The organism is Phyllobacterium sp. 22229, from assembly GCF_052056495.1.
Lineage (GTDB): Bacteria > Pseudomonadota > Alphaproteobacteria > Rhizobiales > Rhizobiaceae > Phyllobacterium > Phyllobacterium myrsinacearum.
This window is the reverse complement of the sequence record NZ_JBQEPA010000011.1, coordinates 56,214-165,825: the sequence shown is the minus strand read 5'-3', so window position 1 is coordinate 165,825 and position 109,612 is coordinate 56,214. Positions and strand designations below refer to the sequence as shown.

The following is a 109,612-nucleotide window of genomic DNA, read 5'->3' as shown; positions in this document are numbered from 1 at the left end:
GTAGCGGTATTCAACGCGGCCGACGATGTTCTGGGTGATCTTGGCTTCTGCACCGGCACCGGCCGTCCAGCCGACGTGGGTCTTGCTTTCGCTGCCGAGAGGACCGGACAGCTTGCTGTCGGTGATGGCAACACCGCCTGTACCATAGAGCAGGACCGGATCAAGTGCGATACCGGCACGGGCGCGGATCGAACCTTCTACACCCTGCTTGGCCTTGTAGCCGAAGTTGTTTTCCTTGGCACCGGAGTAGCCGATGTCGCCTTCAGCACCGTATACGAACTGGCCGTTCTGCAGGTTGTAGCCGCCGTAAGCGCCACCCTTGAGGCCGTCGGCATCGAGCTTGCCAACACTGGTCTTGTTCTTGTTCCAGCCATAACCGCCATACACACCGAGGTAAGCGCCGGACCAATCGGCCTGGGGGGCCTGGTATGCAGCTTCAGGCGCAGGAGCCTGTTCGGTGATGATGTCAGCAGCCAGAACTGGGGCGGAGAGCGTCAGCACAGCCGCCGAAGCGAGGATCATTGTCTTAAGAGTGCGCATGGCAATCTCCTTTTTTAAACTCTTTTACACGGAGCGGGCACTTGGTCGGGGGGATAAACCAAAACTTGCGTCCGCTGAACGAGAGGAACATTCGCTTCTCATTGTGGCGGCACTCGCGCCAGACTGTGAAAAGAAACTGTCGAGAAAATGGCAGAAATGCGATGTGTTCATTATGCAACATCTCGATTTTACGAACGATTTCAATCAGATAAAAATAGTACGACAAAATAGATTTTACGAAATATTTGAGAAAATTTTATCGAAAAGTCAGAAAATCACCCCCTTCAATATAGTATACTTAACCGATACTTAAACTTTGCATTATGCTTGGGTTTTTCAGCTGATTTCTGCCGCTATACCCACCGTCATCAGACGAAAATGCCATGAATGAAATGAACAACTGGAATTTCTCATTTGTCAGTGCAGACGCCGCAAACCCTCGCGCTTTGCCGATATCCTCCCTATATTCGGGCCTACATTCAGGCGTGAATCGCGAGACTGGGAGAGCCGTGTGCACAGAGATAAGACCGTTGCCCTTGTCACAGGCGGCGCAAGGCGTGTTGGTAAGGCGATTGTAGAGAATCTTGCCGCCAATGGTTTTGCTGTGGCTATTCATTGCAATCATTCGCTGGAAGAAGGCCGCGCGCTGCTGGACACAGTAGAGGCGGCCGGAGGCACGGCGGCGGTGGTTCAGGCGGATCTGACCGACGCCGATGCGGTTCGCGGCCTGATCGGCAGCGCCGAGGACGCGCTTGGTCCGGTGGAAATCCTTGTCAACAATGCCTCGATCTTTCACGATGACGGGTTTGGCAATTTCGACGATCATGTCTGGGACAGGCATTTCGCCGTGCATGTCAAAGCCCCGGTGCTGCTGGCCGACGCGATGAAATCGGCGCTTCCCGAGGGGGAGAACGGCCTCATCGTCAATATCATCGACCAGCGCGTGTGGAGACTCACGCCGAAATTCACCTCCTACACCCTGTCGAAGGCTGCCCTGTGGGCCGCGACCCAGACCATGGCGCAGGCGCTGGCCCCGCATATCCGGGTCAATGCCATCGGTCCGGGCCCGACCATGCAGGGGGAACGTCAGGAGAGAATCGATTTTGAACAACAAGTTGACGGCCTGCTGTTGAAACGCGGGCCCGATCTGGCAGAATTCGGCAACACGATCCGCTATCTCTGGCAGACGCGCTCCATCACCGGGCAAATGATTGCCCTGGATGGCGGGCAGCATCTGGCGTGGGAGACGCCGGATGTCACAGGAATGGCAGAATGACCAACGCACGCAATCATCCGGCAATCGACCCGGCCCCGCCGCTGTCCCCTGACGGGACTGCGGAGGATACCGGCGTGATCTTGGATGATGAGGGCCCGCTCGCCGCCGAAAACAGCGAGCCGATCCGCGACGTCGCGGCGCTGATCAATGCGATCGAATGGGATTCCAGCGTCGAAAGCGACGGAACCAGCGGTGCCGATGTCATTGGCGAACTGGTCAAGCGGCTGCCCAACAAGCCGGGCGTTTACCGCATGTTCAATGGCGACGGCGACGTGCTCTATGTCGGCAAGGCCCGCAACCTGAAGAAGCGTGTTTCCAACTATGCACGCGGTCAGGGCCACAACAACCGCATCGCCCGCATGATTCGCGAAACCATGAAAATGGAATTCGTCGTCACCCGCACCGAGACCGAGGCGCTGCTGCTGGAAGCGAATCTCATCAAGCGCTTGCGCCCGCGCTTTAATGTTCTGATGCGGGACGACAAGTCGTTTCCCTATATCCTGCTGACGGCGCCCAAACAGACCGACCGGCGGCTGGCACCTGGTATTTTCAAGCATCGCGGCGCCCGATCCTCGAAGGGCGATTATTTCGGCCCCTTTGCCTCGGCGGGTGCTGTCGGGCGCACGATCAACGCGCTGCAGCGCGCCTTCCTGCTGCGCACCTGTACCGATTCCTTCTATGAAAACCGCACGCGGCCCTGCCTGCTCTACCAGATCAAGCGCTGCTCCGGCCCCTGCACCAGCGAGATCAGCGAAGCGGATTATGACGAACTGGTCAGCGAGACCAAGGCGTTTCTGTCCGGCAAGAGCCAGGCGGTGAAAACCCACCTGTCCGATGCCATGCGCGAAGCCTCCGCCGAACTCGATTTCGAGCGCGCGGCGGTCTATCGCGACCGCCTGTCTGCTCTCTCCCACGTCCAGTCGCATTCGGGCATCAACCCGCAATCGGTTGAAGAGGCCGATGTCTTTGCCATCTACCAGGACGGCGGCACCACCTGCATTCAGGTGTTCTTCTTCCGCACCGGCCAGAACTGGGGCAACCGCGCCTATTATCCCAAGGCCGATTCATCGCTGTCGAGCGCCGAGGTGCTCGGCGCCTTTCTGGCGCAGTTCTACGATGACAAGCCCTGCCCCTCGCTGATCATGCTGTCGGAAACGGTGGAGGATCAGGAGCTGCTCGGCGTCGCCCTGACGGCGAAATCCGACCGCAAGGTGACGATCACCGTGCCGCAGCGCGGCGAGAAGAAGGACCTTGTCGAACACGCGCTCAGCAATGCGCGCGAGGCGCTTGGCCGCCAGTTGGCCGAAACCTCGTCGCAGTCGCGCCTGCTCAAGGGTGTCGCCGAAACCTTCGGCCTGGAAAAGACACCGCGCCGCATCGAGGTCTACGACAACTCCCACATCATGGGCACCAATGCCATTGGCGGCATGATCGTCGCGGGCCCGGAAGGGTTTGTCAAAAACCAGTACCGCAAGTTCAACATCCGCTCGACCGAGATCACGCCGGGCGACGATTTCGGCATGATGCGCGAAGTGATCGAGCGCCGCTTCAGCCGCCTCGTCAAGGAACACGGCACACCCGAGAACAAGGACATGCCGGATACCCCGGCGGATGTGGAAATCGATGAGTTCGACGAGGAGTCCGATGCCTTCCCCGCATGGCCCGACATCATCCTGATCGACGGCGGCCAGGGCCAGATGAGCGCCGTGCGCGGCATTTTGCAGGAGATGGGCATTGCCGGCAAGGTCACGGCCATCGGCGTTGCCAAGGGCGTGGACCGTGATGCCGGGCGCGAGCGGTTCTTCATGGAAGGAAAACAGTCCTTCACCCTGCCGCCGCGCGATCCCGTCCTGTATTTCCTGCAGCGGCTGCGCGACGAGGCGCACCGCTTCGCCATCGGCACCCACCGCGCCAAGCGCAAGAAGGAAATGGTCAAGAATCCTCTGGATGAGATCGCCGGGATCGGCCCTTCACGCAAACGTGCACTGCTTCATCAGTTTGGCACGGCTAAAGCTGTATCGCAGGCTGCTGTCGAAGATTTGATGAAGGTGGACGGGATATCGGAAGCAATGGCCATCACCATTCGCGATCATTTTCGCTCATAGCTTGGCTTAACTATTGAAATCGGGACACAATTGCGCCCGACTCCCGCATGATGAGCTTGACGTTTGGCGGACAAGCCCGTTTGATCGGCACTGATTTGATTGGTTGGAAATATGCCCAAGAACAACGCCTACTCCTTGCCGAACCTGTTGACCTATGGGCGCATTCTCGCGGTGCCGCTGGTCGTGCTGTGCTTTTTCCTCGAAGGCAGCCTGCAATCCAGCGATGCGGCGCGCTGGGGCGCGCTGGTCATCTTCGCCATTGCCAGCATCACCGACTTCTTCGACGGCTATCTCGCGCGCATCTGGAAACAGACTTCGACCATCGGCCGCATGCTTGATCCCATAGCCGACAAACTGCTGGTATCGGCTTGTCTTTTGCTGCTGGCGGCGGATGGAACCATTGCCGGCTGGACGCTGTGGGCGGCGATCATCATCCTGTGCCGCGAAATTCTCGTTTCGGGCCTGCGCGAATATCTGGCGGAACTGAAAGTCAGCGTGCCGGTGAGCCAGCTGGCGAAATGGAAGACGACCATCCAGATGTTTGCCGTGGCTATCCTTCTGGCGGGACCTGCCGGCGACAAGATCGTGCCGCACACGACCCAGTTCGGCATCGCCCTGCTGTGGGTGGCGGCCCTCGTGACACTCTATACCGGCTGGGACTATTTCCGCGCCGGGCTGAAACATGTGGTAGATTAGGCTCATGAGCGTCAAACTCGTATATTTCGCGTGGGTGCGCGAACGCATCGGCAAGGGCGAAGAGATCATCGATCTCGCGCCCTCCATCGTGACCGTCGGCGATCTTCTGAGCCACCTCAAAACCCGCGGCGAGGAATATGAGGCGGCGCTGGAATATCAGGACGTCATCCGGGTGGCCATCAACCAGGAACATGTCGATCACAAGACACCGATCGGCGGCGCGCACGAGATTGCCCTGTTCCCGCCCATGACCGGCGGCTGATGCCATGACCGGCACGATCCGACCGCGCGTCGCCATCCAGAGCGGCGATTTCGATACGGCCGCCGAAATTGCCCGCCTGACATCGGGACGCCATGACATCGGCGCCGTCGTCACCTTCAGCGGGCTGTGCCGGGATGAAGCCGGAACGCTGCAGGCGCTGGAAATCGAGCACTACCCCGAAATGGCCGCCCGCGAGATCACCCGCATTGCCGGTGAAGCGCTCGGCCGCTGGCCGCTGACGGGCCTGACGGTCATCCACCGCTTCGGCATGATCCGGCCCGGCGAGAACATCGTGCTTGTCGTGGCCGCTTCCGCCCATCGCCGCGCCGCCTTCGATGCCGCCGCCTTCCTGATGGACTATCTGAAGAATGCCGCGCCCTTCTGGAAGAAGGAACACCTTGCCAGCGGTGCACAAAGCAACTGGGTCGAGGCCAAATCGACCGATGCGGCTGCGCTCAAGCGCTGGAACGAGGTGAAGTAATGCGGCGGCTTGCCATTCTCTCGCTCATCGTCGGTTTCGCCGGCGTGATCGCGCTGTTCGGCCTGTCGTTCAAGGCGCGCAGCGAAAGCCGTGCGCCTGACATCACCGGTGCGTCCTGGCTGGCGGAAGACATCAATGGCGGCGGCGTCATCGACTTCGCCCAGACAACCCTGATGATCGGCCATGACGGCGCGGTGAGCGGCTCCGGCGGCTGCAACCGCTTCATGAGCAAGGCTGTGGTCAAAGGCCGCAAGCTCACCTTCAAGCCGGCGGCAGCAACGCGCAAGCTCTGCCCGCCTGCCCTGATGGATCAGGAACACAAGTTCTTTGCCATCTTGGAGCGCACCCGTGCCTTCCGGCTGGTGGATGGCAAGCTGACGCTGCGCGATGCATCGGGCAAAACCATTGCCCGGCTGGCGCGGCAGGACTGAATTGACAGCCCCTTAAAACAAAAAAGCCGGGAAAATCCCGGCTTTTTCTGTCTCGGCTGAACCAATCAGCCGACGATTTCCGTTCCGGAGAACCAGTAGGCGATTTCTTCTGCGGCTGTCTCAGGCGCATCGGAACCGTGAACCGAATTTTCACCGATCGACAGGGCGAATGTCTTGCGGATGGTGCCTTCGTCGGCATTGGCCGGGTTGGTGGCGCCCATGACTTCGCGGTTGCGGGCAATGGCGTTTTCGCCTTCCAGAACCTGAACGATGGTCGGTGCGGAGGACATGAATTCAACGAGTTCGCCGAAGAAAGGGCGTTCCTTGTGAACGGCGTAGAAGCCTTCGGCTTCGCGGCGGCTCATCCAGACGCGCTTGGAAGCAACGACACGAAGACCAGCCTCTTCCAGCTTCTGTGTGATGGCGCCGGTCAGGTTGCGGCGCGTCGCGTCGGGCTTGATCATCGAGAAAGTGCGTTCAATCGCCATGGAATAAAACCTTGTCGTTAGGGGAATTGGATGGCGGCTCTATAGCGTCAGGCAGCCCCTTTGCCAAGGGGCCGCCCGTCAGAAACCCTGCATCTTGCCTTTAGGCCGCAGCACTGATCTCGCGGGCGATACCGCCATGCAGATCGAGGCAGCGCTCGAACCAGTCATGCACCGGATCGTTCTCGTCCACGAGCTTGAACGGCGTCAGCACCCGCACCCACTGGAACGCCCCGAACACGATGTAATCGCTGAACAGCGGGCTCTTGCCGCCGATGAACGGCTGCGACAGCAACATCTTGCGCAGCGGTTCGAGGCTTTTGGTGAAGGCGTCGTGCCTGGCGTCGCGTTCGGCAGCCACCGCCTCCAGCGGGCGGCCGAAGATTTTTTCCCGGCTCTCGCGAAAATAGGCCTGGTTCGGCGCATCGAGAATATCGTGCACCGGCATGAGAATGACCACATTGATATAGGGATGCAGCGTCATCTGCGACCAGCCCTCGACGAAGCGGGCCATGGCCCGGCCGCCCTCGCCCTTGAACAGCGACGGCCGGTCCGGATAGGTGTCTTCCAGATAGAGGGCGATCTCGAAGGAATCCGCCACGCGCGTCTCGCCATCGCGGATAACGGGCACCTTCGGCGAAAATGCGCCTTCAAGCGCCGGGATATCCTTGAACGACACGCGATTGCGGTTGAACGGCAGGCCCTTGTGGGCCAGCGACATCACGGTTTTCCAGCAGTGCGGGCTGAATGGCCGGTTCAGATCCGTACCGACGAGTTCGTGCAGAATGATTCCCATGGAAAGCCGCCTCTGTTTGGATATTGTGGCAGCAAGACTGACGCATTTCGGCAGAAAGTCAATTTGGCGCAACAGCATTTCCGCATGGGCGCCGCTCGTTATGAACGTGCCCAATCGGACACAGATATCGCCTAACCTCACTTTCCCGCGCAATCGGGCGATATCTGCGGCACGCACGGCTTGCGAAAAGCACATTTCCCGTGCAAAAGCGCGGCCATGCTTATTCTCAACGACATATCCGTGCGTATGGCCGGACGCCTGCTGATCGATCACGCCAACCTCAACCTGCCGTCGGGCACGAAGGCGGGACTGGTCGGGCGCAATGGCGCGGGCAAATCCACCCTGTTCAAGGTGATCACGGGCGAACTGCCGGCGGAAACCGGCGATTTCTTCCTGCCCAAGAACATCCGCATCGGCCAGGTGGCGCAGGAAGCGCCGGGAACCGAAGATTCCCTGCTCGAGATCGTGCTGGCCGCCGACCAGGAGCGCACCGCCCTGCTGGCCGAGGCGGAGACAGCCACGGATCCGCACCGCATCGCTGAAATCCATATCCGCCTGGTCGATATCGACGCGCATTCGGCCGAAGCGCGCGCCGGTGCGATCCTTTCCGGCCTCGGCTTCGATTCCGAAGCGCAGAAGCGTCCGGCCTCGTCCTTCTCCGGCGGCTGGCGCATGCGCGTGGCGCTGGCGGCCGTGCTCTTCGCCGAGCCGGACCTGTTGCTGCTGGATGAGCCGACCAACTATCTCGATCTGGAAGGCACGCTGTGGCTGGAGGACTATGTGCGCCGCTATCCGCACACGGTCATCCTGATCAGCCACGACCGCGACCTTCTCAACTCGGCCGTCAATTCGATCATCCATCTGGATCAGACCAAGCTGACGCTGTGGCAGGGCAATTACGACCAGTTCGAGCGCCTGCGCAGCGAAGCGCTGGAGCTGCAGCAGAAGCAGCGCACCAAGCAGGAAGCGCACCGCAAGCACATGGAAGCCTTCGTCGAGCGTTTTCGCGCCAAGGCGTCCAAGGCCAAGCAGGCACAGTCCCGCCTGAAGGCCCTGCAGAAGCTGAAGCCGATTTCGTCCGTGATCGAAGACCATGTAGCGCCGTTCCATTTTCCCGAGCCGGAAAAGGTGGTGGCATCGCCGATCATCGCCATTGAAAACGGCGAAGTCGGCTATACGCCGGGCAAGCCGGTGCTCAAGCATCTCAACCTGCGCATCGACGCGGACGACCGGATCGCGCTGCTGGGCTCGAACGGCAACGGCAAGTCGACGCTGGCCAAGCTGATCAGCGGACGCCTGCCGCTGCAGAGCGGCCGCATGACGGTGGCGCCGAACCTGAAGATTTCGTTCTTTGCCCAGCACCAGCTCGACGATCTGGTGCCGGAGGACAATGCCATCGAGCATGTGCGCAAGCTGATGCCCGATGCGCCGGAATCCAAGGTGCGCGCCCGCGTTTCGCAGATGGGCCTGGCCACGGTGAAGATGAACACGGCGGCAAAAGACCTTTCCGGCGGTGAAAAGGCACGGCTTTTGATGGGGCTTTCCACTTTTCAGGGTCCGAACCTGCTCATCCTGGACGAGCCAACCAACCATCTGGATATCGACAGCCGCGAAGCGCTGATGCACGCGCTCAATGATTTCGACGGCGCGGTGATCCTGATCGCCCACGACAGGCACCTGATCGAAGCCACCATGGACCGGCTCTGGCTGGTGCGTGACGGCGCGGTTGCGCCCTATGACGGCGATCTCGACGCCTACCGTTCGCTGGTTCTGGCCGATGCCAAGGCCGAGCGCTCCGGCAACAGCAAGATCAACGCCGATGACGGACAGAAGCTGACCAAGGCCGAGCAGCGCAAGCTGTCGGCGCAGAAGCGCGAAGCGCTGAAGCCCTTGCAGAAAAAAATCCAGGAAGCCGATGCCATGGTGCAGCGCTTCCAGAAGAAGATCGAGACCCTGCAGGACCAGCTGGCCGACCCGGTCATCTACAGCCGCGAGCCGGCCAGGGCGACGCAGATCGGCAAGGAAATCGGTTACGCCAAATCCTCGCTCGCCCGGGCGGAAGAGGAATGGCTGACGCTGTCGACCGAATATGAAGAGGCAATGGCTGATCTGTAGAAATCGCAAGAGAGGGGATTTGCAGGTCGAAATCCTCCCCTCTCCTGGATTTTCCGGATCGTCCGGAACGTCGCCCGCCCCTCGTCAGGGCGGGCTTTTTCATGCGGCTACGAAAGATCCACCGCGAACACCGTCTTCCTGCGCAGCGGCAGGGCAAAACCGGCGACCATCGCGGCAAGGCCGATCATGGTTGAAACCGCAAAGATGGTCATGGTTGCAGCACGCAGGGCCTCAGGGCTTGTTGCCTGGGGATAGCTGGCGGCATTGGCCACCAGACCGGCCACCGCGGCACCGATGGCGTAACCGGCGGATTGCAGCGTCGGCAGGAGGGCGGAAGCCCGGTCACGCTCGCCGTCACGTGCCGATTCCATCACGCTCTGGCTCAAAAAGCCCCAGCTGACCCCGAACCCGGCACCGATGCTCATCTGGCCAACCAGAACCACGCCCGGCAGATCGGCGGAGAAACCCAGAACCAGAACGGCAAGGCCGGTCACCAGCAGCGCCGGTCCGAGCCGGATCATCTGCGCGCGGCGGCGCTGGTCCTGCACATTGGCAACCAGAATGGCAATGCTGCTCCAGGCGACGGCAAAGCTGGCGCTGAACGCACCGGCCATGGTCGGGCCGTAGCCCCAGAGATTCTGCAGGGTCATGACGAGATAGACCGAGGTGGAGGCCTGGGCGACAGGCATCAGCAGCACGATCCATAGGCCGATCCCCACCGTCGACGTCAAGGCAAAGGCATCGGACGGGAACAGCGGCGTGCGGCTGCGGCGGTCAACCGCAACGACGGCAATGAGAACGGCCGCAGCGCCGGCGACGCACAGGACCTCCAGCGTCAGGGTCTGCATGACGCCGGCAAGCGCCACCAGCATGATGCCCCCGCCGATGGCCCCCAGCCGCAGGAAAGGCACGGACAGCGGCGCGGCTTCCGCCGCCGAGCGCGGCACGATGCGGAACACCAGTGCGATGAAAATCAGTGCCATGGGCACATTGACGAGGAACGCGGCGCGCCAGGATACGGTTTCCGTCAAAAGCCCGGCAACCAGCGGACCGCCGAATGCGGCGATGGCCCAGACGACGGCTTCGGCGCCAAACACCTTTGCCACCAGGCGCGACGGGAACAGGTCGGGAATGAGCGCATAGCAGATGGCGGCGATCACGCCCTCACCCAGCCCCTGCAGGGCGCGGCCAACAAGCACTTCCGTCATCGACGAGGCAAAGGCGGCGATCAGCGTGCCCGCGAGAAAGACGATGGCGGCCCCGACCAGCGCCCGGCGCGGGCCGAGCCTGCCCTTCAGCAAGGCGCCGCTGGCGCCGCCGACAATGGACAGGACGAGATAGAGCGTGAAAGCCCAGGAAATCAGTTTCAGCCCGCCGATCTCGCGCACCGCCGTCGGCAGCGAGGTGGAAACGAGAAACCCGTTGAAGGCAAACAGCGCCACGCCGAGGCAGAGCGTCGTGGTTGCGGCGGAAAACTGCGGGGTCAGCAGCTCGGACCAGCGGGCATCGCTGGCTGTGTCGTCGGGTTCATGCATGGCGTCACCTCAATTAAATAAGTTTTGTGTTTTTATATTCCGGTTAATAAAATAAGCAATCGCTTTTTAAAAATAATCTTGTTATGCTCCCACCATGCAGGATCGAACGACAAACCGCATGCTTTATTCCCTGAAGGTGGCCGGCGCGCAGACCGCAGCGTCCCTGGCGGACCGCCTCGGCATTACCGCCGTCGCGGTGCGGCAGATGCTGGGGCGGCTGCATGAGGATGGCCTTGTCGCCTATGAAGACAGCCGCGAGACCGTTGGCCGGCCGAAACGCTTCTGGCACCTGACCGGGGAAGGCAACGGGCAGTTTCCCGACAACCATGCGGCGCTGACGGCCGATATCCTGGCATCCGTGTCAGCCGTGTTCGGCGATGCCGGGCTCGACAGGCTGATCGCGCACCGCGAAACCGCCACGCTCGACCACTACCGCACGGAACTTGCCCATGCGGGCTCCCTCGAGCAACGGGTGCAGCGTCTGGCGGAAATACGCTCCGCCGAGGGGTACATGGCAGAAATAACCCGCGATGCGGCGGGTGCGCTGGTTCTGGTGGAAAACCACTGCCCGATCTGCGTGGCCGCCAGGGCATGCCAGAAACTGTGCCGGTCGGAGCTTGATGTGTTTCAGGCCGCGCTTGGTCCCGATGTCGAGGTCAGGCGCTTCGAGCATATCTTGAAAGGCGCCCGGCGCTGCGCCTACCGGATCACGGAAAAGCCGGGTGACAGCGGTCAGCTGGCGATGAAGCTGTAGAGCATCGGACTCATATAGCCCCTGCCAACGCGCCAATAATCGCGCATCGGCCCGCCCTCGCATTGAAAGCCGAGCCGTTTGGCCAGCCGGATTGAAGCCGTATTGTCGGGGTGGATGATCGCCGTGATGCGGTGCGCCTTCAAATGGGCCACGCAATACTCCATCAGCGTCTTGACCGCCTCGCTCATCAAGCCCTGCCCGTGCCATTCGCTGCGCAGGATATAGCCGATTTCAAGCCGGTGATTGCTAACCTCGCGGTGATGGTAGTTCACCATGCCGATGCATTCGTCCGTGGTCCTGTCGGCCACCGCCCAGGCCATCGAATCGTAGGGCGACGTGGTCTTCGCCAGGATGCGCAGGCACCGCCGCGTTTCCTCCATGGTCGTGCAGGCGGTGAACCCCCAATATTGCGTCAGCGTTTCGTTGGCGAGGCACGCATGCAGCCCGGCTTCATCGCGGCTTTCGAACGGCCGCAGGCGCAGGCGCGGCGTCAGCAGTGTCGGGCAGGCAATCTGCACCATCACCGCCCCCATTTGGGCGCGGGCGGCGTGCTGTTGGGATTGGCCTTGCGGCGCCCCAGGCGCATCAGGCCTAAAATGCTGACGGCAATCAGGGTCAGACCGGCCGGAACGACGCGCTTGTCGATGCTCACCGCGCCCTTGCGCAGGACGATATCCACCTGCGCCACGTCGAGGCCGTCGGCGTCGCCGGGTCCGATGGCAAAGGTATAATCGCCGGGAATCACGGGGTCGATGTCGCCCATCCTGTCGCGATAGACACGCGGCCCCTGCGGCGAACCGCGATTGGCGGCCTGCGCATTGACGTAGGAGAGCGTCTTGACGAGCACGTCCTTGCCGTCCCGCGACACGACCGAGGTCAGCGCGGTGCGCCCTTCGGCCGGAATGAAATTGCGCAGCGGCTGCATGTCGACAAAGATCCGCACCGGGCCGTCGCTGGCCTTCAACGAAACCGTCACCCGCTTGTACGGGCCGGGCCGGTCAAACACCCGCCATGACCCAAGCTCGCTGCCGGAAAAATTATAGGCGTACCAGGGATAGCCAATTCCCAGCGCCACACCGGCGAGCAGGAGCAACAGCAGCAGCTTGCGCATCTCTCAGGCCTTCTTTTCCCAGCGCCCCTCGGCATTCTGCTGCCAATAGGTCAGCGTGTGCCCCCCGGCCTTCAACTGCTTCCACTGCTCTCGCGCCTGTTCAAGCTGCATCTGGTCGTGGCCGTCGAACATCAGCACCAGCCGTTCATAGGCTTCGACATGCGCCGGCACAGCGCCATCGACCAGAAAGCGCACCGTGGCGCCATTCGGATTGCCCTCGCCCGTGGTCAGTATGACCGGCTGCTCCTCCGGGTGCGGCTCCTGGTCCGTGGCATGGGCCAGAAAGGACGCATCGGACCAGGTCCACAGATGGTTGTCGAGGCTGTCGCGCCGCTCCTGCGATCCGGTCTGGATGACCACCTTCCACTGGCGGCTCAGCGAGCGCTCGACCAGGCCCGGAAGCGCATTTTCCAGTGTCGATTCGGTGAGGTGGTAGAAGAGGATTTCGGTCATTGTCTCTCTTGGCTCAAAAACGCGCCAGTGTCACTTCGTTGAAGCAGGCCTTGACCGATTCGTCAAAGAATGGGTGATGCGGCGGGTGGCGCAAGCCACCCGCCGCCTTCATCAGCCTTCGAAATTGTCCTGGACCAGCCGGTCAAGCAGGCGGACACCGAAACCGGACGCCCAGGACTGGTTGTACTCGCTTGCCGGCGTGCCCATGGCGGTACCGGCGATATCCAGATGCGCCCAGGCCGTATCCCCGACAAACCGCTTCAGAAACTGCGCTGCGATGATGGCGCCGCCAAAGCGGGTGCCGATGTTCTTCATGTCGGCATTCTTGGTGTCGATCAGCTTGTCGTACTCGGCACCGAGCGGCATGCGCCACACTTTCTCGCCGGTTGCCTGCCCCGCATCGAAGAGCTGCGCCGCCAGCGTGTCGTCATTGGAGAAAAGCCCGGCATGCGACTGGCCGAGCGCAACCATGATCGCGCCGGTCAGCGTGGCGAGATTGACCATGAATTTCGGCTGGAAACGCTCATTGCAGTAATAGAGCGCATCCGCCAAGACCAGCCGGCCTTCCGCGTCGGTGTTGAGCACCTCGATGGTCTGACCCGACATGGAGGTGACGATATCGCCGGGACGCTGGGCATTGCCGTCGACCATGTTTTCAACGAGGCCAACGATGCCGACCACATTCACCTTGGCCTTGCGGCTTGCCAGCGTGTGCAGGAGGCCGGTGACGGCAGCGGCGCCGCCCATGTCGCCCTTCATCTCATCCATGCCGGCGGCCGGCTTGATCGAGACACCGCCGGAATCGAACACCACGCCCTTGCCGACAAAGGCGATGGGCGCGTCCTTGCCCTTGCCGCCCTGCCATTCCATGATCGCGAGCCGCGCCGGGCGCACCGAACCCTGCGCCACGCCGAGCAGCGAGCCCATGCCGAGCTTCTTCATGTCCTTGGGGTCGAGAATCTCGACCTTCACATCGAGTTTCTTCAATTCCTCGATGCGTTCGGCAAATTCGACCGGCCCGAGAATATTGGCCGGTTCATTGACGAGGTCGCGCGCCAGAACAACGCCTTCCGCCACGGCTTCGGCATTGGCAAAGGCCTTCTTTGCCGCCTGCGGGTCGGCCACGAGAAGGGTGATCCTGGCGGAGGATTTTTCTTCCCGCTCGTCGTCACTCCTGCCCTTTTTCGTCTTGTACTTGTCGAACGTATAGGCGCGCAGCAGCATGCCGAGCGCGAAGTCCGCGGCATTTTCGCCCGACACGTCCGTGTCCGGCAAGGCCAGAACCACGGAAACATGCTTGGCCTTGCCGATTTTTGCAAAGGCCGAACCGCCCAGTTTCAGCCAGTCATCGGCCTTCAGCTTGGCCGGATCGCCAGCGCCAACCAGCACCAGGCGGTCAAGCTCGGTGCCTGCGGGCGCGAGCGTGCTCAGGCTTGCTGCAAGTTTTCCCTTGAAATCCGAGACATCGATGATACGCGACAGCAACGCCTGCCCGACGACAGATTCGGCTTCCTGCGCGGCCTTGCCTTCGGCTGCCAGAAGCAAAATTGCGGTTCCGTTTTCAACGGCGGCAAACTTTGCAAAACTGATGGATGGTCGTTTGGACATGATATCTCCAGATTGAACAAATTGTGACTTCCTAATTCATCAAAGTTGATGAATGAAGTGGGTAACGGTAGGGATCGGGCGCTAACACCTTGTTAACCAGCTTTCTTCGCCTATTTTTAGCCAAGACTGACTAGATTGAACATATAACGGGTTCGTCCCATAGTGCGGCAAAATAATGCCATGGATTGTATGGCATAGATGAAATCGCCGGTCATTGGTGACCGGCAGGTCGACAAACAAGGTGGCGGAACTCTTTTGCGAAACATGACATGCGCCTGATTGAGTATTACATCTTGCGACGCATCGTCGTCATGTTTCTGGCAGTTCTCCTGTCAGCGGTCGGCATTACGTGGATCGTCCAGGTTCTTGGCCGCATCAACTTCCTCACCACCAGCGGCCAGAGCTTTTTCTACATCCTGAAGTTCAGCTCCAACCTGCTTCCCGCCGCCTTTCCCGTCGTCATGCCGTTCGCGCTTGTTATCGCCGTGACGCAGACGCTGTCGACGATGAACCAGGATTCGGAACTCGTCGTCATCAATGCCTCGGGCGCGCCGCGTTCCACGGTCATCCGTCCCGTCCTGCTTTTTGCCGTCTTCGTGGCCGGCGCTTCCTTCGTCATTGCCAATTTCATCGCCCCCTATTCGCAGATGAGCATGCGGCAGATGCTGGCGGACGCCCGCTCCGACGTCATCAATCTTGTCGTGCAGCAGGGCTCGTTCCAGCGGCTGGACAAGGATCTTTATCTGCAGATTGAAAGCCGCGATGCCAATGGCGCGATCAAGGGCCTGTTCGTGTCCGATTCGCGCGATCCCGTGACCGACCTGCTTTACTACTCGAAAGACGGCCTCGTGGTCGACAAGGGCAGTCAGAGCCTTCTGGTCATGAAGGACGGCGAAATCGACCGCCGCGACGTGAAGACCGGCGATGTGTCGATCATCAAGTTCAACACCTATGCTCTTGATCTTGCTGAATTTTTGCCATCGGACGACAAGGATGTCACCATCTTCCCGAAGGACCGTCCGCTGAACTATCTGATGAACCCAGACCCGAACGATCCGGTCTATCAGCAGAAACCGCTGCGCTACACGTCAGAGCTGGCCAAGCGGCTGACCGACTGGATGTACCCCATCGTTTTCGCCTTCATCTCACTGGCGGCGGCAGCGGATTCACGCTCGCACCGGGAGGCCCGCATTTCAGCGTCCTTCACGGCCATCACATTGAGCCTCGTCGTCTTCTGGATCAGCTATTCCAGCGGCCAGGCGTCGGAAAAGAATGAAAACGTCATTCCCTTCCTCTTCGTCTTTCCGGTTCTTGTCACCATCTCGGCCATCTATGCGCTGGCGACAAACCGCCAGATCGGCGTGCCGGCAAAAATCGCGGACTTCTTCAAGAATGGGTTTTCCTCGCCGCAGGCCGCGCTTGCAGGCGTCAAGACAAAACTGCTAAATCCCCGCTCCGGACGTGGAGCGCGTGACGAATGATAGGCTGGACACTCGGACGTTATTTCTTTCTCCGCTACGTGACGATCACCTGCTATTTCCTCATGGGAAGTTTTGCGCTGGCGCTCATCCTCGATTTCACCGAGCTGTCGAGCAAGCTGGCTGCACTGCCGGAATATTCCTCCATTCAGGCATTCGGCCTGTCCGTGATGCGCATTCCCTACATCATGCAGCAGGTGTTTCCGTTCATCGCGCTGTTTTCGGCGATGACCACGCTGATCTCGCTCAATCGGAAGTATGAGCTTGTCGTGGCACGCTCCGTCGGCGTCTCGGCCTGGCAGTTTCTCCTGCCTGCCTGCACCGGTGCTTTCCTGTTCGGCCTTCTCGCCGTGCTGATCGTCAATCCCCTCGCCGCCTATGGCTTCGAGAAGAGCGAAGCGGTTCAGGCGGCGTGGCGCAGCGGAAAGACCAACGATACAACCGACGATCGCGTGCCCTGGCTGCGCCAGAAAACCGATGAAGGCGAGACCATCATCGGTGCCAAGAATATCGTCAACCGCGGGTTGCGGCTGGTCGATGCCTCCTTCATCCGGCTGGACAAGAACAAGGACATTATCGAGCGTCTCGACGCCAAGACGGCCGATCTGGAAGACGGCTACTGGCAGTTGAAGGACGTGACGAAATTCGTCCTCGGCGAGACACCTGTTTCACCGGGAGATGTCCGTATTGCGACGCATCTTCGGCCTGAATTCGTTGAAGAAAGTCTGGCCCGGCCCGAGACAATTCCTTTTTTTGAGCTGCGTAACAAAATTGCCGCAGCCCGTTCATTTGGCTATCCGGCCAATGCTTTTGACATGCATTTCCAGTCTTTGCTGGCTTTGCCTGCTCTTTTAATGGCGATGACCCTAATCGCTGCGACAGTTTCGCTGAAATTTGTTCGCTTTGGACAATCTGGAACGATGATTCTGGGTGGCGTCCTCGCGGGCTTCGTGCTTTATGTCGTCACAGTTGTGGTCAAGGCATTCGGAAATGCGGGATTCGTTCCGCCTTTCGTTGCCGCTTGGACTCCGGTCCTGATCGCAACTTTTTTTGGGGTCTCCTTTCTGCTGCACAAGGAGGATGGTTAGAGTGGGATTGAATGTAACGCGCTCGGTGTTGCCGACGTGGCTCGCACGGCTTATGTGCGGGACGGCCGTGCTATGCCTTGCAGGCGGGATTTCGTTCCCGGCCTTGGCCCAGACACAAGATGCCCTCGCAGGTAATTTCAAAACGAATCCGAATGCCCAGATGCTGCTGGAATCGGATGAACTCGTCTATGATATCAATGCCAAGACGATTTCCGCCGTCGGCGGCGTGAAGATCGAATATGACGGCAACCGCCTCGTTGCCCGGCAGGTCACCTATGACCAGAAGACCGGCCGGCTGAAGGCGCTCGGCAAGGTCGAGATCGTCGAAAAGGACGGCAACCGCATCTATGCGGAAAATCTCGATGTCACCGATGACTTCAAGGAAGGTTTCGTCAATACGCTGCGCGTCGAGGCTGCTGATAACACGCGCTTTGCGGCGGAAAGCGCCGAACGCATCGGCGGCGAAATCACCAAGTTCAACAATGGTGTCTACACCGCCTGCGAACCCTGCCGCGACAAGCCGGGCAAGGCGCCGCTTTGGCAGGTGCGCGCCCAGAGGATCGTCTGGAACGGCAAGAACAAGACCATCCGGTTCGAGCGCGGACGCTTCGAGCTGTTCGGCATGCCGCTGGCCTTCCTGCCGGCGTTTGAAATCGCCGATCCGACGGTGAAGCGCAAAAGCGGCTTCCTGATGCCGAGCTACAAATATGAGACCAATCTCGGTTACGGCGTCAGTGTCCCCTATTTCTGGGCGCTTGCTCCCAATTACGACCTGACCCTGACCGGCACCGGCTATACGAAACAGGGCTTCCTCGCCGACGCGGAATGGCGCCATCGCCTGGAAAACGGCGAGTACAGCGTTCGTATCGCCGGCATCAGCCAAAATGATCCGAGAGCATTTTATAATACTGCCGCACCGGACAATGATGCCCAAGACTGGAACAACAAGAACCGCGGCATGATCGGTTCGAAGGGCGCGATTCACATCAACCCGCGCTGGACCCTCGGCTGGGATGCCATGGTGCAGTCGGACAAGGCCTTTGCCTATCGCTATGGCCTCGACGGCTATGCGGACTACAACAAGACCGACCAGATCTACCTGACCGGCCTGCATGACCGCAACTATTTCGATGTGCGGCTCTACAAGTTCCATGTTCAGGAAGGATGGGCGGACTCCTTCAGCGCATCGTCGGAAAACAAGCAGCCCTGGGTTCTGCCAAGTCTTGACTATGCCTATATTCCGACCCAGCCGCTTGCTGGCGGCGAGTTGAATTTCAACTTGAACTTGCAGGCGCTGTATCGCGACAAGGTCGATGCCAATGCGGGATATACAGGTCTGCCGCGCTCCGGCTATCTCGCCGGTGTCAAGGGCAATGATGGCCGCATCACCGGCGAAGTCGAGTGGAAGCGCACCTTCATTACCGGAAGCGGCCTCGTCCTGACACCCATTCTCGCCCTACGCGGCGATGGCATGTATGTCGATTCGGATTCTCCTGGCGTCACCCGCGACCAGGCCTTCCGCGGCATGGCAACCGCCGGGCTCGAAGCCAAATACCCGATCCTGTTCACGGCGGCCAATTCCACCCACGTGCTTGAGCCGACGGCGCAGCTCTTTATCCGCAACAATGAGCCCTATGCCGGCCAGATGCCGAACGAAGATGCGCAAAGCTTTGTCTTCGATGCGTCGAGCCTGTTCGAGCGGGACAAGTTCTCCGGCTACGACCGGGTCGAGGGCGGCACACGCGCCAATCTCGGCATCCGCTATTCCGGCACGTTCAACAACGGCCTGTCGCTCAACGGTATTGCCGGCCAGTCGTTCCAGCTTGGCGGCGTGAATTCCTTTGCCTCACAGGACTTTGTCAATGTGGGCGCGGAATCGGGTCTGGAATCGGCGCGCTCCGACTATGTGGCGATGATCGGTGCCAATTATGGTGCCTATACGCTGACCACCGGCGGCCGCTTCGACAAGGATACGTTCGAAGTTCAGCGCGGCGAAGTTGCGGCAACGGGCTCGGGCAAATACGGCTCCGTTTTCGGGAAATACGCATTCATCGCTGCTCAGCCGACCTATGGCTTCCCTGAAGACCGCCAGGAAGTCACCCTCGGCGGCACCGCCAAGCTGACGCCGAACTGGCGCCTCCTTGGCTCGGGCACCTACGATATCGTGCATGACACGCTGGTAAAGCGCACGGCAGCGATTGCCTATGACGATGAGTGCTTTACCTACCAGATGTACTATACGCAGCAGCGGCCCATCACCGGCGCTGGCACCGCCGGCGAAACGACGACGACATACGGCTTCCAGATCTCCTTCCGTACCCTGTGGGAATTCGGCAAGCCTGTCGATATTGGCGGCATTTGATGATTTCTTTTCAACTGGCCGCCCTTGCGGCCAGTCATGCTTTTGCCTTAGTAAAACGGCAATAGGAAAAGATATGAATCTCACAGGAATGGATTTTACCGGTCATTTTTGTCAAAATGGTCAAAAGAGATCCATAATGATCGGATAATGTGGACTATGATGGTGAGGAAGCACATTCTTGCAGCGGCGATTGTTACCGCTTTGGGCTCGGGCCTGGCGGCGGGCATTTCGCTGCCTGCCCAGGCGAGCGACGTCAAGGTAATCGTCAATGGAATGCCGATTACCGACTATGACATTGCCCGGCGCGCAGCCTTTTTGAAACTGCAGCACAAGAAGGGCAACCTGACGCAGATGGCGCGTGAGGAACTCACCGACGACATGCTGAAGCGCCAGGAAATGCGGCGGCTGAACATCACCATTTCCGATACGGAAGTGAACCAGGCCTTCGAGCGCTTTGCCACCAACAACAAGATGACGCTTTCCCAGCTCACCGGCGTCCTCGACAAGGCCGGTGTGACAGCCGACCATTTCAAGGAATATATCCGCCTGCAGATGGGCTGGGGCCGCGCGCTCGGCACCCGCAACCGGTCCCAGGGCGGCAGCCGCGTGTCCGAACAGGATGCCGTGCAGCGCATGCTGAAGGATGGCGGCAAGAAGCCGGTCTCGACCGAGTACACATTGCAGCAGGTCATTTTCGTTGTTCCGGCCACCGATCGCGGCAATATCGCCAAGCGCCGCAACGAGGCCAATGCGCTGCGCGCCAAATTCAACGGCTGCGATTCAACCCGCGACATGGCAAAGGGCATACTGGACGTGACCGTCCGCGATCTCGGCCGTTTCGTCGAACAGGAACTGCCGCCCGAATGGTCCAAGCAGGTCAAGGCTACATCAGCCGGGCATGCGACGACGACGCTCGACACCGACAAGGGCGTTGAATTCCTCGGCATCTGCGCAACGCGCCAGCTGTCGGATGACCGCGTTGCCCGTCTGGTTTTCTCGCAGGAAGCGGCAGCGGCCAACCAGAAGCCCGATGCCACGGCAGAGGCGGTGAACAAGCAGTATGTCGATGATCTGCGGAAAAAGGCATCCATCGTCAATCGATGATGGTATTGCCTTCCCATGAGCAGCATCCTCGCCGTAAGCGCCGGTGATCCCTCCGGAATCGGACCTGACATAGCGCTCGCCGCCTGGACACTGCGTGCCCCGGCGCGCCTGCCCGCCTTCTTCCTGCTCGGCGACGATGCGGTTTTGGCGGCGCGTGCCGCACAACTGGGAATAAACTGCCCGCTGGAAACGGCGACGCCGGAAACAGCCGCAGAAATATTTCAGCGGGCCTTGCCGGTCGTTCCCCTGCAAAACCGGCAGATCAACCGGCCCGGCGTTCCGCTCGCCGAAAATGCCGCCGGAACGATCGAGGCGATCGAGCGCGCCGTGGCCTACACGCTTTCCGGCCGCGCCAGCGCCGTCGTCACCTGCCCCATCGCCAAGAAGCCGCTCTATGAGGCGGGTTTCCGCTTTCCCGGCCATACGGAGTTTCTGGCGCATCTGGCCGGTGAACAGCTCGGCCGCGCGTTCACACCCGTCATGATGCTGGCGGGGCCCCTGCTGCGCGCGGTTCCCGTGACCATCCATATTGCGCTTGCCCGTGTTCCCGAGGTGCTGGACACCGACCGGATCGTCACCATTTCACGCATCACCGCGCAGGCGCTGAAAAACCAGTTCGGCATTGCCAATCCGCGCCTTGCCATTGCCGGTCTCAATCCGCATGCGGGCGAAGGCGGCGCCATGGGGCTGGAAGACGATGAGATCGTCCGCCCGGCTGTTGAAATCCTGCGCAACGAGGGCATCGATGCCCGTGGCCCGCTTCCGGCTGATACGATGTTCCATGCGGCGGCGCGCGCGTCCTATGATGCGGCGATCTGCATGTATCACGACCAGGCACTCATCCCGGCCAAGACGCTGGGCTTTGACGACAGCGTGAACGTGACGCTCGGCCTGCCCTTCGTGCGGACCTCGCCCGACCATGGCACCGCATTCGACATCGCCGGATCGGGCAAGGCCAAGCCGGACAGCTTCATCGCCGCATCGCGGCTGGCGGGTGAACTCGCCTCCCATCGCTCCAGCCCGGAAAACAACGCCGCATGAGCATCGACAGCCTTCCCCCTCTGCGCGAGGTCATCGACCGGCACGAGCTGATGGCCAAAAAATCCCTCGGCCAGAATTTTCTGCTCGATCTCAACCTGACCGCCAAGATCGCGCGGCAGGCCGGTGATCTGAAGGACCAGACCGTCATCGAAGTCGGGCCCGGCCCCGGCGGCCTGACCCGCGCCCTGCTGGCGCAGGGCGCCCATGTGATTGCCATTGAACGCGACGAGCGCTGCCTGGCGGCGCTGCAGGAAATTTCCGATCATTATCCCGGCCGCCTGCGCGTCATAGCGGGCGATGCGCTGGAGACGGATTTCAAGGCACTGGCGGGGAACGGTACGGTCAAGATCGTCGCCAATCTGCCCTACAATGTCGGCACCCAGCTTTTGATCGGCTGGCTGTTGAGCGAGCCATGGCCGCCCTTCTATGCCTCGCTGACGCTGATGTTCCAGCGCGAAGTGGCCGAGCGCATCGTGGCAAAACCTGGCTCCGATGCCTATGGCCGCCTCGGCGTGCTGGCGGGCTGGCGCACGGAAGCCAAAATAACCTTCGACGTGCCGCCGCAGGCCTTTACGCCGCCGCCGAAGGTGACGTCCTCGGTGGTTCACCTTGTTCCGCGCGCCGAGCCGCTCGCCTGCGATGCGACCATGCTCGGCCGTGTCACGCAGGCCGCCTTCGGCCAGCGCCGCAAGATGCTGCGCCAGAGCATCAAACCGCTCGGCGGTGAAGCGCTGCTGGCCAAAGTCGGGATTGATCCGACACGCCGCGCCGAAACATTGTCCATCGATGAGTTTGTGGCGTTGGCCAACGCGGTTTAAGGTTATATTTTAAGGGGATAGACCAGAGTTCACCCCCCTCTGGCTTGCCAGCCATCTCCCCCACAAGGGGGGAGATCTCATTGGCATCAACGCTTCTGCATACTTTGCAATATCTCAGAACTGTCGAAACCCTTGTGAAGGCTGCTCTCCCCCCTTGTGGGGGAGATGGGCGGCAGCCCAGAGGGGGGTGAGGTTCCCGTTAATCGATCTTCTCATCCAGAAGGCCGCTGACGAAATCGAACAGGCCGGGGCAACGGTCGCGGCGCAGGCGTTCGGCCGTCACGATGGACTGGACCTCGTGATAGGCACGTTCCAGGTCCTTGTTGACGATGACGTAATCGTAGGAACGCCAGCGCTCGATCTCGTTGCGCGCATTGCGCAGGCGCATGTCGATGACTTCTTCGGTGTCTTCGGCGCGGCGGTGCAATCGCAGCTTCAGGTCAGCCATGGACGGCGGCAGGATGAAAATGCTGACGACATCGCCCTTCATCTTGTCCTGCAACTGCAGGGCGCCCTGCCAGTCGATGTCGAACAGCATGTCCTGCCCGTCGGCAAGGGCGTTTTCCGCCGCCTCACGCGGCGTGCCGTAGAAATTGCCATGCACTTCAGCCCATTCGATCAGTTCATCGCTGTCGCGCAGGCGTTCGAATTCGCGCACCGAAATGAAATGATAATGCACGCCGTCGATCTCGCTGGCGCGGCGCGGACGGGTGGTCACGCTGATCGACAGCGACAGCTCGAGCTTTTCCTTGTCGTTGAGCAGCAGACGGGCAATCGTCGACTTGCCGGCGCCTGATGGCGACGACAGCACCAGCATGAGGCCGCGGCGCTTGATGCTGTTTGAGGCGTTGAGCATGTTTACTCCAGATTCTGTATTTGCTCGCGCAATTGATCCACAACCGCCTTGAGGTCAAGTCCAATCGACGTGATCGAGGCCGCATTGGCCTTGGAGCAGAGTGTATTGGCCTCGCGGTTAAATTCCTGTGTCAGAAAATCCAGCTTGCGCCCGACACCGTTGCCATCGCGCAGCAGCGTGCGCGCCGCCGCCACATGCATGTCCAGACGGTCCAGCTCTTCCTGGATATCGGCCTTGGTGGCGAGAAACGCCGCCTCCATGTGCAGGCGCGCCTCATCGAGTGCCGGAGAGGCATCGAGGAGCAGTGCAACCTGCGCCGCCAATCTCGACCGGACAGCGTCGAGCGTCCGGCTCGGATCGCGCCGCGCCTCCCCCGTCAGCCGTTCCACCGCATCGATCTGGGTGCTCAATATATCGCCGAGCGCCTTGCCCTCGCTCTCGCGGTTGCGCGCAAGCTGCACGAGCGTCTCGTCGAGGGCCGCAAGCACGGCCGCCTCGACCTCAGCCTGGTCTTCTTCCGTCAGCACGTCCTGGGGCGCCTCCAGAACGCCGCGCAGCGCCATCAGGCCTTCCGGGGTGGATTGGGCCAGACCGAAGTCCGCACGCAGCTGGGCGGCAATCCTCGCCAGTTCCTGCAGCAGCGGTTCATTGATGAGTGCCCTGGCATCGCCTGCGCTGCGGTCAACGCTCAAGGCGGCCTGGAAATTGCCCCGCTTGAAATGCTGGCTGAACAGGGCGCGCGCCTTCTGCTCTACGGCTTCGAAGCCCGCGGGCAGCCGGAACCGCACGTCCAGCCCCTTGCCGTTCACCGATTTGATTTCCCATGAAATCTGCGCCCCGGCGCTGTTCCGGAGGTGACGGGCAAAACCCGTCATGCTTTGCAATGACATTTTTCCCCCAAAGTCCAAAAGGACAAAGGCCTGATCGTCGCCAGGCCTTTCTATATTATTCCTCTGCCGGTGCGCTGTCGTCGGTCGCAGACGGCTTGGCATTCTTGTCGCCGGTTGCCGCTTTCGCCGCTTCATCAAGGCGGTTTTTCTCGACCGTGCGCCAGCGCTTCACATTGTCGTTGTGGTCATCCAGCGTTTCGGCAAACACATGCCCGCCTGACCCATCGGCCACGAAGTACAGATCCTTGGTCTGCGAAGGATGCGCGACAGCTTCCAGCGCATCGCGGCCCGGATTGGCAATCGGGCCGGGCGGCAGGCCATTGATCGTATAGGTGTTGTAGGGCGTCGGCTTCTCCAGATCCGATTTCAGGATCGGGCGGTCGGCCGGTTTGCCCTTGCCGCCGAACAGGCCATAGATGATCGTCGGATCGGACTGCAGGCGCATGCGCTTGTTCAGGCGGTTGATGAACACGGCGGCAACGCGCGGGCGTTCATCCGCCTTGCCCGTCTCCTTCTCGACGATGGACGCCAGCGTGACGAATTCCTCGATGGTCTTGAGCGGAATGCTCTGGTCGCGGCGCGCCCAGATATCCTCGACCAGCTTCTTCTGGTCAGCCTGCATCTTCTTGAGGATTTCCTCGCGCGTCATGCCGCGTGAAAAGCGCTGCGTGTTGGCGAACAGCGTGCCTTCCGCCGGAGCGACGGCCGGCAATGCGCCCACCAGCACGTCATCCTCGCTGATACGCTGGAGAATCTGGTCAACGGTCAGGCCCTCGGGAACCGTCAGCGAATGCAGCACCGACTTGCCGCTGCGCAGCAGGTCCATGATCTCCCGCATCGAGGCATGCGCCTTGATTTCGTATTCACCGGCCTTCATGTCGCGCTGAAAGCCATAGGCCTGAACGCCATATTTGAACACGCGCCCATCGGTGATGATGCCGCGGCGCTCGAGCCCATCGGCGATCTCGACGATGCCGCTGCCGTTCTTGACGACATAATTGGCGGTCACTTCCGTCGGGCCGGGTTCGTTGAAGGCAACCTTGCCGAAATAGACTGCAGCGGCAGCGGCAATCACCAGAAGCACGACCAGCGACAGCATGAAATTGGCAAAGACGACGATCTGGCTGCGCGCACGGCGCGAACGGCGCCTTGGCGCGGGCGGCGGCGTGCCCGGTTCGGGGCGCAGAGCCTCGGAGGCCGACTGCGGAACAATCGGATTGCGCTCCGGCGCGCTGGCGGCGGCTGAACCGTTCGTCTCTTCAGACTGCTGATCTGAGCTCACACGGGCACCTCGAGCATGTTTTCCGGTTGGAACCGGTATTATTTTGATTGTGAATATGGCGAAAGCGCGAAAACGCTTCCGCCATTGCTTCAATCACTGTTGATAACGCCGCAAAACCAGCGAAGCGTTGGTGCCGCCAAAACCGAAGGAATTGGAAAGCGCCACATCGACGGTGCGATGCCGCGGCTTGTGCGGAACCAGATCGATCTTTGTCTCGACCGATGGCGTGTCCAGATTGAGCGTGGCCGGAGCGACATTGTCGCGAATGGCCAGCGCACAGAAGATGGCTTCGGTCGAACCGGCTGCACCCAGGAGATGGCCGATGGAGGACTTTGTCGACGACATCGACACTTTCGGGGCGGCATCGCCCAGAACGCGTTCAACCGCCGCCAGCTCAATCGTATCGGCCATCGTCGATGTGCCGTGCGAATTGATGTAGTCGACCTGATCCGGGGTAATGCCGGCGCGCTTGAGTGCCATTTCCATGGAACGCTGCGCACCCTCGCCGCTCTCGGACGGAGCGGTGATGTGATAGGCATCGCCGGACAGACCGTAGCCGATGACTTCGGCATAGATCTTCGCCCCGCGGGCCAGCGCATGTTCGAGCTCTTCCAGCACGACCACACCGGCGCCCTCGCCCATGACGAAACCGTCGCGGTCGGCATCATAGGGACGCGAGGCCGCTGTCGGATCGTCGTTGCGGGCAGTGGACAAAGCCTTGCAGGCGGCAAAGCCGGCCAGCGAGATGCGGCTGACGGGCGATTCCGTTCCGCCAGCCACCATCACATCCGCATCGCCGAAGGCGATCAGACGCGATGCGTCACCGATTGCATGCGCGCCGGTCGAGCAGGCGGTAACGACCGCATGATTGGGGCCGCGCAGCTTGTGCTTGATGGAAACCTGGCCGGAAGCGAGGTTGATCAGGCGGCCGGGAATGAAGAAGGGCGAAATGCGGCGCGGACCCTTGTCGCGCAGCGTGTAGCCGGCTTCAACGATGCCCTCGAGACCGCCGATACCCGAACCGATGAGAACGCCCGTGGCAATCTGGTCCTCGTCGCTTTCCGGCGCCCATTTGGCATCGGCAAGCGCCTGGTCAGCGGCAGCCATGGCATAGATAATGAAAGGATCAACCTTGCGCTGTTCCTTCGGTTCCATCCAATCGTCGGGATTGAACGTGCCGTCGGTTCCATCGCCGACCGGAATACGGCAGGCAATCTTGCAAGGCAGATCTTCGACTTCGAACTCCGTCACCAGCCGGGCGCCACTCTTGCCAGCCAAAAGGCGGGACCAAGTCTGCTCGACACCGGATGCAAGAGGAGAAACCAGCCCAAGGCCGGTTATGACAACGCGCCTCATGGCCGATCCTTCAATGTCATATTCAGCATGATGTTTTCCGGCGGCCCTGCGCAGGTTCCGGCAGGGGCGCTGTGCCGCCTGTCAAAATCCCTGCGCTGCCGGGCCGAATGAAAATCAGGCTTGTGCTTTATCGATGAACTTGACGGCATCGCCGACTGTCAGAATGGTCTCGGCAGCATCATCGGGAATTTCAACGCCGAATTCTTCTTCGAAAGCCATCACGAGCTCGACAGTATCCAGGCTGTCTGCGCCCAGATCGTCGATGAAGCTCGCACCATCGGTGACTTTCTCGGCATCAACGCCCAGATGCTCAATCACGATTTTCTTGACGCGTTCTGCAGTATCACTCATGTGGAAACCTCAACCTGTTGTTTTTCTCCATGCCTTGGTTAGCGGCACGGATGACTCTAATCAAGCAATAAGATGGCAGGCCAGCCTTGTTTAACAGCTAAAACCCTCATCCCAGCCACTTCTTCCCTAAGGAATGGAAAAGGCATCAAATCGATTTGACACCCTGACTTGGTGCGCGACTTATCACGCTTTATTCACGGCCTCAATCGCATAAATGTGTTTGCGACGTAAACGCCCGGCGCAAAAGTGCAGCCGGGCGCGATGTTATATCGACAGGAGGGGGCAACCACCAGATCAGACCGGTGGCTCTAGCCGTTCAAAGCTCCAGTTTGATCTGGCGGGATGAAGCACCAACCAGAATTTTGGCGGGCGGCACCAGTTTCCACTTGGCATTGGCGACATCCCAGATGCTCTGCAGTTTCGGGGCGATCTTGACCGACACGGTTTTCTTCTCTCCGGGCTGCAGTTCGACTTTGTCCCAACCAACGAGCCGCTTGGGCGGTTCGCCTGAACTGGCGGGAAACTGAGCGTAGATTTGCGGGGTTTCCCTGCCAGCCAGAGTGCCGGTGTTTTCAAGCGTGAAAGTGGCCGTCTTGCTGCCATCGCCATCCGTGGTCACACGCAGATCCGAATAGTGGAACTCTGTATAGGACAAACCGAAGCCGAACTCGAACAATGGCTCGACACCCTTTGAGTCATACCAGCGGTAGCCAACATTGAGGCGCTCCGCATAAACGGGATTTTTCTCCCATTCCTTGCCCGCCGTCGGCGTATCGGCGTCGGCTTTCGGAAAGGTAACCGGCAGTTTGCCCGATGGATTGACCTTGCCGAAGAGAACATTGGCAATGGCCGGACCGCCATTGTCACCGGGGTACCAGACCTCCAGCACGGCTGACACGTCGTTGATCCACGGCATCAGAATGGGATTGCCACTTTCAACGACGACGATCGTGTTCCTGTTGACGGCGGCGATGCGCCGGACCAGCTCATCCTGATTGCCCTGCTTTCCCTCCGCGGTGCGCGCGTTGTTCAAGCCAAGCGTACCGAGATCGGCCATCTCTCCAGCGGGTTGAGCGACAACGACAATTGCAACGTCGGCTTGCTGCGCCTGTTTCACCGCATCATCAATTTCCTGTTCCGTATAAGGCCGGAACGGTTCTGCCTCGTCACTGTTCCCGCCATATACGACCTCTGCGGAGGGTGCCGCATTCCGGATCGCTTCCAGCATGGGTACTTTGACCCGCTTCCATGGATTGGAAGTGAAACAGGGATTAAATTTTTGGGGAAAATCGATATTCCTGCACTTTCCGTCGTACAGAGGAAATGAACCGTAGGTTGTGTTGGTGACGCTGCCCGATCCGCTGCCGACCAGTATCGCCTTGTCGGCGTGTGCCCCGGCCACTGCTATTTTCTTGAGCTTTGAAGCATCGAGCGGCAGCAGTTTGCGCGGAGTTTTCACATCCAGCGGGGCTTGCTGCGGCTGGTTTTTCAACAGGACGATGGATTGTTCCGCCGCCTTTTGCGCCATTGCTTCAGCCGCGGCAAAATTGATGTCCGGAACAAAACCCTCGGCTTGGTTATTAGGCGGCGGATTGTCCATGACGCCAATGCTGATCATGGTTCGCAGCTTGCGGTGCACCATCTCGTTCAACCGCTCGATCGTTATCTCCCCCGCCTCCAGGGCCGCTTTGACCTTGGCTGGCACAAAATATTCCGCCGCCCGGTAATGCTCGTCTTCATCCAGCCCGGCATTGATGGCTGCCGCCGTGGAGTGGGTGGCGCCCCAATCGGATTGCACCTGTCCCTTGAAACCCCACTCCCTCTTGAGAATATCAGTCAGAATATGCGGGTGTTCGCAGGCCCATATGCCCGGCGCATAGCCATCCAGCGACAGCTGATTGTAGCTGCACATGACATTGCCGGGCTGGCTCTCCTGAACGGCGATTTCAAAGGGCAGCATGTAGATCTGACGAAGGGTCCTTTCGTCGATCACACTGCTTCCCTCCATGCGGTGGGCTTCCTGTTCATTGCCCACCATATGCTTGATGGTCGCAATAACATGCTGGCTTTGCGTTCCCTCCGTTCGGCTTGCGAGCATTTTACCCGCGAGCAGAGGATCTTCCCCCAGATATTCGAACATGCGCCCTACACGCGGGTCGCGCACCAAATTGGCGCCGCCACCAAGTCCCATGCCATATCCCTGCGCACGGGCCTGTTTCGCCACTTCCGCCGCAAAGAGGTAGGCAAGATCACGGTCCCAGCTCGCCGCTATGGCGAGCGTGGCCGGGAATGTCGTGCTTTTGAAGATTTTGCTTCTTGAGCCCGCCGAGGAATCGATCATGAGCAGTTCAGGTATCTTCAACCGCGGCAGTCCGGGGATATGTCCCGCGGCGGAGCCAATCTCTGACATCTTGCGGTGATCGGTGTGGATGAACTGGATCTTTTCATCCAGGGACATCTGCGCCACCAGCGCCCATGCCCGCGCATCCGGGTCTTGCGGCAGCAGAACGTCGGCTTTCTTTGCCGGGTCAACGCTGCTTTCGGCGACTTCGGCGGGCGCGCTGGCCGAATAGGATCCCGTAGCGTCGGCTGCTGGTTTTTCGTCCTTGTTGCAGGCGGACGCGAAAATCGGAATGAGAGATAAAATAAGCGCGTTCCATATGGATTTTTTCAAAACAGTTTCCTCCTCGAAATATTCTTGGTTTAATTGTTTTGATGGTCGAAATAATTCAGGCAAAAATCAATTCTACAAAGGTCTAGAGTCGGGCCTCTTCGTACCTTTAAAACAAAACCCCGGACGTTTCCGCCCGGGGTTTTCAAATACAGACAGGTCTGACCCGGCTCAGATCATCGCCATGCCGCCATTGACGTGGATCGTCTGGCCGGTGACATAGGACGCCTCATTGCTGGCGAGATAAACCACGGAGGATGCCACCTCTTCGCCCGTACCCATGCGGCGCATGGGTATGGCGGACATGATGCCTTCCTTCTGCTTGTCATTCAGCTTGTCGGTCATCGCCGATTCGATGAAACCGGGCGCAACGCAATTCACCGTGACATTGCGGCTGGCAATCTCAGCCGCCAGCGCCTTGGAGAAGCCGATGAGCCCGGCCTTGGACGCGACATAATTGGTCTGGCCGGGATTGCCGGTCACGCCGACGACCGAGGTGATGTTGATGATGCGGCCATAGCGGCGGCGCATCATCGGATGGGTCAGTTCGCGGGTCAGGCGGAACACGGCGGTCAGGTTGACCTCCAGCACATTGTCCCAATCGGCATCGCTCATGCGCACGAACAGGCCGTCCTTGGTGATGCCGGCATTGTTGACGAGGATTTCGACGCCTTCGAGATCGGCTTCCGCCTTTTCGCCCAGCGCCTTCACTTCATCGCGGTTCGACAGGTTGGCCGGGAAAATCTTGACCCGGTCGCCCAGTTCGCTTGCCAGCGCTTCGAGTTTTTCCACACGCGTGCCGTGCAGGCCGACAATGGCGCCCTGCGCGTGCAGCGCGCGGGCAATGGATTCGCCGATACCGCCGCTGGCGCCGGTTATGAGAGCCTTGCGGCCTGTCAGGTCAAACATTGCTCAATCCCTTCCGTTCAAACGTTCAGCGCGGCAACGGCCGCGTCAATATCATCCGGCGTGCCGACGGCAACACCCGAAATGTCCTTGTTGATGCGGCGTGCCAGGCCGGTCAGAACCTTGCCCGCGCCAATTTCATAGAGTGTCGTTACGCCATTGGCGCCGAACCATTCGACCGTTTCGCGCCAGCGGACCTGGCCCGTCACCTGCTCGACCAGCAAGGCGGCGATTTCATCGGCCGAGGTTACCGGCGCAGCGCGCACATTGGCGATCAGCGGTACCACCGGATCGTGCTTGGCGACGTTGGCCAGCGCCTCGCGCATGGCATCGGCGGCCGGCGCCATCAGCGCGGAATGGAAGGGAGCGGAAACCGGCAGCATGATGGCGCGCTTGGCGCCCCGTTCCGTCGCAAGGGCAGCGGCTGCCTCGACCGGCGCCTTCGAGCCGGAAATGACGATCTGGCCGCCGCCATTGTCATTGGCGATCTGCACCGGGCCTTCGAGCGCCGCATCGGCGCAGACAGCGGCGACAACCTCGTGCTCAAGCCCGATAATGGCGGCCATGGCGCCAGCCCCGGCGGGAACCGCCTGCTGCATGGCATTGCCGCGGATGCGCAGGAGACGCGCCGTATCGGCCAGCGAGAATGTGCCGGCAGCGCACAGCGCCGAATATTCGCCGAGCGAATGACCGGCGACATAGGCCACCTTGTCCCTGATCGAGACGCCGCGCGCTTCCAGCACGCGGATGACGGCGATGGACACCGCCATCAGGGCCGGCTGCGCATTGGCGGTCAGCGTCAGGGTGTCTTCCGGGCCTTCCCAGATGATGGAGGACAGCTTCTCGCCGAGCGCATCGTCGACCTCGTCGAACACGGCCCTGGCTTCGGCAAAATTATCGGCCAATGCCTTGCCCATGCCGACGGCCTGACTGCCCTGACCGGGGAAAGTGAATGCTATGGACATGGGGCGTGCCTCCGGATTTCTCTTTATCGTCGTCAATCTGCCGCGCGATGTGCCTATCGGCAAGCCCGAAGTCAAGCTTTCATGCGCCGCGCTGGCCGCACATGCACATTATAATAGGCGGAATAACGGGTTTTCGGCGCCACGCCCGCAAATGCGTCTGGCCATTGAACGAGGAGAATGACGGGCGGTCCTTGGAACGCGGGTCTTGGGGTATGCTGTATGCGATGCTTGCGATCCAAGGACCACCCGCCCCGGCGTTTTTCAGGTTTTTGCCGGTGTACCACCACCGGGCCAAACCTCCCCGGCCGCACGAGGTTTTCCCTCGCGAAGCCGAAGCGCCGATCCTTTCCCGACTTTCGAAAGTTTCCGGAAGCATTCCCGCCGGAAAGGACGAGGAGAAGGATAACTTGGGTTGGGAGAACGTGGATAAGTTTTATCCAAATGACATTTCATCCCCTTGTGGGGGAGATGCCCGGCAGGGCAGAGAGGGGTGAAAACACAGAACAGACCGCCCGGCATTTCGCGCTGCAATATAAAACGTCCATGGCGGGTTGCGTCTTTTGCCATTTGCCCGTATAAGCCGCCCGTTCATTGCTCGGCGTCAGCTGGGGGCTGAACGGAGGGCCGGATTTCGATCCGTGGAAGCGTAAAAGCTTCAGCCTCCCGTGTCTCCGCTCTCGATCGTCTCCATCAGCGTCCTTTCTTCGCCGGTCACCCGGCAGAGAGATTCGCAGAGGTTTACCGTTGATTCCGGGCAATATTAACGAAGAAAGGCAAAGACAATGGCTCTTTATGAACATGTGTTCCTTGCTCGACAGGACATTTCGCAGCAGCAGGTCGATGCGCTTGTAGAACAGTACAAGGGTATCATCGAGGCCAATGGCGGCAAAGTCGGGCGTATTGAAAGCTGGGGCCTGCGCGCCCTGACATACCGCATCAACAAGAACCGCAAGGCGTATTACTCGCTTCTCAACATCGATGCTCCGGCAGCCGCCGTTGCCGAAGTCGAGCGCCAGCAGCGCATCAATGAAGACGTTCTGCGCTTCATGACCATCCGCGTTGAAGAGCACGAAGAAGGCCAGTCGGCCATGCTTGCACGCCGCGACGATCGCCGCGAACGCGACGACAAGTTCGGTGGCCGTGATGACGATCGTCCGCGTCGTCCACGCCGCCCGCGTGACAACGAAGCCGGTGAAGGAGCAGAATAATGGTTGATATCAATCAGATCCCGACCCGCCGTCCGTTCCATCGCCGCCGCAAGACCTGCCCGTTCTCGGGTGCCAATGCGCCGAAGATCGACTACAAGGACATCAAGCTCCTGTCGCGCTACATTTCCGAGCGTGGCAAGATCGTTCCTTCCCGTATCACGGCTGTCAGCCAGAAGAAGCAGCGCGAACTCGCCCAGGCGATCAAGCGCGCCCGTTTCCTCGGCCTGCTGCCATACGTTGTGAAGTAAGACACTCGGAGGCGGCTGGATTTCGTCCCGCCGCCTTCAGCCCTCCGGGGCAATAAAGCCTTCCGCGATGGGCGCGGTCAGGCACACCAGAAAACCCAAGTTGAGGGATTGGTTGAAAAACCACCTCTAACTGCTTCAACAGGCAGGACAGCGAGCGACATGAAACTGACTGGAACAGATATCGGTATTGGCGTGCTGGCGGGCCTTGCGGCTGCGCTGCTGACGACCGGTGTCATCGTCAATTCCAGCCTTGCCATGATCTTGCTGCTGTTTTCGCCGCTGCCGATCTTTGTCGCGGCGCTGGGCTGGGGCACGGCCTGCGGCTTCATTGCCGCGCTCACCGTGGCGGTTGCCGTATCCGTCATCGCCGCCCCGACGGTCGCCGTCGTCGTCGTGCTCATCACCGCCCTGCCCGCCGCCGTCGGCGCCTATTTCACCGGCCTTGCCCGTCCCGCAGCCGAGATCGGCGGACCCAAGGACGTCTATGTCTGGTACCCCCTCGCCGATACGATGCTGCGGCTGGCGCTTGTTGTTGCCGCCGGCTTCATCGTCATCGGCGTCATGATCGGTTTCAGCGCGGATTTTGCCCGCCAGCTGGCGCAGTCGCTGACCCAGCAGCTGGCCGTGAGCAATCCGGAACTGGCGGCCAATGCCGACCTGACGCAGAGCATGGCGCAGTTCGTCGTGCGTGTTCTGCCGGCCCTGCAGCCCGCCGCGTGGCTGAGCATCATCATTGCCAATCTCTATATCGCCCTGCGCCTGACGGCTGCCTCGGGCAAGCTGCGCCGCCCGCGGGATGACTGGCCGCGTGCCCTGCGCATGCCGCGCCCGGCGCTTGTCATCTTTGCCGTCGCCTGCGCCGCAGCGTTCCTGCCGGGCGGTCCCGGCTATGCGGCAACGGCGGTTGCCGGTGCCCTCGGCGCCGGGTTCATCCTGGCCGGCTTCGGCATGCTGCATGCCCGCACGCGCGGCGCCACCTGGCGGCCATTTGCGCTGTGGTTCGCCTATCTCGCCGTGTTTCTCTTTGTCTTTGCGCTTCTCGTCTTCCTTCTCGCCGGTCTGTTTGACACATCGCGCAACGCGCCGGTTTCGAAGGCTGTGAATACCGATACCCCACCCAATAACGACAATTGAATTGAACTTGAAAGGAAAACTCACATGGAAGTCATTCTTCTCGAACGCATCAGCCGCCTCGGCCAGATGGGTGAAACAGTCAAGGTAAAGGACGGCTTTGCCCGTAACTTCCTTCTGCCGCAGGGCAAGGCGCTTCGTGCCAACGAAGCCAACAAGAAGAAGTTCGAAGGCCAGCGCGCCCAGCTCGAAGCCCGCAACCTCGAGCGCAAGACCGAAGCCCAGGCAATCGCCGACAAGCTCGACGGCAAGACATTCGTCGCCGTTCGCTCCGCCGGTGAAACCGGTCAGCTCTACGGTTCGGTTTCGACCCGCGACATCGCCGACCTGATCACCGCCGAAGGTTTCTCGATCAACCGCAACCAGGTTGAACTGAACACGCCAATCAAGACGATCGGCCTGCACAAGATCGTTCTGGTTCTGCATCCGGAAGTTGAAGCAACGGTTACGATCAACATTGCCCGTACGGCCGATGAAGCCGAGCGCCAGGTCAAGGGTGAAGACCTCACCTCCGCCGAAGCGATCTATGGCATTGAAGAAGCACCGCTTTCCGACGAATTCTTCGACGAAGACGAAGAAGGCGAAGAAAACGCCTGATTTCAAAGCAAAAACCGCTCGCAGGAGTGGTGTTTGCTTTACCATAAAACACCCGGCAGAGATGCCGGGTGTTTTTTTGCTTTGCAGAATCAAAAAAACAGGTAAATTTATTTATCCTACCCACGCCCGACCTTGGCTCAATCCCGAGCCTCATAATGGCCGAGCTCTATCGTCAATGATGGAGATTGTTCATGAATGCCATTCTCAGGGCTGCGCTTTCGCGGCTCATCCACACTGGTACACTTTCGATTACTGACTCATCCGGCCAGAAGCGCACCTTTGGTGACGGGACCGGAGAACCGATCCATTTCCGCATCAACACGGCTGCGGCCGAACGGCGGATTGCCTTCGACCCCTCCCTGCATTTCGCCGAAGCCTATATGAACGGCGAACTCGATGTTCTCGACGGCGATATCTACGACGTTTTGAAGATCATCTTCGAAAACACCGGCGCCACCGCGGCGCGCGAGCCGTGGATGCTGGCGCTGGAGGGCATTCGCCGTGCCACCCGCCGCCTGCACCAGATGAACAATCTTGCCCGTTCATCCAGCAATGTGCAGAGGCACTACGATCTGTCGGAAGAGCTCTACCGCCTGTTTCTCGACCCGGACATGCAGTATTCCTGCGCCTATTTCGAGCATCCCGATGCGACGCTCGAAGAGGCGCAGCTGGCCAAGAAACGCCACATCGCGGCAAAGCTCCTGGTCGAAAAGGGCCACAAGACCCTCGATATCGGCTGCGGCTGGGGTGGCCTCGGGCTTTACCTCGCCCGGCATCTCGATGCCAATGTGCTGGGGGTCACCCTCTCGCACGAACAGCATGGCATCGCCAACAAGCGGGCCATCGACGAGGGCCTGTCGACACAGGCCCGCTTCGACCTGCGCGACTACCGGACCATCGAGGACAGTTTTGACCGGATTGTCTCCGTCGGCATGTTCGAGCATGTCGGCGTCGGGCATTTCGCCGAATATTTCCAGCACACGGCGCGGCTGTTGAAGAAGGACGGGGTTTTCGTCCTGCATTCGATTGGCCGGTCGGATGGGCCGTCCTATACCAATGCCTTCATCCAGAAATATATCTTTCCGGGCGGCTATATCCCCGCGCTCTCGGAAGTGCTTCCGCAGATTGAAAAGGCAGGCCTTGTCATTACTGACATCGAAATCCTGCGGTTGCACTATGCCGACACACTGCGCATCTGGCGCGAGCGGTTCATGGCGAACCGCGACAAGGCCAAGGCAATCTATGACGAGCGCTTCTGCCGCATGTGGGAATTCTATCTCGCCGCCTCGGAATCGGCCTTCCGCTGGCAGAACCTGATGGTGTTCCAGATTCAGCTGGCGCACCGGCAGGAATCGGTTCCGCTGACGCGCAACTACATCGAGAAGGAAGAAAAGCGCCTGAAACGGCTGGAAAGCGAGCGCAGCTGCGCCAATACCCAGGTCGACAACCGGGAATCGGCTGTCGGGCGCTGACGCCTGCTGAAACAAACCCGTTGGCCCGCCGTGATCATGATGATCGCGGCGGGCCAAAGCATGAATCGCGCCCGGTTTTCGCACCGTGTCCGCATATTCTACCAAGTGCGCAGTGGACATTGGCAGGAGAACGCGCTTAAGCCTCCCCAGGGGCTGCCAGATGGCTTAGAATCATCGAGGCGCGAATCAGGTAAGAAAGAAAGCCAATCTTTTCCGCTGCTGTGGATAGCGGGGTTAAGCCTGTGCTTTGGCAATGCTCCATTGCTTAGGATTCACGCCGAAGGCCATAGTTAATTCGAACGGGAAAAAATACCATGGCTGAGGCAGCACGCAAATTCATCGAGGTACGGGAAAACGCGGACAAGCTTTACCGCGAAGCACCGAACAATATCGAAGCCGAACAGGCGCTGCTCGGGGCCATTCTCATCAACAATGATGCGTTTTACCGGGTCTCCGACTTCCTCAAGCCCGTGCATTTCTACGAGCCGCTGCACCGCAAGATTTTCGAAGTGTCGTCGGACATGATCCGCATGGGCAAGATGGCCAATCCCGTCACGCTGAAGACTTTTCTGCCGGTGGAAGAGAAAGTCGGCGAGATGACGGTGATGCAGTATCTGGCGCGCCTGGCCGCCGAAGCCGTCACGGTCATCAACGCCGAAGATTATGGCCGCGCCATCTACGATCTTGCCACGCGCCGCGCGCTGATCACCATCGGCGAGGACATGGTCAACATCGCCTATGACGCGCCGGTGGACGTGGCGCCGCAAGGCCAGATCGAGGATGCCGAGCGCCGCCTGTTCGAACTGGCGGAAACCGGCCGCTACGATGGCGGCTTCCAGACCTTCACCGATGCGGTGAAAACCGCCGTCGACATGGCCAATGCCGCCTTCATGCGCGACGGGCATCTGTCCGGCGTCTCCACCGGCATCCATTCGCTCGACAACCGCATGGGCGGCCTGCAGCCCTCGGATCTGATCGTTCTCGCCGGCCGTCCGGGCATGGGCAAGACCTCGCTGGCCACCAACATCGCGTTCAACATTGCCGCGGCCTACGAGTCCGAGCAGCTGGCGGACGGGACGATGAAGGCCAAGAATGGCGGCGTCGTCGGCTTCTTCTCGCTCGAAATGTCGTCGGAGCAGCTGGCCACCCGTATTATTTCCGAGCAGTCGGAGATCAGTTCATCGAAAATCCGCCGCGGCGAAATCAACGAGGCTGAATTCGAAAAGCTCGTCGCCTGCTCGCAGCACATGCAGAAGGTGCCGCTCTATATCGACCAGACCGGTGGTATTTCCATTGCGCAGCTCGCAGCCCGCGCCCGGCGTCTGAAGCGTCAGCGCGGCCTTGACGTTCTGGTCATCGATTATATCCAGCTGATGCAGGGCTCGTCCAAAAAGGCCTCGGAAAACCGCGTGCAGGAAATCACCGAAATCACCACGGGCTTGAAAGCGCTCGGCAAGGAGCTCAATACCCCGATCATCGCGCTGTCGCAGCTCTCCCGTCAGGTGGAAAGCCGCGAAGACAAGCGCCCGCAGCTCTCCGACCTGCGTGAATCCGGGTCGATCGAGCAGGACGCCGACGTGGTGATCTTCGTCTATCGCGACGAATACTACATCAAGAACAAAGAGCCGAAGGAAGGCACCGAGGAACATTTCAAATGGCAGGCCGACCTCAAGGAAGCCATGGGCAAGGCGGAAGTCATCATCGCCAAGCAGCGTCACGGCCCGACGGGCACGGTGAAGCTGGCCTTCCAGGCGGAGTTCACCCGGTTCACCGACCTTGCGGAAGATTCACACCTGCCAGAACGCTTCGAGTAATCAATTGAACAGCACAAAACCCCATGTCACCACCGCAGGCGCCGATCCACGCCTGGCGGGCGGGCGGCTTACCATCGATCTCGATGCGCTCGTGGCCAACTGGACGTTCCTTGCGGAAAAATCGAAACCGGCGCAGGCCAGCGCCGTCGTCAAGGCCGACGCCTACGGGCTCGGCATCGACCATGTCGTACCTGTCCTGCACGATGCCGGCTGCCGGACCTTCTTCGTGGCACTGGTCGAGGAAGGTTTGCGGGTCAAGGCAATCGCACCGGATGCGCGGGTGTTTGTGCTGAACGGCCTGTTTGCCGAAGCGCGCCCGGTGTTCGAAGCATCGGGACTGATCCCGGTCCTCGGTTCCCACTACGAAATCGACCTGTGGACCGGCGCCAATGCCGTGAGCGGGCTGAAACTGCCCTATGCCCTGCATGTGGATACGGGCATGAACCGGCTGGGCCTGACCGTGGCCGAAGCGCTCGACTTCGCCGCGAATGCCAGGGAAATGCCCGTTCTGGTCATGACGCATCTGGCAACGGCGGATGAGCCCGGTCACGTGCTCAACCAGCGGCAATTTGAGTCATTTCAAACGCTTCGCGCTGCCTTTGCAGGCATTGAATCAAGCGCGTCCAACTCCTCCGGTATTTTTCATGCGGTCTCCAATGGCGGCGAGTTGAGCCGTCCAGGCATTGCCATGTATGGCGGCGAGGCGCTGGCCGGTGTGGCCAATCCCATGCGCCCCGTGGTGACGCTGGAAGCGCGCATCGTGCAAATCCGCACCAGCCCCAAGGGCGAGACGGCGGGTTATGGCGCCACGGCGCTTTTGGAACGCGATACGCGCATTGCCATCAGCTCAGTGGGTTATGCGGACGGCTATCTGCGTTCGCTGTCGGGCAGCGGCACGCCGCTGCGCAACGTCGTGCCCAAGGGCGGCGAAGGCTTTGTCGCCGGTCACAAAGTACCGGTGCTCGGCCGCGTGACCATGGATATGGTATCCTTCGATATCACCGACCTGCCCGAGGACGCCGTCAAGCCGGGCGATCACGTCGAGCTGTTCGGCCGCAATATTGCCCTGGACGATGCGGCGCGCGCTGCGGGCTCCATCGGCTTCGAACTTTTGACCAGCCTTGGAAACCGCTACCACCGCCGCTACCTCTATTCCGGAAAAGGCGCCTGATGGCCAAGGCAAGAATTCAGTTCATCTGCCAGAACTGCGGTGCCGTGCACACGCGCTGGGCGGGCAAGTGCGATTCCTGCGGCGAATGGAACACACTGGTCGAGGAAGGCACGGCGGGCGGCATCGGCAGCGGTCCCGGCAAGCTGTCCGGCCGCAAGGGGCGCGCCGTCGCCCTCACCTCGCTGTCCGGGGAAATCGAGGATGCACCGCGCATCCAGTCCGGCATCGGTGAACTGGACCGGGTCACCGGCGGCGGTTTCGTGCGCGGTTCGGCCATTCTGGTGGGCGGCGACCCCGGCATCGGCAAATCCACCCTGCTGACCCAGGCGGCTGCCGCACTGGCGCGGCAGGGTCACAAGGTCATCTATGTCTCGGGCGAAGAAGCGGTGGCGCAGATCCGCCTGCGGGCGCAGCGTCTGCATGCCGCCGACACCGATGTGCTTCTGGCCGCCGAAACCAATGTCGAGGATATCCTCGCCACCATTTCCGATTCCAAGCGGCCCGATCTCATCATCATCGATTCGATCCAGACCCTGTGGACGGATGCCGCCGATTCGGCGCCGGGTACCGTTACGCAGGTGCGCGCCGGGGCCCAGGCGATGATCCGCTTTGCCAAGCAGACCGGCGCGGCCGTGGTTCTGGTCGGCCATGTCACCAAGGACGGCCAGATCGCAGGGCCGCGCGTCGTCGAGCACATGGTGGATGCGGTGCTGTATTTCGAAGGCGAAGGCGGCCACCACTACCGCATCCTGCGCACGGTGAAGAACCGTTTCGGCCCGACCGACGAGATCGGCGTGTTTGAAATGTCCGACCGCGGCCTGCGCGAAGTTGCCAACCCGTCGGAGCTTTTTCTCGGCGAACGCAATGACAAATCGCCGGGCGCCGCGGTTTTTGCCGGAATGGAAGGCACCCGGCCGGTGCTCGTCGAAATTCAGGCGCTGGTGGCGCCCTCGACGCTCGGCACCCCCCGCCGTGCGGTCGTCGGCTGGGACGGCGGCCGCCTTTCGATGATTCTGGCGGTGCTTGAGGCCCATTGCGGCGTGCGGTTCGGCCAGCACGACGTTTACCTGAATGTGGCGGGCGGATACCGGATTTCCGAGCCCGCAGCCGATCTTGCGGTTGCATCTGCACTGGTTTCCTCAATTGCCGGTATTGCCCTTCCGGCCGATTGCGTCTATTTCGGCGAAGTCAGCTTGTCTGGCGCCGTTCGCCCGGTGGCGCATGCGGTGCAGCGGCTGAAGGAAGCAGAGAAGCTTGGGTTCAAGCAGGCTGTTCTTCCCAAGGGAAGCAACGACGTGCCGAAAGGACGCAATGCCCATCTGACCGAGACCGCTTCGCTGCCGGACCTTGTGGCCCGGATTGCGGCGTCCGGTCCCGGTAAAACGAAACGCGACGACTGACGCGGCACAGTCCTTCTGAGAGGGCGTGCGGGTCGGAATTGGATTGGGGATACATGTAAATGCCTATTACGTTGCTAGACGGAATTCTTTTGGGCATCACCCTCGTTTCGGCGGTTCTGGCCATGGTGCGCGGCTTTTCGCGCGAAGTGCTGTCCGTCGTGTCATGGGCAGCGGCGGCCGCCGCCGCCTATCTCTTCTACAAGCCGGTCGTACCCTTCCTCGCGCCCTATATCAGCAATGAGACCATTGCCCAGATCGCGGCCGCCGGCATCGTCTTCATCGTCACGCTGATCATCGTCTCCGTCATCACCATGAAGATCGCCGATTTCATCATCGACAGCCGTATCGGCGCGCTCGACCGCACGCTCGGCTTCCTCTTCGGCGCGGCGCGCGGCGTTCTTCTCGTGGTTGTCGCGATGCTGTTTTTCAACTGGCTCGTCACGGACAACCAGCCCGCCTGGGTGGCACAGGCCAAGTCCAAGCCGATGATCGACTCACTCGGCGCAAAGCTGATCAGCCTTTTGCCGGAAGACCCGGAATCAACCATCCTGAAGCGTCTGAAGCCCGGCTCGAGCCATACTCCTGACGCAACGACGGCACCTGAACCCAAGGAAGATATCCCGCCGGAAGGCACGACACCGAAACCTTGAGGGGTTTTCGAGGTGCGACAAACGGTTAACTTGGCGTTTGCGTGGTAATACCCCACATAGTGTGGCATAATGGAATGACAGATCTTACAGTTGAATCTGCGGCGAAAGGCTTGCGGTAATGACCGACATTTTTCGTGATGAGACCCCTCTCATGTCCCTTGACGACGACACACTGCATGAAGAGTGCGGTGTGTTTGGCATTTTGGGGCACCCCGATGCCGCCACGCTGACGGCGCTGGGCCTGCATGCCCTGCAGCATCGCGGGCAGGAAGCGGCGGGTATCGTCTCCTATGACGGCAGCAAGTTCTGCTCGGAACGCCGCATGGGCCTTGTCGGCGACCATTACACCAACCCCGCCACGCTGGCGCAGCTGCCCGGCGACCGCGCCATCGGCCATGTGCGTTATTCCACGACAGGCGATGCGGCGCTGCGCAATGTGCAGCCGCTGTTCGCCGAACTGGAAATCGGTGGCATCGCCATCGCCCATAACGGCAATTTCACCAACGGCCTGACGATGCGCCGCAAGCTGATCGCCGACGGCGCAATCTGCCAGTCCAATTCCGACACGGAAGTGGTGCTGCATCTCATCGCCCGTTCGCGCAGCACATCGTCGAGCGACCGTTTCGTCGATGCGATCCGCCAGATGGAAGGCGGCTATGCCATGCTCGCCCTCACCCGCACCAAGCTGATCGCCGCGCGCGATCCGATCGGCATCCGCCCGCTCGTCATGGGTGATCTCGACGGCAAGCCGATCTTTGCCTCCGAAAGCTGCGCGCTCGACATCATCGGCGCGAAGTTCGTGCGCGACATCGAGAACGGCGAAGTCGTCGTCTGCGAAATCCAGAGCGACGGCACCATCAGCATTGAAGCCTTCAAGCCGCAATCGCCGAAGCCGGAACGCATCTGCCTGTTCGAATATGTCTATTTTGCCCGCCCGGATTCCGTTGTCGGCGGCCGCAACGTGTACACCGCCCGCAAGAATATGGGCATCAACCTGGCCAAGGAAGCACCGCTGGACGCCGACGTGGTCGTCCCGGTTCCCGACGGCGGCACGCCCGCAGCCATCGGCTTTGCCCAGGCCAGCGGCATTCCATTCGAACTCGGCATTATCCGCAACCATTATGTCGGCCGCACCTTCATCGAGCCGACCCAGTCGATCCGCGCCTTCGGCGTCAAGCTGAAACATTCGGCCAACCGCGCCGTGATCGAAGGCAAGCGTGTGGTTCTGGTCGACGATTCCATCGTGCGCGGCACCACGTCGGTCAAGATCGTGCAGATGATCCGCGATGCCGGGGCGCGGGAAGTGCATATCCGCGTCGCCAGCCCGATGATCTATCATCCGGATTTCTACGGCATCGACACGCCAGATGCGGACAAGCTCCTGGCCAACCAGCACGCGACCCTTGCCTCCATGTGCCAGTATATCGGCGCGGATTCGCTGGAATTCCTGTCCATCGACGGGCTGTACAGGGCGGTCAGCGGGGCACCGCGCGATGCACAGGCGCCGCTGTTCACCGACCACTACTTCACTGGCGATTACCCGACCCGGCTGGTTGACCGGGACGGCATCAGCAATGTGCGCCAGTTCTCGCTTCTCGCAAACAACGGCTAACGGTTGAGTTCCCATTCATGATTTCTGACGGCAGTTTCCGGCTGGACGGCAAGCTTGCGCTTGTCACCGGCGCATCCCGCGGCATCGGTTATTTCCTTGCCAAAGATCTGGCAGCGCGCGGTGCGCATGTGATTGCCGTCGCCCGTACGGTGGGCGGGCTGGAAGAGCTGGACGACGAAATCAAGGCTGCGGGCGGCACGGCAACGCTGGTGCCGCTGGACCTGACCGACATGCCCGCCATCGACCGCCTCGGCGGCTCCATCCATGAGCGCTGGGGCAGGCTCGACATTCTCGTCGCCAATGCCGGTATCCTCGGCACGATTTCGCCGATCGGCCATGTCGAAGCAAAAGTCTTCGACAAGCTGATGAACATCAACGTCACCAGCGTCTGGCGGCTGATCCGCAGCACCGACCCGCTGCTAAAACTTTCCGAGGCGGGCCGCGCGGTGCTGCTGTCATCAGGCGTTGCCCACTCCGCCCGCGCCTATTGGGGGCCCTATGCGGCATCCAAGGCCGCTGTCGAGGTGATGGGACGCAGCTGGGCCGAGGAAGCGCGCCAGACAAAACTGCGCATCAATTCGGTCAATCCCGGCGCGACACGCACCGCCATGCGGGCGCAGGCCGTGCCGGGCGAAGACCCCGACACACTGCCGACGGCGGCGGAGGTGGCGGCCAAGATCGCGCTCATCCTCGATCCGAGGATCGACGCCACCGGCAAGCTCTACGATGTGCGCGCGGGAAAACTGCTGGGCTACAACGACCCGAGCTGAGAGCTGATCATCCCGCGAGGCGAATAATTGCCGCGCCGGATTTGCCGGCGGCAAGCGCCCTGGCGCGCCAGGCCTTCGGGCTCATGCCGGTGACACGCAGGAACTCGCGGTTGAAGTTGGACTTGGTCTGGAACCCGGCATCGAACATGATGCCGGTGACGGCGCGATCCGTATCCGCCAGCAGGCGGCAGGCCTCCCGCACCCTGTAATCATTGACATATTGCGAGACGCTCATCGCCTTGACCCGGTTGACGGCCATCGACACCTGCCGGGCGGGCAAGCTCATCTTGCGGGCCAGGCGGTTGAGGTTGAGATCGGCATCACGGTAGAGTTCCCGCGCCTGCATCAGCCGGTCAAGCGCGGCGGCGATGTCCGCGTCTTCGGCGCTGGGCAGCACCGGAGGAGCCGTGACTTCCACGGTGGTTTCGTCCCGCTCCTCCGGGCGGCTGGTTCCCGCGACCGTGGCCGCGCTCCCGAGGACGAGCAGGGCGAGGACATTGCCTATGGCAACGATGCGGGCGGAATGGCTGCCGTCCGACTGGGCAAAATCCCAGCTGATGACGATATCGATGACAGCGGAACTCGCCACGGCAAAGGCAGTGAGCTGCAGCGCCCGGTAGGAACTGATGACGCCGTCCAATCGGGATGAACCCAATGCGTCGGGCCCGGCAAAGGCGAGACGGCAGAGGGCAACGCCATAGCCCGCGAACACCAGAATGATAACCAGCGATATCGGCGCGGGCCAGAAGGCGATGAGGCCGATCACCACGAGCGCCGGCAAGAGGTGCAGCAGCAACCACGGACGTTGGGCTGGCGGCCGCTCGCTGCGCAGGCCGTCAAAGCTCAGCCATGCCAGCGTGGCGATGACAACGGCGAGCACGGCCTGGACCGGCAGGACCTCCAGCACATCGTAGCCCCAGCGCACCCCGATCACCACCGATTGCAGGGCATAGACCGACACCAGGGCGAGAAAGAACGGATTTCTGTCATTGCTATCGCTTCGCCGGATCATCTGAACGAGAAGAACGACAAGCAGGACGGCAACGACAAAGGGCAATGGGACAAACAGCATGGAACCTGCGACCGGAACGAGTTAACGAGGCCCACTATGTCCTGAAACGCGATCGCGGACGACCTGAATTGCGATCAAGGTCGAATTTCAGCGGACAGCGCCCTCCTCTGGTTGCCACGCCAAGCCACAGGAGCCCCATCATGCTGAGCCTTATCACCGCCATTCTGCTTTTCTTCGGAACCATAACCCCCAGCGCCGCCGAGGCAGAACAGGCCAAGCCGCCGCTCGATATCGCTGCGATCAACAGCGTCACGATTACGGGGGAAGCCAGCAGCATCGTGTTCACTGCGGGCGATGGCCCGCCCTATCAGGCCCGCGTCACCAGCACCCGGTCCGGCTGGTTCTCCGGCTGGTATTCGAGCTGGTTCGCCGATCAATGCGCCACCCGCACCACCATGGAGATCAGGGAACAGACGCTGCGCATCCATGTGATCAATGCGCCGTTTCTGAGCCTTTCCGACTGCGCGGTGCTGATCCGCGCCAGCCTGCCCGCCGGCAGCGATGTCAGCATCGAACAGGCAGCACTGCAGGCCCGGCTGACCGGCGACTATGGTGCCGTGCGCATCAAGGGCCATGCGGCGGATTTTGCGCTGGATGGGCACGCGGCAAGCCTTGATATTTCGGGTGACGCCGTGCGCAGCGACCTGCGCTTTGCCCGCGTCAGCAGCAGCGAGACGATCCGGCTCGATTCCCGCGCCCTCGACGCCTCGTTCACCTTCGGTAAGGACGTTCCCATCAGCTACGCCGTGGATGCCAAGGCTTCGCTTGTCGACAGCAAGCGGGACAGCACGTCCGGTGCCAAACCCGCGATCAGCATCAAAAGCGACTATGCCCGCGTGACGATCCGCTAATCCCCGCCTCGTCAAACAAGGAACATTATCATGAGATTTTTCAGTGCCGCAGCTCTGGTCGTTTTGGGTGCGTTTTGGCCTCTTCAACAGGCGCTTGCCGACCAAATTGCTGGCGTCCGGCAAATCGCCGTTCCCTCGAAAGAACGCGGAGCCAATCTCGATGTGACGGTTTGGTATCCGGCACAGGCCGGCGGTGAAGAAGTCCTGCTGGGCGATACCCCACTTTTCAAGGGGACCGCCAGCATGCGCGACGCGCCTCCCCTGGAGGGGAAATTTCCGCTCATCCTGCTTTCCCATGGCACTGGTATCGCTGGCAATGCGCAAGCCACAAGCTGGATTGCCGCCCCGTTGGCGCGGCAGGGATATATTGTCGCCGCGCCAAATCACCCGGGAAATCAGAGCGGAAACAAATCGGCAAGCGAGACGATGAAGCTTTGGTTGCGGCCTGCGGATTTTACGGCCACCCTCGATGCCTTGAAAACCGGAACGGTTTTTCGCGACCGGGTCGACTGGAAAAACGTTGGCGCGCTTGGCCTTTCCATGGGCGGCTACACCGCCCTTGCGGTGGCAGGCGCCCGCATGGACCGGCAACGCCTCGCGGCCTATTGCGATACGGATCTGCGCAACCATTCCCTGTGCGAATGGCTCGCACAGAGCGGCGTTGATCTGCACAAGATGGACGTGCAGCCGGCAGGCCTTGACTATCGGGACAACCGCATTCGCTCTGCAGTTGCAATCGATCCGGCCATGTCGGACACGCTCACAACGGAAAGTGTTGCCGGCATCACAATTCCCATTGACCTCGTGAACCTCGGCCGAAAAGGTGATATTCCCCGCACGCTGCAGGCGTCATGGATGGCTGACATCATTCAGGATGCGCGCTATGCGAACATCGAGGACGCCAACCATTTCAGCATGTTCGCCGCATGCAAGGCCGGTGCATCGGACAAATTGAAGGCTGAGGGCGTGACAGAGCCCCTCTGCGACGATGGCGGCGGGCGCTCGCGCAGCGCCATTCATGCGCAGCTGATCGATATGATTACCAAGGCGTTCGACCGGACGCTCAAAGCGCAATAGATGCGCTGCAAAATCATTGTGCGTGTCGAACCACGCACAGAACTTATGCAGTTCCCTCAGACGGTGCAGACTCTGAAACGGCAGCGGCAGCAGCATCCGCCGCCTCGTGCCGCTTCCACGCGCGGGCGCTGAACGGCAGGCTCAGGAAGAAGCCGATGGTGGTCAGCGTCAGCGTCTGCCACGTATAGCTCATCAGGAACGCCACATAGACCACGATGAACAAAAAGCTCGGCATCACCCAGTCGGAGCGGAGTTTTGTTCCGGCTGCCTTGCCGCTGAAGACAGGCAGGCGGCTGATCATCAGGATCGCCACGCACACCGTATAGGCGGCACCGGCAAAGGCCAGCGGCCTTGTCGGCGCGAGGCCGAGAAAGCCGAGATAAACCGGCAGCATCACCAGCATGGCCCCTGCCGGGGCGGGAACGCCGGTGAAAAAATTGCTCTGCCATGCCGGCTTGCCGACGATGTCGAGCATGACATTGAAGCGGGCGAGGCGCAGGCAGCAGGCGATGCAATAGAGCAGCGCGGCGATCCAGCCGAAGGAGCGGGCCTGATCCAGCATATAGGCATAGAGCACCAGTGCGGGCGCCACGCCGAAATTGACGATATCGGCCAGCGAATCCATCTGCGCGCCGAATTTTGTCGAGCCCTTCATCATGCGGGCGATGCGCCCGTCAATGCCGTCGAGGAAGGCGGCGAGAAGCACCATCGACACCGCCAGTTCAAAGCGGTTCTCGAAAGCCAGCCGGATGCCGGTCAAACCGGCGCAGATGGCCAGAACCGTGATCACATTGGGCACGAGGTAGCGCATGGGGATACGCGAACCGGCGGCCTCCTGCACCTGCGGCTTTTCGTCGAACAGCGGATCGGTCTCGGGTTCGTTCATTGACCGTGCCTCAGCTGATCCGGACCAGCGGAGCGCTCGGCTCGCCGCCGAATTCCGCCAGCACGCTTTCGCCGCCGACGGCGGTCTGGCCGACGGCAACGCGCGGTGCAAAGCCTTCCGGCAGATAGACATCGAGGCGCGAGCCGAAGCGGATCAGGCCAAAGCGTTCGCCGATGGAAATGGAATTGTTTTCATCGACCCAGCATACAATGCGGCGGGCGACGAGACCGGCGATCTGCACCACGGCCACCTGGCCATTGGGACTGTCGATGACGACGCCGTTGCGCTCGTTCTCCGAACTTGCCTTGTCGAGTTCCGCATTGAGGAATTTGCCCGGCTTGTGGACAATGGTGGTGATGCGGCCGCGCACCGGAGCGCGGTTAATATGGCAGGAGAACACGTTCATGAACACGGAAATGCGGGTCATTTCGCGCTCGCCAAGGTTGAGCTCGCGCGGCGGCACGGCGGGCCCGACAGCGGAAACGATACCATCGGCCGGGCTGATCACCAGCCGGTCGTCGGTCGGGGTGACGCGCTGCGGATCGCGATAGAAATAGATGCACCAGGCGGTGAGGATGAGGCCGATCCAGAACAGCGGTTCCCAGAAATAGCCGAGAACCACAGTCACACCGGCAAACCCGGCGATGAACGGATAGCCTTCCCGATGGATGGGGACCAGAGTGTTGCGGAAGGAGTCGACAAGGCTCATTGGTTTGTTCCTGACAGCGCCGGGTGCTCGCCGGGCAGCATACACGCCGCGCCGGAATTTCGCGTTACTTATCGGAGATTGGCAGCGGGGGCAAACCTTTCAACCCGGCTTGCACCGTTCATCAGCAGAATTCTTCCGCATTCCATTTTTCCGGCTGCGACTTTTCACGGCTCGACGGCGACATCCAAGGCGGGCTTGCCCCGGACAACGACACCCAGATCGTCCTCCTCGCGCACCTTGCGCAGGCGTTCTTCAGCCTCGGTTGCCTCGCGCTGGCGGTTCCACATGGAGGCATAGAGGCCGTTTTCGGCCAAAAGCGCCGCATGACGGCCGCGTTCGGCAATCACGCCGTCCTTGAGCACGATGATCTCGTCGGCGCCGATGATCGTCGACAGTCGGTGGGCGATCACCAGCGTGGTGCGGTCGCGGCTGACCAGATCGAGCGAAGCCTGGATTTCGTGTTCCGTGGCGCTGTCGAGCGCCGAGGTCGCCTCGTCGAGGATCAGGATCGGCGGCGCCTTCAAAATGGTGCGGGCAATGGCAACGCGCTGCTTTTCGCCGCCTGACAGTTTCAGGCCGCGCTCGCCGACCATGGCATTGTAGCCCTCCGGCAGGCTCTGGATGAAACTGCCGATCTGGGCGAGTTCCGCCGCATTGCGCACTTCCTCTTCGGTCGCCGTGATGCGGCCGTAGCGGACATTGTAGGCGATGGTATCGTTGAACAGCACCGTATCCTGCGGCACCATGCCGATGACAGCGCGCAGGCTTTCCTGCGTCACGTCGCGGATATCCTGGCCATCAATGCTGATCGAGCCGCCCTGGATATCGTAGAAGCGGTAAAGCAGGCGCGACAGGGTGGATTTGCCGGCGCCGGACGGGCCGACAATGGCGACGGTCTTGCCCGCGGGAACTTCGAAGCTCACCCCCTTGAGGATCGGGCGCTTGGGATCATAGGCGAACGCCACATTGTCAAAGCGCACGGCGCCGCGCTCGATCACCAGCGGCCTGGCACCGGGCTTGTCGGTGACTTCCTGCTCGACATCGAGAAGGTCGAACATCTGTTCGATATCGGTCAGCCCCTGGCGCACTTCGCGGTAGATGAAGCCGATGAAATTGAGCGGGATGGAAAGCTGCATCAGCATGGCATTGATGAAGACGAAATCGCCGAGGGTCTGCGTGCCAGCCAGCACCTCCCTGCCCGACATAATCATCATGACCGCCATGCCGATGCCGAAAATCACCGACTGGCCAAAGTTCAGCCAGCCGAGCGAGGTCCAGATGCGGGTCGCCGAGATTTCATAGCGCGCCATGGCCGCATCGAAGCGGCTGGCCTCCATCTGCTCGTTGCCGAAATATTTGACCGTCTCGAAGTTCAAGAGCGAGTCGATGGCCTTGGTGTTGGCGTCCGTGTCGGAATCGTTCATGTCGCGGCGGATGCTGATCCGCCAGTCGCTGGCGCGGATGGTAAACCAGGTATAGAGCCAGACCGTCGCCACGACCACGGCGAGATAGGACAGGCCATAGGCGAACGCGAAAATCACCGCGGTCATCAGGAATTCGATGATCGTCGGCGCGGTGTTGAGGATGGTGAAGCGGACGATGGTTTCAATGCCCTTGGTGCCGCGTTCGATGATGCGCGACAGGCCGCCGGTGCGCCGCTCGACATGGAAGCGCAGCGACAGGTTGTGCATATGCACGAATGTCCGGTAGGCAAGCTTGCGCACGGCATATTGCCCGACACTGGCAAACAGCGCGTCGCGCAGCTGATTCAAGCCTGCCTGAACGATGCGGGCGGCATTGTAGGCCGCCACCAGCATTAGCGGACCGACGAGAATGAGCGGCACCATATCGGACGGCACGAACTTGCCGTTCAGGGCATTGGTCGCCCATTTGAAGAAATAGGGCACCAGAATGAGGATGATTTTGGAAATCAGCAGATAGAACGAGGCCCACACAACCCGCATTTTCAGGTCGGGACGTTCATCCGGCCACATGTAAGGCCAAAGATTGCGGATGGTCTGCAGCGTTTTGCCAGACTCGGCGGAGACAGTTTTTTCAGCCACGGTTATTCCTTGATGGCCGCAGCGGCTATCCGCGCTGCCGGCACAATGGTATCGGGCGGACAGCACAGATTGGCCATATCGCTGACAAGGGCGGCGACATCGGCAAAGGCGTCCGGATTGATGCTGTAATGGGAACTCTGGCCGGACTGGCGGTAATTCACCAGACCGGCATCGACCAGTATTTTCAGATGCTGCGATACGGTCGACTGCGCCAGATCAAGCGTTGCGACGATATCCTTGCAGCAGGATGCGTTCAGCCCGGCCAGCTGCCGGACGATGCGCAGGCGCGCGGGATGGGCGAGCGCGGTGAGAATCCGCGCCGTTTGCGCATCTGACATCGCCTGTTGAAATCGGTTGCTGCATTTCATCGTTCATCGGCGATAAACGATATAATTTTCCAATGCAAGGGTAAAAGCAGGTCATCCATGCCATGCAGACGCGGATCTGGAGCATATCCGGCGCTCAAGCATCAGAAAAAGCCGTTGAGGAATGCCGCCGTCCGATCCGAGATTCCGACGATCTTGTCGGTTGCCTGGCGGTAGAACTTGAAGTTGAGTTCCGTGCCGGGTTCACCATCCTTCCAGTCGGTCAGATGCTTGAGTTCCCGCCTGCCCAGCGGTCGCACGGCAAGGGCATCGCGCCGGATCGTCACGCTGACGCGCGGCGTTTGCCGAATAACGCCGCTCGTCCTGCCGATGGCTTCGGCTGAGATGACGGCACCCCGGGCAACGAGCCCCTGCCCGCCCTCGTTCTCGCTGGCAAAGAGAAAGACCGTGTCCCCGGCGGCGATATGCTTGCCGCCATACATGGTCTTCTGCGCGGCGAACGCGAATAGTTCCGCCCGCGGATCGCGAATCTCGGCTTTGATCGCGAATGCCACCCGTCCATCCTCCCGCTATTGCGGCGCCGGCTTGTCCTTGTCCGGCAAGGCAAAGACCTGGCCGGGGAAAATCCTGTTCGGGTTCTGGATCTGCTCCTTGTTGGCCAGATAGATCGTCGTGTAGCGCACACCCGCACCGTAGGTCCGGCGCGAAATCGTCCACAGATTGTCGCCGCGCCGGATGATGACCGAACCATCGACATTGCGAAGCGGCTTGGCCGTATCGGCGCCGGGCGCCGTTTCGCTGCCGGCGGCCGGGGCTGTCCCGGCGGAAGCCTGCGGCGCTGCGTCCGGTGTTCCCGCCGCGGGAGCCGGTGTTGCCGATGGTGCGACGGCGGACACGCGCTGGCCCGCTTCGCGCTTGAAAGGCACCGCAGCGCGGGCAATGACGGTCACGCCGTCCTTTTCGACCATATCAGCACGGATGATATAGTCGCCCACCGGCAGATCACGGGTTGTCTGCACGAGAAAGTGGCCGTCGGCACCCGTCTTGGTCGAGCCGATCAGATTGTCATTGGCATAGACCTTGACCATGTAGCCGGCATCGGCAATCCCGGCGATGAACAGTTTGCTGCCTTCGATCTCCACCGCTTCAACGACGATGCGGGCTTTGGCCGCTGGCTGCTTGACCGGCTTGGCGCCGGTCGGCGCCGCTGCCGCAGCAGGCTGGTTCGAAGCCGCCTGACCAGCTGGTGCTTCCGGCACGGTGATCAGCCGGCTCGGCTGGCCGGATTGCTCGACAAGCGCCAGAACCTGCCCCGATTTTGTTTCGGGAATGGAGACGATCGCCGTTTCCAGCGATGTCATGGCGCTGCCATCGGGTGCCGTCGAGCGCAGGACCAGCTGGTAGTCGCCGGGCTTCAGCGGATCATCAAGAACAATGACGAAATCGCCATTGGGCGATGCCTTGGTGGTTCCAAGAATATCGCCGCGGGCCAGAAGGTCCACCTTGGCATTGTTGGCCGCCTTGCCTGCCAGAACGATCGTCCCCTTGGGGTCAACGCGCAGCACATCGAAGGCTGGAGCACCCGGCTTGCCCTCGGCTGCCTCAACCTGCGGCGGCGTCGTGCCCGCGGCTGGCGCGGCGGCGGGTGCCACTGTGCTGGCCGAAGACGCAGCCGGAGCGGCTGGAGCTGCAGTCTGCGGCTGTTCGGCCGGTTTTGCTGCGGGCGTTTGCGCGGTTGGCGCCGATGCGTTTTCCGGTGCGTTTCCGCTCGCCGTTACGGCCGGCGTATTGGAAGTCGGCTTACCCGGAACAAACCCCAGATAGGCAGCCGCCAGCCCCACAGCGACAACAACTCCAAACCCCAATAGTGCAAACTTGTTCTTGACCATCGAACCCCAACCCTTTTGTTCTTTTTGCTCTAGTGGTCCGATTCTGACATTTGCCCCCCATTGATACAAGCCAAATAAGCAAATGTCAGAATCAAAGGACCACTAGCAAGTCTATGATTCTAGTGGAACTTTGAATTTGACATTCGCATGCTGCAGGTGATGTCAAACGGAACGCGAATGTCAAATTCGTTCCACTAGCGCCTTTTCTGCTCCGCCACAAGAAAACCGTTTAGATTCAGCCTCATTCTTTGTGATTATTCTACCAGATTCGCAATTCGAGACTTTTGCCGCATCCGCAACGGCTTGACGTTTCACCGCACAGAAGGCACCACTTTTCAAATGAGCAAGATTCGATCCATCTGCGTTTACTGCGGCTCGTCTCCGGGCCGCGATCCGATTTACAAACAGAGCGGCAAGATGCTGGGCAAATCCATTGCCGAAAACGGGCTTGAGCTGGTTTACGGCGGCGGCACCAAAGGCATCATGGGCGCCGTTGCCGACGGTGTCATGTCGGCGGGCGGCAAGGTCACCGGCATCATTCCAAAGTTCCTGATGAACAAGGAAGCGACCGAGCATGCGCTCGGCCAATTGTCGGAACTGGTCGTCACCGAGGACATGCATGAGCGCAAGCACAAGATGTTCGAGCGCTCCGACGCCTTCGTCACCCTGCCCGGCGGCATCGGCACGGTGGAGGAGATCGTCGAGATCATGACCTGGGCGCAGCTCGGGCGCCACCGCAAGCCAATGGTGTTCGCCAACATCAACGGGTTCTGGAATCCGATGCTTGCCCTCATCGATCACATGAAGGCGGAAGGCTTCGTGCATACGTCACATTTGGTCAATCCGCTTGTGGTAGAACGCCCGGAAGATATCGTTCCGGCGATCCTCAATGCAGCTGCAAGAGGCGACCGGGACGGCGACGAAGCAATCATCGAACGGCTGTAGCCGGAAGGAGCGGGATTTCATGGTTCAAACGCTGAGCTTAGATCCCGCCCCCGACGCCAAGCTTCTTCCCCAGGACGACTTCGTCATATCCTACCGGTTCGGCAGCGATGGCGCACTGCTGTCCGAACCTGCCGCCGTGACGGACAAGGCATGGACCTGGAAGAGCTATGCGCTGGCCGATGCGCGCGCCCGGCGCAGCCTCGAAGCCGACAGGAGCCTGCCGGAGAGCGTGCGCGAGGCCTTTCTGTCCTCCGGCGATCAATGCCAGATCAGCTTCGAGGACGGCTGGCTGTTCGGCGAGCTGCCGGATCTGCAGCACGAGCACTATGGCGATCCGCGCGAACTCGGCTATTTCCGCTTTGCCTTCGACAAGAACCTGTTCATCAGCGGCCGCAGGCATCCGCTGCAATCGGTGGACGACGTGCGCCAGTCCATCAATCGCGGCAAGATCAGGCCGGCCGCACCGATCGCGCTGTTCAATGCGATTTTCCGGCGCTTTCTCGATCTGCTCAAGGCCGAGATCAACCGGCTTTCGGAAACGCTCGATTCCATCGAGGACCACATCGTCGGCGAAAAATGGCAGGGCGAGCGCGAGCGGCTGGTGCCGGTGCGCCGCCAGATCGTGGTGTTTCACCGCTATCTCACCGCTGCAACCAGCCTGTTCCGCCACATCGACCACGCGGATCGGCGCGCCCTGCCGGAAGATCTCGACGATCTGATCGAAGGCCTGTCGATCCGCGCGGCAACGCTGCATGCGGAAGGCGAGCAGCTACAGCAGCGCGCGAGGCTGCTGCAGGACGAACTGCTGGCCAAGATGACCGACCAGTCCAACCGGTTTCTCTACGTGCTTTCCGTCATGACCGCGGTGCTGTTGCCAAGCAATGTCATCACCGGCCTGTTCGGCATGAACACGCCCGGCCTGCCCTTCGCCAACAGCGCGCACGGCTTCTGGGTGGTGGCACTGCTCGCGGTGATCATCTCGGCCATGGTCTACCTGATCGTCCGCAGGATCGGCGGATCAGGGCGTTAGAGCCTTCGCCTTGCGCGATTCGTGCAGCATCGACCAGGTGTAGATTGCCAGCGCCGCCCAGATCAGCGCGAAGGCAATGAACTGGCTGTTGGAGAACGGCTCCTTGAACACGAAGATGGCGCACAGGAACACGATGGTGGGCGCGAGATACTGCATCAGGCCGATCGTGGTGTAGCGCAGGAGCTTTGCACCAAAAGCGTAGAGAATAAGCGGAATGGCCGTGGCCGGACCGGCAAAGAGCAGAAGGCCGATATCGTGGCCGCCGCCATTGACGAAATGGCTGGTCCCCTGCGCTACGGTCCAGGCAATGAAGCCCAGCGAGGGAATGGACAGGATCAGCACTTCCAGCATGAAGCCTTGCGTCGGGCCGATGGGCAGCGTCTTGCGGAAGAAGCCGTAGAAGCCGAAGCTGAAGGCAAGAACCAGCGAAATCCATGGCAGGCCGCCGGACGAATAGGTCAGGAGCAGCACCGCGCAGGCGGCAAGGCCGACCGCCACCATCTGCGGGCGCGTCAGCTTTTCCGACAGGAAAATACTGCCGAGCACGACATTCACCAGCGGATTGATGTAATAGCCGAGCGCCGTGTCAACCGCATGGTTGGCCCCGATGGCCCAGACATAGGTGCCCCAATTGATGGTGATCAGCGTCGCCGTCAATGTTGCCATGGCCAGCATGCGCGGTGTCGTCAAAGCGGTTCTCAGGTCATCGAAACGGCCCAGCCACCACAGGACAGCCCCGGCAATGGGAACCGACCAGACGATGCGGTGCGCCACCACTTCCAGCGCCGGCATGTAGGCAACGGCCTTCAGATAGAACGGCAGGATGCCCCACAGCAGATAGGCGGAAAGCGCAAAGATAAAGCCTTTCCTGCCGTCCGACATTCCCGGCCCTGCTTCAACTGCCATTGCCCCAGCTCCAGGGCCGCTCTGATTGATCTGTTCGCTCATGCGGCGATGCTCTACGACCATCGACCCATAACGTCCATTGAATTCGGCTGATCATTGCATCAAGGACCTTGATGTTTTCCAGCCGATTCCGGCCAGAAATGCGGAAAACCCCTCTATTCGGCAGCGATTTTACCGGCCAGATCGCGATTTTTCATCAATTTATAGACGATTGAGTCCATCAGCGCCTGAAACGACGCATCGATGATATTGTCGGAAACCCCTACCGTCCACCAGCGCACATTGCTGGAATCCGTCGATTCGACCAGAACCCGGGTGATGGCTTCCGTGCCGCCATTGAGGATACGCACCTTGAAATCCGCCAGCACCAGATCATCGATCTCGTGCTGATAGCGCCCCATATCCTTGCGCAGGGCCAGATCGAGCGCATTGACCGGGCCATGCCCTTCCGCCACGGACATGCGCTGCTCGCCATCCACCTCGACACGGACCACGGCTTCGGAAACGGTCTTGATGTTGCCATTGGCATCGAAGCGGCGTTCGACCATGCAGCGGAAGGATTCGACCTTGAAGAATTCCGGCACCGTGCCGAGCGTCCGCCGTGCCAGCAGCTCGAAACTGGCATCGGCGCCCTCATAGGCATAACCTTCCGCCTCGTGTTCCTTGACCAGCGCGATCAGCGTATCGAGGCGCGGATCGTTTTTTGCAACGGGAATGCCGCGCCGTTCCAGTTCATTGATGAAATTGGACTTTCCGCCCTGATCCGACACCATCACCTTGCGGCGGTTCCCGACAGTCTCCGGCGGTATATGTTCGTAGGTGGCGGGTTCCTTGATCAGCGCCGAGGCATGAATGCCTGCCTTGGTGGCGAAAGCCGAAGCGCCGACAAAGGCGCCTTGCGCATTGGGCGCGCGGTTGAGCAGTTCATCAAAACTGCGCGACAGGCGCGACAGGCCCTTCAGCTTTTCAGCGCTGATGCCCGTTTCAAAACGGTCCGACCAGGCGGGCTTGAGCGCCAGCGTCGGAATGAGCGTGATCAGGTTGGCATTGCCGCAGCGCTCGCCGATGCCGTTGAGCGTGCCCTGGATATGGCGCACGCCCGCATCGACGGCCGCAAGCGAATTGGCGACCGCCTGCTCCGTGTCATTGTGGGCATGGATGCCGAGATGATCGCCGGGGATGGTTTGGGTGACGGCGCGGACGATCGCGCTGATTTCACCGGGCTGCGTGCCGCCATTGGTGTCGCACAGCACCACCCAGCGCGCGCCGGCGTCATAGGCGGTCTTGGCGCAGGCCATGGCATAATCCGGGTTGGCCTTGTAGCCGTCGAAGAAATGCTCGCAATCGACGATGGCCTCCTTGCCCGCCTCGACCGCCGCCCGGACGGAGGCATCGATGGATTCGAGGTTCTCCTCATTGGTGCAACCAAGCGCGACGCGGACATGATAGTCCCAGCTTTTGCCGACAAAACAGACGACATCGGCCGAGGAGCGGATCAGCGCCGCCAGCCCCGGATCGTTGGATGCGGAGACACCGGCGCGCTTGGTCATGCCGAAAGCGGCGAACTTGGCGTGGCTGGTGCGCTTTTCCGCAAAGAAGGCCGTGTCGGTCGGATTGGCGCCGGGATAGCCGCCCTCGACATAATCGAGGCCGAACTCATCGAGCATGCCGGCGATGACCTTCTTGTCCTCGACCGAAAAATCGATGCCCGGCGTCTGCTGCCCGTCGCGCAAGGTCGTGTCGAAGAGATAAACGCGTTCTTTTGTCACTTGCCCGCCACTCCCAACGGCCATGCATCCGTATCATGATCGGGATGCTGGTTGGACACCATTGTCTTCAGGAATTCGATCGATTCCGGATCGCCATCGGACCTGTGGCCCGGCAACAGGCTGAGATCATCGACATAGGGCAGCTTGTCCTCGATGCCCCATTGCACGAGCGGCGCCAGTTCCTCCGGATGGTCAAAGGCGCCGATGGCCAGCGCGACGCCATCCGGCGCCTCATAGGTCAGGGGCGTACCGCAATCCGCGCAGAAGCCGCGCTGGACATGATTGGACGAACGGAAGCGCTTTGGCGCGCCGCGCGTCCACTCCAGGTGCGCCGTCCTGGCGGAGACCAGCGGCGCGTAGAAATTGCCAAAGGCCTTCTGGCACATACGGCAGTGACAGATGGAGGTATCCGTCAGCGCGCCCTCGATGCGGAACCGCACCGCGCCGCACTGACAGCCGCCACTATAGACGGGCTTGTTATCAAGACTCACCGCTTCACCTCCCAGGTTGTCACGCGCTCACCGGTCTGCGGGTCCTTGCCATCCTTGAGCTGGATGCCTTGCTCCAGAAGCTCATTGCGGATGCGGTCCGCCTCGGCAAAGCTTTTCGCCGCCAGCAGCGACAACCGCTCGCTGATCTTGGCATGAAGCTCCGCCTTGAAAGCATCAGACAGGCTGGCGGCGGTCTGCCCCGCCACATCCACGCCCAGCAGGGCAAATGCCGCATGATAATCCTGCGGGCTGACCGAACCGGATTTGCGGATCGATGCCAGCCAGTTGATCAGGCTCGGTGTCGCCAGATCATCCGACAGGATGGTGATCGCATCGTCCGGGATCGTGCCAACGGGCGCATCGCCAACATATTCGCGCGCCTTGACCAGGATGTTCTCCGCTTCCTCGAGCCGGCTGACCGTGAAGTCGATCGGCTCGCGGTAATTGGTCATCAGCATGGCAAGGCGCAGCACCGCGCCCGGCCATTTGCGCCCGCCGAAGATGGTCGTCTGCAACAGCTCGTTGATGGTGAAGAAGTTGCCGGCGCTCTTGGCCATTTTCTGGCCTTCGACCTGCAGGAAACCATTGTGCATCCAGATATTGGCCATGCGCTCGGTCCCCAGCGCGCAGCACGACTGGGCGATCTCGTTCTCATGGTGCGGGAACACCAGATCGATGCCGCCGGCGTGGATATCGAAAATGTTCTTCATCGGATCGTCGCACATGAGACCGCCGCCGAAGGGTTCGAGCAGCTTGGCCATCGCCATGGCAGAGCACTCGATATGCCAGCCGGGGCGGCCAAGCCCTTCGATGCCCGCGGGCGACGGCCAGCCGGGTTCATCCGCCTTGGACGGCTTCCACAGGACAAAATCCATCTCGTCGCGCTTGTAGGACGCAACATCGACGCGGGCCCCGGCAAGCATGTCATCGGCCGAACGGCGGGCAAGCAAGCCATAGCGCGGGCCCTTGCGGGCATTCATCGCCGAGGGGGAAAACAGCACATGGCCATCGGCGACATAGGCGACGCCCCGCTCGACCAGCCGGTCGATCATCGCTGCCATTTCCCGGGTGTAGTCCGTGGCGCGCGGCTGGTCCGACGGCTCGAGATTGCCCAGCGCCGTCACATCCGCCTGAAACTGCGCATTGGTCTTGTCGGTGACGATCCGGATCGCCTCATTGAGCGGCAGGCCGGGATAATCACGCGCCGCGCGGGCGTTGATCTTGTCATCCACGTCGGTGATGTTGCGCACATAGGTCACCTGCGCCGCGCCATGCAGATGACGCAGCAGCCGGAACAGGACGTCGAAGACGATCACCGGGCGGGCATTGCCGATATGGGCATAGTCGTAGACGGTCGGACCGCAGACATACATGCGCACGTTTTTCGGATCGATCGGCACGAAGTCTTCCTTCGTGCGGGTGAGCGTGTTGTAGAGGCTCAGGGTCTGCGGCATGTCTTTGATCTCAAATTCGGGTTGCAACGGTAAAAACGCATATCACGGCGCTGGTCTGGCGACCGGTGCGTTTCACATCTTTGGAGCAAATTTTGAGACGAAAACGGCCGGGGCCAGCGAAGCGCTAGCTGATAATAATCCGACAGGTAATAATCGTTACGGACGACGTTTTCATGATTGCATTTATGATTGAGCCGGGGCGCAAGGTCAAGCGCAACTTGCCAGCGGCCGGGTGTGGCAAATTTATCAGGTTTGAACTGGTTAATTCAAATTAACCGGAAAGCCCAAAATCCTCCCGGAAAGTGCCTTTTTTCCGGCGGAATTGACCGGGATTCCTGCACCCCAGAACAGAGGGGAATTGTCCCCGCGACACAGGACCGGACACATGACCAACACTTCCGTAGCGGCCAAAGCCCGCGACACCGTTTTCGCCGATCATCTGGCCGCACAATACCGTGCGATTGGCCCGGCCGCCGTTCAGGCCGCCGTTTTGACCAAGCCGCGCCAGCGGCCGCTTCTGACCGTTTCAACCGTGCAGGAAACGGACTAACAGACTGAGGGCGATCCCGGCCATCACAAGGCCGATGAGGACGTCCAGCACGCGCCATGCGGCCGGCCTTGCAAAAACTGGCTGCAACAGTCTCGCGCCATAGCCGAGACCAAAAAACCAGACGAACGAGGCGACCGCCGCTCCGGCGCCATAGGCCGCACGGTTGGCGCCTTCAAAGCGCGCCGACAGGCCGCCCAGCAGAACCACCGTATCCAGATAGACATGCGGATTGAGGAAGGTCAGCGCCAGAACCGTGGCAATGGCTGCCTTCAGCGCGCCCTCGCCCATGCGCGCCGCCTGCATGGCCTCCGGCTTGAGCGCCCGGCGAAACGCCACCGATGCATACCAGAACAGGAACACCGCGCCGCCAAGCGTGACAACCGAGATCAGCTTGGGCGACTGGGCAATCAGTGTGCCGAGACCGGCAACCCCGGCGGTGATCAGCAGCGCATCGGACAGCGCGCAGATCAGGCACAGGATGAACACATGCTGTTGCAAAAGCCCCTGGCGCAGAATGAAGGCATTCTGCGCGCCGATGGCGATGATCAGCGAGGCACCGAGAAGGAAACCGGACAGAGCGGCGGAAAACATGGGAAAATCCTGAAATCTGATGGAGGGGCGTGGATGGACGGTCAGAACAGCTTCATCTGATCGTCTGACTCGGGCGGCTTCTGCCGCAGCGGTTTTTTGACCTCAAAAGCCCCTTCGGCCACCCGCTCCTGAATGTCCGGCCCCATATTGGCAACTTTGTTGACCTTGTCGGACACCGGTATCGCCTCGAAAAAGTCCGCCTGGGCGGGTTTCAGCAGATCGGCGACGTGGCGCGGCTCCTGGGTCTTGCAGTCGAGCCAGCGGCTGAAATCCTTGGGATCGATGACGACGGGCATGCGGTCATGGATAGGGCGCAGCGTTTCATTGGCGCTGGTGGTCAGGATCGCACCGGTGTCCATTTCCGAACCTTCCGCATTGGCCCATGGCTCATACAGGCCGGCAAAGGCGATGACGCCGCCATGCTTGGGGCGGATCCAGAACGCCTGCGACTTGTTCTTGCCGTCGCGGCGCCATTCGTAAAAACCCGACGCGGGGATGAGCGCGCGGCGATGCCGCATGGCAGTCCTGAACGATGCCTTGTCGATTGCCGTTTCCGAACGGGCATTGATCATCAGCGGATAATTGGCCGTGTCCTTGACCCAGCCGGGAATGAACCCCCAGCGCACCAAAAGCGCGCGCCGGTCCGGGCGGTTGCTGCCGGGCGGCGGCGTTTCACCCGAAACGATCATCAGCACCGGCTGTGTCGGGGCGATGTTGTAGCGGGCCGGAAAGGCCTCGACATCCATCAGCCCCATCAGGGCTTCGATCTCTTCCGGGGTTCCGAGGAGGGCAAAACGTCCGCACATGCAATGAGAGCCTATTTGAATTGGAGTGGCGATCATCCGGTTTTTCGATGCCGGGTCAAGGTGGAGTTTGCAAGATGTCGAACCACGCTCTTGTCAAAGCTCCCACCGCGACATACCCCTAACGCATGGCACAGATTCCGCTTTCCCCCGATGTTGACGGCGTTTCAGCCGTCTGTATCCGCAACAAGGCGTTCCTCCTGGTGGAGCGCGGGCGCGAACCCGCCAAGGGCTGGCTGGCCTTTCCGGGCGGGCGGCGCGAAGAGGGCGAAGCGCCTGATACCGCCGCAATCCGCGAGCTGTTCGAAGAAACCGGCCTCCGTGCGACAGAAGTGTCCTATCTCGACACGGTTGTCTTCGATTATTCGACGCCGGAATTTCCCGCCCCCCGGCCCTATCACCTCGCGGTTTTCCTGGCGCATGATCCTGAGGGCGAGGCTGTTGCTGCCGATGATGCGGCGGCGGTCCACTGGCTGAAAGTCGAGGAAATGACCGGCTTCGATGTCACCGCCAGCGTCCTCGACATGGCCCGGACCCTGGCGCAAGGCTTCAAAAATTGAGGGTATTGCCGCATTGCGCCTTGAAGACGCCTTGCTTTCCGGCCACAACCGTCGGCAGGGGATTCCACCGCCATAGGGTTCGTACGTGCGCCGCAGAGCATTGATATCAGCATTTCTGTTGGCGATCGTCAGCACGGGCCCTGCCCTTGCGGTGGACCCGCTCTACGAGACCAAGCTGATCCGGCTGGCGGAAATTCTCGGCTCCATTCATTCGCTGCGCAATATCTGCGGCGAGAAAAGCAGCCAGTGGCGCGACCGGATGGATTCGCTGCTGGCGGCGGAAAACCCGGACCCTGCCCGCCGGGCGCGGCTGGTGGCCAGTTTCAACCGCGGCTACCGCACGTTTACCGAGACCTACACCGCGTGCACGAGCCAGGCGATTGCGGCGATTGACCGCTACCAGACCGAAGGAGAAAGGCTTTCTTCGGAGATCATATCGGGCTATGGAAATTAACCAGGCTTTAACTGTTGAAGCCAAAGGACCGCATTTTAGGCAAAACGTATGGTATTGTTTAGCGGCAGTTTAAGAATTGGCTTCGGCCAAGGATGGTATAATCATGAACATGACATCGGCAGACCTCGATAAGTTGGTTGCAGAAGAAAAAAAGCTGGTTGCGATCGAATATCAGAATGAAGTCTGGGCAGATGGCACTCTTGAAGGTATCGAGCCCGAAATCATGGCCGAGGCTGCATTTGCGACCGCACTGACCGAGTTGATCAGGGACAACGGCGAAGTGTCCGCACTGGCCTTGCTCGAAGTGCTGCGCGAACGTATTTCTGCAGGTGAATTCTCTTCGAATCGCGTTTTGCAATAATTCAACGACCGGGTGATCCTGCATGCTCGACAAGCTCGCTTCCGCTTCCGTGATCGCCAGAACAGGTTTTCTAGCGGCAGTCCTTTGTGCCTGCGCTGTTCCTGCCTATGCCGCTGCACTGGACAGGCCCGTGCAGCTGGCGCTCAGCGAGATCAAGAAGGAAGAACTGCCGAAGGCTGCTGAAACGGCCCCGGCAAAGCCGGACGAGAAGGCACCGGCGGGCACGGCTCCGGCCGCTCCGCCTGCCGCGTCCGAACCCAAACCCGCCACGCCACCGGAAAAGCCCGCCGCCCCTGCCGCAGCGCAAGAAAAGAAGGCGCCCGAGGCACCCGCCGCCAAGGAAAACGACGCAGCCGGCGCGCCGCGCAGCAATCCGGCCCTGCCGAATGTGCCGGAAGGCTCGCCGCCGCCGCACGTGGAATACGATGTCACAAAACTGCCCTTCCCGGTGCAGAAGATGCGCGAGCTTATCATTGCCGCTGCCAAGACCGGTTCGCTGGAATCCCTGCGCCCGCTCATCGGCTCGGGCGATGACATGACGATGCTGTCGCTTGCCGATACGGACGGCGACCCGATTGCCTATCTGAAGAGCCTTGCCGGCGATACGGATGGGCAGGAAATCCTCGCCATCGCCATCGATATTCTCAATTCCGGCTATGTCCATCTCGATGCCGGGACGCCTGACGAACTCTACGTCTGGCCGTATTTCTTCGCCTATCCGCTCGACAAGCTCGATGCCAAGCAGCGCGTGGAACTGTTCCAGATCGTCACCGCCGGTGATTATGACGAGATGAAGCAGTTCGGCACCTATGTGTTCTACCGCCTCGGCATCACACCGAAGGGCCGCTGGCGCTTCTTCGTCAACGGCGACTAGAGACTGCCATTGGCGAAATAACGCGTGGGCGTGACCCCGAACACGCGCCGGAACATGGCAATGAAGGCACTGATATTGTTGTAGCCGACATCAAGCGCCACCGTGGTGACCGCCTGCCCCGCTGCCAGCAGTTCCAGTGCCCGCATCAGCCGGGCGCGCTGGCGCCATTCGGTAAAGGTGAAACCCGTTTCAACCACGAATTTGCGCGTCATCGTCCGGGCGGGAATACCTGCCCAGTCGGCCCAATCCTCGGCCTTGCGCTCGTCGAGCAGATTGCCGGTCAAGGCATGGGCGATGCGCACCAGCCGCGCATCCGCCGGCATCGGCAGCCCGAGATCCTCATGCGGCAGGCTGGCGATCTCATCGAGAATGACGCGTGCAATCCGCTCCTGTCCCTGATCGAGTACCCCGCCCCTCCAGCCGGCCGCCCGGCTGACCGCCTCGCGCAGCAGGCCGGAGCTGCGCAGGGTGCAGGGAATGGCGGGCAGCATCGCGCATTCCGGCTCCGCCACGTAGACACTCCAGCCGAAATAGGCCCCGTGCGATTGCAGCGAATGTTTGTGATGCGGCGGTATCCACACCGCGTGGATGGCGGGAACGACCCATTGCCCCGCTTCCGTTCCAATCGTCAACAGACCGGTGCTCGCCCCGAGCAGCTGTCCGCGTGCATGGGCGTGGACGGGAACAAACCGCGGAACACTCCTCTCCTGCCTGCCCGCGATGATGATCGGGCCTTCGGACGACATGGCTTGTTCGGGCGTGATGAAATAGCTCATTTTGGCCTCAACACCGTATTCATTGGCATGGATACGATAGCAGCGCCAACACACCGCGGCTAGTTTGCTCACACGGTTTTTATCAAGGAGACGACAATGCGTGCCCAGGACATTTTGCCCGACAATATCAACCAGGTGGAGGTCAACGACGTCGCCGTGCGCAAGGGAACGGTCGGCGCCTTCCTCATCAATGCCCGGCTCTGGCTGAAGCCCGGCGTATCCGCCGAGGAGCGTGAACTGACCGAACAGGACATTATTGATGCGCTGCCCGCACTGGTGGCACTGGGTCTGTTTGATTTCTTATCGATCCGCGATCCCAAACTCAGGGAATTCATCGCCATGCATATATAGGAGGCATCGATGCTCATCGATCTCAAGGAATTGCCGCTCGGCTGAAAAATAATCCGAAAAATTTACAGGGCATGTCACATCCGGCCTTTCCATCTCGTCTTGTGTGCAGGCAACGCAATGCCACACAAGGAGATGACTGATGAAAGCCCGATTGATTCCCTATAGCTACGCCATCATGAAGCCAATGCTTGACATGGAGGACGCCGTTGTCAAAAGCGGCCTCGAACACAGCCTGATCGAGCTGGTCAAGATGCGCGCCTCGCAGATCAATGGCTGCGCCTACTGCCTCGACATGCATTCGAAGGATGCAATCAAGCATGGCGAGACGATGCAGCGGCTGGTGCTGCTTGATGCCTGGCGGGAATCGCCGCTTTATAGCGACCGCGAGCGCGCCGCGCTCGGCTGGACCGAAGCCCTGACGCTGGTTGCGCAAACCCATGCGGACGACCGCGACTTTGAGCCGCTCAAGGCGCAGTTCACCGAAGAGGAGATCGTCAAACTGACCATGCTGATCGTGACCATCAACGCCTGGAACCGGATTTCCATCGGCTTCCGCTCCGTCCATCCGGTCGACAAAGCCCGTGCAGCCTGACGCGACGGAAACATTCAACCGCCTCCGGCCCCGGCTGATCCGCCTTGCCTATCGCATGCTCGGCTCGGTCGCGGAGGCGGAAGATATCGTGCAGGAAGGCTTTATCCGCTGGCACCAGGCCGACCGGTCGCAGGTGCGCAGTGCGGAAGCCTTCCTCGTGCGCACCATTTCGCGGCTTTGCCTCGATCACCTGAAATCGGCGCGCGTGCGGCGGGAAACCTATGTGGGAAGCTGGCTGCCCGAGCCGATCTTCGATCCGGGCGAGGAGGAAACCGACGGTGATATCACCCTCACCCTGATGATGGCGCTGGAACGGCTGTCGCCGCTCGAACGCGCGGCCTTCCTGCTGCACGATGTTTTCGGCCAGGACTTCAATCAGGTAGCGGAGGCCATCGGTCGTGATCCGGCAACCTGCCGCCAGCTTGCCAGCCGCGCCCGCACCCATGTGCAGCAGGCAAAACCGCGTTTTCCCGTGTCCGACGCCCATGGCAAGGATATCGCGACGGCCTTTTTCAACGCCTCGCGCAGCGGCGACATGCAGGCCCTGCAGGCGCTGCTCGCCGACGATGTCACGCTCTATACCGATGGCGGCGGCATCCGGCCCTCGGCGATCAATCCTGTCTATACGCTCGCCAAGGTGTCGCGCTTCTTTGCCGGCATTTCGCGCCGGGCGGAATACCACAAACCGCCGCTGCTGCGTCAGGGACTGATCGATGGCCTTCCCGGCTATGTCACCCGCGAAGCCGACGGACTGATCCAGACCACCGCCCTCGCAATCGAGGACGGAAAGATCAAGGCGATCTACATCGTCCGTAATCCGGAGAAGCTGAGCCATATCGCCATCGCCAATTGATCCGGCGGTGGCGAGGCGCGCGCCCTATCGCGCGGTTTTCAATTCGCTGTCGATGATCGCGGACATCTGGGCCACCGAAAGCGCGCCGACATATTTCTTGCCGTTGACGAAGAATGTCGGCGTACCGGTGACGCCGAACTCCTTGAGCGCGCGCTCGCGCACGGCGTTCACCTTGTTGAGGAGTGCCTGGTCGGCCAGGCAGGATTTGAACTCCTGCTCCGAGAGCCCCGCCAGTTTCGACGTCTGCTGCAGGTAACCCAGGATATCCTTGGTCTCGATCCACTGCCGCTGATGCCCGAACAGCGTTTCGATGAAGGGATAATAGCGCTCCTTCGTCACGCAGCGCGCCAGCATGAAAATGCCCGTGGAGCGCGGCTCCAGCGGCATTTCGCGAAAGATGAGCTTCGCCTTGCCGGTGCTGATGTATTTCTGCTTGATCGCAGGCAGCGTTTGCGCGGTAAAGTCGGCGCAATGCGAACAGGCCATGGATGCATATTCGACAATGGTCACCGGCGCATCGGCATTGCCGAGGATCATGTCGTCAAGCGTCCCCGGCTGCATGAGTTTTGCCACGTCCACCGTGCCAACGGGTTCCGGTATCGCTTCCCCGGCAGCCATCGCCGGGACAACCATGGAAATGGCGGCGGCAGCGGACATCAGGAGCGTATCACGGCGGTTGAACATCTCTGGTTTCCTATCTCGACGGGCAGAAGCACCGGCTCGCAATGAATGGTCCGGGAGACATAATGGCTAGATCGCGCGCATGCAATCAGTTGATGCGGGAAAACCGCGGCTCCGGCCCCCGCGATTGAACCGCATGAAACAACCCATACCGAATGAAAACACGGCCACTACGCGGTGTCTATGCACCCTTCGTAGGGTGTTTCTGCCTGGATGACGCTGTCTTTGCACAAGCGCATTGACCCGCCGGAAAGCTGCGCTCACGATGGGTTCATCTCTCATCTCACGGAATCATCCCATGCCAGAACTTACGATGTATCAGGTCGATGCCTTCACCAACGCACTTTTCCGCGGCAATCCGGCGGCCGTTCTGGTGCTGGACGACTGGCTGCCCGAGGCAATAATGCAGAATATTGCCGCCGAGAACAATCTGGCGGAGACGGCATTCGTGCGGCCCAACGGCGGGGGATGGGACCTGCGCTGGTTCACCCCGGTGCACGAGGCGCCGTTCTGCGGCCATGCCACGCTGGCAACCTCGCACGTGCTTGCGCATGAGATGGGCATTGACGGCCAACTGGTGTTCGAGACGCAGGTCGGCACCTTGCGCGTCGATCGCAGCAATGACGGCTACCGGCTTGATTTTCCGAACTTTCCGCCCGATATCCTGAGCGAAATTCCAGTACCCCTGAGGGCCATCTTCGGCCCAGGCGAGGTCAAGGCGTTCCGCAATTTTGAAAACATGTTCGTCGAACTTGCCGATGAGCGGGCGGTTGTGAACTTCGTTCCCGATCTGCCTGCAATCCTGAAACTTGATCCGTTGAGCCTTGTCATTACAGCGAGGGGCGATGAGCACGATTTCGTCTCGCGCTACTTTGCGCCGCTCGCCGGCATCCCGGAAGATCCGGTCACCGGTTCCATTCACGCGACGCTGGTGCCCTACTGGGCGCAAAAGCTGGGCAAGACGAACCTCTCGGCCTTCCAGCGCTCCAGCCGCGGCGGGCATCTCCTGTGCGAACTCAAAGGCGACCGCGTGCTTCTTTCAGGATCGGCGGTCACCTTCATGAAGGCGCAAATCTACCTGCCCTGACCCAGCGCCTCGCCGAACAGCACCGGCTCGCCCTGCGACGGCGTGACGATTTCGCCGTCCCACATCACCTTGATGCCGCGCACGATCGTGCCGACAGGCCAGCCTGTGACGATCTTGCCGTCATAGGGCGTCCAGCCGGCTTTCGAGCCGACCTGCGCATTGGTGATGGTTTCGCGCCGCTTCATGTCGACAATGGTCAGATCAGCGTCATAACCGACGGCGATGCGGCCCTTGCGCGCCATGCCGAACAGACGGTTGGGGCCATGCGAGCTCAGGTCGACAAACCGCTCGATCGACAGGCGCCCGGCATTGACGTGATCGAGCATGATGGGAACCAGCGTCTGCACGCCGGTCATGCCCGAGGGCGATGCCGGATAGGGTTTTGCCTTTTCTTCCAGCGTGTGCGGGGCATGGTCGGAGCCGAGCACGTCGACAATGCCCTGGCCGATACCCTTCCACACGCCATCGCGGTGGCGCGCATCGCGCACCGGCGGGTTCATCTGCAACAGGGTTCCCAGCGTGGCGTACTGGCTGGCATCCAGCGTCAGATGGTGCGGGGTTGCCTCGCAGCTGGCCACATCCTTGTGCCCGGCGAGGAAATCGATTTCTTCCGCCGTTGAAATATGCAGCACATGGATGCGCGCGCCGGTTTGGCGCGCAATGCGCACAAGCCGCTCGGTGCACTGGAGCGCGGCGATTTCATCGCGCCAGACCGGGTGCGAGGCGGGATCGCCGGCAATGCGGTAGCTCTCGCGCTCGCGCAGGCGGAACTCGTCCTCGGAGTGGAAGGCGGCGCGGCGGCGGGTGTTGCGCAGGATGGAAGCCACGCCTTCGTCATCCTCGACCAGAAGATCGCCGGTGGACGAGCCCATGAACACCTTGATACCAGCGGCGCCGGGCAGACGTTCCAGCTCGGCCACATCTTTGGCGTTGTCACGCGTGCCGCCGACCCAGAAGGCGAAGTCGCAGTGCATGCGGTGATTTCCGCGCCGCACCTTGTCTTCCAGCGTTGCCGCCGATGTCGTCAGAGGTTTGGTGTTGGGCATTTCGAAGACGGCGGTGACACCGCCGAGCACGGCCGAGCGCGAGCCGCTTTCCAGATCTTCCTTGTGCTCGAGGCCGGGCTCGCGGAAATGCACCTGGCTGTCGACAACACCGGGGAGAATGTGCAGGCCGGTCGCATCGATGATCTCACCGGCGGAGGCACCGCCGAGATTGCCGATGGCGGCAATGCGGCCATCGGTGATGCCGATGTCGCGCAATCCGGCGCCATCCTGATTGACAACCATTCCGCTTCTGAAAATCGTATCGAACGTCTGTGCCATCTGCTTTCCATTCCTGCCTTGCGAACCCTTCCCTTGCGGCTTACGTAACGGGGACAGCAAAGGCAAGGGTGATATGATGGCATCGGCAAACTTAAGCGGAAGAGCGGTTCTCGACATAAGCGGGGACGATGCGGAAAAGTTCCTGCAAAACCTGATAACCACCGATCTCGACACCCTCAATGAAGGCGATCTCAAACCCGGCGCGCTGCTGAGCCCGCAGGGCAAGATCCTGTTTGAATTCCTGGTGTCGCGATCGCCGCAAGGTCTGGTCCTCGATACGCTGCAAACCTCGGCCAGCGATCTGCAGAAAAGGCTGACACTGTATAAATTGCGCGCCAAGGTGGAAATTACCCAGCGGCCGGAATCGGTTATCCGGGTTTCCTGGCACGATGAATCAGGTGCTTCAGACACTGATTCAGGCGTGCAGGACCGCCGCTTTCCCGCTGCCTTGAATGTCCGCCGCCAGTATGGCGGGGAAACGGCACCGACGGCGGATGAATCGCAATGGATGGCGCTGCGCATTGTCCACGGCGTGGCGGAAGCGCCGTTCGACTATGCGCTTGGCGATGCGTTCCCGCATGATGTCAATCTGGACCAGATATCCGGCGTGTCCTTCAAAAAGGGCTGCTTCATCGGCCAGGAGGTGGTCTCGCGCATGCAGCACCGCGGCACGGCGCGCCGGCGCATTCTCATTGCTTCGGGCAATGCCGCCCTGCCGGAACCCGGCACGGTCATCAGCGCGAACGGGCGCGAGCTCGGCACGCTTGGCAGCGTCGTGGGCAATGCCGGGTTGGCGCTGGTGCGCATCGACCGTGTGAAGGACGCCATGGATGCGGGCACGCCGATCCTGTCAGGAGATGCGGTTCTTACCCTTGCCATTGCGCCCGAACACCGCTTTACATTTCCCGTGACGACCGAAGGGGCCTGAACGGGAGAATCCATGCCGAAACCGGCAGCAGCCAAAACCAGACAGAGCAACGAAACGCGGGCATGGCAGCGCATGCTGTCGGGCCGCAGGCTCGACCTGCTTGATCCCTCGCCGCTCGACATCGAAATTGAAGATATCGCGCAAGGCTTGGCGCGCGTGGCGCGCTGGAACGGCCAGACCATCGGGGCGCACGCCTATTCGGTGGCGCAGCATTCGCTGCTGGTCGAACACATTTTCGGCCTGATCGTTCCCGACGCCAGCACCGAGCACCGGCTGGCGGCACTCCTGCACGATGCGCCGGAATATGTCATCGGCGACATGATTTCACCGTTCAAGGCGGTGGTCGGCGGCGACTACAAGAGCGTCGAGCTGCGCCTGCAGCAGGCCATCCACCTGCGCTTTGCCCTGCCGCCAACCGTATCGCAAAGTCTGCGCGGCCTGATCAAGCGCGCCGATGCCATCGCCGCCTATTTCGAGGCAACGCGGCTTGCCGGTTTTGCCGAGAAGGAGGCGGTGCTTTTCTTCGGGCGTCCGCGTGGAATCGACCCGCACTGTCTAGACTTGACCGCCATGGCCACCCAGAATGCGCAGAATGCCTTTTTGCAGCGTTTTGCTGTATTGGAATCACATCGCGCCAGCAAGACATAGAGGCCAGCCATGCCGCATATCATCGTCACTCCCCTTTCCCGGCTTGCCGAAACGGCAACGCGGTCCGGCGCGCGGGACATGGTGACCCTGATCAATATGGGCACCCCGGTCGAACGGCCCGCCGAAATCGCCGAGGGACGGCACCTGTTTCTCGGTTTCAACGATATCATCGAACCGGCTGACGGCATGACGCCGCCGGGTGCCGAGCATGTGCACAGCCTGATTGCCTTCGGCCGCAACTGGGACCGGCAGGCGCCGCTGCTCGTGCACTGCTATGCCGGTATCTCGCGCTCCACAGCCGGGGCCTATATCACCGCGCTGGCGCTCAATCCCGAACTTGACGAGGTTTCGCTGGCGCAGACCCTGCGCCGGAACGCGCCTTCCGCCACGCCCAACAGCAGGCTGGTTGCCCTCGGCGACGACATCCTTGGCCGCAAGGGACGCATGGTCGATGCGATCAAAGCCATTGGCCGCGGCGAGGACGCATTCGAAGGCACGCCGTTCATCCTGCCGCTCGCGGTCCAGCCATGACGGCGACCGCTGCACCCAACGCCGTCGAGATCAACCTGAGCGCCGCCATTGCCGCGGTTGCCGACAATGATCCGCTGATCCTGACAACACCGGCCAGCGACGATGCGCAGCGCGATGAACTGCCGTTCGGCCCATTCAATCCGCTGGCCCACCGCACCTTCGAGACCGGTCTGCGCGAATGGGTGGCGGAGCAGACGCCACTGCGCCTCGGCTATGTCGAACAGCTCTACACATTCGGCGACCGCGGGCGGCACAAGACGGCCGAGGACCGTGACCTGCACATCGTCTCGGTCGGCTATCTCGCACTGACCCGGATTACCGACGACAATCGCGAAACCCTACGCAAATCCGGTGCGCGCTGGCGCAGCTGGTATTCGTTCCTGCCATGGGAGGACTGGCGCGGCGGCAAGCCCGCCATGATCGACGACACCATTCGCCCGGCGCTGTGCCAGTGGGCCGAACAGGGTCATTCGCACGCGCGCCTGAGCCGGTTCCGGCTGGCTTTCGGCGATGAGGGCATCGTCTGGGACGAGGAACGGGTGCTCGAACGCTATGAACTGCTCTACGAGGCGGGTCTCGTCACCGAGGCGGTACGCGACGGGCGCGCCGATCCGCCTGCCCTCACAGGCCATCTCGGCCTGCCCATGAGCTTCGATCATCGCCGTATTCTGGCGACGGCGATTTCGCGCCTGCGCGCCAAGCTGAAATACCGGCCTGTCGTTTTCGAGCTGATGCCGCCGACCTTCACCCTCACCGCCCTGCAGGAAACCGTCGAAGCCATTTCCGGCCGCCACCTGCACAAGCAGAATTTCCGCCGCCTGGTGGAAGGCACGGAACTGGTCGAGCCGACCGGAGCCGAACAGACACAGGCGCGCGGCCGGCCCGCTGCGCTTTACCGGTTCCGGCACAATGTATTGGAGGAGCGCAGCGTCGCGGGCCTGCGGGTCGGCGGGCGCGGATAGGGAGGGGATATGACCGACAAACCCAGTGCCGTGAATGCCGACGGCATTTCAGAGCCCTTCGCCGTGGAAAGCGTGCCGTGGCAGGAGTGGTCGGAAGGCAGCCGTTACGGCTCGCGCTTCCGCTATCTCTCTGCCTTCGGCGGCGCCAGCCATGTCGGCGTTGCGATGGAGGAGCTGGCGCCGGGCATGGAGTCCAGCCTCAACCATTATCATATGCTGGAAGAGGAGCAGGCGCTGATCGTGGCGGGCGAGATGACCCTGAAGCTCGGCGACAAGACCTATCTGGTGAAGACAGGCGATTACGTCTGTTTTCCCGCAGGCCAGAAGGCCGGGCATTCCTTCTACAACCACAGCAGCGAGCCCTGCCGCTTCCTCATCATCGGCGAGAAGAACCCGCATGACGTGATCGTCTATCCGGAAACCGGCCGCGTCAGCGTCCGCCTGACCGGCGAAGGCTATGACAAGTCGGCAACCATGGAATATTGGCAGGGCGCGGATACGGAGCGGAAGGGGTAAGCGGAGCTTACTTCAACAGATAAACGTTCTCATCGCCCGGAAATGTCCGTGCGCGGACATCGTCCGCATAGGCTTTCACCGCGGCGTCGATACCAGCGCCGACCGTGCCGTAGACCCTGACGAATTTGGGCGGCCTGGGGTTGTAACCCAGCATGTCCTCCAGCACCAGAATCTGGCCGTCGCATTCCTTCGACCCGCCAATGCCGATGGTCGGAATGGCGATTTCGCGCGAGATTTCGGCGGCGAGCGGCTCGACAATGCCTTCCAGCACCACCGAAAACGCTCCCGCATCGCTGACGGCCTTGGCATCCGCCTTGATCAGCGGCCACAGCGCCGTGTCGCGCCCTTGCGTCTTGAAACCGCCGAGCGTGTTGATCGATTGCGGCGTCAGGCCGATATGCGCCATGACGGGAATGCCGCGCTCGCTGAGAAAGCGGATCGTCTCGGCCATGCGCACGCCGCCTTCGATCTTGATGGCGCCGCAGCCGGTTTCCTGCATCACCCGCGCTGCGTTGCGAAACGCCGCAGCGGGACTTTCCTCATAGCTGCCGAAGGGCATGTCGACGACGACCATGCCGCGCTTCGAGCCCCGGACCACGGCCTTGCCATGCATGATCATCATGTCGAGCGACACGCCGAGCGTTGATTCCATGGCATAGAGCACCATGCCGAGACTGTCGCCGACGAGGAGAATATCGGCGTGATTGTCGACGATGCGCGCCGTGTGGGCGTGGTAGGAGGTCAGCGCCACGATGGGTTCGCCGCCCTTGCGTGCGCGGATTTCCGGCGCCGTGACCCGGCGAATGACGATTTCCTGGCTCATGTCGATGCGCTCCCCTTGCGTTGTTGTCAGCCGATCACGCGCTGGTCGATCAGCCGCACCTTGCCGAAGCGCACCGTAAGCAGGATGACCACGGGCTGTTTGAATTTACCCGAGACAGGATCGAGCGTGTGGGCGTCGCGGATATCGACAGCTTCGACGTCGCCCTGCTTTTCCGTTTCCAGCATCGTGCGCACCGCGTTGCGGATGGCCGCCACCGAGCGCTGCCCTTGTGCCACCATTGCATCGGCAAGATCGAGCGAGCGTGGCAGGATCGCCGCCGCCTTGCGGTGTGCCGGTGTCAGCATGGCATTGCGCGAGGAACAGGCGACGCCATCGGCTTCGCGCACCGTTGCCACGCCGGTGATGACGATGGGCATGTCGAGATCGGCGACCATGCGGCGGATGATCGTCAATTGCTGGTAATCCTTCTCGCCGAAGAAGGCATGGTCCGGCTGCACGATATTGAACAGTTTCGTCACCACCGTGCTGACGCCGCGGAAATGACCCGGCCTTATCTTGCCGATCAGGATGCGCGAGAGAACCGGATTTTCGACGATGGTGTTGGCACCCGCCCGGTAGATTTCGGCCACCTCCGGCGTGAAGACATAATCGACGCCTTCCGCTTTCAGTTTGGCAAGATCGCCGGCCATGTCCCGGGGATAGGTGGACAGATCCTCATTCGGACCGAACTGGGTCGGATTGACGAAGATCGTCACGACTGTCACATCGCACACGGCGCGCGACTGGCGCACCAGCGTCATGTGGCCGATATGCAGATAGCCCATGGTCGGCACAAGACCGATGCTCCTGCCTTTCAGCCGTTCGGCCGTAAGAGCAGTGCGCAGCGCGGCGATGGTGGCGATGACTTTCATTTCAGGTCTATGTCCAGTCCGATATCCAGCGTTGGCGCTGCCATGGTGATCTTCGAGGTCGAGATGTAATCGACGCCGGTTTCGGCGATGGCCTTGATCGTATCAAACGTAATATTGCCCGACGCTTCAAGCCTGGCACGGCCTGCATTGATTTTCACCGCTTTTTCAAGCAGTTCCGGCCCCATATTATCAACAAGAATCACATCGGCACCGACAGACAATGCCTCATCGAACTGGTCGAGGCCATCCACCTCCACCTCGATCTTGACGAGATGTCCGGCATAGGCCCGCGCCGCCAGAATAGCCTTGGCCACACCGCCCGCAACGGCAATGTGGTTGTCCTTGATGAGGATCGCATCATCAAGGCCGAAGCGATGGTTGGAACCGCCGCCGCACTTCACCGCATATTTGGCAAAAGCCCGCATGCCGGGAATGGTCTTGCGCGTATCGCACACCTTGGCATGGGTATGGGCGATCAGGTCGGCAAAGCGGGCGGTATAGCTGGCGATACCGCTCAGGTGCATGAGAAAATTGAGCGCCACGCGCTCGGCCGACAGGATGGCGCGGGCATTGCCCTCGACAATGGCGATGGCGTCACCGGGTTTCACCCGCACGCCGTCCTTGACCAGGGCCGTGAACGTCACATCCGGACTGATCAGGGTGAAGGCCTTGCGGGCAAACTCCATGCCGCAGATCACGCCGGCCCCGCGGCTGGACAGAACCGCCTTGGCGGTTGCCTCCTCGGGAAGCGTGGCATTGGTGGTGAGATCACCGGCGCGCCCGAGATCTTCGAGCATGGCACCACGCACGGCATCGTCGATCAGCAATCCCGGCAATGATGGCGGGAACGCCTTCTGCGCTACAGTTGCTTTCTGAGACATATTCATCTGCTTCTCTCCGCCTGCGCCTAGGCGCGTTCCATCATGTCGCCGACATAAGTCTGCGCATCGTCCAGTGTCAGGAATGTCCGGTGCTGCCATTCCCGGCGTTTTTCGGGAAAATCGGTGCGGAAATGGCCGCCACGGCTTTCCTCGCGGCGCAAGGCACTGACCGCCACCAGCTTGGCGGTGGCCAGCACATTGCGGAATGCCGGATCGCGATTGCTATCCTCAAGCTTGAGGATGGTCTTCAGCCCGGCCAGCATGTCCTCGCCGTTGCGGATCACCCCGAAGCTGGCGCTCATCGTCTTGCGCAGCGCCGCCATGGCGGAACTGTCGCCCTCGGCCTGCAGATCATCGCGGTCGACCGATCCGGCGGACCAGTCCTTGACCGGTTTTGCACCATCCCTGCCGATTTTGGCGGCGATGCGGGCGGAGAACACGACTGCCTCCAACAGCGAATTGGATGCGAGGCGGTTGGCGCCATGGGCACCCGTGGAGGTGCATTCGCCGCAGGCCCACAAGCCATCGATCGAGGTGCGCCCGTCCGCATCGGTGAGGATACCGCCCATGAAATAATGGGCGGCGGGAACAACGGGGATAGGCTGGATCACGGGATCAATGCCGGCATCCTGGCAATAGCGGTACACCGTCGGAAATTCCTCGGGGAACACCGCGCCGACCGCCGTGGTACAGTCGAGCCAGGCGCCCCGCCCCGCCATGACTTCGGCATAGATGCCGCGCGCCACCACGTCGCGCGGGGCAAGTTCGCCTTCCCGGTCGATTTTCAGCATGAAGCGCTCGCCGTCGCGGTTGATCAGTGTCGCGCCATGGCCGCGCAAGGCTTCGGTGGCCAGCGGCGCGGGGTCCTTGTGCACATCGAGCGCCGTCGGATGGAACTGCACGAACTCCATATCCGCCATCATGGCGCCCGCCCGGGCGGCCATGCCGATGCCTTCGCCGCGCGCCTCGGACGGATTGGTGGTAACCGCATAAAGATGTCCGATGCCGCCCGTGGCAATGACGACGGAGCGCGAAGCCAGCTGCAGCTTTTCGCCCCGGCCCGCATCGGCGCGCGCGATCACCCCGGTCACGGCGCCTTTTTCCGTGATGATGTCGTCCACCACATAGCCTTCCATCACGCGGATGGAGGGTGTGTTCTCAACGGTATGCACCAGCGCCTGCATGATGGCACGGCCCGCCATGTCGCCGCGCACGCGGACAATGCGGCTTTCCGAATGCGCCGCCTCGCGCGAGACCTGCAGCTTGCCTTCGAGATCGCGGTCGAATGGCACGCCATAGCCCAGCAGATCATGCACGCGGGCGGCAGCTTCTGTCGCCATCAGCCGCGCAATGGCCTCATCGACAATGCCGTCACCGGCGGCCATCGTATCGGCCACATGCTTGTCGGTCGTATCACCTTCGGAAACAGCGGCGGCAATACCCGCCTGCGCCCAGGCGGAGGAAGCACCGCGGCCGATGGGCGCGGCCGCCAGAACGGTGACGGGACGCGGCGCAAGCTTGAGCGCGCAGAACAGGCCGGCCAGACCGCCGCCGATAATGATCACAGGCTCAACCTGAGCCGAAGCATCGGAGAATGGTACATTCATCGCAATTACCCCCTGTTGCCCAGCCGGGCCGTTGGGTTGAAGGTCAGTTCTTGAGATTCACCATGCGCTCGACGGCAAGACGGGCACGTTCGGCGACCATCGGATCGACGTGAATTTCCTCACGCATATAGACGAGGCTTTCCAGAATATTCGGCAGCGTGATGCGCTTCATATGCGGGCACAGGTTGCACGGCTTGATGAACTTCACCTCGGGCACCTCGGACTCGACGTTCGATGCCATCGAGCATTCGGTGACGAGAAGCACCTTTGCTGGCTTGCGGTCCTTCACATAATTGATCATGCCGCTGGTGGAACCGGTATAATCGGCAATGGCCACGACTTCCGGCGGGCATTCCGGATGGGCAATGATCTGGATATCCGGGTCGGCCGCCCTGTAGGCGAGAAGCTCATCGGCGGTAAAACGCTCATGCACTTCGCAATGGCCCTTCCAGGTGAGGATCTTGACATCGGTCTGCGCGGCGACGTTCTGCGCCAGGAATTCATCGGGAATGCACAGAACCCGGTCAACGCCAAAGCTTTCAACCACCTGGACAGCATTGGCCGAGGTGCAGCAGATATCGCTTTCCGCCTTCACTTCGGCTGAGGTGTTGACATAGGTGACAATCGGCACGCCCGGATAGGTTTCCCGCAGCAGGCGGACATCGGCGCCAGTGATGGATTCAGCCAGCGAGCAGCCCGCCCGCATGTCGGGAATGAGGATGGTTTTCTGCGGGTTCAGCAGTTTCGAGGTCTCGGCCATGAAATGCACGCCGCACTGGACGATGATTTCCGCGTCGACACGCGTGGCTTCGCGAGCCAGTTGCAGGGAGTCGCCGACGATGTCGGCGACGCAATGGAAAATTTCCGGCGTCTGGTAATTGTGCGCGAGAATGACGGCATTGCGCTGCTTCTTCACCCGGTTGATCGCCGCCACATAGGGCGCGTAAACCGGCCATTCGATGCGCGGAATATGATGCGCAACCCGCTGGTAGAGGTGTTCGGTTTCCGCCGCCACTTCCGGGGTGAAAGACAGGTCCGGCATGGTGAGAACGCCGAAACGTTCCGCTGCGGATGGGCCGGAGACAGGGCCGGTTACGGTGCGCGCAGTGCTGGTCATCGTCTTTTCCTCCAAGGGCAACCTCCTCAGATTGCCTGCTGCCGATCATTTATACTCAATATGAGCATATTTGTGATCAAAAGAAAAACGGCAAGGCCGTCGCTGAATACATAGGCCAATATTTCCGCCGCTTCAAGGGGCAGATTTTCAACAATCGGCTAAAGATTGCGGGAGGAATGAACCTGCCAGGAACAATCCTGCGCGGGTTTTCCCTGTGTCACGCGCAAGGTGCGGGCCAGTGGAAACGCCCGGTTCAAGGGCATTTCCTCGATTTGTTTCATGGGGTTAGTAGGTGGTGCCCCGATGGCGGTAGAAGTTGCGGTCCTGCCGGTCGCGTTTGGCCGGGCTGTCACCGCCCAGGCGCGGCGTGCAATCGGTGAAAATTTTTGCGTTGAAATCCGACGGCCGGTCGCAAAAGACCAAGGGGCTCACCCGGCCCGAATTGGCGCAACCGGCCAGGGTCATGGTGGTCAAAGCCAGAAGTGGCAGAAGAAATCGCATCGGGGAAGCCTTTATCTGTATGTGCGGCAGGAAATGGAAGAACCCATAACGTATCAACTGCGTTGATATGCCAATTCACATCTATTCAATTGATTGAGAGTATAAATAGGGTAATTCTTTCCTGGATTTAAGGGGAGAGATCATGATTCAATCGAGCACAGCAAAGCCGTCGGGCATACCATGGCTGATCATCATCGCCGGTTGCCTCATCGCGGTCATGACATTCGGCCCGCGCTCGGCCATGGGTCTTTTCCAGTTGCCGCTGCTGCATGACAAGGGCTGGGACCGCACCACATTCGGCATGGCGATCGCCCTGCAGAATCTGTTCTGGGGCATCGGCCAGCCCTTCTTCGGCGCCATCGCCGACAAGTTCGGCACATGGCGGGTCCTGCTGATGTCGGCGATCCTCTACAGCGCCGGGCTCATCCTCATGGCATGGGCGTCCACACCGGGAATGCTTTATGCCGGCGGCGGCCTTCTCGTCGGCCTCGGCATTGCCTCCGGTTCGTTCGGAACGATCCTTTCCGCATTTGCCCGCAATGTTTCGGCGGAAAAGCGGACCTTCGTCTTCGGCCTCGGCACGGCAGCGGGCTCTGCCGGCATGTTCGTGTTTTCGCCGCTCAGCCTTGCGCTGATCGAGCGTTTCGGCTGGTCCGATGCGCTTGTTTATCTCGGCATCGCCATGCTGATCGTGCCGCTGCTGGCCATCCCGCTGCGCGGCAACTCCTCAAGCGGGCGCATCAGCGAGGCCCAGTACAAGCAATCCATGGGCGAAGCCCTGCGTGAAGCGCTTGGGCACAGGAGCTATGTGCTGCTGACGACAGGCTTTTTCGTCTGCGGCTTCCAGCTGGCGTTCATCACCGCGCATTTTCCCGCCTATATCAGCGATATCGGCATCGATGCCAAATATGCGGTGCTGGCGCTGGCGCTGATCGGCTTTTTCAACGTGATCGGTTCGCTGGCATCCGGCGTCATCAGCCAGCGCTATTCCAAGCCGAAATTCCTCACCTATCTCTATATCGGCCGCTCGGTGCTGGTGGCGGCGTTCCTGCTGCTGCCGCAGACCGGCGCCTCGGTCGTGGTGTTTGCCATCGTGATGGGGCTGATGTGGCTTTCAACCGTGCCGCCGACCAATGCGCTCGTCGCCATCATGTTCGGCACGCGCTATCTCGGCATGCTCGGCGGCATCGTGTTCCTGTCGCACCAGATCGGCTCCTTCCTCGGCGTCTGGCTGGGCGGCTATCTCTACGATCATTTCGGCAGCTACAACCCTGTGTGGTGGCTGAGTGTCGTCCTCGGGATTTTCGCCGCCATCGTGCATTGGCCGATTGAAGAACGCCAGGCGGACCGCCCTGCCCTGCAACCGGCCGAATAGGCCGCGTCAGGGCTGCAGGCGCTTGCGGATGGGCTCGAATTCCGGTGTGGCCTTGCGCTTGACCGGGTCCGGCTCGTTCGCATCGATGGCTTCCCAGTATTTCCAGTTCACCTTGCTTGAACCCAGTTCGTAGTCCATGCCGTCCCAGCTGTCTTCGCGGAAGCTGTAGAAGGCCCAGTGCAGAGCGTCCCTGTCGAGCACCGTCAAGACATCCTCAAGATAGGCCTTGCAGCCGGGCAGCATGCGCATGCAGCCAAATTCACCCGCCACCAGCCGGTTGAGCGGCACTCCATGCGCCTTGGCCCAATCGACCGGCTTGGCCAAATATTCCGCCACCTTCTGCGCATTCCATGTCACCGTTGATCCGGCATAGGGAACGTCGCCCGGATAGGCAAAGGGCGTCTTGCGTTTGATATTCGGCGCGCTCGTTGCTTCGTAGGGCTCGTACATATGGAAGCTGTAGACCACCTTCGCGTCATCGAGCGGCGCCGGCCAGTAGCTGAAGGCATCGGCAGCCGCATACCACCCGGCATCCGCCATGACAGGCGTTGCGGGATCGGCCTTGCGGATTTCGGCAATCACCATGTTGTAGAAGGCGATGAGGTCGCGCGCACCGCCCTTCTGCCTGCCATACCAGGCCTGCATATCAGCTGCACTGGCATGTTCGGCAATGCCGCCCATCTTTTCCGGTGCGGGCTCGTTGATGATGTTGTAGGCGGCAATGGCCGGATGATCCTTCAGGGCCGTTGCCAGATCACGCCAGAATTGTGCGGCCTCCTGCCATTTTGCCTTGTCCTGCCAGAGCCGGTCGTCGAACCTGCCATTGTTGTTCTGCGACCAGCGCATGGATGGCAGGGACAGTGGCGTGATGACGACCTTGAGCCCTGCCTTATCAGCGCGGTCGAGCGTTGCCTTCAGCGTGGCAAGATCGGACGGAGGGATGCCCTCGTAATGATCGGCATCGCCGATGAGAAAATCCCGTCTGTCGGGTTTCCATTTATCATAGGAGAGCCGCACCCAGCTTGCGCCATATTTTTTCAAGGCGTCGAAATAGGCCTGATCCGGCGGCAAGCGATTGAAACTGTTGCCGCCATGCTGCGGCGTGTCCCAGAAGGTGATGAGATCGGCGGCATTGGCGGCGCAGCTCATGGTGAGAGACAGGAACAGGGTCGTCGCGATGCGCATGGGCACTCCTTCGGATCAATGGTCAGAGCGACAACTGGCGGGGTACTGCGGCAGCAATGGGCCGGGTTTTGTCCGGCAGGACGGTTATAAACAGAAACCGCCGCCTGACGGGTCAGACGGCGGCGATTTGCAGCGATATGGTAAGCAGAACGTTAACCGCGCAAGACGGCCTCGATCTTGTCGAGCGCTTCCGCCTTGCCGATGCCGGTGAGGAAAGCCAGCGTCGTAATCACCGGCTTGCCGAGATCCTTCGGCAGCTGGGTGGTGGAGACGACCAGGTCGACATCGTCGATCTGCCCGGCCACCTCGGTTGCCTTGCACTGGCGTGAATGGAACGTAATGCCGCGTTCCTTCAGCGCGTCCTCCACCGCGTGAGCGACGACGGTCGACGTGGCGATACCGGTTCCGCAGGCGAAAAGTACAGTCTTTTGTTTGGTCATTGGTCCCTCTTCATCCCGGATGGCGCATCAGGCCAGGAGCCGGGTTACATCTTCTACGCTATTGGATTGCATCAAGGCGGTGATCGTGTCCGCGGACTGAATGGTCAAGGCGATCTCCTGCAGCATTTCGATCTGCTGGTCCTTGTCATTGAGCGCCATCAGAAAAACCACGCTGACCTGCAGCCTTTCCTCCGGGTCCTCCATGTTGCAGAAGGCCACCGGCCTGCACAGCGTCGCCATGGCGAGGCCCGGCTTCAGCACATGTTCCGGGTCCGTATGGGGAATGGCAACATTGTTGTCCAACCCCAGCGGCAAACCGGTGGGCAGCGCTGCCTCGCGGGCAAGCACCGCCGCGGCAAAGCTTGGCTTCACATAACCCAGGCTGTGCAGACGATCGGAAAGGATCCGGATCACATCCTGATCATTCCCGGCCTCGACCCCAAGGATAATCGCCCCGGGATCGAGATAGTTCATCAGGGCTTTCGCCATTCACTTACTCCAATATGCATCGTGTCAGGCAGTCTTATCAGGCGTTCTCATCGGCACCGGCGGCACGTTCCCATGCGGCGGTGTTGCGGTGATAGGCCCAGAAGGCACCGGCGATGATGACGGCAATGACGCCAAGACCGGCTGCGCCGAGACCGCGGATCGCAGCGATCACCGCATAGGATACCCACAGGAACCCGTCGACGACGCTGGTGATCTGCACCGCATTGGCCGGCATCTTGAAGCCCGACGACTGGGCCGCACTGGTGAACAGCGGTGCCAGCGCGTTGGCAACGTAGAAGCCGACAGCCAGCGTGAAGGCGCCGACAATGACCATGCGGAAGACATTCCCCTTCAACAGCGGCGCTGTCATGGCAACGATGAACGGAATGACCGCGAGATCAGCAAAAAGAATGACGCGGTTGCCCGGCAGGATCACCGAGAGGACGATGGCAATCGGCACCAGGATCAGCGCCGAGGAAATCGCCGCGGGGTGGCCGATAAGAATGGCCGAATCGAGCCCGACCAGCAATTCCCTGTCGCCGGTCCGCTTCTTGACGAAGGCCTGCGCCGCATCGGAAACCGGCAAAAGCCCTTCCATCAATATCTTGACCATGCGCGGCAGCAGCAGCATCACGGCGGCCAGCGTCATGCCGGTCTGCAGCACCTTGCTGAGAACCACGCCGAAATCACCGGCATTGTAGTAGGCGATCACGCCGAGCACGAGACCGATGATCAGGCCAAGAATGACCGGCTCGCCGAACACGCCGAAGCGCTTTTCGAAGGTTTCGGTGTTGATCTCGATCTTGTTGATGCCGGGAATCCGGTCGATGATCCAGTTCAGGACGATGGCAATCGGCAGGATTTGCGCGGAGGCCAGATGCGGCACGGAAATGCCGGGAATGCCATAGAACTGCTGCACGGCCTTGGCCGACCAGTCGGCAAAGAGCAGGCAGAGCGCCACCATCAGCGCGGCGACGATCAGGCCATAGGCCAGGCTGCCGGTGGCCGCGACGGCGAGCGAACCGATAAAGGCAAAGTGCCAGAAGTTCCACACGTCGACGTTCAGCGTGCGGGTCAGGCGCGTGAGCAGCAGCACGATATTGACGGCGATGCCGATGGGAATCACCCACAGGCCGACGGACGAGCCGAAGGCGATGGCGGCGGCCGACGGCCAGCCCACATCGACGATATCGCGCTGAATGCCCGTGTTGGTGACGATCGCCTTGGCGACGTCACCGATCGATGTCAGCATCAGCCCGAGCACCAGATTGATGCCGATAAAGGCAACGCCGATGGTGACGGCTGCGCGGAAGGCGCGCCCCACCTTGGCGCCAAGCACCACGGCAATGATGAAAATAACGATGGGCAAGAGAACCGTCGGCCCCATCGTGTCGACGGCAGCCTTCAGGCCCGTCAAGAAACTGTCCATTTCAACCTCCCCAGCAACCGTCCCGGCTGCGCATACCCCAAACGCTGTTTTTGCGTCGCGCCAATGTTTGACAGGATATGCGGGAAAAACTAGCGGATTTTCCGAAAATTCGACGGGAATTCACACTTGTCCGTGACGATTTCGCTGCAATTTCCCAGTCCTTGAGCAGATTTTCAAAATGCAGGGAAAACCGCCTTATATTCCGGACAATAAAATCCGAAAATATGCGTTCATGGTGTCACCACGGGGGTATGCCGGCTCGCCGCTGCTGCCAAAGGCCTCAGCCGCCGCGCATAAAGCTTTCGAGCGGGAAAATCGCGCAGGTCTCGGTGCCGTGGGCGAGCAGCTTGCCGTTGGCGTCGCGCAGGAAGGCTTCCGAAGTTGCCAGCGTGCGGCCGCGATGCACGAGCTTGCCCTCGCAGAAGACAGGGCCGGTATCGGGGGACAGCGGGCGGACCAGATTCACCTTGAACTCCACCGTCGTATAGGCTTCGCCCGGCTTCAGGGTCGTCATCACGCAGCAGGCCAGCGCCGAATCCATCAGCGTCGCCACCCAGCCGCCATGAATGCCGCCCAGCGGATTGAGATGCTCCTGCGCCGGGACGCCCTTGAAGACAACCCGGTCCGGCTCGACCGCGTGCAGGGTGAAGGACAGGGTTTTGGCCATGGGCGGGGCGGGATAGTCCCCGCGCAGCATCGCCTGCAGGATGTCGAGACCGCTGCGCTTTGCCAGATCGGCAAGCGGCAGCGTACCGATGCCACCGGGAAACGCGATGGCGGGCATGGTATCTGAACTCATGATTGTGCTGACCTTTCCTGCGCGGCCTGGCCCTGCCCTGCCGCCTTTGATACCGATCGCGATACAGCCGTCAAAAATCCGTCGCGCGATTCCGGCGCCTTCAGCGCCCGCGGCTCCCAGACATGGCGGGTGAAGAAGAAACTGGTCAGACGGAAGGCATCCGTCAGTTCGGCGAGCGACGCCGCCCGCACCTTCGAACTGATCATGAACGGCGGCATCACCAGCAGCTTGTCGGCCCAGGGCGCACCGGCATCGCGCGACACGGCCCGGCCGGATTTCGGCGAGACATAGGCAAGGTTGTCGCCGCTGCCCGTCGCCGCACAGCGTTTCAGGTCGAGGCCGAAACCCAGCTCCTCCAGCATCATCACCTCGAAGCGCAGCAGCAGTTCACCCGAGATCAGCGGGTCGTCGCAATGTTCGAGGATGATGGCAAGCGTCTCGAAAAGCCCCTGATGCGGATCACGCTCCGGCAGGAGGCGCAGATGCGCGGCAGCCAGCTGCAGGGCATAGAGGCCGACGGGCTGTTCGATCAGCCGGGCAGCGGCGAAGGAGACCGGCTCGACCTGCATCATGCCGAGATGCTCGTCGATGCGCGCGCGCCAGATCACATCCACCCGGTTTCCCGGCTGCAGCAGCGGCTGCATGCGGCGGGACCGGCCGCCGCGCACCAGCCCCATATGACGGCCATGCGCGCGCGTCATCAGTTCGAGGATCGCACTGGTTTCCCCGTGCCGCCTCGTTCCGAGTATGATTCCTTCATCCCGCCATTCCATGAGAGCCTCTTCCGGCGAGACTCGCGCTATCCGTGCGGGAATTCAAGGCCCATTTCGCGGTAGCGCTCGGGATCATTGCCCCAATTGTCACGCACCTTGACGAACAGGAACAGATGGACCTTCTGTTCGAGGATTTCCATCAGCTCCTTGCGGGCAGACTGGCCGATGGCCTTGATCGCCTGCCCCTCGTGGCCGAGCACGATCTTCTTCTGGCTGTCGCGCTCGACATAGATCACCTGCTGGATGCGGACGGAGCCATCCGGCTTCTCCTCCCAGCTTTCGGTCTCGATGGTCGACGAATACGGCAACTCATTGTGCAGGCGCAAATAAAGCTTTTCCCGGGTGATTTCCGCCGCCAGCATGCGCATCGGCATATCGGAAATCTGGTCTTCCGGATAATACCATGGACCTTCCGGCAGGTTGTCGGCGAGATATTTCACCAGATCCTTGCAGCCATAGCCCTTCAGCGCCGAAATCATGAACGTCTTGTCGAAATTGATCTTCTCGTTGGCGCGCTGCGCCAGTTCCAGAAGTTTCGGCGCTTCGATGCGGTCGACCTTGTTGAGGACGAGAATGACCTTGCGCTTCTTCTCGTGCAGGCTGCCGAGAATGGCTTCCGCCTCCTCGTTGATGCCCTCTTCCACATCGATCAGCACCAGAATGATATCCGCATCCTTGGCGCCGCCCCAGGCTGTCGTCACCATGGCGCGGTCGAGCCGGCGCTTGGGCTTGAAAATACCGGGTGTGTCGACCAGCACCATCTGCGTGCGGTCGTGAATGACGATGCCGCGCACCAGCGCGCGCGTTGTCTGGACCTTGTGGGTGACAATCGAAACCTTGCTGCCGACCAGCTGGTTGACCAGCGTCGACTTGCCGGCATTCGGCGCGCCGATCAAGGCGATGAAGCCCGAACGCGTCGGGCCTTCGGGCTGTGTCACTTCCGGTGTTGTGTCCTGGTCGGTCATGCCTGTCCTTCTTCCTGCGTCTTCTGACGGACGCCTTCCCGGTAAAGCAGGGCAACGGCCGCTTCCTGCTCGGCAATGCGCTTGGAGCGCCCCATGCCGGTGGCAGGCGCAAAACCCTTCACCTCTACCTTCACCGTAAACTGTGGATCGTGGTCCGGGCCGGTGCGCTCGACCACGCTGTATATGGGCTGGGCACCATCCTGCTGGTGGGCCCATTCCTGCAATTCGGTCTTGGGATCACGCTGCGCCGAGTTGATCTCGCGCGAGCGGGCATCCCAATACCGCTGGATGAAAGGTTGCGCCGCTTCCAGCCCGCCGTCCAGATAAATCGTGGCGATCAGCGATTCCACCACGTCGGCGCGCAGGCTTTTCAGCCGCTTGTCCGCCAGCCCCTTCACATCGGAGCCGGTACGGATGAATTCGTGCAGGCCGATTTCATCGGCCACGGCAGCGCATGTATCGGCATTGACCAGCGAATTCAGGCGCAGCGACAATTCCCCTTCGCTTGCGGTCGGATAGGCGCGAAAGAGCATTTCGGCAATGACCAGCCCGAGAACGCGATCGCCGAGGAATTCGAGCCGTTCATAATCCGATCCGACCGACTGACGGGCACTGGCATGGGTCAGCGCGCGCTCCAGGCGGGCGAGATCGCGAAATGTGTGGCTCGTCTGCTCCTCCAGTCTGCGAACGGCGTCAGCGGACAGGGTCATGGGCGGCTCATTGGCTCTTCGGGGTGAAAGAGGTTCCGTTCACGCTGTGAAGCAGACGGTCAAAGCGCAGTTCCGACGGCCAGCGCCACAGTTCCAGCGGGCTTGCCTTGCCGGCAATGGAGAAGAAGATGATGTTGGCACGGCCGATAAAATTCTCGAAGGGCACGTAGCCGACGTCAAAGCGGCTGTCGGCGGAATTGTCGCGATTGTCGCCCATCATGAAATAATGGCCGGCAGGCACAACGAACTCCCGCGTATCGTCGCCGATGCCATTGGGGGTCAGATCGAGCGTGTCATAGGTTACGCCGTTCGGCAGCGTCTCGCGGTAGACATCCACGGGGCGGTTGACTTCGGTGACATCGGGATTGTTGATCTGGCCAACCTTCACGCGCGGCACGGCCACGTCATTGAGGTAAAGCACACCGCCACGCATCTGCACGCGGTCACCGGGAAGGCCGACCACGCGCTTGATGAAATCCAGCGAGGTATCATTTGGCTTGCGGAACACGGCGATATCGCCGCGCTGCGGCTCGCTGGCCCAGATGCGCCCGGAAAACAGGTTCGGCGCAAAGGGAATCGAATATTTCGAAAACCCGTAGGAGAATTTCGAAACGAAGAGATAATCGCCCTCAAGCAGGGTCGGGCGCATCGAACCGGACGGAATGTTGAACGGCTGGAACAGCACGGTGCGGATCACCAGAGCGAGCAGCAGGGCCTGCACGACAACACTGATCGTCTCGCCAAGACCGCCAGATTTTTTCACAACAGATTTGTCGCTCACGCTCGTCATATCTCCAAATTTCTTAGCTGCACCCTCTTAACCGCTGAAACAGCAGGGAGCAATGCTACATAGGCCCGCTTCATGGCGTTTGATTGCGGCTATTCCACGATTTTCAGCGCCTCGATAATCACGAATGCTTGCGCAAGCGGAAAATCGTCGGTGATCGTCACATGGATGCGCGCGGTATGTCCGGCCGGCAGAATCGCCTCAAGCCGACGGGCGGCACCATTGGTCAGCCGCATCGTCGGCGCGCCGCTCGGAAGATTGATCACCCCCATGTCACGCCAGAAAACGCCTTCGGACAACCCCGTCCCGAGCGCCTTGGCACAGGCTTCCTTGGCGGCGAAACGCTTGGCATATGAGGCGGCACGCAGCTTGCGCCGTTCGGAACGGGCCTGCTCGACCGGCGTATAGACGCGATCGATGAAGCGCTGGCCATGCCGCTCCAATGTCTTTTCAATGCGTCTTATATCAATCAGGTCACTGCCGATCCCGATGATCATGAGGGTTCGGCCACCTTTTCCAGCGCATAACCGGCCTTGCGGCGGTTCTGGAAGCTGGCAACGATCCAGCGGGTCGGGAAATAGACCACCAGGGCGGCGATGAAACCGAGGGGTACCGCACCGATCAGCATCGGCTTGACAATCGGCCCCCACAATTCAGCGAAATCCAGATGCCGCAGCATATGGCCGAGGTGGTGCGGGAAAGGCTCGTCGCTGGGACCGCCGCTCAGAATGAACCGTCCGGCCTCCAGCGTCGCGCCCCAGATAAACGGCAGGAACAGCGGATTGCCGAGCGTCGTGCCAAGGATGGCGGCGGCGATGTTGCCGCCGATGATCCAGGCAATCGCCAGCGCCACGGCGATATGCACGCCGAGGATGGGAATGAACGAGGAAAAAATACCGGCGGCAAGTCCCGCGGCAATGGCGTGCGGGGTTGCCCGCAGCCGCAGGACGCGCTTGCCGAAATAGCGCAGCGACCGGCCGACCGAGCGGCGCGGCCATAGCGCAGTACGCATCCGTTCACGGAAGCCCGGTTTGATACGCCGTTTGAAGAGCATTGGTATTCAAGTCCCTCGACGCTGGGGCCAGCGAGTGCGCAACTGGCTCAGCGCTCACGTCTTTTGGTTAATCAAATATTACGACTACCAGGCTTAACGGGCGGAATTGCGGCAAGCTCCGGCGGTAATTGGTCAGCAGGATAGGCCGGGACTTCATATTCCGCCAGTGCAATCAGCGGCACGCCGACATCTGTCTTGCCGGCGGAACGATCGATGATGCAGGCAGCGGCCAGAACCTCGGCACCCAGTTCCTGCAAGGTGGTGACCGTTTCGCGGATCGACAAGCCCGTCGACACGATATCTTCGACAATGACGACACGCGCGCCCTTGGCAATTTCGAAGCGGCGCAGGCGGAACACACCGTTTTCCCGTTCGACCCAGATGGCCGGAACGCCGAGATGGCGCGATGTCTCATAGGCCGGGATGATGCCGCCGATCGCCGGTCCAACCACATAGTCGATCGGGCCAAGACCGGCACTCCTGATCTTGTCGGCCAGCGCACGGCACACGCGCTCGGTCTTGTCGGCGTGCATGAACACACGGGCCTTTTGCAGGAATGTCGGGCTGCGCAAGCCCGATGTCAGGATAAAATGCCCTTCCAGCACTGCCCCCGCTTCGCGAAATACCTGCAGAACTTCATCCGTATTCATGTGTGCCCCTCTATCCGTTCACGCGCTGTGCGTCGCTGACGCACTTGCTTTCCTTGAGTTTCGACAGGATCCGGTTGAGATGTTTCAGATCCCAGACCTCCAGGTCGACGATCATCTGCGTAAAGTCAGGCGCCGTGCGGACCATGGAGAGATTGTGAATATTGGTTTCGTTGGCGGCGATGATCTGGGCGATCTCGGCCAGGGAACCCGGCGCATTGATCGCCGAAATGTTGATGCGGGCCGGAAACCGGTCGCGCCTGCTCTCGTCGATATCCCAGCGCACGTCGATCCAGCGCTCCGGCTGGTCGTCATAGGCCATCAGCGCCGATGACTGGATCGGGTAGATGGTCATGCCTGCGCCGGGCTGGAGAATGCCCACGATGCGGTCGCCCGGCACTGCGCCCTCCGGCGAGAAGTGCACGGGCATGTCGGGGCTCGCGCCGCGGATCGGCAGGGCGTGCGGGCCGCCCGGCTCCCATCCCGCCGTGCCGTCGCTGCCTTCCGGCATCTTGAAAATCATGCCCGACGTGTTGCGGAAATTGACCCAGCCTTCCTCGCGCTCGCTCTGTGTCGGCTTGGGCTTGGAGTCCTGATATTCCGGATAGACCGCCTTCATGACATCGGAGGACGGCAGTTCCCCGCGCCCGACGGCGGCCAGAACATCGTCGATCTCCTTGCGCGCCAGACGCGGCAGGCCTTTCTTGAGTTCATCACGCGAATAGACTTTCCCGGCCCGCTCGAAAGCCCGCTCGAGAATCTGCGTGCCGAGGCCGGAATACTGCTTGCGCACGGCAATGCGCGTGGCACGGCGGATGGCGGCGCGCGCCTTGCCGGTGACGACGACCGATTCCCAGGCGGCCGGCGGTGTCTGCGCCTTGGAGCGGATGATCTCGACTTCGTCGCCATTATGCAGTTCGGTCATCAGCGGCATGATGCGGCCATTGACCTTGGCGCCAACGCAGCTGTCGCCGATATTGGTGTGCACCGCATAGGCGAAATCGATCGGCGTTGCCCCGCGCGGCAGAGCGATGAGCCGGCCTTTCGGCGTGAAGCAGAAAACCTGGTCCTGAAACAGTTCCAGCTTGGTGTGTTCGAGAAACTCTTCCGGATTGTCGCCTTCCGCCAGGGCTTCGATGGTTTGCCGCAACCAGGCATAGGCGTTGGTTTCCGTCGAAATGACATGCGGATTCTGGGCGCTGCCGCGATCCTTGTAGATCGAATGGGCGGCGACGCCGTATTCGGCAATGTCGTTCATTTCACGGGTGCGGATCTGCAGTTCGACACGCTGGCGCGATGGACCGACGATGGTGGTATGGATCGAACGGTAGTCGTTCTGCTTGGGCGTCGAGATATAGTCCTTGAAACGTCCGGGAACCATCGACCACGTCGTATGGATGATGCCGAGCGCATTGTAGCAATCGGCGACGGTATCGACGACGACGCGGAAGCCGAAAATGTCGGAAAGCTGTTCGAAGGAGAGCCCCTTGCTCTCCATCTTGCGAAACACCGACCAGGCCTTCTTCTGCCGGCTTTTGACATTGGCCTTGATGCCGCGCTTTTCGAACAGGCTGGAAAGATCGGTTTCGATCTGCGTCAGCGTGCTGCGGTTCTTTTCCATCAGCTCGGCAAGCCGGTTGGTCACGGCGTTGAAAGCTTCCGGATTGATATAGCGGAAGGCCAGCCCTTCCAGTTCCTCGCGCATATCCTGCATGCCCATGCGCCCGGCGAGCGGCGCATAGATATCCATGGTTTCCTCGGAAATGCGCAAACGCTTGTCCGGCGGCACATGATGCAGCGTCCGCATATTGTGCAGGCGGTCGGCGAGCTTGACGAGGAGCACCCGCACATCGTCGGAAATGGCCAGGAGCAGCTTGCGCAGGTTTTCCGCCTGCACGGCCTTTTTCGAGACGAGGTCCAGCTTCTTCAGCTTGGTCAGGCCCTCGACGAGCTTGCCGATATCGGGGCCGAACAGCGTGTCGATTTCCTGCCGGGTCGCCGAGGTATCCTCGATGGTGTCATGCAGCAGGGCAATGGCAATGGTCGCCTCGTCCAGATGCATGTCAGTGAGAATGGCGGCCACTTCGAGAGGATGGGAAAAATACGGATCGCCCGATGCGCGCTTCTGATGACCATGCTTCTGCATGGCATAGACATAGGCCTTGTTGAGCAGCGCCTCATTGACGTCAGGCTTGTAACGCTGAACACGCTCGACAAGCTCATACTGACGCATCATGGACGGAAGCCTCCAAACCCAAAACTCTAAATTATCGAGCGATATATGGTAATTGCGTTACCAAGACGCAAAAATAATGCGCCGCAGAAAAACTGCGACGCATCACGATAGCCTGAACTGGCAATCAGTCGCGCTAATAAGAGCGCGACACTTGATTAATAGTCGTCGCTTTTTTCCGGTGCTACCAGACCTTCGATGCCGGCCAGCAGTTCTTCTTCCGACATGCTGTCGAAGGAAACATTGTCGTCTGCTTCGATCTCGACGATCTCGTTGCCTTCGCTGTCGGCTGATGTGACCTGCGGTACCACGGCAACAGCTTCCGGCTCATCGACTTCCACATGCTTCTGCAGCGAATGGATCAGGTCTTCCTTGAGGTCGCCCGGCGAAAGCGTTTCCTCTGCGATTTCGCGCAGGGCAACAACCGGATTCTTATCATTGTCGCGATCGATGGTGATCGCTGCACCCTGTGAAATCAGGCGTGCGCGGTGACTGGCGAGCAAAACCAGTTCAAACCGGTTCTCGACTTTGTCAACGCAATCTTCAACAGTGACGCGGGCCATGGACTGCCCCTTTCATTTTTAACTGAATTAGCGGATTAAGCGGGACATAACGCGGTTACACGGAAAAAACAAGCAAAAGCCGTAGGCAGGTTCGACACCGGCTGTTTAACAGTAAAAAACAATCACCATATAGTGAGCGTCCCGGTCCAAAATTCGGACAATTTTTCCACCCGGCTATTGGCTTTTCACCGAACCCGACGTAGTAAATATGCTACTTTCGTATAAGATCAGATCGAGCTTTATTACCTCCTAGCTGATTTGAAATTGAAGCTCACCTTTTTGAAATGGAACCTTATTATGTTTGATCCACGTGAAAAGATCGTTTTGTTTATCGATGGTGCAAATCTCTACGCAGCCTCAAAGGTACTGGGATTTGATATTGACTATCGCAAACTTCTTGCCGCTTTCCAGAAGAGAGGCTATTTGCTTCGCGCATATTACTATACAGCGCTTGTAGAAGATCAGGAATACTCATCGATACGCCCGCTGATCGATTGGCTTGATTACAATGGATATAAGGTTGTTACGAAGCCTGCAAAAGAATTTACCGATTCTGCTGGCCGCCGTAAGATCAAGGGCAACATGGACATTGAACTTGCTGTCGATGCCATGCAGTTGACGGACACGGTGGATCATTTTGTTATCTTCTCCGGCGACGGTGATTTCCGTTCCCTGGTGGAAGCCCTGCAGCGCAAGGGCCGCAAGGTCAGCGTCGTTTCGACGCTCTCGACCCAGCCGCCGATGATATCGGACGAACTGCGCCGTCAGGCGGATCATTTCATTGATCTGACGTCGCTGCGCAGCGAAATCGGCCGTGAGGCCTCCGAGCGCGCACCACGCCGCGTCGAAGAAGAACAGGTCGATTACTAATAATCGCTGATTGATATTTGTCGAAAGATTTGGAAATGCCGCATGGAAAACCGTGCGGCATTGTGCTTTTTAGCGCCTCATGAGTATCGAACCCTCCCCCGACTGCCCGATCTGCCCGCGACTGCATGATTTCATCGCCGGATGGCGCGCGAAAGAACCCGCATGGCACAATGCGCCGGTCCCTGCCTTCCTGCCCGCGGGCGGCATCGAACAGGTTCAGCTCCTTATCATCGGGCTGGCGCCCGGCCTGCGCGGCGCCAACAGGACGGGCCGCCCGTTCACCGGCGATTATGCGGGGGATCTGCTCTATGGCACGCTTGCGCAGTTCGGCTTTTCCCGCGGCACATTCGCCGCCCGGCCGGATGACGGTCTGGAACTGCTCAATGCGGCGATCGTCAACGCCGTCCGCTGTGTTCCGCCGGAAAACAAGCCGGTCGGCAGCGAGATCAACAATTGCCGGCGGTTTCTCACGCCGACCATCCAGCAGTTCCGCAACCTGCGCGCCATCGTGACCCTTGGCACCATCGCACACCAGTCGACGATCCGGTCGCTCAAGCAGCCGGTGGCGAAGTTTCCGTTCAGCCATGGCGGACAGTCCGATATCGGCGATATCCGCATTTTCTCCAGCTATCATTGTTCGCGCTACAACACGAATACCGGACGCCTGACCGAAACGATGTTCAAGAGCGTCTTCGCTGCCGTGCGCGCGCATCTGGACGCGGTGGCTTAAGGGCGTATCCGGCGCAATCAGCCGCGGTCGCGCAGCAGCCGTGACTTCTCACGATTCCAGTCGCGCTGTTTTTCCGTCTCGCGCTTGTCGTGCAGTTTCTTGCCGCGGGCAACGGCAAGCTCGAGCTTCGCCCTGCCCTGATCATTGAAATAAAGTTTCAGCGGCACGACGGTCATGCCTTCGCGGTCCACCGATTGCGCCAGCCGTGCCATTTCGCGCTTGCTGACCAGCAGCTTGCGGTGGCGGCGCGGCGCATGATTGAAACGGTTGGCCTGCAGATATTCCGGAATATAGGAATTGATCAGCCAGAACTCGCCGTTTTCGAGACTGGCATAGCTTTCGGCAATGTTGGACTGGTTGTTGCGCAGGGATTTGACCTCGGTGCCCTGCAGCACAATGCCAGCCTCCATCGTGTCGAGAATCTCGAAATTGAATCGCGCTCTGCGGTTCTCAGCAATGACCTTGCGAACCGTTATGGGTTTTTTGGCAGCTTTGGGCTTATTCATGAGGCCTATATAATGCTTTGCAACTGAATTGTCAGTTGATCAAACCCGCATGTTTCATCGCCTGATCAATACGGTCCGCAGTTGCGGCTTCAATCGGGACGAGCGGGGAACGCAGCGAATTGTTCATCTTGCCGAGCTTGGCCAGGGCATATTTCGGGCCTGTCGGATTGGGTTCGATAAAGAGCGCCTTGTGCAGCGGCATCAGGCGGTCCTGAATGGCGAGTGCGGCGGCATAATCGCCCCGCAGGGTCGCAGCCTGGAACTCGGCACACAGGCGCGGCGCGATGTTCGAGGTGACGGAGATGCAGCCGACACCGCCATGGGCATTGAAGCCGAGCGCAGTCGCGTCCTCACCGGAAAGCTGGATGAAATCCAGCCCGCAGGTGATGCGCTGTTCCGAAACGCGCTCGATCTTGCCTGTCGCATCCTTGACGCCGGCAATGTTCTTGAAATCATGCGCCAGCTGACCCATCGTCTCCGGCGTCATGTCGATGATCGACCGGCCCGGAATGTTGTAGATGATGATCGGCAGCGAAACGGATTCGGCCACAGCCTTGTAGTGGGCATAGAGGCCGCGCTGGTTCGGCTTGTTGTAATAGGGCGTGACAACGAGAATGGCGTCCGCCCCGGCCTTTTCGGCATGCTGCGCCAGTTCGATGGCTTCGCGCGTGTTGTTGGAGCCCGCACCGGCAATCACCGGCACCTTGCCCTTGGCTTCCTCGATGCACACTTCAACCACGCGCTTGTGCTCGGCGTGGGACAGCGTCGGCGATTCGCCCGTCGTTCCGACAGGGACGAACCCATTGGTGCCTTCGGCGATCTGCCAGCCCAGGAATGCGCGAAAGGCTTTCTCGTCAAACGACCCGTTTTGGTCGAATGGCGTGACGAGAGCGGTGATTGAGCCTTTCAGCATGGTGAACTCCAAGAAAACAATATTAGATCACGGCCGGGCCAGTATGGCACCAACCAGGAGGTGGCGCACCATAGTCGTGCAACCTTCGCCGGGCAAGATGATTTCCTTGATGAAAAACAGCAAAGCAATTGATGTTTTGCGCAAAAGCAATGGCTCGTGCTAACCTTTCGTTAAGATTGCCTTCACACGTCCGCCATTATTATCTGATCCAACAGTTCTGGATCCGGGGCTGCGGTGTGATCCTTTCGATAAATTGGTTGCCTGAATGCTGAGAACTTCTGTTTTGCGTCATGTTCTTCTCGCGTCATCGCTGCTGGTGACGACGGCTTCGCTCGCGCAAAATTCAACGCCGCCCATCCCGACCCTCAAACCGTTTGCCCCCACCCAGACGCGGATCAGCCCCGCAGCGCAGATCATGGCAAAGCCCGATCCGGTGACCACGGCGGGAATCGCCCAGCCGTCAAAGCCGTCGGCCATTGCGGGCAGCCTCAAAAGCGGCCTCGACGCCCTGTCGAGCGGTGGCGTGCAGCAGGCTCTCGGCATCCGCAATGGACTGCCCGCCGACGCGCTGGACCGGCATATCCTGACCTGGGCCATCGGCCTGTCAAACGCGCCCGGTGTTCCCAGCTCGGAAATCGCCCATGCGGCGGCCGAACTGCCGGGCTGGCCTGGCATGGCGACCTTCCGCAACAATTCGGAACGGGCGCTGTTCAAGGAGAATCCGCCGGCGGCAACGGTGATCAATGCCTTTGGCGGTACCCCGCCGCAGACGGCCGAAGGCACCATCATCCTGGCCCGTGCCTTTGTCGCCACCGGCAACACCACCCGTGCCCGTCAGGTTCTCGGCCCCTTCTGGCGCACCAAAAAGCTGGACGATGCACAGGAAACGGCGATCCTGAAGGAATTTGCGCAGGTCATTCCGCGCGAAGACCATCTGGCGCGCATGCTGACCATGCTTTACGAAGGCAAGGCAAAATCGGCCGGACGCGTCGCCAGGCTTGCCAATGCGGACGTGCTCTATCAGGCCTTTGCCGCGGTTCTGCAGAAGTCGCCCGATGCCGCTCAGAAACTGGCGGCTGTCACCGGCTCCTGGCAGTCAAACCCGGCTTACATCTTTGCCAAGGCGCAGTATCTGCGCCGTCAGGAGCGCTTCAAGGAGGCGGCCGACGTTTTGGCCACCGCGCCGCGCGACGCGGCATCGCTTGTTGACCCGGACGCCTGGTGGGTGGAACGGCGCGTGCTGTCGCGGGAGCTGCTGGATATCGGCGATGCCAAGCGCGCCTACAAGATCGCGGCCATGCACAGCGCCGAAACCCCGTCGGTCGCCGCCGAGGCAGAATTCCATGCGGGCTGGTATGCCCTGCGCGCGCTCAAGGACCCGCAGACGGCACAGGGCCACTTTGCCCGCATCGCCGAGATTTCGTCGCGCCCCATGTCCGCATCGCGCGCCTATTACTGGCTGGGCCGTTCCGCTGAAGCGGGCGCGGGCGGCAATGCCAATGACTATTACAGCCGCGCGGCCCGTTACGGCACGACATTCTACGGCCAGCTGGCCGCCGCCAAGCTGGGACAGGCGAGCCTGCAACTGCCCTATCCGCGTCCGAGCGATGCGGATCGCGCCCGTTTTGCCCAGCGCGAAGCCGTGCGCGCCATCCAGCGCCTGGAAGACACCGGCTATGCGCAGCGCGCGGCCATTCTGTACACCAGCCTGAGCCAGGAACTCGACAGTCCCGGTGAGCTGGCGCTTCTGGCGGTCATGGCGGAGCGCACGAACAATCACTTCGTCGCCCTGCGTGTCGGCAAGATTGCGGCACAGCGCGGCATCGATGTCGGCGCCCTGTCGCATCCCGTCGGCGCCATTCCAGGCAATGCCAATATTTCCGGTTCCGGCGCCGCCCTCGCCTATGCCATCGCCCGGCAGGAGAGCGAGTTCAACGCCAGTGCCGTTTCAAGCGCGGGCGCGCGCGGCCTGCTGCAATTGCTGCCCGGCACGGCCAAGGATGTCGCCAAACGCGCGGGTATTTCCTATTCCAAGGACAGGCTGACCGGCGATGCCGCCTATAACGCCACCCTTGGCGCACGGTTCCTCGGTGAACAGATCGCCAAATTCGACGGTTCCTATGTCCTGACCTTTGCCGGATACAATGCCGGGCCCAACCGCGCCAATGAGTGGGTTTCGCGTTACGGCGATCCGCGCGGCAAATCCGTCGACGAGGTCGTCGACTGGATCGAGCGCATTCCCTACACGGAAACCCGCAATTACGTGCAGCGCGTCATGGAGAACTACGAGGTCTACAAATCGCGGCTCTATGGCAAGGCCCAGATCGAGAGCGATCTGACCGCCGGAAGGCTGCAGCGTTAAGCGGGCCCTACACTCAACAACAGGATTGCGGATTGGCCGATTTATTTCGTGACATTCATTTCGACGCCCCGGACGGCCTGCATCTCTATATGAGATTTTACCAGCCCGAGCACAAAAGCGACGGGCTGCCGGTCATCTGCCTGCCGGGACTGACCCGCAACAGCCGCGACTTTCACGATCTCGCACTGTCCTTGTCGCAGCACCCGCAGACGCCGCGCCCGGTCGTCAGCGTCGATTATCGCGGACGCGGATTGTCGGACTACGATCCGGACTGGACCCACTACAATATCGGGGTGGAAGCGGGCGACGTCATCGCCGGTCTTGCCCATCTGCAGATCGACCGGGCGATTTTCCTCGGCACATCTCGCGGCGGGCTGATCACGCATATCCTGGCGGCCATCGCGCCGCAGCTTCTCGCAGGCGTCATTCTCAATGATATCGGGCCGGAGATAACCGCCGCAGGCCTGCAGCAGATCGGCGCCTATCTCAATGGCGCGCGTCAACCCAAGGACTGGAATGACGCGGCGGAACTGCAGCGGTCGGTGCACGCAGCAGCCTTCCCTGCGCTGACACAGGACGATTGGCATCGTTTCGCCCGCATGATCTACCGCGAAGACAATGGCGTGATCCGCGCGGATTACGACCCCAATCTCCGCAAGACGATGGAAAATATCGACTATTCGCAAAAACTGCCGGATTTATGGGCCCAGTTCGAGCTGATGAAGGACCTGCCGCTTTTGGTCATCCGGGGTGAGAACACCCCTTTGCTGGCGCAGGAAACCGTTGACGAGATGATGCGGCGGCATAGCGCGCTGCAGGTGTTCAATGTCGCCGGTCAGGGCCATGCGCCGCTGCTGGAGACAGGCCGCATGCCCGAGCTGATCGCCGCGTTTTGCGCAGGCGTTGATTTGCGCGCGGACTAGCCGCCCTTTGCCGGTTTTCTCGGCGCTGCCTTGGGCTTGGCCTTCACAGCAGCCTTTGCTTTTGCCGGCGCTTCGCCCGTCTGCTTGACCAGTCCGGCGGCCTGCTTCATCCAGTTTTCGCGGTGGGCACGGCCGGGGAAACCGATGGCCCGGCTTACCCAGGCGGCCTGATCGACATCCCAGCCCGCGATCTGGTCGAAATGAAACACGCCCAGAGCATAAAGCTCCGTCTGGATAACATTGCCGATACCCTCGATATCCGACAGGCGATCCGGCTTTCCCCGCCGCGCATTTTTCAACAGCGCCGGACGGTGCGTCTCGTCCTGTTGCAGAGCAGCGCGGACAGTATCGCTTGCCGCGGTCTTGCGGGCCGGTGCCTTGGTCCTTGACCGCGCGGACGCGGGGGATGCCATTGCCGGGACCGGCTCTGCCGGCGGCACCATGGCCGGGCCGGACACCTGCTTGCCGACATCGTCATTGGCGGGCGTGACCGGCGGATGCGTTGCGGCGGCGAGACGCACATCGGCGGCGCGTGTCGATTCCTGAGAAACAGAATCGGTTTTCGGCGAGAACCTTTTGAAAAGATGACCCAAAATGGCGCCGATAATGAACGCGGCTGAAATGAGCAAAAGTGCCTGAAGAAGAAAAATGACCACAGCTCGTTACCTCAGTTTCAACACAGATCAGTTGCGCTTGCCGCCCTGGGTCGACCAGCCGACATAGAAACCGACCAGAGCGGCCACCAGCAGAAACAGCCATAGCTTGGTGATGAGATACATGATTGTCCGCGCTCCCGTTGATTGCACTGAATCGGCACGCCCGCGAATGTTACCCGGCATTGCCGACGGACGGCGGCGCCAGCTTCACCGCGCCCACCCTACCATTACCCGGAAGTTGTGTCTTCAATGCGTTGGTCACAGCCTCATAGTCCGCGGCATTTGCCGCCGTTCCGGTGATGCTGTAGGTCTCCCCGGCAAGCCGCACCTCGCCGCTGATCAGCTGCGATGCCTGCTGCAGGGCGAAATTGGCAAGGTCGGCAAATCCCTGCGGCGCGCCGCGTGCGACGGCCATCTCGTCGAGGATTTCAATGCCCGGCATGGCATTTTCAGCCGCAGCCAGAAGTTTGGCGCGCATATCGCCATAGGGAACATTGCCCGATAGCAGGATCCCCTGATCCGATTTCGTCACCACAAAGCTGAAAGGATCGACCAGCGGCAAAAGCGTCGCCGCGTTTTCGACGACGCGAATGCCATCGGTCGTATCAGCAATTTTCAGCGCCGACGCGAGCGCTTCTTCCGATGGCGCCACCCCTTTGAGGGTCAGATCGCGCCCGTCAACCTCGATGCTGGCCCAGCTGTTGTCCACTTCCAGCGCTGCGGCGACGGTTTCGGTCAATTGCCGGTCCATCGGCTCGGCAAGGAACCAGCCGGCAAGCGTTGTCAGACACACAACGGTGATCAGACCGGGCCAGAACCAGCTTTTAACAATGTGCATGGATGGCGTCTTCCCCTTGCGGCAATCGAACAGAATGCTGTCTTGCCTCATGTCGGCGGGAATATCAACACGGCGCCTGACGCCAAGCGGCGAAGAACGGAAAACGGAAGGCGGCGCAAAGAAAAACCCGGCAGCTTGCGCTGCCGGGTCTTATGAACTCAAATCCTGAAAGGATTAGAAGTTGCGCTGGAAGCGGATCATGCCGCCGAATGCGTCGTCGTTGCCGCCGTTGGCAATCGATACATCCTTACGATGACCATCGAACTTGGTGTAGCTGACTTCCGGAGTGATGGTGAAGCCAGGAACGAGCTCGTAAGCAACGTTCAAAGTACCAGCAACGGTGCCTTCGGATTCGTATGCAACCTGTGCATTGACAGTTGCCTTATCCGAAACCTTGGCGGACAGACCACCCCAGACAGCCCAATCGCCTTCCCAGCGGCCGAACCAGTTCAGGCTGCGTGTGTGGCCGATCGAGTAGTTGTCGTCGAAGTTGGACTGATAGCCACCCATGACGAATGCCTTGACGGTGTCGGTGATCTTGACGTCCAAACGAACCTTGCCGGCCCATTCTTCGATAACCGAGTCATAAGCTGCAACAGCCGAGATGCCGCCCCAACCCTGCTCATACTTCACACCGCCGAGCACATGCGGCATGTAATCGTTGATGCGGTAGTCGTGCTTCACACCATCGTTGTCGGACTCGATTTCACCCTGTTCTGCAGCGATGATCGCCGAGAAACCATTGCCAGCCGTAAAGGTGTAGCTGACCTGGTTGGATGTGCCGGACTGATAGTTGATCACGTCGTCGTTGATGACGTCGCCGGCATAACCGGTCCACGAACCGAACAGTTCGTCAGCAACACCGATGCGGAAGCCGCCGAGTTCGATGTAAGCCTGAGGAATGGAGGATGCGTTGGAGCCGTTCTGGTAGTTGAAACGTGTTTCAATGTACGAACGCAGTGTGCCGAGTTCGGTTTCCGAACGGGCATCAAAACGGATCGTTGCACGTGTCAGCTTGTCGTATGTGCCGTCGCCTGTAGGATCGCTGCCCTGATTGACGTGGCCGCCGGTGTATACGCTGTCGCCGCCCTTGGCGTCATAACGCAGATAGCCGCCGATCTTCAGGCAGGTCTCGGTTCCGGGAATGTAGAAGAAGCCCTTGCCGTATGCATCGCAAACGCGAACGTATTCGACAGCTTCTGGCTCAGCGACGACAACTGCATCGGCAGCGCGTGCGCCAGTAACTGCAACCAAGGCTGCAGCGGAGCCGAGTAGAAGGCTCTTGATGTTCATTTCTGACCTCCAGTCAAAGTTAAAAATGGGTCTGGGCATTCCAATTTGGCTGAAGGACAACCTTGTCCCCATCCCCTAAGTCCTAGAAGAAATGCGATCAACGCCGTTCTTCTGCGACCGAACATACTCGCCATCTCCGGGGTTTCAACCATGAATGTCGGCATGCACACCTTGCGGCGCCTCTATGCCTTATCCCTGTTGCACAAATGACACGAAATCGTCGCGACCCCGGCAAAATCTTTACCACTCATTAATATAGGTAACCGGATTTTCATCAATTCCTACCCATCGATGGCGGAAACGGAACGGCGATTTGACTCGAAACCGGGCATGCATCGCAGGCATATTTGCGGTGCGCGCATCGAATCAAATGCGGCACGCACTGATTCTGACAGGTGGTTTGCCATGACTTATTTCTATCTCTTTGTAGCCATAATTTTCGAGGTAGCAGCCACGTCGGCGCTCAAGCAAGCGGATGGTTTTACAAGGCTTTGGCCATCGCTGATTTGCTTGGCCGGCTATGCAGCGGCCTTCTATTTCCTCTCCATCCTGGTCAAGACCATGCCGGTCGGGATCGTCTATGCCATCTGGTCGGGCGCCGGGATCGTGCTCATCGCCGCAATCGGCTGGTTCTGGTTCAAGCAGCCGCTCGATATGCCGGCAATCATCGGCCTTTCGCTGATTATCGCCGGTGTTCTCATCGTCAACCTGTTCTCCGGAACCGTCGGACACTAGGGTCAGGCAGTCCGGTCACAGCCGGTTGAATGCCCTGGCCTCCCGTCACCTTTGACTGGAGGTCAGAAATGAACATCAAGAGCCTTCTACTCGGCTCCGCTGCAGCGCTCGTTGCAGTCACTGGCGCACGCGCTGCCGATGCAGTTGTCGTCGCCGAACCGGAAGCTGTCGAATATGTTCGCGTTTGCGATGCATACGGCAAGGGCTTCTTCTATATCCCCGGAACCGAGACATGCCTGAAAGTCAGCGGCCATGTGCGGTTTGATACACAGGGTGGTGACGATGTCTCCAAGGGCGGCAAACTCGGCACCTGGAAACTGAAATCGCGCGCCACCATCCGCTTCGATGCCCGTTCGGACACTGAACTTGGTGCCTTGCGCTCCTATGCCGAAACGCAGTTCAACAATGCCGACGGCGACTCCAATGCGGCAATCCCCCACGCCTATATCTCGCTTGGCGGCTTCCGCATCGGCGTCACCGACTCGCTGTACGATACCTGGACCGGTTCTGCCGGCAACGTGATCAAAGACGGCATCATCGGTTATGCCGGCGATGGTGATAACCAGGTCAGCTATACGTTCACCGGCGGCAATGGTTTCTCGGCCCTCATCGGCCTGGAACAGGGTGACAAGGACCATGTGATCACGGACTACGTGCCGCATGTCATTGGCGGTGTGAAGTTCGAACAGGGTTGGGGCGGCGTCTCCGGCGTTGTCGGCTACGATTCGGTGGTTGAAGAATGGGGCGGCAAGCTGCGCCTGGACGTGAAGTTCACCGACACGCTCTCCGCCTTCGTTCTGGGCGGCTATCAGTCCGGTTATGGCGACCACGCCAAGGAAAAGCGCACCTCGTCCTATTACGGCCCGTGGAATGGCGACTGGGCGCTCTGGGGCGGTCTATCCGCCAAGGCTTCCGACAAGGCCACCGTCAACGCGCAGTTGGCCTATGAATCCGAAGGCACCTATGCCGGCGCACTCAATGTCGCTTACGAACTGGTTCCCGGTTTCACCATCACACCCGAACTCGACTACACCAAGTTCGATGGTGCCCGTAAGACCAAATCCCTGGCCAATAAGGGCGGCGATCACGCGTTTGGCGGGTTCCTTCGCTTCCAGCGCAACTTCTAATGTTGTGACGTGCATAACCAACGCCGGAATTGACCGGCGTTGGATTTTCCAAAATTCATTTTAACCACTCAATTTTCAGCGCCCGTTACCACGGCGCACAGACATTTAGCAGGGAAAGGATAGCAAAGCGGTCGCGGACCGAGGAGATATGGACATGTCGAGGCAAGATTGCTGGGGACTGGCTGTTGAGGGCGCTGTGCAAGGCTTCCTCGAACAGGATTTTATTATCCAAAAGTTCTATACCCCACCCGATTGCGCTTTTCAGAAAGACGATTACAACTCGATGCATATTTTATTTATGCATATTTTTCTGATTTAGAGCGTGATCCCTATGACAATTTCATCGATGGGTGCCAAACAGGCGGACACCGACTTCCCGGTTCGATTTCAGTACAGTGTTACCTACGCGGCGGCGGACCATAGGGGCAACCGCGTGGTCAGAGATCACTCGCTGGATGAGCTGACGGCGCGTTATATCGGGATTCTCTGGGACGACGGTTCGCACAAGGGCAATGTCAAATCCTTCCTGGGCGAAACCAGCGAGATACTGGCCGGCAACCGGTTCAGTGTTTTTACCCAGGACATGCTCGATTCCGTCATCGGTGCACTGCGCGAGCGCGGCAACAGCAATGCAACCATCAACCGCAAAATGGCTGCCTTGAGCAAACTGCTTCGGAAAGCTTGCAAGATGGGCGATATTTACAACCTGCCCGAATTCCGGCGCCAGAAGGAAAGACAGGGCCGCATCCGCTTTCTCGAGCTGGAAGAGGAGGCGCGGCTGTTTTCGGCCATTCGCGCCAAATGCGAAGACAGCTACCGCCTGAGCATCTTTCTTGTCGACACGGGGTGCCGGCTCGGCGAGGCGATCGGGCTGAACTGGAACGACCTGCAGGGAAGCCGCTCGACATTCTGGCTGACAAAATCCGGACGCAGCCGCACCGTGCCCCTGACCCGGCGCGCCCATGACGTCACCCAGATTCCGCGCGGGCGCTTGAAGGGGCCGTTTGCCATGCACGACCAGCCGCGATTCCGCGCCATCTGGAATGAAGCCAAGGCGGAGGTTGGATTGGGAACGGATGATCAGGTCGTGCCGCATATCCTGCGCCATACCTGCGCGTCACGGCTGGTGCGCGGCGGCATCGATATCAGGCGCGTGCAAATCTGGCTCGGCCATCAGACATTGCAGATGACCATGCGTTACGCACATCTGGCCACGCATGATCTTGATCCCTGCGTGGCTGTGCTTGAGCAGGATTGATGACCGGCGATGGCGCGCCTGTTGTTCCCGCCTGTCCCTGCGCCGTCACGCGACCCGAGCCGTGTCCAGCCCGCACCCGGCCGGCGAAAAACCGTCAGAAGTGATAACGGATACCGACCGTATTGGCGTTTGATCCCTCGCCCATATTGCCGAAGGTTTCGCCGGCACCGGAGCGGTGATGCAATTGCCACGTCACTTCCAGATTGGGCGCGCCGCCCCAGCGAAATGAAAGTTCCGGCCCGAGAAAGCCAAGGAAGGACGCATCACCATCATAGCGAAGCTCGCGTTCCTTCTCGATCTGGGTCTCGCCCGTCACGGCACTGAAACCGGCGGTGAATGCCGGGGAGATCACGACATTGCCGATAACGAGACCCTGGTGCTTCAGCCGGACGCCGGTCCAGACTTCGCCCGAGGTGTCGTCGTCCTCGCCGAAGCGCAGCGCCACGCCGATGACGCCGCCAAGTTGAAATCCCGATCCGAGATCATAGACATCGCGGCCATAGGTGACGCCGATCAGGCCGTTCCCGGTGTAGTCCACACCGAAGAGATGAATGGCTCCACCCGCCGTGTCGCGTGCAAACGGCCCGCCCAGCAGCGTGATGTCATTGCGCTTCGGCGCCTCTCCGGGTTGCAGGAACGGATCCGAGGTGGCAAAATAAATGAAGGGATGGGCCTTGCTGGCGGCCGTCACCGGGCCGGAAGAAAGTCCGAGAATCGCCGCGCTGACCAGCGCTCCAACACCAACCGAACGCCAAGATTTCATCTGTGCCCTCATGGTTCCTGAACAAACGAGTCTGGTGCACACGATACAAAAAACGACGGAAGAAGAAACACAAAATTAACCATAGGCTTTTTTGACCGCCGGCATGGGCAGCGCGTGACCGGTTTGGCACTGTATGACGGCCCCGAAAAGACAGGGCCCGGCGCTGTTGCGCCAGGCCCTGTCCTTTCGACTTTTCGCTGTCATTCCCTCAGTTTCGCCTCAGGTTCGGATAATCTCCTCCTCAGCTTCTGATGGTATCAAGCGCACGTTGTCACCTTCGGGCAACGTGAGGCTCGGCAATTCATCCCCCGATGATCCCCCCCTGCCGGGCCTCATTCCCGGCTTTGCACCACTGCCGGTCAAGTATACCCAGAGTTCCTGGCCTGACCTTGGCATGTTCAAATTCGCCGTGAATCGATCGATATATTACGTCTCTCAAAAAAAATCACAAGACAAGAGGGCAGAACAAGTTACAGGCAAGAATTGCGTTTCCTTGTCAGCACATATGCCAAGAAAAAATTGCTCCGCCCCGTGCGGCAATACATCGATCCCCCCCACCACACTAATCCCCCTCTCCCCGCGCTGGCGCCGGGATGCCGGCGGCCGCCCCCATTTTCGCAAGGTCTTGATTTCTGTCATATCACGTAACATATTAAGTGACATGAAATGCGGATGTTCAAACCGGCGCCGCAGCAAGTGGAGACGCACACGCGATGACCGCCTTTTCCGACCCGCAAGCCGTGGCGCGCTATGCCGACGGGCCGACCCGTTTCGTGCCTGGCTTTGATGCCATGCAACGCATGACGACGCTGCTGCTGGCGGAGCGCGCGCCTGACGACGCCCGTGTGCTGGTGCTTGGGGCGGGCGGCGGATTGGAGCTGAAGGTGTTTGCCCAGGCGCATCCGGGCTGGACTTTTGACGGCATCGATCCATCAGCAGAAATGCTCCAGCTGGCCGGACGGACGCTGGGGCCGCTGGCATCGCGGGCGCGGCTGCAGCAAGGCTACATCGGCGATGCGCCCGATGGCCCCTACGATGCGGCAGCCTGCCTCCTGACCCAGCATTTCATGGACGCGGCGGAGCGCCAGCGCACGGCGGCTGAGATCCACCGGCGGCTCAAGCCCGGCGCACCGTTCGTGACCGCCCATCTCAGCATCCCGCAAGGCGACGGGGCACGTGCGGCATGGCTTTCGCGCTACGCCGCCTTTGCGGTCGCAGCCGGGCTTGATCCTGAAAAGGCTGCCAACATGCAACGGGCTGTCGACACGAAGACCCACATTCTTGCGCCCGAGGAGGACGAGGCAATCCTGATCGGGGCCGGTTTTGCACAGGTCGAGCTGTTTTATGCTGCCTTCAGCTTCCGCGGCTGGGTCGCCCATGCCTGACGGCCCAATCCGGCATCGCAGGCCGCGCCATTCCCGGATTGGATAGGCCGCGCCGGGATACCGGGAGACAGGAGAATCAGATCAAGGGACGCGGCCATGTCGAATCAGCCACTCCACCCCCGCGGCTCCGCCCGCCAGTTCCGGCCATTTCCATGGCGAAGCGAACGGCAGGCAGCAAAGTGGGCAGAAATGAGGTGGAAAAGGCCTGCCCCGCAGCGTTTGCCCGCCATTATTGATGTTTTCGGCAGGCTCACCGCTTGCACAAAATTTTGGATGAGGCCGAATAAAAGCCTTGCCAACAAAGGGTTTCCTCTTTAGTCAGCGTCCTTGGAGAGGTGGCCGAGTGGTCGAAGGCGCTCCCCTGCTAAGGGAGTAGGGCTCAAAAGGCTCTCGAGGGTTCGAATCCCTTCTTCTCCGCCATTTTCACGCTTATTTTCAAAGACCGTTGTTCCGCAGTGCAGGCGCTCGGACACTGCTGGCTGCTGCAGGACGCCCATGCGGCTGACCTGCAACAGGGCAACCGGCCATAGAAAAGGCGGCTCTCGCGAGCCGCCCCTTTAGCATTCAAGCGTTCCGATGGATATCAGAGACGGAAAACACCCAGCGGATACCAGTAGCCATCGCTGTGACGGCGGTAGCCGCGGCGATGTTCACGGTAGCCGCGCTGATTCTTCCAATATCCCGGACGATAATCGCGGTTGTTGAAATGCGGACGGCGGCGTTCGTCACGGCGGTCCCAGCGACGGTCGTCGCGGCGATCCCAACGGCGATTGTCGTGGCGGCGCCGCTCAACATACTGCACCTGCTCGACATTGGATACGACCGGCGCCTTCTGGGCCGATACCGGTGCCGCGTTCGAAGAAACGACCGAAGTCAATCCAACGAGAACCGCCAGCAAGCCAGCGGTAAACAGCGAAACAAGATTTTTCATAAGTCACTCCTATCGATTCACACCAGGGATAGGTGCGCCTTCAGTGATGAACAGAGTATGAACAGCATTGCGTGCATCTCGTCCGCAACCGCCCCGCGCACGGCTTATCCGGCTATCGCCGCAGGCCGGGGTCCCCGCAAACCGATACAGTTGCCCCAGGGATCGCGAACCTGACACATGGCAAGGCCATCCTGTATCGCCAGCGGCCCGCGATAGAGCGTGGCGCCCAGTTTTTCCATATGAGCGAGAGCCGCGTCAAAATCATCGACCGCCCAATAGACGACGGAGCCGAAGGGTCCCGACCCCACCTGCGCGTCCGCAGGCACGATTTCAAGGCAGACGGAGCCGATCTGCAGGAACTCGAAATCAAACTCGTCGAGCCGCGTGCGGACAGCCTCAGGAAAAACGTGCTGATACCATGCGAGCCCGGCCTCGACATCGCTGACATGAATCAGAATTGCGGCGATGGGGTTTGCTGTCATGGGCATGGGTGCGCGATCTTCCGAGTGCTCTGTACGCGGGGGATAGCCGAGGGCGGCCATGCTGGCAATGCCGGATCGCGCCGCTACTAGACCGCAATACCTGCCACGAAAAATCTCACGACAATGTGAAATGCACCCGCTTGCTCCTCTAGTCACTAGAGACACTACACCCATTGCAACAGCATGCACTGTCCCTATGCACAACAATGGAGACCAGAATGGCAAATGTTCCGAACATTGGCAGCCCGGTGAAAGCCCAGGGGCTTGTCTGCCCCGCCTGCGGGATCAGCCTGCTGATGGGTGACCGCCAGGGTGTTGCAGTCGATTTCTGCCCGCAGTGCCGGGGTGTCTGGCTCGAACGCGGCAAGCTGGACGACATCATCGAGCGCAGCGCGCGCTATGAAACGCGCGGCGCCCAGCAAACCGTGCCGCAGGCACAACCGGCGCCGGCACCATGCCCGGAATCCGATGCATCGCACAGCTATCGCGACGGCGGGCACGGGTCGCATGGCGGGCGCCGCGGCAAGCACGGTTCCCTGCTCGGCCGCCTCTTCGACTGACGCGGCGTCCTGCGGGATTGCTGCTTTCCCGCCGATATGACGGCCGTCGGATTTGGTTATCCGGGCGGCCTGGATTAAGTCTTTCAAGTGCCTGGCTGCCGCTTCAAAGCCAAACGCTTTTCTGCGAAAGGAATGTTCATTGAGACCCATCACACCAAAACTTGCGGTTGCCGCATTGGCTGTTCTGAGCATTGCAGCAGTCACGCCGGCATGGTCGGCCTGCCGCTTCAACACCACCGTCATTGTCGAGGGACCGTCGAAGGCGCGCCTTCCGGCGGGATCGCAGCTCAGCCTGACGATTTTCGATGGCAATCTTGCTGACGCTCCGATGTCGATGACCGCCGTCGCCACGGTTGAAAAGCGCGTTTCCGGTCAGCGTTTTCCGCTGCGGGTACCGGTCAGCGTGCGCAGCGACAAGAAATGTCCGGTCTGGCCTTCGCTTTCCGCCCGCATCGAACAGCGCGGCAAGCTGGCATTTCTCAACGATACCCAGACCCGCGTTCACCCGGGCAAGCGCACTCTTGTCAAGCTGATCGCTGTCAGCCGCTAAAAACGCGCCCTTGCCCCGGTCACGGCTGTTTGCAGGCCGTGGCCAGCAGCGCATTGATGATTCCCTGCACTTCGGGCATATCTTCGAAAATCTCCACACAGACGAATTCTGAAATTTACACCATTCAAAACCATCTATTTTCAACCGCTCCTATACGAATCGAAATTTACGACTCACAACCATGATCACATCTGCACAATGCCGCGCGGCGCGCGCCCTTATCCAATGGTCTCAAAAGCAGCTTGCCGATGCGGCGCATGTCGGCATTGTGACGGTGCGGCAATTTGAAAGCGGCGTATCCGAGCCACGCCACGCAACACGCGATGTCATCAAGCGCGCACTGGAAGCTCGAGGGATCGTCTTTCAGGCGGAGGGAGAAATGACGCCGGGCGGTCCGGGGGTGAGACTGCCCGCAGGATGACGTACACTGCTTTTGAGCCAGGCCGCCGCTCCTGATGAGTGATCACTACCAAAAATATTGCGACTGAAACCGTATTCATCCATCGCATTTGCAGTCAATTGAACTTAGGTATAATACCAAAGATGTTTACTCTGGAAACAACATGGCTATTATCGGAAATCAGATCAGAGCAGCCCGTTCGCTGATTGGCATGGAGCAGATCACTCTCGCCGAGAAGGCGGGTGTGAGCGCCAATACGATACGCAATATGGAGGCCTTC

General features: G+C 60.6%; 117 protein-coding genes and 1 tRNA gene (2 of these 118 only partly in view). 58 read left to right on the top strand and 60 right to left on the bottom strand.

Features of this window, described 5'->3' with window-relative positions; genetic code table 11:
* Window positions 1-540 carry the 5' portion of an outer membrane protein gene (locus ACTJJ7_RS15275; RefSeq protein WP_105735744.1) on the bottom strand. The gene continues 102 nt to the left of window position 1, outside the view, so only the first 540 of its 642 coding nucleotides appear in the window; it begins with the start codon at window positions 538-540; its stop codon lies beyond the left edge, outside the window.
* A 511-nt stretch (window positions 541-1,051) separates the two neighbouring features.
* Between ACTJJ7_RS15275 and ACTJJ7_RS15270 the strand changes: the two genes are divergently transcribed.
* The 6 genes from ACTJJ7_RS15270 to ACTJJ7_RS15245 all read left to right on the top strand — a co-directional run bounded on the left by ACTJJ7_RS15270 (window position 1,052) and on the right by ACTJJ7_RS15245 (window position 5,791).
* Window positions 1,052-1,816 carry an SDR family oxidoreductase gene (locus tag ACTJJ7_RS15270; protein WP_440967830.1) on the top strand — a complete coding sequence of 255 codons (765 nt, stop codon included), beginning with the start codon at window positions 1,052-1,054 and terminating at the stop codon, window positions 1,814-1,816.
* Window positions 1,813-3,921: an excinuclease ABC subunit UvrC gene (gene uvrC, locus ACTJJ7_RS15265; RefSeq protein WP_440967828.1), complete on the top strand. Its 2,109-nt coding sequence runs from the start codon at window positions 1,813-1,815 to the stop codon at window positions 3,919-3,921. The genes ACTJJ7_RS15270 and uvrC overlap by 4 nt, the downstream gene beginning before the upstream one ends.
* 111 nt (window positions 3,922-4,032) lie before the next feature.
* Entirely contained in the window at window positions 4,033-4,617 is a 585-nt protein-coding gene (pgsA, locus tag ACTJJ7_RS15260; protein ID WP_105735750.1) for a CDP-diacylglycerol--glycerol-3-phosphate 3-phosphatidyltransferase, read from the top strand.
* 4 nt (window positions 4,618-4,621) lie between these two features.
* Window positions 4,622-4,879 (top strand): molybdopterin converting factor subunit 1, encoded by a 258-nt coding sequence (moaD, locus tag ACTJJ7_RS15255; RefSeq protein ID WP_130269087.1) that lies wholly within the window; start codon window positions 4,622-4,624, stop codon window positions 4,877-4,879.
* 4 nt (window positions 4,880-4,883) lie between these two features.
* Window positions 4,884-5,360 (top strand): molybdenum cofactor biosynthesis protein MoaE, encoded by a 477-nt coding sequence (locus ACTJJ7_RS15250; RefSeq protein ID WP_105735754.1) that lies wholly within the window; start codon window positions 4,884-4,886, stop codon window positions 5,358-5,360.
* Window positions 5,360-5,791 (top strand): META domain-containing protein, encoded by a 432-nt coding sequence (locus tag ACTJJ7_RS15245; protein ID WP_440967825.1) that lies wholly within the window; start codon window positions 5,360-5,362, stop codon window positions 5,789-5,791. Before ACTJJ7_RS15250 ends, ACTJJ7_RS15245 begins: the two co-directional genes overlap by 1 nt.
* Window positions 5,792-5,856: 65 nt before the next feature.
* On the opposite strand, the gene ndk is transcribed toward ACTJJ7_RS15245, so the two are convergent.
* Window positions 5,857-6,279, bottom strand: a complete 423-nt coding sequence (ndk, locus tag ACTJJ7_RS15240) for a nucleoside-diphosphate kinase (protein WP_105735757.1) — start codon at window positions 6,277-6,279, stop codon at window positions 5,857-5,859.
* Window positions 6,280-6,379: 100 nt separating this feature from the next.
* Window positions 6,380-7,072, bottom strand: coding sequence for a glutathione S-transferase family protein (locus ACTJJ7_RS15235; RefSeq protein WP_440967822.1), 693 nt, complete (start codon window positions 7,070-7,072; stop codon window positions 6,380-6,382).
* A 216-nt stretch (window positions 7,073-7,288) separates the two neighbouring features.
* On the opposite strand from ACTJJ7_RS15235, the gene ACTJJ7_RS15230 reads away from it, so the two are divergent.
* Entirely contained in the window at window positions 7,289-9,187 is a 1,899-nt protein-coding gene (locus tag ACTJJ7_RS15230; protein WP_440967820.1) for an ABC-F family ATP-binding cassette domain-containing protein, read from the top strand.
* Between the two features lie 107 nt (window positions 9,188-9,294).
* On the opposite strand, the gene ACTJJ7_RS15225 is transcribed toward ACTJJ7_RS15230, so the two are convergent.
* Window positions 9,295-10,722, bottom strand: coding sequence for an MFS transporter (locus tag ACTJJ7_RS15225; RefSeq protein ID WP_440967818.1), 1,428 nt, complete (start codon window positions 10,720-10,722; stop codon window positions 9,295-9,297).
* Window positions 10,723-10,840: 118 nt separating this feature from the next.
* Between ACTJJ7_RS15225 and ACTJJ7_RS15220 the strand changes: the two genes are divergently transcribed.
* Entirely contained in the window at window positions 10,841-11,476 is a 636-nt protein-coding gene (locus ACTJJ7_RS15220; RefSeq protein ID WP_245421169.1) for a helix-turn-helix transcriptional regulator, read from the top strand.
* Here the strand turns inward: ACTJJ7_RS15220 and ACTJJ7_RS15215 are convergent.
* The 4 genes from ACTJJ7_RS15215 to ACTJJ7_RS15200 all read right to left on the bottom strand — a co-directional run bounded on the left by ACTJJ7_RS15215 (window position 11,455) and on the right by ACTJJ7_RS15200 (window position 14,648).
* Window positions 11,455-11,997, bottom strand: coding sequence for a GNAT family N-acetyltransferase (locus ACTJJ7_RS15215; RefSeq protein WP_158531319.1), 543 nt, complete (start codon window positions 11,995-11,997; stop codon window positions 11,455-11,457). The genes ACTJJ7_RS15220 and ACTJJ7_RS15215 overlap by 22 nt on opposite strands.
* Window positions 11,997-12,587: a hypothetical protein gene (locus ACTJJ7_RS15210; RefSeq protein WP_440967816.1), complete on the bottom strand. Its 591-nt coding sequence runs from the start codon at window positions 12,585-12,587 to the stop codon at window positions 11,997-11,999. Before ACTJJ7_RS15210 ends, ACTJJ7_RS15215 begins: the two co-directional genes overlap by 1 nt.
* Window positions 12,588-12,590: 3 nt before the next feature.
* Entirely contained in the window at window positions 12,591-13,040 is a 450-nt protein-coding gene (locus ACTJJ7_RS15205; RefSeq protein WP_105735768.1) for a DNA polymerase III subunit chi, read from the bottom strand.
* A 111-nt stretch (window positions 13,041-13,151) separates the two neighbouring features.
* Window positions 13,152-14,648 carry a leucyl aminopeptidase gene (locus tag ACTJJ7_RS15200; RefSeq protein WP_440967814.1) on the bottom strand — a complete coding sequence of 499 codons (1,497 nt, stop codon included), beginning with the start codon at window positions 14,646-14,648 and terminating at the stop codon, window positions 13,152-13,154.
* 269 nt (window positions 14,649-14,917) lie between these two features.
* Here ACTJJ7_RS15200 and ACTJJ7_RS15195 point away from each other — a divergent pair, with 269 nt between their 5' ends.
* The 6 genes from ACTJJ7_RS15195 to rsmA all read left to right on the top strand — a co-directional run bounded on the left by ACTJJ7_RS15195 (window position 14,918) and on the right by rsmA (window position 22,539).
* On the top strand, window positions 14,918-16,129 hold the full coding sequence (locus ACTJJ7_RS15195) for an LptF/LptG family permease (protein WP_440967812.1): 1,212 nt from the start codon (window positions 14,918-14,920) through the stop codon (window positions 16,127-16,129).
* Window positions 16,126-17,214, top strand: a complete 1,089-nt coding sequence (gene lptG / locus ACTJJ7_RS15190; RefSeq protein ID WP_105735774.1) for an LPS export ABC transporter permease LptG — start codon at window positions 16,126-16,128, stop codon at window positions 17,212-17,214. Before ACTJJ7_RS15195 ends, lptG begins: the two co-directional genes overlap by 4 nt.
* A 1-nt stretch (window position 17,215) precedes the next feature.
* On the top strand, window positions 17,216-19,576 hold the full coding sequence (locus ACTJJ7_RS15185) for an LPS-assembly protein LptD (protein ID WP_440967810.1): 2,361 nt from the start codon (window positions 17,216-17,218) through the stop codon (window positions 19,574-19,576).
* A 156-nt stretch (window positions 19,577-19,732) separates the two neighbouring features.
* On the top strand, window positions 19,733-20,680 hold the full coding sequence (locus ACTJJ7_RS15180; RefSeq protein WP_105735779.1) for a peptidylprolyl isomerase: 948 nt from the start codon (window positions 19,733-19,735) through the stop codon (window positions 20,678-20,680).
* A 15-nt stretch (window positions 20,681-20,695) separates the two neighbouring features.
* Window positions 20,696-21,721 carry a 4-hydroxythreonine-4-phosphate dehydrogenase PdxA gene (pdxA, locus tag ACTJJ7_RS15175; protein WP_440967808.1) on the top strand — a complete coding sequence of 342 codons (1,026 nt, stop codon included), beginning with the start codon at window positions 20,696-20,698 and terminating at the stop codon, window positions 21,719-21,721.
* Complete coding sequence (gene rsmA, locus ACTJJ7_RS15170; RefSeq protein WP_105735783.1) at window positions 21,718-22,539, top strand: 16S rRNA (adenine(1518)-N(6)/adenine(1519)-N(6))-dimethyltransferase RsmA; 822 nt, start codon at window positions 21,718-21,720, stop codon at window positions 22,537-22,539. The genes pdxA and rsmA overlap by 4 nt, the downstream gene beginning before the upstream one ends.
* A 199-nt stretch (window positions 22,540-22,738) precedes the next feature.
* Here the strand turns inward: rsmA and gmk are convergent, their stop codons facing one another.
* From gmk to fabD, 8 genes are all read right to left on the bottom strand, one after another.
* Window positions 22,739-23,395 carry a guanylate kinase gene (gene gmk / locus ACTJJ7_RS15165; RefSeq protein WP_105735787.1) on the bottom strand — a complete coding sequence of 219 codons (657 nt, stop codon included), beginning with the start codon at window positions 23,393-23,395 and terminating at the stop codon, window positions 22,739-22,741.
* 2 nt (window positions 23,396-23,397) lie between these two features.
* Entirely contained in the window at window positions 23,398-24,285 is an 888-nt protein-coding gene (locus ACTJJ7_RS15160) for a YicC/YloC family endoribonuclease (protein ID WP_130269074.1), read from the bottom strand.
* A gap of 55 nt (window positions 24,286-24,340) precedes the next feature.
* Window positions 24,341-25,606 (bottom strand): endolytic transglycosylase MltG, encoded by a 1,266-nt coding sequence (gene mltG / locus ACTJJ7_RS15155; protein WP_425350499.1) that lies wholly within the window; start codon window positions 25,604-25,606, stop codon window positions 24,341-24,343.
* 54 nt (window positions 25,607-25,660) lie between these two features.
* The gene (gene fabF / locus ACTJJ7_RS15150; protein ID WP_105735793.1) at window positions 25,661-26,923 is read right to left on the bottom strand and encodes a beta-ketoacyl-ACP synthase II; all 1,263 of its coding nucleotides are present in this window, start codon (window positions 26,921-26,923) and stop codon (window positions 25,661-25,663) included.
* Between the two features lie 114 nt (window positions 26,924-27,037).
* Window positions 27,038-27,274, bottom strand: a complete 237-nt coding sequence (locus ACTJJ7_RS15145) for an acyl carrier protein (protein ID WP_008128530.1) — start codon at window positions 27,272-27,274, stop codon at window positions 27,038-27,040.
* A 316-nt stretch (window positions 27,275-27,590) separates the two neighbouring features.
* Window positions 27,591-29,948 (bottom strand): glycoside hydrolase family 3 C-terminal domain-containing protein, encoded by a 2,358-nt coding sequence (locus ACTJJ7_RS15140; RefSeq protein ID WP_440967805.1) that lies wholly within the window; start codon window positions 29,946-29,948, stop codon window positions 27,591-27,593.
* 168 nt (window positions 29,949-30,116) lie between these two features.
* Window positions 30,117-30,854, bottom strand: coding sequence for a 3-oxoacyl-[acyl-carrier-protein] reductase (gene fabG / locus ACTJJ7_RS15135; protein ID WP_105735797.1), 738 nt, complete (start codon window positions 30,852-30,854; stop codon window positions 30,117-30,119).
* Between the two features lie 17 nt (window positions 30,855-30,871).
* Entirely contained in the window at window positions 30,872-31,816 is a 945-nt protein-coding gene (gene fabD, locus ACTJJ7_RS15130) for an ACP S-malonyltransferase (protein ID WP_105735799.1), read from the bottom strand.
* On the opposite strand from fabD, the gene ACTJJ7_RS15125 reads away from it, so the two are divergent.
* From ACTJJ7_RS15125 to ACTJJ7_RS15070, 12 genes are all read left to right on the top strand, one after another.
* Complete coding sequence (locus tag ACTJJ7_RS15125; RefSeq protein ID WP_110003319.1) at window positions 31,809-31,997, top strand: hypothetical protein; 189 nt, start codon at window positions 31,809-31,811, stop codon at window positions 31,995-31,997. The two genes, fabD and ACTJJ7_RS15125, sit on opposite strands and share 8 nt — an antisense overlap.
* 601 nt (window positions 31,998-32,598) lie before the next feature.
* A complete protein-coding gene (gene rpsF, locus ACTJJ7_RS15120) occupies window positions 32,599-33,024 on the top strand; it encodes a 30S ribosomal protein S6 (protein WP_105735802.1) in 426 nt (141 codons plus the stop codon).
* Window positions 33,024-33,272, top strand: coding sequence for a 30S ribosomal protein S18 (gene rpsR / locus ACTJJ7_RS15115; RefSeq protein WP_027229803.1), 249 nt, complete (start codon window positions 33,024-33,026; stop codon window positions 33,270-33,272). Before rpsF ends, rpsR begins: the two co-directional genes overlap by 1 nt.
* A 159-nt stretch (window positions 33,273-33,431) precedes the next feature.
* Window positions 33,432-34,406, top strand: a complete 975-nt coding sequence (locus ACTJJ7_RS15110) for a DUF2232 domain-containing protein (protein ID WP_440967802.1) — start codon at window positions 33,432-33,434, stop codon at window positions 34,404-34,406.
* 24 nt (window positions 34,407-34,430) lie between these two features.
* The gene (rplI, locus tag ACTJJ7_RS15105; RefSeq protein WP_105735805.1) at window positions 34,431-35,000 is read left to right on the top strand and encodes a 50S ribosomal protein L9; all 570 of its coding nucleotides are present in this window, start codon (window positions 34,431-34,433) and stop codon (window positions 34,998-35,000) included.
* A 191-nt stretch (window positions 35,001-35,191) separates the two neighbouring features.
* Complete coding sequence (locus tag ACTJJ7_RS15100) at window positions 35,192-36,472, top strand: SAM-dependent methyltransferase (RefSeq protein ID WP_105735807.1); 1,281 nt, start codon at window positions 35,192-35,194, stop codon at window positions 36,470-36,472.
* Between the two features lie 314 nt (window positions 36,473-36,786).
* Window positions 36,787-38,286, top strand: coding sequence for a replicative DNA helicase (locus ACTJJ7_RS15095; RefSeq protein ID WP_105735809.1), 1,500 nt, complete (start codon window positions 36,787-36,789; stop codon window positions 38,284-38,286).
* A gap of 4 nt (window positions 38,287-38,290) precedes the next feature.
* Window positions 38,291-39,457, top strand: coding sequence for an alanine racemase (alr, locus tag ACTJJ7_RS15090; protein WP_105735811.1), 1,167 nt, complete (start codon window positions 38,291-38,293; stop codon window positions 39,455-39,457).
* Window positions 39,457-40,857 (top strand): DNA repair protein RadA, encoded by a 1,401-nt coding sequence (gene radA / locus ACTJJ7_RS15085; RefSeq protein ID WP_105735813.1) that lies wholly within the window; start codon window positions 39,457-39,459, stop codon window positions 40,855-40,857. The genes alr and radA overlap by 1 nt, the downstream gene beginning before the upstream one ends.
* Before the next feature lie 59 nt (window positions 40,858-40,916).
* Window positions 40,917-41,507, top strand: coding sequence for a CvpA family protein (locus ACTJJ7_RS15080; RefSeq protein ID WP_105735815.1), 591 nt, complete (start codon window positions 40,917-40,919; stop codon window positions 41,505-41,507).
* Between the two features lie 118 nt (window positions 41,508-41,625).
* Window positions 41,626-43,119 carry an amidophosphoribosyltransferase gene (gene purF, locus ACTJJ7_RS15075; protein WP_440967798.1) on the top strand — a complete coding sequence of 498 codons (1,494 nt, stop codon included), beginning with the start codon at window positions 41,626-41,628 and terminating at the stop codon, window positions 43,117-43,119.
* A 17-nt stretch (window positions 43,120-43,136) separates the two neighbouring features.
* Window positions 43,137-43,889: an SDR family NAD(P)-dependent oxidoreductase gene (locus ACTJJ7_RS15070; protein ID WP_223611252.1), complete on the top strand. Its 753-nt coding sequence runs from the start codon at window positions 43,137-43,139 to the stop codon at window positions 43,887-43,889.
* Between the two features lie 7 nt (window positions 43,890-43,896).
* Here ACTJJ7_RS15070 and ACTJJ7_RS15065 read toward each other — a convergent pair whose 3' ends face one another.
* Entirely contained in the window at window positions 43,897-44,961 is a 1,065-nt protein-coding gene (locus ACTJJ7_RS15065; RefSeq protein WP_440967796.1) for a helix-turn-helix domain-containing protein, read from the bottom strand.
* A 140-nt stretch (window positions 44,962-45,101) separates the two neighbouring features.
* On the opposite strand from ACTJJ7_RS15065, the gene ACTJJ7_RS15060 reads away from it, so the two are divergent.
* Both ACTJJ7_RS15060 and ACTJJ7_RS15055 read left to right on the top strand, forming a co-directional pair.
* Window positions 45,102-45,812: a hypothetical protein gene (locus tag ACTJJ7_RS15060; RefSeq protein ID WP_440967795.1), complete on the top strand. Its 711-nt coding sequence runs from the start codon at window positions 45,102-45,104 to the stop codon at window positions 45,810-45,812.
* A gap of 30 nt (window positions 45,813-45,842) precedes the next feature.
* Window positions 45,843-46,889, top strand: a complete 1,047-nt coding sequence (locus tag ACTJJ7_RS15055) for an alpha/beta hydrolase family protein (protein ID WP_440967793.1) — start codon at window positions 45,843-45,845, stop codon at window positions 46,887-46,889.
* Between the two features lie 43 nt (window positions 46,890-46,932).
* Here ACTJJ7_RS15055 and pssA read toward each other — a convergent pair whose 3' ends face one another.
* The 6 genes from pssA to ACTJJ7_RS15025 form a co-directional block, all read right to left on the bottom strand.
* Window positions 46,933-47,700, bottom strand: a complete 768-nt coding sequence (gene pssA / locus ACTJJ7_RS15050) for a CDP-diacylglycerol--serine O-phosphatidyltransferase (RefSeq protein WP_440967876.1) — start codon at window positions 47,698-47,700, stop codon at window positions 46,933-46,935.
* Between the two features lie 85 nt (window positions 47,701-47,785).
* On the bottom strand, window positions 47,786-48,529 hold the full coding sequence (locus ACTJJ7_RS15045) for a phosphatidylserine decarboxylase (protein WP_281032791.1): 744 nt from the start codon (window positions 48,527-48,529) through the stop codon (window positions 47,786-47,788).
* Between the two features lie 119 nt (window positions 48,530-48,648).
* Window positions 48,649-50,547, bottom strand: coding sequence for an ABCB family ABC transporter ATP-binding protein/permease (locus ACTJJ7_RS15040; protein WP_440967791.1), 1,899 nt, complete (start codon window positions 50,545-50,547; stop codon window positions 48,649-48,651).
* A 2-nt stretch (window positions 50,548-50,549) separates the two neighbouring features.
* A complete protein-coding gene (locus ACTJJ7_RS15035; RefSeq protein WP_245421170.1) occupies window positions 50,550-50,885 on the bottom strand; it encodes an ArsR/SmtB family transcription factor in 336 nt (111 codons plus the stop codon).
* Between the two features lie 131 nt (window positions 50,886-51,016).
* Window positions 51,017-51,427, bottom strand: a complete 411-nt coding sequence (locus tag ACTJJ7_RS15030) for a hypothetical protein (RefSeq protein WP_440967789.1) — start codon at window positions 51,425-51,427, stop codon at window positions 51,017-51,019.
* Between the two features lie 15 nt (window positions 51,428-51,442).
* On the bottom strand, window positions 51,443-52,762 hold the full coding sequence (locus ACTJJ7_RS15025; RefSeq protein WP_440967787.1) for a LysM peptidoglycan-binding domain-containing protein: 1,320 nt from the start codon (window positions 52,760-52,762) through the stop codon (window positions 51,443-51,445).
* Window positions 52,763-53,101: 339 nt separating this feature from the next.
* On the opposite strand from ACTJJ7_RS15025, the gene ACTJJ7_RS15020 reads away from it, so the two are divergent.
* Window positions 53,102-53,707 carry a TIGR00730 family Rossman fold protein gene (locus ACTJJ7_RS15020; RefSeq protein WP_105735837.1) on the top strand — a complete coding sequence of 202 codons (606 nt, stop codon included), beginning with the start codon at window positions 53,102-53,104 and terminating at the stop codon, window positions 53,705-53,707.
* Between the two features lie 19 nt (window positions 53,708-53,726).
* Window positions 53,727-54,737 carry a CorA family divalent cation transporter gene (locus tag ACTJJ7_RS15015; RefSeq protein WP_158531318.1) on the top strand — a complete coding sequence of 337 codons (1,011 nt, stop codon included), beginning with the start codon at window positions 53,727-53,729 and terminating at the stop codon, window positions 54,735-54,737.
* Here the strand turns inward: ACTJJ7_RS15015 and rarD are convergent.
* The 4 genes from rarD to cysS all read right to left on the bottom strand — a co-directional run bounded on the left by rarD (window position 54,726) and on the right by cysS (window position 59,357).
* Entirely contained in the window at window positions 54,726-55,643 is a 918-nt protein-coding gene (rarD, locus tag ACTJJ7_RS15010; protein ID WP_105735841.1) for an EamA family transporter RarD, read from the bottom strand. The genes ACTJJ7_RS15015 and rarD overlap by 12 nt on opposite strands.
* Before the next feature lie 155 nt (window positions 55,644-55,798).
* Window positions 55,799-57,436: a citramalate synthase gene (gene cimA / locus ACTJJ7_RS15005; RefSeq protein WP_440967784.1), complete on the bottom strand. Its 1,638-nt coding sequence runs from the start codon at window positions 57,434-57,436 to the stop codon at window positions 55,799-55,801.
* On the bottom strand, window positions 57,409-57,903 hold the full coding sequence (locus tag ACTJJ7_RS15000; RefSeq protein WP_105735845.1) for a GFA family protein: 495 nt from the start codon (window positions 57,901-57,903) through the stop codon (window positions 57,409-57,411). Before ACTJJ7_RS15000 ends, cimA begins: the two co-directional genes overlap by 28 nt.
* Window positions 57,900-59,357 carry a cysteine--tRNA ligase gene (gene cysS / locus ACTJJ7_RS14995; RefSeq protein WP_130269056.1) on the bottom strand — a complete coding sequence of 486 codons (1,458 nt, stop codon included), beginning with the start codon at window positions 59,355-59,357 and terminating at the stop codon, window positions 57,900-57,902. Before cysS ends, ACTJJ7_RS15000 begins: the two co-directional genes overlap by 4 nt.
* 385 nt (window positions 59,358-59,742) lie before the next feature.
* On the opposite strand from cysS, the gene ACTJJ7_RS14990 reads away from it, so the two are divergent.
* Window positions 59,743-59,907: a hypothetical protein gene (locus ACTJJ7_RS14990; RefSeq protein ID WP_158531317.1), complete on the top strand. Its 165-nt coding sequence runs from the start codon at window positions 59,743-59,745 to the stop codon at window positions 59,905-59,907.
* On the opposite strand, the gene ACTJJ7_RS14985 is transcribed toward ACTJJ7_RS14990, so the two are convergent.
* A complete protein-coding gene (locus tag ACTJJ7_RS14985) occupies window positions 59,884-60,498 on the bottom strand; it encodes a LysE/ArgO family amino acid transporter (protein WP_105735851.1) in 615 nt (204 codons plus the stop codon). The genes ACTJJ7_RS14990 and ACTJJ7_RS14985 overlap by 24 nt on opposite strands.
* A gap of 41 nt (window positions 60,499-60,539) precedes the next feature.
* Entirely contained in the window at window positions 60,540-61,304 is a 765-nt protein-coding gene (locus tag ACTJJ7_RS14980) for an SOS response-associated peptidase (RefSeq protein WP_440967780.1), read from the bottom strand.
* Between the two features lie 125 nt (window positions 61,305-61,429).
* On the opposite strand from ACTJJ7_RS14980, the gene ACTJJ7_RS14975 reads away from it, so the two are divergent.
* From ACTJJ7_RS14975 to ACTJJ7_RS14960, 4 genes are all read left to right on the top strand, one after another.
* Window positions 61,430-61,861, top strand: a complete 432-nt coding sequence (locus tag ACTJJ7_RS14975) for an NUDIX hydrolase (protein ID WP_440967778.1) — start codon at window positions 61,430-61,432, stop codon at window positions 61,859-61,861.
* Between the two features lie 118 nt (window positions 61,862-61,979).
* Window positions 61,980-62,315, top strand: coding sequence for a TIGR02301 family protein (locus ACTJJ7_RS14970; protein ID WP_245421171.1), 336 nt, complete (start codon window positions 61,980-61,982; stop codon window positions 62,313-62,315).
* Between the two features lie 103 nt (window positions 62,316-62,418).
* The gene (locus ACTJJ7_RS14965; RefSeq protein WP_105736147.1) at window positions 62,419-62,676 is read left to right on the top strand and encodes a hypothetical protein; all 258 of its coding nucleotides are present in this window, start codon (window positions 62,419-62,421) and stop codon (window positions 62,674-62,676) included.
* A gap of 22 nt (window positions 62,677-62,698) precedes the next feature.
* Window positions 62,699-63,550 (top strand): hypothetical protein, encoded by an 852-nt coding sequence (locus ACTJJ7_RS14960; RefSeq protein WP_105735859.1) that lies wholly within the window; start codon window positions 62,699-62,701, stop codon window positions 63,548-63,550.
* On the opposite strand, the gene ACTJJ7_RS14955 is transcribed toward ACTJJ7_RS14960, so the two are convergent.
* On the bottom strand, window positions 63,547-64,326 hold the full coding sequence (locus ACTJJ7_RS14955) for an AraC family transcriptional regulator (RefSeq protein WP_440967775.1): 780 nt from the start codon (window positions 64,324-64,326) through the stop codon (window positions 63,547-63,549). The genes ACTJJ7_RS14960 and ACTJJ7_RS14955 overlap by 4 nt on opposite strands.
* Before the next feature lie 96 nt (window positions 64,327-64,422).
* On the opposite strand from ACTJJ7_RS14955, the gene ACTJJ7_RS14950 reads away from it, so the two are divergent.
* The 3 genes from ACTJJ7_RS14950 (at window position 64,423) to ACTJJ7_RS14940 (ending at window position 66,122) form a co-directional block, all read left to right on the top strand.
* A complete protein-coding gene (locus tag ACTJJ7_RS14950) occupies window positions 64,423-64,677 on the top strand; it encodes a hypothetical protein (protein WP_440967773.1) in 255 nt (84 codons plus the stop codon).
* Between the two features lie 139 nt (window positions 64,678-64,816).
* On the top strand, window positions 64,817-65,269 hold the full coding sequence (locus ACTJJ7_RS14945) for a carboxymuconolactone decarboxylase family protein (RefSeq protein ID WP_288194218.1): 453 nt from the start codon (window positions 64,817-64,819) through the stop codon (window positions 65,267-65,269).
* Between the two features lie 55 nt (window positions 65,270-65,324).
* Entirely contained in the window at window positions 65,325-66,122 is a 798-nt protein-coding gene (locus ACTJJ7_RS14940; RefSeq protein WP_342588474.1) for a sigma-70 family RNA polymerase sigma factor, read from the top strand.
* Window positions 66,123-66,146: 24 nt separating this feature from the next.
* Here ACTJJ7_RS14940 and ACTJJ7_RS14935 read toward each other — a convergent pair whose 3' ends face one another.
* Window positions 66,147-66,806 carry a DsbA family protein gene (locus tag ACTJJ7_RS14935; protein ID WP_440967771.1) on the bottom strand — a complete coding sequence of 220 codons (660 nt, stop codon included), beginning with the start codon at window positions 66,804-66,806 and terminating at the stop codon, window positions 66,147-66,149.
* 295 nt (window positions 66,807-67,101) lie between these two features.
* Between ACTJJ7_RS14935 and ACTJJ7_RS14930 the strand changes: the two genes are divergently transcribed.
* Window positions 67,102-67,890, top strand: coding sequence for a PhzF family phenazine biosynthesis protein (locus ACTJJ7_RS14930; protein ID WP_440967770.1), 789 nt, complete (start codon window positions 67,102-67,104; stop codon window positions 67,888-67,890).
* Here the strand turns inward: ACTJJ7_RS14930 and ACTJJ7_RS14925 are convergent.
* Window positions 67,878-69,215, bottom strand: a complete 1,338-nt coding sequence (locus ACTJJ7_RS14925) for a dihydroorotase (protein ID WP_440967768.1) — start codon at window positions 69,213-69,215, stop codon at window positions 67,878-67,880. The two genes, ACTJJ7_RS14930 and ACTJJ7_RS14925, sit on opposite strands and share 13 nt — an antisense overlap.
* Before the next feature lie 76 nt (window positions 69,216-69,291).
* On the opposite strand from ACTJJ7_RS14925, the gene ygfZ reads away from it, so the two are divergent.
* Genes ygfZ through ACTJJ7_RS14900 form a run of 5 tightly spaced genes read left to right on the top strand, consistent with a single transcriptional unit; the run spans window position 69,292 to window position 72,800 of the window.
* Complete coding sequence (gene ygfZ, locus ACTJJ7_RS14920; RefSeq protein WP_440967874.1) at window positions 69,292-70,143, top strand: CAF17-like 4Fe-4S cluster assembly/insertion protein YgfZ; 852 nt, start codon at window positions 69,292-69,294, stop codon at window positions 70,141-70,143.
* Between the two features lie 12 nt (window positions 70,144-70,155).
* Window positions 70,156-70,791 (top strand): hydrolase, encoded by a 636-nt coding sequence (locus ACTJJ7_RS14915; RefSeq protein ID WP_440967766.1) that lies wholly within the window; start codon window positions 70,156-70,158, stop codon window positions 70,789-70,791.
* 9 nt (window positions 70,792-70,800) lie between these two features.
* Window positions 70,801-71,322, top strand: coding sequence for a tyrosine phosphatase family protein (locus tag ACTJJ7_RS14910; RefSeq protein WP_105735877.1), 522 nt, complete (start codon window positions 70,801-70,803; stop codon window positions 71,320-71,322).
* Window positions 71,319-72,284, top strand: a complete 966-nt coding sequence (locus tag ACTJJ7_RS14905) for an NUDIX hydrolase (protein WP_440967764.1) — start codon at window positions 71,319-71,321, stop codon at window positions 72,282-72,284. The genes ACTJJ7_RS14910 and ACTJJ7_RS14905 overlap by 4 nt, the downstream gene beginning before the upstream one ends.
* A gap of 9 nt (window positions 72,285-72,293) precedes the next feature.
* The gene (locus ACTJJ7_RS14900) at window positions 72,294-72,800 is read left to right on the top strand and encodes a cupin domain-containing protein (RefSeq protein ID WP_440967762.1); all 507 of its coding nucleotides are present in this window, start codon (window positions 72,294-72,296) and stop codon (window positions 72,798-72,800) included.
* A gap of 7 nt (window positions 72,801-72,807) precedes the next feature.
* Here the strand turns inward: ACTJJ7_RS14900 and panB are convergent, their stop codons facing one another.
* The 6 genes from panB to ACTJJ7_RS14870 form a co-directional block, all read right to left on the bottom strand.
* Window positions 72,808-73,623: a 3-methyl-2-oxobutanoate hydroxymethyltransferase gene (gene panB / locus ACTJJ7_RS14895; RefSeq protein ID WP_440967760.1), complete on the bottom strand. Its 816-nt coding sequence runs from the start codon at window positions 73,621-73,623 to the stop codon at window positions 72,808-72,810.
* A gap of 26 nt (window positions 73,624-73,649) precedes the next feature.
* Window positions 73,650-74,495, bottom strand: a complete 846-nt coding sequence (panC, locus tag ACTJJ7_RS14890) for a pantoate--beta-alanine ligase (RefSeq protein WP_440967758.1) — start codon at window positions 74,493-74,495, stop codon at window positions 73,650-73,652.
* Entirely contained in the window at window positions 74,492-75,376 is an 885-nt protein-coding gene (nadC, locus tag ACTJJ7_RS14885) for a carboxylating nicotinate-nucleotide diphosphorylase (RefSeq protein WP_130269038.1), read from the bottom strand. The genes panC and nadC overlap by 4 nt, the downstream gene beginning before the upstream one ends.
* 26 nt (window positions 75,377-75,402) lie before the next feature.
* Window positions 75,403-76,983 carry an L-aspartate oxidase gene (locus ACTJJ7_RS14880; protein ID WP_440967755.1) on the bottom strand — a complete coding sequence of 527 codons (1,581 nt, stop codon included), beginning with the start codon at window positions 76,981-76,983 and terminating at the stop codon, window positions 75,403-75,405.
* 43 nt (window positions 76,984-77,026) lie between these two features.
* Window positions 77,027-78,100: a quinolinate synthase NadA gene (nadA, locus tag ACTJJ7_RS14875; RefSeq protein ID WP_440967753.1), complete on the bottom strand. Its 1,074-nt coding sequence runs from the start codon at window positions 78,098-78,100 to the stop codon at window positions 77,027-77,029.
* Window positions 78,101-78,385: 285 nt separating this feature from the next.
* Window positions 78,386-78,601, bottom strand: coding sequence for a hypothetical protein (locus tag ACTJJ7_RS14870; RefSeq protein ID WP_130269035.1), 216 nt, complete (start codon window positions 78,599-78,601; stop codon window positions 78,386-78,388).
* Window positions 78,602-78,743: 142 nt separating this feature from the next.
* On the opposite strand from ACTJJ7_RS14870, the gene ACTJJ7_RS14865 reads away from it, so the two are divergent.
* Window positions 78,744-79,976, top strand: coding sequence for an MFS transporter (locus ACTJJ7_RS14865; protein ID WP_440967751.1), 1,233 nt, complete (start codon window positions 78,744-78,746; stop codon window positions 79,974-79,976).
* Between the two features lie 6 nt (window positions 79,977-79,982).
* Here the strand turns inward: ACTJJ7_RS14865 and ACTJJ7_RS14860 are convergent, their stop codons facing one another.
* The 14 genes from ACTJJ7_RS14860 to rpoZ form a co-directional block, all read right to left on the bottom strand.
* On the bottom strand, window positions 79,983-81,161 hold the full coding sequence (locus ACTJJ7_RS14860) for a glycoside hydrolase family 5 protein (RefSeq protein WP_440967749.1): 1,179 nt from the start codon (window positions 81,159-81,161) through the stop codon (window positions 79,983-79,985).
* A gap of 152 nt (window positions 81,162-81,313) precedes the next feature.
* Window positions 81,314-81,601, bottom strand: coding sequence for a PTS sugar transporter subunit IIB (locus ACTJJ7_RS14855; RefSeq protein ID WP_130269032.1), 288 nt, complete (start codon window positions 81,599-81,601; stop codon window positions 81,314-81,316).
* 27 nt (window positions 81,602-81,628) lie between these two features.
* Window positions 81,629-82,090, bottom strand: coding sequence for a PTS sugar transporter subunit IIA (locus tag ACTJJ7_RS14850; RefSeq protein ID WP_105735903.1), 462 nt, complete (start codon window positions 82,088-82,090; stop codon window positions 81,629-81,631).
* A gap of 37 nt (window positions 82,091-82,127) precedes the next feature.
* Window positions 82,128-83,519 carry a PTS galactitol transporter subunit IIC gene (locus ACTJJ7_RS14845; protein WP_105735905.1) on the bottom strand — a complete coding sequence of 464 codons (1,392 nt, stop codon included), beginning with the start codon at window positions 83,517-83,519 and terminating at the stop codon, window positions 82,128-82,130.
* A gap of 280 nt (window positions 83,520-83,799) precedes the next feature.
* The gene (locus tag ACTJJ7_RS14840) at window positions 83,800-84,318 is read right to left on the bottom strand and encodes a PaaI family thioesterase (protein ID WP_105735912.1); all 519 of its coding nucleotides are present in this window, start codon (window positions 84,316-84,318) and stop codon (window positions 83,800-83,802) included.
* Window positions 84,315-85,091 (bottom strand): DNA repair protein RecO, encoded by a 777-nt coding sequence (gene recO / locus ACTJJ7_RS14835; RefSeq protein ID WP_440967746.1) that lies wholly within the window; start codon window positions 85,089-85,091, stop codon window positions 84,315-84,317. Before recO ends, ACTJJ7_RS14840 begins: the two co-directional genes overlap by 4 nt.
* A gap of 26 nt (window positions 85,092-85,117) precedes the next feature.
* A complete protein-coding gene (era, locus tag ACTJJ7_RS14830) occupies window positions 85,118-86,056 on the bottom strand; it encodes a GTPase Era (protein WP_440967744.1) in 939 nt (312 codons plus the stop codon).
* Window positions 86,053-86,766, bottom strand: coding sequence for a ribonuclease III (gene rnc, locus ACTJJ7_RS14825; protein ID WP_105735918.1), 714 nt, complete (start codon window positions 86,764-86,766; stop codon window positions 86,053-86,055). The genes era and rnc overlap by 4 nt, the downstream gene beginning before the upstream one ends.
* Window positions 86,767-86,773: 7 nt before the next feature.
* The gene (gene lepB, locus ACTJJ7_RS14820) at window positions 86,774-87,556 is read right to left on the bottom strand and encodes a signal peptidase I (protein WP_105735920.1); all 783 of its coding nucleotides are present in this window, start codon (window positions 87,554-87,556) and stop codon (window positions 86,774-86,776) included.
* Between the two features lie 89 nt (window positions 87,557-87,645).
* Window positions 87,646-88,050 carry a holo-ACP synthase gene (gene acpS, locus ACTJJ7_RS14815; protein ID WP_105735922.1) on the bottom strand — a complete coding sequence of 135 codons (405 nt, stop codon included), beginning with the start codon at window positions 88,048-88,050 and terminating at the stop codon, window positions 87,646-87,648.
* Window positions 88,047-88,607 (bottom strand): DUF2062 domain-containing protein, encoded by a 561-nt coding sequence (locus ACTJJ7_RS14810; protein WP_105735924.1) that lies wholly within the window; start codon window positions 88,605-88,607, stop codon window positions 88,047-88,049. Before ACTJJ7_RS14810 ends, acpS begins: the two co-directional genes overlap by 4 nt.
* A gap of 71 nt (window positions 88,608-88,678) precedes the next feature.
* Window positions 88,679-89,257 (bottom strand): orotate phosphoribosyltransferase, encoded by a 579-nt coding sequence (pyrE, locus tag ACTJJ7_RS14805; RefSeq protein ID WP_105735926.1) that lies wholly within the window; start codon window positions 89,255-89,257, stop codon window positions 88,679-88,681.
* A gap of 10 nt (window positions 89,258-89,267) precedes the next feature.
* Window positions 89,268-91,490, bottom strand: a complete 2,223-nt coding sequence (locus ACTJJ7_RS14800) for a RelA/SpoT family protein (RefSeq protein WP_105735928.1) — start codon at window positions 91,488-91,490, stop codon at window positions 89,268-89,270.
* A 155-nt stretch (window positions 91,491-91,645) separates the two neighbouring features.
* Window positions 91,646-92,050 carry a DNA-directed RNA polymerase subunit omega gene (rpoZ, locus tag ACTJJ7_RS14795; protein WP_105735930.1) on the bottom strand — a complete coding sequence of 135 codons (405 nt, stop codon included), beginning with the start codon at window positions 92,048-92,050 and terminating at the stop codon, window positions 91,646-91,648.
* Between the two features lie 297 nt (window positions 92,051-92,347).
* On the opposite strand from rpoZ, the gene ACTJJ7_RS14790 reads away from it, so the two are divergent.
* Together ACTJJ7_RS14790 and ACTJJ7_RS14785 are read left to right on the top strand one after the other, a co-directional pair.
* On the top strand, window positions 92,348-92,920 hold the full coding sequence (locus ACTJJ7_RS14790; RefSeq protein WP_130269024.1) for a LabA-like NYN domain-containing protein: 573 nt from the start codon (window positions 92,348-92,350) through the stop codon (window positions 92,918-92,920).
* Between the two features lie 79 nt (window positions 92,921-92,999).
* Entirely contained in the window at window positions 93,000-93,650 is a 651-nt protein-coding gene (locus ACTJJ7_RS14785; RefSeq protein ID WP_440967739.1) for a uracil-DNA glycosylase, read from the top strand.
* Between the two features lie 17 nt (window positions 93,651-93,667).
* Here the strand turns inward: ACTJJ7_RS14785 and smpB are convergent, their stop codons facing one another.
* Window positions 93,668-94,156, bottom strand: a complete 489-nt coding sequence (smpB, locus tag ACTJJ7_RS14780; protein ID WP_105735936.1) for an SsrA-binding protein SmpB — start codon at window positions 94,154-94,156, stop codon at window positions 93,668-93,670.
* 31 nt (window positions 94,157-94,187) lie between these two features.
* Window positions 94,188-95,069: a 4-hydroxy-tetrahydrodipicolinate synthase gene (gene dapA / locus ACTJJ7_RS14775; protein WP_440967737.1), complete on the bottom strand. Its 882-nt coding sequence runs from the start codon at window positions 95,067-95,069 to the stop codon at window positions 94,188-94,190.
* Between the two features lie 265 nt (window positions 95,070-95,334).
* On the opposite strand from dapA, the gene ACTJJ7_RS14770 reads away from it, so the two are divergent.
* Both ACTJJ7_RS14770 and ACTJJ7_RS14765 read left to right on the top strand, forming a co-directional pair.
* Window positions 95,335-97,431: a lytic transglycosylase domain-containing protein gene (locus ACTJJ7_RS14770; RefSeq protein ID WP_440967735.1), complete on the top strand. Its 2,097-nt coding sequence runs from the start codon at window positions 95,335-95,337 to the stop codon at window positions 97,429-97,431.
* An 89-nt stretch (window positions 97,432-97,520) separates the two neighbouring features.
* On the top strand, window positions 97,521-98,354 hold the full coding sequence (locus ACTJJ7_RS14765; protein ID WP_440967872.1) for an alpha/beta fold hydrolase: 834 nt from the start codon (window positions 97,521-97,523) through the stop codon (window positions 98,352-98,354).
* Here the strand turns inward: ACTJJ7_RS14765 and ACTJJ7_RS14760 are convergent.
* From ACTJJ7_RS14760 to ACTJJ7_RS14750, 3 genes are all read right to left on the bottom strand, one after another.
* Complete coding sequence (locus ACTJJ7_RS14760) at window positions 98,351-99,010, bottom strand: hypothetical protein (RefSeq protein WP_440967733.1); 660 nt, start codon at window positions 99,008-99,010, stop codon at window positions 98,351-98,353. The two genes, ACTJJ7_RS14765 and ACTJJ7_RS14760, sit on opposite strands and share 4 nt — an antisense overlap.
* A 172-nt stretch (window positions 99,011-99,182) precedes the next feature.
* Window positions 99,183-99,848 carry a BON domain-containing protein gene (locus ACTJJ7_RS14755; RefSeq protein WP_440967731.1) on the bottom strand — a complete coding sequence of 222 codons (666 nt, stop codon included), beginning with the start codon at window positions 99,846-99,848 and terminating at the stop codon, window positions 99,183-99,185.
* Between the two features lie 174 nt (window positions 99,849-100,022).
* Entirely contained in the window at window positions 100,023-101,141 is a 1,119-nt protein-coding gene (locus tag ACTJJ7_RS14750) for a porin (RefSeq protein WP_440967729.1), read from the bottom strand.
* Window positions 101,142-101,546: 405 nt separating this feature from the next.
* Here ACTJJ7_RS14750 and ACTJJ7_RS14745 point away from each other — a divergent pair, with 405 nt between their 5' ends.
* The 3 genes from ACTJJ7_RS14745 (at window position 101,547) to ACTJJ7_RS14735 (ending at window position 104,261) form a co-directional block, all read left to right on the top strand.
* Window positions 101,547-101,876 carry a DMT family transporter gene (locus ACTJJ7_RS14745; protein ID WP_105736155.1) on the top strand — a complete coding sequence of 110 codons (330 nt, stop codon included), beginning with the start codon at window positions 101,547-101,549 and terminating at the stop codon, window positions 101,874-101,876.
* A gap of 68 nt (window positions 101,877-101,944) precedes the next feature.
* Window positions 101,945-103,003, top strand: coding sequence for a porin (locus tag ACTJJ7_RS14740; protein WP_440967727.1), 1,059 nt, complete (start codon window positions 101,945-101,947; stop codon window positions 103,001-103,003).
* A gap of 331 nt (window positions 103,004-103,334) precedes the next feature.
* Window positions 103,335-104,261, top strand: a complete 927-nt coding sequence (locus ACTJJ7_RS14735) for a tyrosine-type recombinase/integrase (RefSeq protein WP_440967726.1) — start codon at window positions 103,335-103,337, stop codon at window positions 104,259-104,261.
* 94 nt (window positions 104,262-104,355) lie between these two features.
* On the opposite strand, the gene ACTJJ7_RS14730 is transcribed toward ACTJJ7_RS14735, so the two are convergent.
* The gene (locus tag ACTJJ7_RS14730) at window positions 104,356-105,024 is read right to left on the bottom strand and encodes a hypothetical protein (protein WP_105735952.1); all 669 of its coding nucleotides are present in this window, start codon (window positions 105,022-105,024) and stop codon (window positions 104,356-104,358) included.
* A 713-nt stretch (window positions 105,025-105,737) separates the two neighbouring features.
* Here ACTJJ7_RS14730 and ACTJJ7_RS14725 point away from each other — a divergent pair.
* On the top strand, window positions 105,738-106,409 hold the full coding sequence (locus ACTJJ7_RS14725; RefSeq protein ID WP_105735954.1) for a class I SAM-dependent methyltransferase: 672 nt from the start codon (window positions 105,738-105,740) through the stop codon (window positions 106,407-106,409).
* A gap of 329 nt (window positions 106,410-106,738) precedes the next feature.
* A tRNA-Ser gene (locus ACTJJ7_RS14720) sits at window positions 106,739-106,829 on the top strand.
* Between the two features lie 163 nt (window positions 106,830-106,992).
* On the opposite strand, the gene ACTJJ7_RS14715 is transcribed toward ACTJJ7_RS14720, so the two are convergent.
* Window positions 106,993-107,340 carry a hypothetical protein gene (locus tag ACTJJ7_RS14715; RefSeq protein ID WP_440967723.1) on the bottom strand — a complete coding sequence of 116 codons (348 nt, stop codon included), beginning with the start codon at window positions 107,338-107,340 and terminating at the stop codon, window positions 106,993-106,995.
* Window positions 107,341-107,444: 104 nt separating this feature from the next.
* Window positions 107,445-107,828, bottom strand: coding sequence for a VOC family protein (locus ACTJJ7_RS14710; RefSeq protein ID WP_440967722.1), 384 nt, complete (start codon window positions 107,826-107,828; stop codon window positions 107,445-107,447).
* Between the two features lie 212 nt (window positions 107,829-108,040).
* Here ACTJJ7_RS14710 and ACTJJ7_RS14705 point away from each other — a divergent pair, with 212 nt between their 5' ends.
* From ACTJJ7_RS14705 to ACTJJ7_RS14690, 4 genes are all read left to right on the top strand, one after another.
* On the top strand, window positions 108,041-108,382 hold the full coding sequence (locus ACTJJ7_RS14705) for a zf-TFIIB domain-containing protein (protein WP_440967720.1): 342 nt from the start codon (window positions 108,041-108,043) through the stop codon (window positions 108,380-108,382).
* Between the two features lie 139 nt (window positions 108,383-108,521).
* Window positions 108,522-108,932: a YbaY family lipoprotein gene (locus ACTJJ7_RS14700; protein ID WP_158531342.1), complete on the top strand. Its 411-nt coding sequence runs from the start codon at window positions 108,522-108,524 to the stop codon at window positions 108,930-108,932.
* Window positions 108,933-109,113: 181 nt separating this feature from the next.
* Entirely contained in the window at window positions 109,114-109,353 is a 240-nt protein-coding gene (locus ACTJJ7_RS14695; RefSeq protein ID WP_440967718.1) for a helix-turn-helix domain-containing protein, read from the top strand.
* A 142-nt stretch (window positions 109,354-109,495) separates the two neighbouring features.
* Window positions 109,496-109,612 carry the start of a helix-turn-helix domain-containing protein gene (locus ACTJJ7_RS14690; RefSeq protein ID WP_440967716.1) on the top strand. The gene runs 129 nt beyond the window's last position, so 117 of the gene's 246 nt are visible here — the first part of the coding sequence; the start codon lies at window positions 109,496-109,498; its stop codon lies beyond the right edge, outside the window.

What these genes read in the sequence shown, in the direction of transcription:
- smpB (WP_105735936.1), bottom strand. Translation starts at nt 94,156, where the DNA reads ATGAATAAGCCCAAAGCTGCCAAAAAACCCATAACGGTTCGCAAGGTC.
- pgsA (WP_105735750.1), top strand. Translation starts at nt 4,033, where the DNA reads ATGCCCAAGAACAACGCCTACTCCTTGCCGAACCTGTTGACCTATGGG.
- rplI (WP_105735805.1), top strand. Translation starts at nt 34,431, where the DNA reads ATGGAAGTCATTCTTCTCGAACGCATCAGCCGCCTCGGCCAGATGGGT.
- ACTJJ7_RS15100 (WP_105735807.1), top strand. Translation starts at nt 35,192, where the DNA reads ATGAATGCCATTCTCAGGGCTGCGCTTTCGCGGCTCATCCACACTGGT.
- ACTJJ7_RS15220 (WP_245421169.1), top strand. Translation starts at nt 10,841, where the DNA reads ATGCTTTATTCCCTGAAGGTGGCCGGCGCGCAGACCGCAGCGTCCCTG.
- ACTJJ7_RS14765 (WP_440967872.1), top strand. Translation starts at nt 97,521, where the DNA reads ATGAGATTTTACCAGCCCGAGCACAAAAGCGACGGGCTGCCGGTCATC.
- ACTJJ7_RS15145 (WP_008128530.1), bottom strand. Translation starts at nt 27,274, where the DNA reads ATGAGTGATACTGCAGAACGCGTCAAGAAAATCGTGATTGAGCATCTG.
- ACTJJ7_RS14910 (WP_105735877.1), top strand. Translation starts at nt 70,801, where the DNA reads ATGCCGCATATCATCGTCACTCCCCTTTCCCGGCTTGCCGAAACGGCA.
- ACTJJ7_RS14695 (WP_440967718.1), top strand. Translation starts at nt 109,114, where the DNA reads ATGATCACATCTGCACAATGCCGCGCGGCGCGCGCCCTTATCCAATGG.
- ACTJJ7_RS15225 (WP_440967818.1), bottom strand. Translation starts at nt 10,722, where the DNA reads ATGCATGAACCCGACGACACAGCCAGCGATGCCCGCTGGTCCGAGCTG.
- lptG (WP_105735774.1), top strand. Translation starts at nt 16,126, where the DNA reads ATGATAGGCTGGACACTCGGACGTTATTTCTTTCTCCGCTACGTGACG.
- ACTJJ7_RS15060 (WP_440967795.1), top strand. Translation starts at nt 45,102, where the DNA reads ATGCTGAGCCTTATCACCGCCATTCTGCTTTTCTTCGGAACCATAACC.
- lepB (WP_105735920.1), bottom strand. Translation starts at nt 87,556, where the DNA reads ATGACGAGCGTGAGCGACAAATCTGTTGTGAAAAAATCTGGCGGTCTT.
- ACTJJ7_RS15025 (WP_440967787.1), bottom strand. Translation starts at nt 52,762, where the DNA reads ATGGTCAAGAACAAGTTTGCACTATTGGGGTTTGGAGTTGTTGTCGCT.
- ACTJJ7_RS15110 (WP_440967802.1), top strand. Translation starts at nt 33,432, where the DNA reads ATGAAACTGACTGGAACAGATATCGGTATTGGCGTGCTGGCGGGCCTT.
- era (WP_440967744.1), bottom strand. Translation starts at nt 86,056, where the DNA reads ATGACCGACCAGGACACAACACCGGAAGTGACACAGCCCGAAGGCCCG.
- ACTJJ7_RS14715 (WP_440967723.1), bottom strand. Translation starts at nt 107,340, where the DNA reads ATGAAAAATCTTGTTTCGCTGTTTACCGCTGGCTTGCTGGCGGTTCTC.
- ACTJJ7_RS15080 (WP_105735815.1), top strand. Translation starts at nt 40,917, where the DNA reads ATGCCTATTACGTTGCTAGACGGAATTCTTTTGGGCATCACCCTCGTT.
- panC (WP_440967758.1), bottom strand. Translation starts at nt 74,495, where the DNA reads ATGAAAGTCATCGCCACCATCGCCGCGCTGCGCACTGCTCTTACGGCC.
- ACTJJ7_RS14955 (WP_440967775.1), bottom strand. Translation starts at nt 64,326, where the DNA reads ATGAGCTATTTCATCACGCCCGAACAAGCCATGTCGTCCGAAGGCCCG.
- ACTJJ7_RS14745 (WP_105736155.1), top strand. Translation starts at nt 101,547, where the DNA reads ATGACTTATTTCTATCTCTTTGTAGCCATAATTTTCGAGGTAGCAGCC.
- purF (WP_440967798.1), top strand. Translation starts at nt 41,626, where the DNA reads ATGACCGACATTTTTCGTGATGAGACCCCTCTCATGTCCCTTGACGAC.
- ygfZ (WP_440967874.1), top strand. Translation starts at nt 69,292, where the DNA reads ATGGCATCGGCAAACTTAAGCGGAAGAGCGGTTCTCGACATAAGCGGG.
- ACTJJ7_RS15215 (WP_158531319.1), bottom strand. Translation starts at nt 11,997, where the DNA reads ATGGTGCAGATTGCCTGCCCGACACTGCTGACGCCGCGCCTGCGCCTG.
- pssA (WP_440967876.1), bottom strand. Translation starts at nt 47,700, where the DNA reads ATGCGCTACCTCGTGCCCAATGTGATCACGGTTCTGGCCATCTGCGCC.
- ACTJJ7_RS15180 (WP_105735779.1), top strand. Translation starts at nt 19,733, where the DNA reads ATGATGGTGAGGAAGCACATTCTTGCAGCGGCGATTGTTACCGCTTTG.
- nadA (WP_440967753.1), bottom strand. Translation starts at nt 78,100, where the DNA reads ATGACCAGCACTGCGCGCACCGTAACCGGCCCTGTCTCCGGCCCATCC.
- ACTJJ7_RS14985 (WP_105735851.1), bottom strand. Translation starts at nt 60,498, where the DNA reads ATGTTTTCCGCCGCTCTGTCCGGTTTCCTTCTCGGTGCCTCGCTGATC.
- ACTJJ7_RS14915 (WP_440967766.1), top strand. Translation starts at nt 70,156, where the DNA reads ATGCCGAAACCGGCAGCAGCCAAAACCAGACAGAGCAACGAAACGCGG.
- rsmA (WP_105735783.1), top strand. Translation starts at nt 21,718, where the DNA reads ATGAGCATCGACAGCCTTCCCCCTCTGCGCGAGGTCATCGACCGGCAC.
- ACTJJ7_RS15015 (WP_158531318.1), top strand. Translation starts at nt 53,727, where the DNA reads ATGGTTCAAACGCTGAGCTTAGATCCCGCCCCCGACGCCAAGCTTCTT.
- ACTJJ7_RS14800 (WP_105735928.1), bottom strand. Translation starts at nt 91,490, where the DNA reads ATGATGCGTCAGTATGAGCTTGTCGAGCGTGTTCAGCGTTACAAGCCT.
- ACTJJ7_RS14850 (WP_105735903.1), bottom strand. Translation starts at nt 82,090, where the DNA reads ATGGCGAAAGCCCTGATGAACTATCTCGATCCCGGGGCGATTATCCTT.
- ACTJJ7_RS14725 (WP_105735954.1), top strand. Translation starts at nt 105,738, where the DNA reads ATGACCGCCTTTTCCGACCCGCAAGCCGTGGCGCGCTATGCCGACGGG.
- ACTJJ7_RS14855 (WP_130269032.1), bottom strand. Translation starts at nt 81,601, where the DNA reads ATGACCAAACAAAAGACTGTACTTTTCGCCTGCGGAACCGGTATCGCC.
- ACTJJ7_RS14945 (WP_288194218.1), top strand. Translation starts at nt 64,817, where the DNA reads ATGAAAGCCCGATTGATTCCCTATAGCTACGCCATCATGAAGCCAATG.
- ACTJJ7_RS14810 (WP_105735924.1), bottom strand. Translation starts at nt 88,607, where the DNA reads ATGCTCTTCAAACGGCGTATCAAACCGGGCTTCCGTGAACGGATGCGT.
- radA (WP_105735813.1), top strand. Translation starts at nt 39,457, where the DNA reads ATGGCCAAGGCAAGAATTCAGTTCATCTGCCAGAACTGCGGTGCCGTG.
- ACTJJ7_RS14845 (WP_105735905.1), bottom strand. Translation starts at nt 83,519, where the DNA reads ATGGACAGTTTCTTGACGGGCCTGAAGGCTGCCGTCGACACGATGGGG.
- ACTJJ7_RS14755 (WP_440967731.1), bottom strand. Translation starts at nt 99,848, where the DNA reads ATGCACATTGTTAAAAGCTGGTTCTGGCCCGGTCTGATCACCGTTGTG.
- ACTJJ7_RS14950 (WP_440967773.1), top strand. Translation starts at nt 64,423, where the DNA reads ATGCGTGCCCAGGACATTTTGCCCGACAATATCAACCAGGTGGAGGTC.
- ACTJJ7_RS14990 (WP_158531317.1), top strand. Translation starts at nt 59,743, where the DNA reads ATGACCAACACTTCCGTAGCGGCCAAAGCCCGCGACACCGTTTTCGCC.
- ACTJJ7_RS14905 (WP_440967764.1), top strand. Translation starts at nt 71,319, where the DNA reads ATGACGGCGACCGCTGCACCCAACGCCGTCGAGATCAACCTGAGCGCC.
- recO (WP_440967746.1), bottom strand. Translation starts at nt 85,091, where the DNA reads ATGGAATGGCGGGATGAAGGAATCATACTCGGAACGAGGCGGCACGGG.
- ACTJJ7_RS15125 (WP_110003319.1), top strand. Translation starts at nt 31,809, where the DNA reads ATGGACATGGGGCGTGCCTCCGGATTTCTCTTTATCGTCGTCAATCTG.
- ACTJJ7_RS15200 (WP_440967814.1), bottom strand. Translation starts at nt 14,648, where the DNA reads ATGTCCAAACGACCATCCATCAGTTTTGCAAAGTTTGCCGCCGTTGAA.
- ACTJJ7_RS15020 (WP_105735837.1), top strand. Translation starts at nt 53,102, where the DNA reads ATGAGCAAGATTCGATCCATCTGCGTTTACTGCGGCTCGTCTCCGGGC.
- ACTJJ7_RS14975 (WP_440967778.1), top strand. Translation starts at nt 61,430, where the DNA reads ATGGCACAGATTCCGCTTTCCCCCGATGTTGACGGCGTTTCAGCCGTC.
- ACTJJ7_RS14770 (WP_440967735.1), top strand. Translation starts at nt 95,335, where the DNA reads ATGCTGAGAACTTCTGTTTTGCGTCATGTTCTTCTCGCGTCATCGCTG.
- ACTJJ7_RS14935 (WP_440967771.1), bottom strand. Translation starts at nt 66,806, where the DNA reads ATGTTCAACCGCCGTGATACGCTCCTGATGTCCGCTGCCGCCGCCATT.
- uvrC (WP_440967828.1), top strand. Translation starts at nt 1,813, where the DNA reads ATGACCAACGCACGCAATCATCCGGCAATCGACCCGGCCCCGCCGCTG.
- ACTJJ7_RS14735 (WP_440967726.1), top strand. Translation starts at nt 103,335, where the DNA reads ATGACAATTTCATCGATGGGTGCCAAACAGGCGGACACCGACTTCCCG.
- rpoZ (WP_105735930.1), bottom strand. Translation starts at nt 92,050, where the DNA reads ATGGCCCGCGTCACTGTTGAAGATTGCGTTGACAAAGTCGAGAACCGG.
- ACTJJ7_RS15035 (WP_245421170.1), bottom strand. Translation starts at nt 50,885, where the DNA reads ATGTCAGATGCGCAAACGGCGCGGATTCTCACCGCGCTCGCCCATCCC.
- ACTJJ7_RS15245 (WP_440967825.1), top strand. Translation starts at nt 5,360, where the DNA reads ATGCGGCGGCTTGCCATTCTCTCGCTCATCGTCGGTTTCGCCGGCGTG.
- ACTJJ7_RS15210 (WP_440967816.1), bottom strand. Translation starts at nt 12,587, where the DNA reads ATGCGCAAGCTGCTGCTGTTGCTCCTGCTCGCCGGTGTGGCGCTGGGA.
- ACTJJ7_RS15230 (WP_440967820.1), top strand. Translation starts at nt 7,289, where the DNA reads ATGCTTATTCTCAACGACATATCCGTGCGTATGGCCGGACGCCTGCTG.
- ACTJJ7_RS15065 (WP_440967796.1), bottom strand. Translation starts at nt 44,961, where the DNA reads ATGCTGTTTGTCCCATTGCCCTTTGTCGTTGCCGTCCTGCTTGTCGTT.
- ACTJJ7_RS14925 (WP_440967768.1), bottom strand. Translation starts at nt 69,215, where the DNA reads ATGGCACAGACGTTCGATACGATTTTCAGAAGCGGAATGGTTGTCAAT.
- ACTJJ7_RS15095 (WP_105735809.1), top strand. Translation starts at nt 36,787, where the DNA reads ATGGCTGAGGCAGCACGCAAATTCATCGAGGTACGGGAAAACGCGGAC.
- ACTJJ7_RS14710 (WP_440967722.1), bottom strand. Translation starts at nt 107,828, where the DNA reads ATGCCCATGACAGCAAACCCCATCGCCGCAATTCTGATTCATGTCAGC.
- ACTJJ7_RS14790 (WP_130269024.1), top strand. Translation starts at nt 92,348, where the DNA reads ATGTTTGATCCACGTGAAAAGATCGTTTTGTTTATCGATGGTGCAAAT.
- fabF (WP_105735793.1), bottom strand. Translation starts at nt 26,923, where the DNA reads ATGAGGCGCGTTGTCATAACCGGCCTTGGGCTGGTTTCTCCTCTTGCA.
- ACTJJ7_RS14840 (WP_105735912.1), bottom strand. Translation starts at nt 84,318, where the DNA reads ATGAGTTCAGATACCATGCCCGCCATCGCGTTTCCCGGTGGCATCGGT.
- ACTJJ7_RS14750 (WP_440967729.1), bottom strand. Translation starts at nt 101,141, where the DNA reads ATGAACATCAAGAGCCTTCTACTCGGCTCCGCTGCAGCCTTGGTTGCA.
- cysS (WP_130269056.1), bottom strand. Translation starts at nt 59,357, where the DNA reads ATGCCGCAGACCCTGAGCCTCTACAACACGCTCACCCGCACGAAGGAA.
- rnc (WP_105735918.1), bottom strand. Translation starts at nt 86,766, where the DNA reads ATGACCCTGTCCGCTGACGCCGTTCGCAGACTGGAGGAGCAGACGAGC.
- panB (WP_440967760.1), bottom strand. Translation starts at nt 73,623, where the DNA reads ATGAGCCAGGAAATCGTCATTCGCCGGGTCACGGCGCCGGAAATCCGC.
- ACTJJ7_RS15195 (WP_440967812.1), top strand. Translation starts at nt 14,918, where the DNA reads ATGCGCCTGATTGAGTATTACATCTTGCGACGCATCGTCGTCATGTTT.
- ACTJJ7_RS15250 (WP_105735754.1), top strand. Translation starts at nt 4,884, where the DNA reads ATGACCGGCACGATCCGACCGCGCGTCGCCATCCAGAGCGGCGATTTC.
- rarD (WP_105735841.1), bottom strand. Translation starts at nt 55,643, where the DNA reads ATGGCAGTTGAAGCAGGGCCGGGAATGTCGGACGGCAGGAAAGGCTTT.
- nadC (WP_130269038.1), bottom strand. Translation starts at nt 75,376, where the DNA reads ATGTCTCAGAAAGCAACTGTAGCGCAGAAGGCGTTCCCGCCATCATTG.
- ACTJJ7_RS14865 (WP_440967751.1), top strand. Translation starts at nt 78,744, where the DNA reads ATGATTCAATCGAGCACAGCAAAGCCGTCGGGCATACCATGGCTGATC.
- gmk (WP_105735787.1), bottom strand. Translation starts at nt 23,395, where the DNA reads ATGCTCAACGCCTCAAACAGCATCAAGCGCCGCGGCCTCATGCTGGTG.
- pdxA (WP_440967808.1), top strand. Translation starts at nt 20,696, where the DNA reads ATGAGCAGCATCCTCGCCGTAAGCGCCGGTGATCCCTCCGGAATCGGA.
- ACTJJ7_RS15205 (WP_105735768.1), bottom strand. Translation starts at nt 13,040, where the DNA reads ATGACCGAAATCCTCTTCTACCACCTCACCGAATCGACACTGGAAAAT.
- ACTJJ7_RS14900 (WP_440967762.1), top strand. Translation starts at nt 72,294, where the DNA reads ATGACCGACAAACCCAGTGCCGTGAATGCCGACGGCATTTCAGAGCCC.
- ACTJJ7_RS14940 (WP_342588474.1), top strand. Translation starts at nt 65,325, where the DNA reads ATGCTCGGCTCGGTCGCGGAGGCGGAAGATATCGTGCAGGAAGGCTTT.
- fabG (WP_105735797.1), bottom strand. Translation starts at nt 30,854, where the DNA reads ATGTTTGACCTGACAGGCCGCAAGGCTCTCATAACCGGCGCCAGCGGC.
- ACTJJ7_RS15070 (WP_223611252.1), top strand. Translation starts at nt 43,137, where the DNA reads ATGATTTCTGACGGCAGTTTCCGGCTGGACGGCAAGCTTGCGCTTGTC.
- ACTJJ7_RS14960 (WP_105735859.1), top strand. Translation starts at nt 62,699, where the DNA reads ATGCTCGACAAGCTCGCTTCCGCTTCCGTGATCGCCAGAACAGGTTTT.
- ACTJJ7_RS14965 (WP_105736147.1), top strand. Translation starts at nt 62,419, where the DNA reads ATGAACATGACATCGGCAGACCTCGATAAGTTGGTTGCAGAAGAAAAA.
- ACTJJ7_RS14785 (WP_440967739.1), top strand. Translation starts at nt 93,000, where the DNA reads ATGAGTATCGAACCCTCCCCCGACTGCCCGATCTGCCCGCGACTGCAT.
- acpS (WP_105735922.1), bottom strand. Translation starts at nt 88,050, where the DNA reads ATGATCATCGGGATCGGCAGTGACCTGATTGATATAAGACGCATTGAA.
- pyrE (WP_105735926.1), bottom strand. Translation starts at nt 89,257, where the DNA reads ATGAATACGGATGAAGTTCTGCAGGTATTTCGCGAAGCGGGGGCAGTG.
- fabD (WP_105735799.1), bottom strand. Translation starts at nt 31,816, where the DNA reads ATGTCCATAGCATTCACTTTCCCCGGTCAGGGCAGTCAGGCCGTCGGC.
- ACTJJ7_RS14860 (WP_440967749.1), bottom strand. Translation starts at nt 81,161, where the DNA reads ATGCGCATCGCGACGACCCTGTTCCTGTCTCTCACCATGAGCTGCGCC.
- ndk (WP_105735757.1), bottom strand. Translation starts at nt 6,279, where the DNA reads ATGGCGATTGAACGCACTTTCTCGATGATCAAGCCCGACGCGACGCGC.
- ACTJJ7_RS14705 (WP_440967720.1), top strand. Translation starts at nt 108,041, where the DNA reads ATGGCAAATGTTCCGAACATTGGCAGCCCGGTGAAAGCCCAGGGGCTT.
- ACTJJ7_RS15160 (WP_130269074.1), bottom strand. Translation starts at nt 24,285, where the DNA reads ATGTCATTGCAAAGCATGACGGGTTTTGCCCGTCACCTCCGGAACAGC.
- moaD (WP_130269087.1), top strand. Translation starts at nt 4,622, where the DNA reads ATGAGCGTCAAACTCGTATATTTCGCGTGGGTGCGCGAACGCATCGGC.
- ACTJJ7_RS14730 (WP_105735952.1), bottom strand. Translation starts at nt 105,024, where the DNA reads ATGAAATCTTGGCGTTCGGTTGGTGTTGGAGCGCTGGTCAGCGCGGCG.
- dapA (WP_440967737.1), bottom strand. Translation starts at nt 95,069, where the DNA reads ATGCTGAAAGGCTCAATCACCGCTCTCGTCACGCCATTCGACCAAAAC.
- ACTJJ7_RS14870 (WP_130269035.1), bottom strand. Translation starts at nt 78,601, where the DNA reads ATGCGATTTCTTCTGCCACTTCTGGCTTTGACCACCATGACCCTGGCC.
- ACTJJ7_RS14930 (WP_440967770.1), top strand. Translation starts at nt 67,102, where the DNA reads ATGCCAGAACTTACGATGTATCAGGTCGATGCCTTCACCAACGCACTT.
- ACTJJ7_RS14880 (WP_440967755.1), bottom strand. Translation starts at nt 76,983, where the DNA reads ATGAATGTACCATTCTCCGATGCTTCGGCTCAGGTTGAGCCTGTGATC.
- rpsF (WP_105735802.1), top strand. Translation starts at nt 32,599, where the DNA reads ATGGCTCTTTATGAACATGTGTTCCTTGCTCGACAGGACATTTCGCAG.
- ACTJJ7_RS14980 (WP_440967780.1), bottom strand. Translation starts at nt 61,304, where the DNA reads ATGTGCGGACGTTTTGCCCTCCTCGGAACCCCGGAAGAGATCGAAGCC.
- rpsR (WP_027229803.1), top strand. Translation starts at nt 33,024, where the DNA reads ATGGTTGATATCAATCAGATCCCGACCCGCCGTCCGTTCCATCGCCGC.
- ACTJJ7_RS14740 (WP_440967727.1), top strand. Translation starts at nt 101,945, where the DNA reads ATGAACATCAAGAGCCTTCTACTCGGCTCCGCTGCAGCGCTCGTTGCA.
- ACTJJ7_RS15055 (WP_440967793.1), top strand. Translation starts at nt 45,843, where the DNA reads ATGAGATTTTTCAGTGCCGCAGCTCTGGTCGTTTTGGGTGCGTTTTGG.
- ACTJJ7_RS15235 (WP_440967822.1), bottom strand. Translation starts at nt 7,072, where the DNA reads ATGGGAATCATTCTGCACGAACTCGTCGGTACGGATCTGAACCGGCCA.
- cimA (WP_440967784.1), bottom strand. Translation starts at nt 57,436, where the DNA reads ATGGCCGTTGGGAGTGGCGGGCAAGTGACAAAAGAACGCGTTTATCTC.